The 115,343-nt window shown below is 41.6% G+C and carries 86 protein-coding genes, 1 tRNA gene and 1 pseudogene (2 of these 88 cut by a window edge); 44 read left to right on the top strand and 44 right to left on the bottom strand.

Features of this window, described 5'->3' with window-relative positions:
- Both P1X15_RS21215 and P1X15_RS21210 read left to right on the top strand, forming a co-directional pair.
- Nucleotides 1-114, top strand: the end of a protein-coding gene (locus P1X15_RS21215) for a Crp/Fnr family transcriptional regulator (protein ID WP_277340135.1). Its footprint begins 471 nt before the window's first position; the window shows 114 of its 585 coding nt (coding positions 472-585); the start codon falls outside the window, past its left edge; the stop codon is at nucleotides 112-114.
- Nucleotides 115-184: 70 nt separating this feature from the next.
- The gene (locus tag P1X15_RS21210; protein ID WP_277340134.1) at nucleotides 185-754 is read left to right on the top strand and encodes a DinB family protein; all 570 of its coding nucleotides are present in this window, start codon (nucleotides 185-187) and stop codon (nucleotides 752-754) included.
- A 122-nt stretch (nucleotides 755-876) separates the two neighbouring features.
- Here the strand turns inward: P1X15_RS21210 and P1X15_RS21205 are convergent, their stop codons facing one another.
- Both P1X15_RS21205 and P1X15_RS21200 read right to left on the bottom strand, forming a co-directional pair.
- Nucleotides 877-1,092, bottom strand: coding sequence for a hypothetical protein (locus P1X15_RS21205; protein WP_277340133.1), 216 nt, complete (start codon nucleotides 1,090-1,092; stop codon nucleotides 877-879).
- 60 nt (nucleotides 1,093-1,152) lie between these two features.
- Nucleotides 1,153-3,270, bottom strand: coding sequence for a Tex family protein (locus P1X15_RS21200; RefSeq protein WP_277340132.1), 2,118 nt, complete (start codon nucleotides 3,268-3,270; stop codon nucleotides 1,153-1,155).
- 163 nt (nucleotides 3,271-3,433) lie between these two features.
- Here P1X15_RS21200 and P1X15_RS21195 point away from each other — a divergent pair, with 163 nt between their 5' ends.
- From P1X15_RS21195 to P1X15_RS21185, 3 genes are all read left to right on the top strand, one after another.
- Nucleotides 3,434-6,427 carry a TonB-dependent receptor domain-containing protein gene (locus P1X15_RS21195; protein WP_277340131.1) on the top strand — a complete coding sequence of 998 codons (2,994 nt, stop codon included), beginning with the start codon at nucleotides 3,434-3,436 and terminating at the stop codon, nucleotides 6,425-6,427.
- A gap of 19 nt (nucleotides 6,428-6,446) precedes the next feature.
- On the top strand, nucleotides 6,447-7,430 hold the full coding sequence (locus P1X15_RS21190; RefSeq protein ID WP_277340130.1) for a phosphotransferase: 984 nt from the start codon (nucleotides 6,447-6,449) through the stop codon (nucleotides 7,428-7,430).
- Between the two features lie 206 nt (nucleotides 7,431-7,636).
- Nucleotides 7,637-8,611, top strand: a complete 975-nt coding sequence (locus P1X15_RS21185; RefSeq protein ID WP_277340129.1) for a nucleoside hydrolase — start codon at nucleotides 7,637-7,639, stop codon at nucleotides 8,609-8,611.
- Nucleotides 8,612-8,677: 66 nt separating this feature from the next.
- Here P1X15_RS21185 and dnaG read toward each other — a convergent pair whose 3' ends face one another.
- From dnaG to P1X15_RS21165, 4 genes are all read right to left on the bottom strand, one after another.
- Nucleotides 8,678-10,738, bottom strand: a complete 2,061-nt coding sequence (gene dnaG / locus P1X15_RS21180; RefSeq protein ID WP_277340128.1) for a DNA primase — start codon at nucleotides 10,736-10,738, stop codon at nucleotides 8,678-8,680.
- 582 nt (nucleotides 10,739-11,320) lie between these two features.
- A complete protein-coding gene (locus P1X15_RS21175) occupies nucleotides 11,321-12,544 on the bottom strand; it encodes a dipeptidase (protein WP_277340127.1) in 1,224 nt (407 codons plus the stop codon).
- 24 nt (nucleotides 12,545-12,568) lie between these two features.
- On the bottom strand, nucleotides 12,569-13,753 hold the full coding sequence (locus tag P1X15_RS21170; RefSeq protein ID WP_277340126.1) for a DUF1343 domain-containing protein: 1,185 nt from the start codon (nucleotides 13,751-13,753) through the stop codon (nucleotides 12,569-12,571).
- A gap of 23 nt (nucleotides 13,754-13,776) precedes the next feature.
- Nucleotides 13,777-14,193: a lysozyme inhibitor LprI family protein gene (locus tag P1X15_RS21165; protein ID WP_277340125.1), complete on the bottom strand. Its 417-nt coding sequence runs from the start codon at nucleotides 14,191-14,193 to the stop codon at nucleotides 13,777-13,779.
- Nucleotides 14,194-14,340: 147 nt separating this feature from the next.
- On the opposite strand from P1X15_RS21165, the gene queG reads away from it, so the two are divergent.
- The 5 genes from queG to P1X15_RS21140 all read left to right on the top strand — a co-directional run bounded on the left by queG (nucleotide 14,341) and on the right by P1X15_RS21140 (nucleotide 22,152).
- Nucleotides 14,341-15,246 (top strand): tRNA epoxyqueuosine(34) reductase QueG, encoded by a 906-nt coding sequence (queG, locus tag P1X15_RS21160; protein WP_277340164.1) that lies wholly within the window; start codon nucleotides 14,341-14,343, stop codon nucleotides 15,244-15,246.
- A gap of 548 nt (nucleotides 15,247-15,794) precedes the next feature.
- Nucleotides 15,795-19,082 carry a SusC/RagA family TonB-linked outer membrane protein gene (locus P1X15_RS21155; protein ID WP_277340124.1) on the top strand — a complete coding sequence of 1,096 codons (3,288 nt, stop codon included), beginning with the start codon at nucleotides 15,795-15,797 and terminating at the stop codon, nucleotides 19,080-19,082.
- A 48-nt stretch (nucleotides 19,083-19,130) separates the two neighbouring features.
- Nucleotides 19,131-20,741 (top strand): SusD/RagB family nutrient-binding outer membrane lipoprotein, encoded by a 1,611-nt coding sequence (locus P1X15_RS21150; RefSeq protein ID WP_277340123.1) that lies wholly within the window; start codon nucleotides 19,131-19,133, stop codon nucleotides 20,739-20,741.
- A gap of 36 nt (nucleotides 20,742-20,777) precedes the next feature.
- Nucleotides 20,778-21,329: a hypothetical protein gene (locus P1X15_RS21145; protein ID WP_277340122.1), complete on the top strand. Its 552-nt coding sequence runs from the start codon at nucleotides 20,778-20,780 to the stop codon at nucleotides 21,327-21,329.
- Between the two features lie 190 nt (nucleotides 21,330-21,519).
- Complete coding sequence (locus P1X15_RS21140) at nucleotides 21,520-22,152, top strand: NAD(P)H-dependent oxidoreductase (RefSeq protein ID WP_277340121.1); 633 nt, start codon at nucleotides 21,520-21,522, stop codon at nucleotides 22,150-22,152.
- A gap of 156 nt (nucleotides 22,153-22,308) precedes the next feature.
- On the opposite strand, the gene P1X15_RS21135 is transcribed toward P1X15_RS21140, so the two are convergent.
- The 15 genes from P1X15_RS21135 to P1X15_RS21065 form a co-directional block, all read right to left on the bottom strand.
- Nucleotides 22,309-22,926 (bottom strand): N-(5'-phosphoribosyl)anthranilate isomerase, encoded by a 618-nt coding sequence (locus P1X15_RS21135; protein WP_277340120.1) that lies wholly within the window; start codon nucleotides 22,924-22,926, stop codon nucleotides 22,309-22,311.
- Nucleotides 22,927-22,957: 31 nt separating this feature from the next.
- Entirely contained in the window at nucleotides 22,958-23,800 is an 843-nt protein-coding gene (locus tag P1X15_RS21130; RefSeq protein WP_277340119.1) for a transglutaminase family protein, read from the bottom strand.
- A gap of 10 nt (nucleotides 23,801-23,810) precedes the next feature.
- Entirely contained in the window at nucleotides 23,811-24,545 is a 735-nt protein-coding gene (locus P1X15_RS21125) for a peptidase (protein WP_277340118.1), read from the bottom strand.
- 3 nt (nucleotides 24,546-24,548) lie between these two features.
- Nucleotides 24,549-25,511, bottom strand: a complete 963-nt coding sequence (locus tag P1X15_RS21120; protein WP_277340163.1) for an alpha-E domain-containing protein — start codon at nucleotides 25,509-25,511, stop codon at nucleotides 24,549-24,551.
- Between the two features lie 133 nt (nucleotides 25,512-25,644).
- Nucleotides 25,645-26,805: an aldose epimerase family protein gene (locus P1X15_RS21115; protein WP_277340117.1), complete on the bottom strand. Its 1,161-nt coding sequence runs from the start codon at nucleotides 26,803-26,805 to the stop codon at nucleotides 25,645-25,647.
- A 68-nt stretch (nucleotides 26,806-26,873) separates the two neighbouring features.
- Nucleotides 26,874-28,118, bottom strand: coding sequence for a DEAD/DEAH box helicase (locus P1X15_RS21110; RefSeq protein WP_277340116.1), 1,245 nt, complete (start codon nucleotides 28,116-28,118; stop codon nucleotides 26,874-26,876).
- Nucleotides 28,119-28,196: 78 nt separating this feature from the next.
- Nucleotides 28,197-30,230 (bottom strand): M13 family metallopeptidase, encoded by a 2,034-nt coding sequence (locus tag P1X15_RS21105; RefSeq protein WP_277340115.1) that lies wholly within the window; start codon nucleotides 30,228-30,230, stop codon nucleotides 28,197-28,199.
- A gap of 149 nt (nucleotides 30,231-30,379) precedes the next feature.
- Nucleotides 30,380-31,573 (bottom strand): hypothetical protein, encoded by a 1,194-nt coding sequence (locus P1X15_RS21100; protein ID WP_277340114.1) that lies wholly within the window; start codon nucleotides 31,571-31,573, stop codon nucleotides 30,380-30,382.
- Nucleotides 31,574-31,623: 50 nt separating this feature from the next.
- A complete protein-coding gene (locus P1X15_RS21095) occupies nucleotides 31,624-32,445 on the bottom strand; it encodes a rhomboid family intramembrane serine protease (protein WP_277340113.1) in 822 nt (273 codons plus the stop codon).
- Nucleotides 32,446-33,184: 739 nt separating this feature from the next.
- On the bottom strand, nucleotides 33,185-33,826 hold the full coding sequence (locus tag P1X15_RS21090; RefSeq protein WP_277340162.1) for a Crp/Fnr family transcriptional regulator: 642 nt from the start codon (nucleotides 33,824-33,826) through the stop codon (nucleotides 33,185-33,187).
- Between the two features lie 89 nt (nucleotides 33,827-33,915).
- Nucleotides 33,916-35,577, bottom strand: coding sequence for a hypothetical protein (locus P1X15_RS21085; protein WP_277340112.1), 1,662 nt, complete (start codon nucleotides 35,575-35,577; stop codon nucleotides 33,916-33,918).
- A 13-nt stretch (nucleotides 35,578-35,590) separates the two neighbouring features.
- The gene (locus tag P1X15_RS21080) at nucleotides 35,591-36,817 is read right to left on the bottom strand and encodes a hypothetical protein (protein WP_277340111.1); all 1,227 of its coding nucleotides are present in this window, start codon (nucleotides 36,815-36,817) and stop codon (nucleotides 35,591-35,593) included.
- A 248-nt stretch (nucleotides 36,818-37,065) separates the two neighbouring features.
- The gene (locus P1X15_RS21075; RefSeq protein WP_277340110.1) at nucleotides 37,066-37,845 is read right to left on the bottom strand and encodes a LytTR family DNA-binding domain-containing protein; all 780 of its coding nucleotides are present in this window, start codon (nucleotides 37,843-37,845) and stop codon (nucleotides 37,066-37,068) included.
- The gene (locus P1X15_RS21070) at nucleotides 37,842-38,930 is read right to left on the bottom strand and encodes a sensor histidine kinase (protein WP_277340109.1); all 1,089 of its coding nucleotides are present in this window, start codon (nucleotides 38,928-38,930) and stop codon (nucleotides 37,842-37,844) included. The genes P1X15_RS21075 and P1X15_RS21070 overlap by 4 nt, the downstream gene beginning before the upstream one ends.
- 394 nt (nucleotides 38,931-39,324) lie before the next feature.
- On the bottom strand, nucleotides 39,325-40,170 hold the full coding sequence (locus P1X15_RS21065) for a nuclear transport factor 2 family protein (RefSeq protein WP_277340108.1): 846 nt from the start codon (nucleotides 40,168-40,170) through the stop codon (nucleotides 39,325-39,327).
- 478 nt (nucleotides 40,171-40,648) lie between these two features.
- On the opposite strand from P1X15_RS21065, the gene P1X15_RS21060 reads away from it, so the two are divergent.
- From P1X15_RS21060 to P1X15_RS21050, 3 genes are all read left to right on the top strand, one after another.
- Complete coding sequence (locus P1X15_RS21060) at nucleotides 40,649-41,974, top strand: MFS transporter (protein WP_277340107.1); 1,326 nt, start codon at nucleotides 40,649-40,651, stop codon at nucleotides 41,972-41,974.
- Between the two features lie 212 nt (nucleotides 41,975-42,186).
- A complete protein-coding gene (locus P1X15_RS21055) occupies nucleotides 42,187-43,293 on the top strand; it encodes an Mrp/NBP35 family ATP-binding protein (protein ID WP_277340106.1) in 1,107 nt (368 codons plus the stop codon).
- A 105-nt stretch (nucleotides 43,294-43,398) separates the two neighbouring features.
- Nucleotides 43,399-43,650, top strand: a complete 252-nt coding sequence (locus P1X15_RS21050; protein WP_028665566.1) for a NifU family protein — start codon at nucleotides 43,399-43,401, stop codon at nucleotides 43,648-43,650.
- A gap of 74 nt (nucleotides 43,651-43,724) precedes the next feature.
- On the opposite strand, the gene P1X15_RS21045 is transcribed toward P1X15_RS21050, so the two are convergent.
- Entirely contained in the window at nucleotides 43,725-44,810 is a 1,086-nt protein-coding gene (locus P1X15_RS21045; protein WP_277340105.1) for an MBL fold metallo-hydrolase, read from the bottom strand.
- A gap of 161 nt (nucleotides 44,811-44,971) precedes the next feature.
- Entirely contained in the window at nucleotides 44,972-47,431 is a 2,460-nt protein-coding gene (locus P1X15_RS21040; RefSeq protein WP_277340104.1) for an O-antigen ligase family protein, read from the bottom strand.
- 186 nt (nucleotides 47,432-47,617) lie between these two features.
- On the opposite strand from P1X15_RS21040, the gene P1X15_RS21035 reads away from it, so the two are divergent.
- Entirely contained in the window at nucleotides 47,618-49,642 is a 2,025-nt protein-coding gene (locus P1X15_RS21035) for a transglutaminase domain-containing protein (RefSeq protein WP_277340103.1), read from the top strand.
- Between the two features lie 2 nt (nucleotides 49,643-49,644).
- Here P1X15_RS21035 and P1X15_RS21030 read toward each other — a convergent pair whose 3' ends face one another.
- From P1X15_RS21030 to P1X15_RS21015, 4 genes are all read right to left on the bottom strand, one after another.
- The gene (locus tag P1X15_RS21030) at nucleotides 49,645-51,732 is read right to left on the bottom strand and encodes a peptidase domain-containing ABC transporter (RefSeq protein WP_277340102.1); all 2,088 of its coding nucleotides are present in this window, start codon (nucleotides 51,730-51,732) and stop codon (nucleotides 49,645-49,647) included.
- A gap of 62 nt (nucleotides 51,733-51,794) precedes the next feature.
- Complete coding sequence (locus P1X15_RS21025) at nucleotides 51,795-51,965, bottom strand: hypothetical protein (RefSeq protein WP_277340101.1); 171 nt, start codon at nucleotides 51,963-51,965, stop codon at nucleotides 51,795-51,797.
- 106 nt (nucleotides 51,966-52,071) lie between these two features.
- Nucleotides 52,072-52,710: a hypothetical protein gene (locus tag P1X15_RS21020; protein WP_277340100.1), complete on the bottom strand. Its 639-nt coding sequence runs from the start codon at nucleotides 52,708-52,710 to the stop codon at nucleotides 52,072-52,074.
- 133 nt (nucleotides 52,711-52,843) lie between these two features.
- Complete coding sequence (locus P1X15_RS21015) at nucleotides 52,844-53,368, bottom strand: PolC-type DNA polymerase III (protein ID WP_277340099.1); 525 nt, start codon at nucleotides 53,366-53,368, stop codon at nucleotides 52,844-52,846.
- A 139-nt stretch (nucleotides 53,369-53,507) separates the two neighbouring features.
- On the opposite strand from P1X15_RS21015, the gene P1X15_RS21010 reads away from it, so the two are divergent.
- Complete coding sequence (locus P1X15_RS21010) at nucleotides 53,508-53,858, top strand: LytTR family DNA-binding domain-containing protein (RefSeq protein WP_277340098.1); 351 nt, start codon at nucleotides 53,508-53,510, stop codon at nucleotides 53,856-53,858.
- A gap of 4 nt (nucleotides 53,859-53,862) precedes the next feature.
- Here P1X15_RS21010 and P1X15_RS21005 read toward each other — a convergent pair whose 3' ends face one another.
- Complete coding sequence (locus P1X15_RS21005; RefSeq protein WP_277340097.1) at nucleotides 53,863-56,841, bottom strand: PD-(D/E)XK nuclease family protein; 2,979 nt, start codon at nucleotides 56,839-56,841, stop codon at nucleotides 53,863-53,865.
- 514 nt (nucleotides 56,842-57,355) lie between these two features.
- On the opposite strand from P1X15_RS21005, the gene P1X15_RS21000 reads away from it, so the two are divergent.
- From P1X15_RS21000 to P1X15_RS20970, 7 genes are all read left to right on the top strand, one after another.
- Nucleotides 57,356-60,337 (top strand): TonB-dependent receptor, encoded by a 2,982-nt coding sequence (locus tag P1X15_RS21000; RefSeq protein ID WP_277340096.1) that lies wholly within the window; start codon nucleotides 57,356-57,358, stop codon nucleotides 60,335-60,337.
- Nucleotides 60,338-60,359: 22 nt separating this feature from the next.
- Nucleotides 60,360-61,799: a RagB/SusD family nutrient uptake outer membrane protein gene (locus tag P1X15_RS20995; RefSeq protein ID WP_277340095.1), complete on the top strand. Its 1,440-nt coding sequence runs from the start codon at nucleotides 60,360-60,362 to the stop codon at nucleotides 61,797-61,799.
- A 454-nt stretch (nucleotides 61,800-62,253) separates the two neighbouring features.
- Complete coding sequence (locus P1X15_RS20990) at nucleotides 62,254-65,406, top strand: TonB-dependent receptor (protein ID WP_277340094.1); 3,153 nt, start codon at nucleotides 62,254-62,256, stop codon at nucleotides 65,404-65,406.
- Nucleotides 65,407-65,430: 24 nt separating this feature from the next.
- Nucleotides 65,431-67,017 carry a RagB/SusD family nutrient uptake outer membrane protein gene (locus tag P1X15_RS20985; RefSeq protein ID WP_277340093.1) on the top strand — a complete coding sequence of 529 codons (1,587 nt, stop codon included), beginning with the start codon at nucleotides 65,431-65,433 and terminating at the stop codon, nucleotides 67,015-67,017.
- Between the two features lie 352 nt (nucleotides 67,018-67,369).
- Entirely contained in the window at nucleotides 67,370-68,479 is a 1,110-nt protein-coding gene (locus P1X15_RS20980; protein WP_277340092.1) for an efflux RND transporter periplasmic adaptor subunit, read from the top strand.
- A gap of 62 nt (nucleotides 68,480-68,541) precedes the next feature.
- Nucleotides 68,542-71,652, top strand: coding sequence for an efflux RND transporter permease subunit (locus P1X15_RS20975; RefSeq protein ID WP_277340091.1), 3,111 nt, complete (start codon nucleotides 68,542-68,544; stop codon nucleotides 71,650-71,652).
- A gap of 238 nt (nucleotides 71,653-71,890) precedes the next feature.
- A complete protein-coding gene (locus P1X15_RS20970) occupies nucleotides 71,891-72,778 on the top strand; it encodes a DNA/RNA non-specific endonuclease (protein ID WP_277340090.1) in 888 nt (295 codons plus the stop codon).
- Here P1X15_RS20970 and P1X15_RS20965 read toward each other — a convergent pair whose 3' ends face one another.
- Nucleotides 72,779-73,567, bottom strand: a complete 789-nt coding sequence (locus tag P1X15_RS20965; protein WP_277340089.1) for an SPFH domain-containing protein — start codon at nucleotides 73,565-73,567, stop codon at nucleotides 72,779-72,781.
- A 525-nt stretch (nucleotides 73,568-74,092) separates the two neighbouring features.
- Here P1X15_RS20965 and P1X15_RS20960 point away from each other — a divergent pair.
- Nucleotides 74,093-76,414, top strand: a complete 2,322-nt coding sequence (locus P1X15_RS20960) for an RND family transporter (RefSeq protein WP_277340088.1) — start codon at nucleotides 74,093-74,095, stop codon at nucleotides 76,412-76,414.
- Nucleotides 76,415-76,469: 55 nt separating this feature from the next.
- On the opposite strand, the gene P1X15_RS20955 is transcribed toward P1X15_RS20960, so the two are convergent.
- Nucleotides 76,470-77,822 (bottom strand): M24 family metallopeptidase, encoded by a 1,353-nt coding sequence (locus tag P1X15_RS20955; protein WP_277340087.1) that lies wholly within the window; start codon nucleotides 77,820-77,822, stop codon nucleotides 76,470-76,472.
- 123 nt (nucleotides 77,823-77,945) lie between these two features.
- Nucleotides 77,946-78,776, bottom strand: a complete 831-nt coding sequence (locus tag P1X15_RS20950) for a TerC family protein (RefSeq protein ID WP_277340086.1) — start codon at nucleotides 78,774-78,776, stop codon at nucleotides 77,946-77,948.
- A gap of 128 nt (nucleotides 78,777-78,904) precedes the next feature.
- On the opposite strand from P1X15_RS20950, the gene P1X15_RS20945 reads away from it, so the two are divergent.
- On the top strand, nucleotides 78,905-80,095 hold the full coding sequence (locus tag P1X15_RS20945; RefSeq protein WP_310586040.1) for a methionine aminotransferase: 1,191 nt from the start codon (nucleotides 78,905-78,907) through the stop codon (nucleotides 80,093-80,095).
- A 27-nt stretch (nucleotides 80,096-80,122) separates the two neighbouring features.
- The gene (locus P1X15_RS20940) at nucleotides 80,123-81,163 is read left to right on the top strand and encodes a ferredoxin--NADP reductase (RefSeq protein ID WP_277340085.1); all 1,041 of its coding nucleotides are present in this window, start codon (nucleotides 80,123-80,125) and stop codon (nucleotides 81,161-81,163) included.
- A 6-nt stretch (nucleotides 81,164-81,169) separates the two neighbouring features.
- Here P1X15_RS20940 and P1X15_RS20935 read toward each other — a convergent pair whose 3' ends face one another.
- The gene (locus P1X15_RS20935; protein WP_277340084.1) at nucleotides 81,170-81,649 is read right to left on the bottom strand and encodes a C40 family peptidase; all 480 of its coding nucleotides are present in this window, start codon (nucleotides 81,647-81,649) and stop codon (nucleotides 81,170-81,172) included.
- A 483-nt stretch (nucleotides 81,650-82,132) separates the two neighbouring features.
- On the opposite strand from P1X15_RS20935, the gene P1X15_RS20930 reads away from it, so the two are divergent.
- From P1X15_RS20930 to arsN2, 3 genes are all read left to right on the top strand, one after another.
- Nucleotides 82,133-82,552: a DoxX family protein gene (locus P1X15_RS20930; RefSeq protein WP_277340083.1), complete on the top strand. Its 420-nt coding sequence runs from the start codon at nucleotides 82,133-82,135 to the stop codon at nucleotides 82,550-82,552.
- An 86-nt stretch (nucleotides 82,553-82,638) separates the two neighbouring features.
- The gene (locus tag P1X15_RS20925) at nucleotides 82,639-82,965 is read left to right on the top strand and encodes a helix-turn-helix transcriptional regulator (protein ID WP_277340082.1); all 327 of its coding nucleotides are present in this window, start codon (nucleotides 82,639-82,641) and stop codon (nucleotides 82,963-82,965) included.
- A 35-nt stretch (nucleotides 82,966-83,000) separates the two neighbouring features.
- Entirely contained in the window at nucleotides 83,001-84,332 is a 1,332-nt protein-coding gene (gene arsN2 / locus P1X15_RS32535; protein ID WP_310586039.1) for an arsenic resistance N-acetyltransferase ArsN2, read from the top strand.
- 53 nt (nucleotides 84,333-84,385) lie between these two features.
- Here the strand turns inward: arsN2 and P1X15_RS20910 are convergent, their stop codons facing one another.
- Both P1X15_RS20910 and P1X15_RS20905 read right to left on the bottom strand, forming a co-directional pair.
- Entirely contained in the window at nucleotides 84,386-85,324 is a 939-nt protein-coding gene (locus tag P1X15_RS20910) for a hypothetical protein (RefSeq protein WP_277340081.1), read from the bottom strand.
- Nucleotides 85,296-85,970, bottom strand: a complete 675-nt coding sequence (locus P1X15_RS20905; RefSeq protein WP_277340080.1) for a hypothetical protein — start codon at nucleotides 85,968-85,970, stop codon at nucleotides 85,296-85,298. Before P1X15_RS20905 ends, P1X15_RS20910 begins: the two co-directional genes overlap by 29 nt.
- A gap of 286 nt (nucleotides 85,971-86,256) precedes the next feature.
- Here P1X15_RS20905 and purL point away from each other — a divergent pair, with 286 nt between their 5' ends.
- On the top strand, nucleotides 86,257-88,503 hold the full coding sequence (purL, locus tag P1X15_RS20900) for a phosphoribosylformylglycinamidine synthase subunit PurL (RefSeq protein WP_277340079.1): 2,247 nt from the start codon (nucleotides 86,257-86,259) through the stop codon (nucleotides 88,501-88,503).
- A gap of 74 nt (nucleotides 88,504-88,577) precedes the next feature.
- Here the strand turns inward: purL and P1X15_RS20895 are convergent, their stop codons facing one another.
- Both P1X15_RS20895 and P1X15_RS20890 read right to left on the bottom strand, forming a co-directional pair.
- Complete coding sequence (locus P1X15_RS20895; protein ID WP_277340159.1) at nucleotides 88,578-89,912, bottom strand: Gfo/Idh/MocA family protein; 1,335 nt, start codon at nucleotides 89,910-89,912, stop codon at nucleotides 88,578-88,580.
- 89 nt (nucleotides 89,913-90,001) lie between these two features.
- A complete protein-coding gene (locus tag P1X15_RS20890; RefSeq protein WP_277340078.1) occupies nucleotides 90,002-91,441 on the bottom strand; it encodes a DUF1080 domain-containing protein in 1,440 nt (479 codons plus the stop codon).
- A 301-nt stretch (nucleotides 91,442-91,742) separates the two neighbouring features.
- On the opposite strand from P1X15_RS20890, the gene P1X15_RS20885 reads away from it, so the two are divergent.
- Nucleotides 91,743-92,828, top strand: coding sequence for an endonuclease/exonuclease/phosphatase family protein (locus P1X15_RS20885; protein ID WP_277340077.1), 1,086 nt, complete (start codon nucleotides 91,743-91,745; stop codon nucleotides 92,826-92,828).
- Here the strand turns inward: P1X15_RS20885 and P1X15_RS20880 are convergent.
- On the bottom strand, nucleotides 92,813-93,556 hold the full coding sequence (locus P1X15_RS20880) for a hypothetical protein (RefSeq protein WP_277340076.1): 744 nt from the start codon (nucleotides 93,554-93,556) through the stop codon (nucleotides 92,813-92,815). The genes P1X15_RS20885 and P1X15_RS20880 overlap by 16 nt on opposite strands.
- A gap of 203 nt (nucleotides 93,557-93,759) precedes the next feature.
- Between P1X15_RS20880 and P1X15_RS20875 the strand changes: the two genes are divergently transcribed.
- From P1X15_RS20875 to dprA, 3 genes are all read left to right on the top strand, one after another.
- Nucleotides 93,760-94,605 (top strand): serine hydrolase, encoded by an 846-nt coding sequence (locus tag P1X15_RS20875; protein ID WP_277340075.1) that lies wholly within the window; start codon nucleotides 93,760-93,762, stop codon nucleotides 94,603-94,605.
- 8 nt (nucleotides 94,606-94,613) lie between these two features.
- Nucleotides 94,614-96,170, top strand: coding sequence for an FMN-binding glutamate synthase family protein (locus P1X15_RS20870; protein ID WP_277340074.1), 1,557 nt, complete (start codon nucleotides 94,614-94,616; stop codon nucleotides 96,168-96,170).
- Nucleotides 96,171-96,267: 97 nt separating this feature from the next.
- The gene (dprA, locus tag P1X15_RS20865; protein ID WP_277340073.1) at nucleotides 96,268-97,362 is read left to right on the top strand and encodes a DNA-processing protein DprA; all 1,095 of its coding nucleotides are present in this window, start codon (nucleotides 96,268-96,270) and stop codon (nucleotides 97,360-97,362) included.
- 62 nt (nucleotides 97,363-97,424) lie between these two features.
- On the opposite strand, the gene P1X15_RS20860 is transcribed toward dprA, so the two are convergent.
- A complete protein-coding gene (locus P1X15_RS20860) occupies nucleotides 97,425-98,900 on the bottom strand; it encodes a M48 family metalloprotease (protein WP_277340072.1) in 1,476 nt (491 codons plus the stop codon).
- A 208-nt stretch (nucleotides 98,901-99,108) separates the two neighbouring features.
- On the opposite strand from P1X15_RS20860, the gene P1X15_RS20855 reads away from it, so the two are divergent.
- Entirely contained in the window at nucleotides 99,109-99,924 is an 816-nt protein-coding gene (locus P1X15_RS20855; RefSeq protein WP_277340071.1) for an aldo/keto reductase, read from the top strand.
- On the opposite strand, the gene P1X15_RS20850 is transcribed toward P1X15_RS20855, so the two are convergent.
- Complete coding sequence (locus P1X15_RS20850; protein WP_277340070.1) at nucleotides 99,918-101,048, bottom strand: aminotransferase class I/II-fold pyridoxal phosphate-dependent enzyme; 1,131 nt, start codon at nucleotides 101,046-101,048, stop codon at nucleotides 99,918-99,920. The genes P1X15_RS20855 and P1X15_RS20850 overlap by 7 nt on opposite strands.
- A gap of 56 nt (nucleotides 101,049-101,104) precedes the next feature.
- Here P1X15_RS20850 and nagA point away from each other — a divergent pair, with 56 nt between their 5' ends.
- Nucleotides 101,105-102,235: an N-acetylglucosamine-6-phosphate deacetylase gene (gene nagA, locus P1X15_RS20845; RefSeq protein WP_277340069.1), complete on the top strand. Its 1,131-nt coding sequence runs from the start codon at nucleotides 101,105-101,107 to the stop codon at nucleotides 102,233-102,235.
- A 132-nt stretch (nucleotides 102,236-102,367) separates the two neighbouring features.
- Nucleotides 102,368-102,748: a hypothetical protein gene (locus P1X15_RS20840; RefSeq protein ID WP_277340068.1), complete on the top strand. Its 381-nt coding sequence runs from the start codon at nucleotides 102,368-102,370 to the stop codon at nucleotides 102,746-102,748.
- 9 nt (nucleotides 102,749-102,757) lie between these two features.
- Here the strand turns inward: P1X15_RS20840 and P1X15_RS20835 are convergent, their stop codons facing one another.
- Nucleotides 102,758-104,011 (bottom strand): hypothetical protein, encoded by a 1,254-nt coding sequence (locus tag P1X15_RS20835; RefSeq protein ID WP_277340067.1) that lies wholly within the window; start codon nucleotides 104,009-104,011, stop codon nucleotides 102,758-102,760.
- 316 nt (nucleotides 104,012-104,327) lie between these two features.
- Here P1X15_RS20835 and P1X15_RS20830 point away from each other — a divergent pair, with 316 nt between their 5' ends.
- From P1X15_RS20830 to P1X15_RS20820, 3 genes are all read left to right on the top strand, one after another.
- A complete protein-coding gene (locus P1X15_RS20830) occupies nucleotides 104,328-105,875 on the top strand; it encodes a serine hydrolase (protein WP_277340066.1) in 1,548 nt (515 codons plus the stop codon).
- Between the two features lie 126 nt (nucleotides 105,876-106,001).
- Complete coding sequence (locus P1X15_RS20825; RefSeq protein ID WP_277340065.1) at nucleotides 106,002-106,973, top strand: kelch repeat-containing protein; 972 nt, start codon at nucleotides 106,002-106,004, stop codon at nucleotides 106,971-106,973.
- Nucleotides 106,974-107,019: 46 nt separating this feature from the next.
- Nucleotides 107,020-107,862 carry an amidohydrolase gene (locus tag P1X15_RS20820; RefSeq protein WP_277340064.1) on the top strand — a complete coding sequence of 281 codons (843 nt, stop codon included), beginning with the start codon at nucleotides 107,020-107,022 and terminating at the stop codon, nucleotides 107,860-107,862.
- A 78-nt stretch (nucleotides 107,863-107,940) separates the two neighbouring features.
- On the opposite strand, the gene P1X15_RS20815 is transcribed toward P1X15_RS20820, so the two are convergent.
- A complete protein-coding gene (locus tag P1X15_RS20815) occupies nucleotides 107,941-108,630 on the bottom strand; it encodes an HAD family hydrolase (RefSeq protein WP_277340063.1) in 690 nt (229 codons plus the stop codon).
- A 155-nt stretch (nucleotides 108,631-108,785) separates the two neighbouring features.
- On the opposite strand from P1X15_RS20815, the gene P1X15_RS20810 reads away from it, so the two are divergent.
- Nucleotides 108,786-109,559, top strand: coding sequence for a DpnI domain-containing protein (locus P1X15_RS20810; RefSeq protein ID WP_277340062.1), 774 nt, complete (start codon nucleotides 108,786-108,788; stop codon nucleotides 109,557-109,559).
- On the top strand, nucleotides 109,550-109,762 hold the full coding sequence (locus P1X15_RS20805; RefSeq protein WP_277340061.1) for a hypothetical protein: 213 nt from the start codon (nucleotides 109,550-109,552) through the stop codon (nucleotides 109,760-109,762). Before P1X15_RS20810 ends, P1X15_RS20805 begins: the two co-directional genes overlap by 10 nt.
- Before the next feature lie 4 nt (nucleotides 109,763-109,766).
- On the opposite strand, the pseudogene P1X15_RS20800 reads toward P1X15_RS20805, so the two are convergent.
- From P1X15_RS20800 to P1X15_RS20790, 3 genes and pseudogenes are all read right to left on the bottom strand, one after another.
- Nucleotides 109,767-110,168: pseudogene (locus P1X15_RS20800) on the bottom strand (DNA N-6-adenine-methyltransferase); the annotation flags it as partial.
- 221 nt (nucleotides 110,169-110,389) lie between these two features.
- The gene (locus P1X15_RS20795; protein WP_277340060.1) at nucleotides 110,390-112,552 is read right to left on the bottom strand and encodes a DUF5916 domain-containing protein; all 2,163 of its coding nucleotides are present in this window, start codon (nucleotides 112,550-112,552) and stop codon (nucleotides 110,390-110,392) included.
- A gap of 86 nt (nucleotides 112,553-112,638) precedes the next feature.
- Entirely contained in the window at nucleotides 112,639-113,493 is an 855-nt protein-coding gene (locus P1X15_RS20790; RefSeq protein ID WP_277340059.1) for a fumarylacetoacetate hydrolase family protein, read from the bottom strand.
- Nucleotides 113,494-113,777: 284 nt separating this feature from the next.
- Between P1X15_RS20790 and P1X15_RS20785 the strand changes: the two genes are divergently transcribed.
- The 3 genes from P1X15_RS20785 to P1X15_RS20775 form a co-directional block, all read left to right on the top strand.
- Nucleotides 113,778-113,853 (top strand) — tRNA-Lys (locus tag P1X15_RS20785).
- Nucleotides 113,854-114,026: 173 nt separating this feature from the next.
- Nucleotides 114,027-114,674: a DUF4433 domain-containing protein gene (locus P1X15_RS20780; RefSeq protein ID WP_310586038.1), complete on the top strand. Its 648-nt coding sequence runs from the start codon at nucleotides 114,027-114,029 to the stop codon at nucleotides 114,672-114,674.
- A protein-coding gene (locus P1X15_RS20775; protein ID WP_277340058.1) for a macro domain-containing protein crosses the window boundary here: on the top strand, nucleotides 114,671-115,343 show its 5' portion. It continues 377 nt past the right edge of the window; 673 of the gene's 1,050 nt are visible here — the first part of the coding sequence; it begins with the start codon at nucleotides 114,671-114,673; its stop codon lies beyond the right edge, outside the window. Before P1X15_RS20780 ends, P1X15_RS20775 begins: the two co-directional genes overlap by 4 nt.

The raw sequence follows: 115,343 nt of genomic DNA, 5'->3' as shown, positions 1-115,343 counted from the left end.
CTCTTGCAACGGAGTCCGCATATTTTGCAATTGGTTCCTCATAAATACCTCGCCAATTATTTGGGAATGGATGCCACAAATTTTAGCAAACTGATTAATAAAGTGAGGATGTAGAAAATGTTGGTAAATACCAAGAATTGTTTTGGACGGTTCTCCCAATTTTGTACCCATAAAACAAACAGTCATGGAAACAATTCTCACCAAACAATTGCTCGAAAAATTAGAAAATCGTGTTGACAGTCACTTGCAAACGGTGATTCAACAATTTCAAAATCTTAAAGAAGAAGATTTACTATGTCCCTCAGTAACAGGTGGGTGGAGTATTGCGCAATGCTTGGCGCATCTCAATAGTTATGGAGATTATTATCTGCCTGAGATAGGGGCAAGGTTAGCAAAAATGTCCCTATCTCAACCTAATGAAACCTTCAAAAGTTCTTGGTTGGGTGCTTATTTTATCAAAATGATGGAACCGCAAACGGGCAAGAAAAAATACAAAGCTTTCAAAGGGCATATCCCTCCCCCAACATTAGATGCCTATGCAGTAGTAGCGAAGTTTATTCAGCAACAAGAGATTTTGTTGAACTATTTGAGGCGTGCCTATAGCGCTGATTTGAATCAGATAAAAATTCCTATTTCGATAGCGCGTTTTCTAAAATTAAAATTGGGTGATGTGTTTCAATTTATGATTGCGCACGACGAACGGCATTTGCAACAAGCCCTGCGCAATCTTCAGAAACATTCAGTTGTGATTTGAAATAGTGAATTTTGCCTCGGAGACGCAATACCAATTTGTCACCAAATAATATTTTGGTGACAGCCACAGCTCGTCCCGACATATTGTCGGGGCGTAACTGGTTTAAAGTCTCCGACTTTACTTTAAAGAATGCCACTTGCGCGTCGGAGACGCAATACCGTTTTGTCACCAAATGATAGTTTGGTGACAGCTGCTGTTGCTCGTACCGACATATTGTCGGTACGCAACTGGTTTAAAGTCTCCGACTTTACTTTAAAGAATGCCACTTGCGCGTCGGAGACGCAATACCAATTTGTCCCCAAATGATTGGTAACAGCTGCTGTTGCTCGTACCGACATATTGTCGGTACGCAACTGGTGAAAAGTCTCCGACTTTGATGCACAAGCCTATACAGTCCATTATAACTTCATACTCAACGCAATACGTTTTCGGTTTAAGTCTACTTCTACGACTTTTACCGTAACGTGCTGTTGGAGTTTGACCACTTCATTGGGGTCTTTAATAAATCGATTGGCCATTTGGGAAACGTGAACAAGGCCATCTTGTTTGACGCCAACATCCACAAATGCTCCAAATGCCGTAATGTTGGTCACAATACCGGGCAGCACCATTCCTTCGTGCAAATCTTCAGGCTTACGAACACGGCTATCAAACTCAAAAGCCGAAATGGGAGCCCTAGGGTCGCGTGAGGGTTTTTCCAATTCCTTCATAATATCCTGCAAGGTAAGTAGCCCTGTAGTGGCACTTACGTATTTTTGAAGATTGATTTGGCGACGTAGTTCTGGCTTTTTCATCAATTCGGCCACGGTAGTTCCCAAATCTTTCGCCATTTTTTCTACTACCGGATAGCTTTCAGGGTGTACGGCGCTATTGTCGAGGGGGTTGGTGGCGTTGTCGATGCGCAAAAAGCCTGCTGCTTGCTCAAACGCTTTACCGCCTAAGCGTGGTACTTTCATGAGTTGCTGACGCGATTTGAAGTCTCCATTTTGGGCGCGATATTCTACGATATTTTTGGCCAACGATGCTCCCAATCCCGAAACATATTGAAGTAAATGTTTACTGGCAGTGTTGAGATTGACCCCAACAGAGTTTACACAACTTTCCACGACAGTATCTAGTGCTGTTTTAAGCATTCCTTGATTCACATCATGTTGGTATTGACCTACTCCGATGGATTTGGGGTCGATTTTTACCAATTCGGCGAGTGGGTCCATCAAGCGGCGGCCAATCGATACGGCACCCCGTACGGTTACGTCCTTGTCAGGAAACTCGTCGCGGGCTACTTCGGATGCCGAATAAATCGATGCACCTTGCTCCGATACCGCAAACACACTGATGTTTTCTTTGCCAAGACGAGGCAATATGTTTTTGATGAAATCTTCCGTTTCGCGGCCCGCTGTACCGTTGCCAATAGCAATGGCGTCGATTTGATGCTTTTGAGTTAGATTTTTGATTGCAGCTTCGGCTTCCATTGCTTTATCAAATGGATAAATGACAGTATCGGCGATAAGGTTGCCTTGCGAATCTAAGCATACCACTTTGCAGCCCGTGCGATAGCCAGGATCTATGGCCAAAACTCTTTTTTGACCAAGTGGCGAGGCCAAAAGAAGTTGACGGAGGTTTTCGGCAAATACCTGAATAGCGTAGCGGTCGGCTTTTTCTTTGGAGCTATTCGAAAACTCCGTTTCGATGCTAGGCTTGAGCAAGCGTTTGTAGGCATCCGATACAGTGAGTTCTTGTTGGTCTTTGCAAGCTGGTAGCCCTTTCACAAACAATCTATCCAAAAAATCAATAGCCATGTCTTCATCGGGCGAAATATCAATGCTCAATATGCCTTCTTCTTCACCACGACGGATAGCCAAAAGGCGGTGAGAGGGGATTTTGTTGAGTGGTTCGCTAAAGTCAAAATAATCGCGGTATTTGGCGCCTTCTTCTTGTTTGTTTTTCTTGACTTTCGACGAAACGTAAGCCGTCCGTTCAAAAGCATAGCGGATTTTATTTCGTGCGTCAGTATTTTCTGAAATCCACTCGGCCATGATGTCGCGCGCGCCTTGGAGTGCTTCGTCGATAGTAGACACTTGGTCATTGAGAAATTGTTCGGCTTTGCGTTCAGGATTGCCTTCTTTGCCCGCAAAAATCAATTGTGCCAACGGCTCTAACCCTTTTTCAATGGCCATACTGGCGCGGGTTTTACGTTTGGGCTTGTAGGGGAGATAAATATCTTCTAGGGTTTGTAAAACGTAGGTGTTTTCGAGTTGTTTCTGAAGTTCAGGCGTCAACTTTCCTTGTTCTTGAATGCTTTTTAGAATAGCTTCTCTTCGTTTTTCAACTTCTTGAAACTTCTGGTATTGTTCTTTGATGGCATTGATTTGGACTTCATCGAGCTGTCCGGTCATTTCTTTACGATAGCGTGCGATAAACGGGACGGTAGCACCTTCGTCAAAAAGGGTGATAGTATTGTGGGCTTGGCGTTCGGTGATTCCCACCAATGGAGCGATAAATTGAGCGGCGGTCATTAAATTGGATTAATTGGTGACGATAAGGATTACAACGACCAAAGTCGAAATCCTGTATTTTGGGGTTGCAAATAAGCAAACGGCTGAGGAATGCTGCAAGCAATTTTTAAGTTAAAAAAATCTAATACTATCAATTAAGCGTATATTCAAGCAAAAAACAATAATGCAAAATCGATTTTTATTTTTCGTGCTTCTGACTTTGGGGGGGCGCTTTGTACATGCCCAAACATCGCTCGAAGTGACAGTGAGTAGCTTACTTTATAAAAAAACATTAAGAGGAATTAAGGTTTATCTTCAAAGTTCTAGTCAAGCGTCTATCGATTCAACAATCAGCGATAAAAATGGGATAGCTTTGTTTCCCAAGCTTGAAGCAAATGAAAAATATCGAGTTTTTACAAAAGTAACTGATGAGTTTGATGCTAGTGAAATAGTAGGGGTCTCTTTAGAAAACAATCAAAAAACTACTTTGGCATTTACCTTACCGGCACGTCGGCAGACTGTATTAGAAGAAATTATCATCACAGATGTTCGCTCGGCCAAGCTCAATGTGCAGAATGCGGAAGGTGCCTCGGTGATTGGTAAAAAAGAACTTCAAAGTTTGCCTATCGAAGGGCGCGATATTACACGAGCACTTGTAAGGCTCCCCAATCTGTCGGTATCAAGTTTAGGATATGCCGAAGCCCCCAATGTAAGTATCAATGGCATCAACGGGATTTATACCAATTACCTCATTGATGGTATGGACAACAATGAGCGTTTTTTAGGAAACGTAAAATTTAATGTACCCGTAGGATTTACAGAATCAATTCAGGTCTTAACCAACAACTACTCGGCAGAGTGGGGGAATACTAGCAACGGGATTGTAAATGCGACGACTCGTTCGGGAAGTAATCAGCTGACGGGCGAAGTTTTTTATCTGACTCGTCCAGGTTCGGTCATAGATGCCAAATCACCCTATCCTACGCTTGATTTGTCGGGCAATCCCGTCAAAGATGGTTTTCAGCGGCATCAATTGGGAGTGGGAATTGGCGGTGCTTTGAAAAAAGATAAGACGTTTTTTTATGTCAACTTTGAACAGACCTATGATAAGAAGGACAATTTGCTGCGGGTGCCACAGCTCAATATCAACGAAATAGTGACGGGGCGCAATAGTTTTTCATATTTTTCCACTAAACTAGACCATAACTGGACTCCTTCTTTCAAATCAAGTGTACGTGTCAATGTAGGAAGTTTTGATATTGCTAGGCAAGGGGGTGGTTTGGAGGGAGGTATTATTTTTCCTTCAGCAGGTGCCAAAATCGCCAACCGTACTTATCTCGTTGCTTTGAAAAATAGCTATGTCTTAAAAACAAACTTAACAGGAGAAACCAACTACCAAATTTCGATGTTTCGCTGGAACTATCGTCAGCCCGACAATCCTACAAGTCCCTCAGTGACAGTGCAAGACCCTAGCGGAACGGCCTTTGCGACTTTGGGACAAACGGGCGCCATTTTTGATGATTTTGAGCATACACATCATCTTCAGCAAAAATTTACCTTACGTAGCGGACGCCACACTTTGAAAGCAGGAGGGGAGTTTATTTCTTCAAATTTTTCACTTTTGGGAGGAGGCAATCAATACGGAACTTATACCGTGAGATTGACACAAGCTCAGTTGGATGCGCTAAAAGCAAGGAATTTAGGTTCGGCATTGAGTATCAATGATATACCAAGGGATGTTTCGGTACGCACTTATGACGTCGAACTAAGGCCTACTACTTTTGGAGCACGTCAAAATGTAGTGAGTCTTTATTTGGAAGATACTTGGAATGCTACCGACCGTTTGAAGATAGCATTGGGACTGCGATACGACTATGATAATTTATCCAAGGGAGGAGGTACTAAAGGTGATTTCAATAATGTAGGGCCGCGATTTAGTTTCAATTATCAAATACATCCGAAGTGGGTAGTGAGGGGAGGATATGGGTTGTTTTATGACAAAATCAAATATTCTATTTATAGCGACAATCTACAATTTAGTAGTAATTCGGCCGACTTCAAAAAACAATTGGCAGAACTTCAGCGCCTAGGAGTACTTGACCCTACTGCCAATCTTGACCGTATTACATTTCCAGGAAATATTAGGGCCACGGCTTCCAACGTAACTTATCTGGCGGGACCTTCTTATGAGCAATTGCAAGGGCGTAGAAATGAGCAGTTTAGTGCCAATTTGCGCGTTATGAACCCCAATGGATTTCAAAACCCTTATGCACATCATGTCACGCTAGGAGTACAGCACAAGCCGGCTGCTGCTTATCTTTTGTCGGTCGATTTGGTACATGTTGCGACCAACAATCTTTTCATAATTCGAAATCTTAATGCGCCAACCCCATATCCTTTTACGAGCGATAAAGATGTGAAAACCAGAACTGTAGCGCAGGGAGATTTGACTCGTCCTGTACCTATTCGCTCAGATAGTAGAGGGGCTTATGCGGTAGCAGGCAGAGATACTTTAAGGGGGATTGCGCGGAATGTATTTATGACCGAAACATCGGGTATTACTCGTTATTATGCCGCTAATTTTGCTTTTCAAAAGCTCAAAGGAAATGACAAATATGCGTATCGGTTAGGCTATACGCTTTCTTCTATCAAAGGCAATGCGGGCGAGAGTATCAACGTTAGAGCACAAGACGCCAACAATTTTGATAACGAATACGCTTATCATAGCAATGACCGACGCCATATCATCAATGCCATGTTTGCCTACTATCCTTGGCCAAGTTTGATGATTTCGCCCGCGATTCAGCTTCAAAGTGGACAGCCCATTACGCGTTTGGCCGATGCCAAAGTCTTTGGAACTACTGATTTGAACGGTGATGGAGAGAGCTTTGGGTATTCGGCGGACTACTATCCGGGCGAAAAACGAAACAGCGACCGATTGCCCTGGTACAAAGGCGTAGATGTGACTGTCAGATATACCATTTATATCAAAAACAAACCTCGTTTAGAATTTGAAGGAGATGTATTCAATGTGTTCAATACGCTCAATTTGTCTGGTTTCAATGCTACTATCGGGGCTAGCAATCAGTTTCAAGTAGGACCTATCGGAACTCCTTTGGTAGTGAGAGCCGCTGGCCCTCCACGTCAGTTTCAATTTGGATTAAGATATTTGTGGTAAAACTTTCAAAACATCTTTTATGCACTTAGATATTGCGCAGCCGCAGCTTCTGGAAGATTATTTAAAAACAAAAAATTGGCTCAAAGAAAACGAGCAGATTCTTATCTTGGAAAAGCCTGGAGAAGGCAATATGAACTATACTGTACGCGTGCGTACCCACGACCGTACTTTTATCGTGAAGCAGTCGCGGGCGTATGTCGAAAAATACCCTCAAATAGCCGCGCCTGTCAATCGAGCTATCATTGAGGGGCGATTTTATGAGCAAATCCAACCATTTGCAAGCCTCAATGAGCTAATGCCTCAGTTGATTGGGATGGATGAAGAAACCAATATTCTGGTATTGGAAGACTTAGGGACGGCTAGTGATTACACCTTTTTATACCAACCCAACCAAACTCTGAGCTTGGCTGAAGCGGAGGCTTTGGCACATTACATCGCGATGCTTCACCGACTGACCCGTAAAGAAACAATCGACGAATCGTTTGCCAATCGTGAAATGCGCGCTCTAAATCACGAACACATTTTCCAGTATCCATTTATGTTAGAAAATGGATTTGACTTAGATACCATTTCGTCAGGACTTCAGATGATATCTATGGCCTATAAAGTAGATGAGACACTCAAGCAAAAAATCAAAGAGTTAGGTTTGGTTTATTTGGCAGATGGTCGCTGCTTGCTACATGGCGATTTTTATCCGGGTAGTTGGCTCAAAACCCTCAATGGTGTCAAGGTGATTGACCCAGAGTTTTGTTTTTATGGCCCTGCTGAATTTGACCTAGGAGTGATGACAGCCCACCTCATGATGACTAAGCAAAGCGAAGAGGTGATTCGTAAAGTATATCAAGCCTACGGAGACATCAAAAACCCTCAATTGGTAGATCAATTTACGGGTATTGAAATCATGCGCCGATTGATTGGACTGGCGCAATTGCCTTTGACATTGAGTTTGTTGGATAAAGAAGAATTATTAGAAACAGCCTACGAGCTTATCATGAAGCCCTAATCACTGAGTGTTATTTCAATACATTAAGTGTTCGAGCACAGGTAACACTATATGTGCAGTTGGCCATTAATTATGTTGAATATCAGTGGCTAAAGCCCTTGAAGTGTCGTTGATATTTCTTATAATATTAATCGATATTAAACGTGTCTAATAATCAGAACAATTAACTGTGCGTAAGCATTTAGTTTGCCTTTTTCTTAATATCTATGAATAAATTATTGGTGCTTTTTTGCTTTATATCCACTCTTACTTTTGCCCAAAAAAAGGTGTGGCTGGATACGGACTTGATGATTGGATTGCCAGAGCGTGCTCCCCGTGAAGTAGACGATGGTATCACATTGATGATGGCTCTTCAGCATCCTGATAAAATCAATTTGGTAGGGATTAGTACCATTACGTATGCTGATTATGGCTACGAAACTGCCCAAAAACTTCTTAGATGGTATAGTCGTGGCAAAACCATTCCGGTATATAAAGGCTCTGATAAAGCCAACGACATGGGAACCGAAAATGACGCCACGCGGGCGTTGGCGGATGCATTGCGAAAAGAGAAATTGACGATTTTGGCGATAGGGCCTTTGACCAATATCGCTACTCTTCTTAAAAATCATCCTGAACTGGCTTCTCAAATTGAAGAGGTGGTGGTATGTGCGGGGCGTACTCCGGGCTATTCGTTCAAGCCTGGCCTCGAAAAAATCACGGTTTTTGATTACAACTTTGAGAAAGATGTAGAATCATTCCGAACGGTGCTAGATGCGGGAGTAAAGATGGTGTTGTCGGGTTTTGAATGTAGCGTGTATTTATTTTTGGGAAAAACGGATTTTGAATTTCTCAACAATCGTTTCCAAGGAGACAAATGGGTGTATGATCAACTTACTCCTTGGGCCTTGCGTGGCAAGAAACTGTTTGGTATTGAGGGGTTTATACCTTATGATGTCACCCCATTGGGACATATTACTCATCCTGAGTTTTTTAAATATTACAAAGATATACCCGTCCAAATCAACGTTAAAAAGAATGATGCTGCCTCAGGAATTGGGGGTGTTCGGCCTGATGAAAAAGCGTTTTTGGAAGTATCCTATGATTTTCAATCCAAATGGAAGGTAGACTACGCTTATAAGACTTTGCCGGGTTTTGAAGAGATTTTGATAGAATCTCTCAAAAGAAAGTATGTGAAATAAGTAAGAGCGTTAGAGCGTAGTACCGTTTGTCCCCAAAAAACAGTTTTGGGGACAAACCATTACTAATCAATATCCTGGCACTACAGTGCCTAATTCTTTCGCTGCCAAGTCGTTGATGTTTTTATAGAATTTATATTGTTTCTGAATCTCCATGATTTGCGCAAATTCTTCGTCGGTATTGCCCGTGATTTTACCCATTTGATTGAGCAAATCCTTCATCTTATCGCCTGAGTAGGCCATCTTAAATCGTAAGATTTTCTTAAAAGCGATTTCGTGGAGTAAATCCTCGTCGGAAGGTACCCAAATCTCGTGTTTTGACCAGTTTTCGCTCAAGTAATGCTTACTTGTACAAAGGTCAATCGTAAAGCTCTGAATGTCAGGGTCAAGATGGCTCAGAAAATAGTCAGTAGAAGGTACTTCTCCAAAACTAAAACGCTGACGAAAAATATTAAGAATCAAATCAAAAAGCTGATTTTCAAAAGTAATTTCGCCGATTTCGTGAAGCAAGTATCGACATACCGAAATACCCGGTTCGAGTTCTGTTTGTCCGTACAAAATCAGTAAACGAACAAAAGCTTGTTCCTGAAAGTAAAGCCTTGCTTTGAACAAATCCTTAGGAGGCTCGTGCTTTGAAACGGGAGTTTCGGCAGGAAGCGACTCCGTGGGAGGGGCGTCAGTTACCAATATACTAAACTCTTCTTCTATGAAATTCTCAGAAAAAGAAAATGGGTCAGGTTCGGGATTGAAGCGGGGTTTTTCTTTGCTTTTGGGAGGTTGTGAAGGTTTTTCGGTATTTTTATCACGTTGTTGGCGCAAGTGCTTATTCCCTTCCGAAATGAGCGTTTGTTCGTCCATTTTCATCAATTCGGCGGTGCGCTTAAAGAAAATTTGCCGCTTGATGGGATCAGGGATTTTGGTGATGCTAGTCACAATATCGTTGATAGCTTCGGCGCGTTTGAAAGGATTGTCGCCAGCTTCTTTGAGTAGCATCTCGGTCTTAAACGTAATAAAATCTTTGGTGGCCCGCTTTACGTGAGCCTTAAAACCTTCGGCCCCCACCTTATAAACATAGCTATCGGGGTCTTCGCCATCGGGCAAGGTGACTAGACTTACATTGAGGCCTTCTTCGAGCACCATGTCGAGTCCACGCAGAGCCGCTTTGATACCAGCCGCGTCGCCGTCGTAGAGAATGGTGATATTTTGGGTAAAACGCGCAATGAGTTTGATTTGGTCTTCGGTCAGAGAAGTGCCCGATGAAGCGGCTACATTTTGAATCCCTGCTTGATGCAGCGAAATAACATCGGTATAGCCTTCTACCAAATAGCAAACGTCTTCTTGACGGATAGCGTTTTTGGCCTGATAAATCCCGTATAGAATTTTACTTTTATGGTAAACATCCGTTTCGGGCGAGTTGATATACTTGGGTTGGTTTTTATCGTTGGTCAAAATACGCGCCCCAAACGCAATCACTTTTCCGGATACATTATGAATCGGAAAAATCACGCGCCCCCTGAAGCGGTCATATACGCGGGCTCCCCGTTGGGAATCATTGTCTTTATGAAGAGCCAGTCCTGCTTTTTCGAGAAGTTGGGGATTGTAGCCTTTTTGCCCCGCCTCCTTGGTGAGTCCGTCCCATTCATTGAGGCTATAGCCTAGCCCAAATGATTTGATGGTGAGGTCATTGAAGCCCCGATTTCGGAAATAACTTAGTCCAATCGATTGCCCTTCCTCGTGCTGAAAGAGGAGTTTTTGATAGTATTGTTGGGCAAAATTGAGGATGATATAAAGACTATCGCGCTCATTTTGACGTAGTACTTCCTCGGGTGTTTGTTGCTCTTCTTCAACTTCGATGTGGTATTTCTGGGCCAAATGCCGAAGAGCTTCACCGTAGCTTATTCCCTCAATATCCATCACAAACTTGACGGAGTCGCCAGCGGCACCGCAGCCAAAACACTTATATATCTGTCTTACAGGGTTGACATTGAAAGAAGGCGTTTTTTCATTGTGAAAGGGACAACAAGCGATGTAATTGGCCCCTCGTTTTTTGAGCGACACAAAATCCCCAATCACCTCTACAATGTCGGCGGTTTGTTTGATTCGGTCGGCAGTTTCGTTGTTGATACGCATGGGGCAAAGTTACAGGATTAGTCAATTTGAAAATGAGTTAATTTGAAAATTTGAAAATGGGGAATTATACCCCGTAGGGGGCTACATATCGGTAGGATATGAATTTGAAAATGGGGAATTATGCCCCATAGGGGCTACATATCGGTAGGCGAATTTGAAAATGAGGAATGATACCCCGTAGGGGCTACATATCGGTAGGCGAATTTGAAAATGGATAAATTATGCCCCGTAGGGGCTATACATCGGTAGAAATGAAAATAATTTCTGCATCGCCAACCTTTCGGGACGCTTGTGCGTCATTCCTATAAAACGCCTTAGTGGACAATTCAAACCCTTTATCGTTGATTTTTTACGGTTTAACTAATTTATCTGGATTGTCTTTTTGGTACCTATTAATTTCGTTCAAAATTACATACAGCTATGACTACATCTCTTAAAAAACAAATCGCAGGATTCCTTTTTATTATAGGTGGCTTGACACTCCTTTCTGTGCTGATACTTAGTTAGTTTGAGGGTTTGTTGCTATCTAAAAATCCCCGCGAACCATCGGTTCTGCGGGGATTTTTTATGAATTACTAATTGTTATATTTTGGCATTGGCAATGGTTTGTTTCCACACACGCCATACATTTCGGTACATGATGTTGGCGATATCATCTTCGGAATAGCCGCGCTTGAGTAGCACATAAATAAGATTGGGATACTGCGACACATCTTTCAAGCCCGTAGGGAGGCTATCGCCCACGCCGTCGTAATCTGAGCCGATACCTACGTGCTGAGTATTGCCAGTGAGTTTTACGACATGGTCAATGTGGTCGGCTACGGTTTCAACATCCGCAAACAAAACAGGGTTTTCTTTTTGGTATTGTTTCAAAAACTCTTCGGTGGCGGGGTCGCCATATTTGAGTCCTTTTTCTTTCAGCATCTTTCCAAATTTCTCTTGCAATACTTGAACTTGGTTGCGGTAGTTTTCGTCCAAAAAGCTAGAACCAAAATTGATTTGAATGACTCCCCCTTTTTTCGCCATTACCTTAATCATATCATCCGACATATTTCGCTTAAAAGTAGGCGTAAAATGCCGACACGATGAGTGCGAGGCTATCACAGGTACCGTCGAAAGCTCCACGGCTTGGTAAAACGAATCGTCTGAAATATGAGACACATCTACCATGATACCAACGCGGTTCATTTCTTTGATTACGTCTTTTCCGTAGGCGCTGAGTCCTTTGTGGGTGTAAGTAGTATCGTAAGAGGAGTCGCAGATATGATTGTCTTTGGCGTGGGTAAGCGTCACATAACTAATCCCTTTTTGACGAAAATAAGCCACATCCGAAAGTTGAAGAAGAGGCGCACCGTTTTCCATTCCCATCGGGAATGAAATAATACCTTTCTTGAAGTTGGCGTCGGCTTGTTGGGGTGTAGTCACCACCGCAAATTTATCAGGGTGCGCTTTTGCAATTCCTTTCACCATCGTGATGAGCGAATCAGCCAACTGTTTGGCTCCTCCCGTTTCTTGATAAGAAGAAGGAATATAAATAGACATAAAAGGAACCGAAAGCCCTCCTTTTTTGGCGCGTTCATAATCAAAATCACCGTCTTTGGTGCTAATAGGAATCCCGAGGTATTCACGCTCTAGGCGAAAGTTTTTGATTTTGAGGCGGTAAGGCAAGTCCACGTGTCCATCCGTAAGGATGTATTTATGAGCAATTTTGTCAGCTTTTTGGCGTAGCTGTTCGTCAGATTCTTGGGCATTTAATGTGGATGCCGTTAATAGTATTCCTAATAATAAAGAGAAATATGGTTTCATGATGAAGTGATGATTGTGTTTGGTTTATGGATATAATAGATATTTTTTTCTCATTTCCTTGAAGGTTTGTAGCTCTTTTTGCCAAGTAGCTACGATTTCTTTTTCGGTTTTTCCAGCGATTATCATCGTACGGATGCGGTCGGTGCCTGCTAATTTATCAAAGAAAGCAGGGCTTGTGAAAAAGTTATTTTTGTCAGGCGCTTTTTGGTACATCCCAATAACATATTTGAGCGTCAGACCTTCTTTATAAGCGTTGATTTTGGTCAAATCTAAACCATAGCATACTTTCCCTTCGTTGGGGGGATTGATGGCTCCTGGCTTATCAACGGGCGTAAAGGTATATTTTCCATAACTAGGACTCGTACCACCAATGACCTGAAACTGAGTATCTGTGCCTCGGCCCACGCTGATTTCGGTACCTTCAAATAAACAAATCGAAGGGTACAGCAAGATGGATTGGCGGTTGGGGAGATTGGGAGACGGGGCTACGGGTAAGTCATACACCATTTTGTGGTTGTATTTCTGGCAAGCGATTACTTTCAAATCACATTTAGCATTTTTGGCGAGCCATCCCTCTCCGTTAATCATTTGGGCTAATTCGCCCGAAGTAAGGCCGTGCACAATAGGAACGGGGTTCATTCCTACAAAAGAAGCAAACTTTCGATCTAAAACGGGACCTGCTACATAGTGACCATTGGGATTGGGGCGGTCGAGCACAATACATTTTTTACCATTTTCGGCGCAGGCTTCCATCACATAGTGCATGGTGCTAGGATAGGTATAATAGCGCACGCCTACATCTTGGATGTCAAAAATAACTACGTCGATGTCTTTGAGTTGAGCAGCAGAGGGTTTGCGATTGGCGCCATAGAGAGAGGCAATCGCCACTCCTGTTTTGGTATCTACCCCGTTGGAGATTTTTTCACCTGCACTTGCGTCTCCTCTAAAACCATGCTCAGGAGCGAAAATAATTTTGATTTTGATCCCCAAACTCAACAGACTATCTGCCAAATGCTGTCGATTAGAGAAAATAGTGGTATGATTGACGACCAAGGCTACGTTTTTACCCTCCAAATCTGGTAAATAGGCGGCAGTGTTTTCACATCCCAAAATAGGTTTTTGGGCATGGAGAGAACTAACACCTAACATGCAAACTATGAGGAGAATTTTAGAGTAGGATGTCATTTGAGGAAAAATAATAAAGCGCATTTTTGATAAGTGCTGAAATACAGTTAGTTGTTGAATAACTCTAAGTAGCTTTTAAGCGTAAGCGCACGTTTCTTGACAATTTCAAGCCGTTCATTGACGGCCATTGGAAGGTACATTGTCCCCTCCATAGATTGATAAATGGTACCTTGGGTTTTAAATTCTAAATCACGGTATTCAATCCATTTGCGTTGCGAGGCTAGTAAAGCCGCTTTTTGAGTCGCATTCAGCTGTAGGTTGAGCGCTTTGTAGTTTTTGTTGAGTTCGGCATCCCATTTTTTGTAAGCTTCATCAAGGCATCCAATCATATCCTGAGTAGAAGGGTTTTTGTCCATACAGTTGTCGAGGCTTACATCGATAGGGTGACTTTCTGGGGTTTGTTGAGAAAAAGATACGGCAGCCATTGAGAGAGAAAAAACCAATGTGCTAAAAAAGATTTTCATAGGAGGAAAGGTTGAAGGAAATGACTAAACACTACAAATAAACAAGATTCTGTAACTTTGTCAAAGATTCTTGTTTCAATAAACCACTCTTCGCACGTGACAATCGACGATTTTACCCGCCAAAAAAGAAGCCAACTCATCAAATCAATGGCAGAGGAGTTGGGTTTTGAGGCGTGTGGGATTTCGACGGCCACTTTTTTGGAGGAAGAAGCTCCGCGCCTTGAAAATTGGCTTTTTCAGCATCGACACGGAGAGATGCACTACATGGCCAATCATTTTGACAAACGGCTCGATCCACGCCAACTTGTAGAAGGGGCACGCTCCGTCATTTCAGTCTTGTTTAATTATTACCCCGAAAAACGCCTACCTGAAGGCGAAAATGACCTCAAACTTTCTAAATATGCGTACGGCACCGATTATCATTTTGTGTTGAAAGACAAGCTCAAAGCATTAGTACATAAAATCCAAGAAGAAATAGGGGAGGTAAATGGACGTATTTTTGTGGATTCGGCTCCTGTCATGGACAAAGTGTGGGGGGCCAAAAGTGGCTTGGGATGGATAGGCAAGCATTCTAATCTTATTAGTCGTAAAGTGGGCAGTTTTTTTTTCATTGGAGAAATCATCTCTGATTTAGATTTATGGCCCGACCATGCCATCAAGGATTATTGTGGTAGCTGCACTCGCTGCGTAGATGCGTGTCCTACGGATGCTATTGTGGAACCTTATGTGGTAGATGGGAGCCGTTGTATTAGTTATTTTACGATTGAACTCAAAGAAGCGATTCCCCAAGAAGTAAAAGGCAAATTCGAAAACTGGATTTTTGGCTGTGACATTTGCCAAGATGTATGTCCTTGGAATCGTTTTGCCAAACCTCATCAAACGTCTGAATTTCAACTGCCTTCCGCTTTAGAAGGGTTTACAAACAATGACTGGCGTGAAATCACCGAAGAGGTATTTAAAGAACTCTTTCGCCGCTCGCCTCTTAAGCGTACCAAATGGGAAGGCTTAAAACGGAATATAGATTTTGTGGTAGAAGGTAATAAAAATAAATAACCGTAAGACAAGATCCTACGGTTATCTTCTTAACCTAAACTAAATCGTATGAGAATTCTTTAATGTTGTAAATCAGAGTGATAAAACAGGGATTTGATAACTACCGCACTTTATATATCTCCTCTTCCAAATCCTGTGCCAAAATTCTGCAAAAAAAACGAACGAGAAATCACCCGTTATGCGCCATTTTTCATGACTTTTTCAGGGGCAAAACTACCATTTCCCCCATATCTTGGGGGATTTGAATTATTAGATTTTTTTTAAGATTTTAATCATTCCCATAAATGATGGTAGCTAAAAATGAGGGATAAAACGTATAAAAATTCCCCTCAAGAGTACTTTGGGAAAATTTAGAAATAGAGTTTTTCGGGAAAAATGCTTTAAAATTTGTCGTAAAAAGGTTTTCCCCAACATAATATTGGCATAACATTATATTTAATAAACCACTATAAATGGGTGATTTTTAGCATAAATGAAATGGAGAAATTTGTTTCGGCAATTATCATCAGTTGCCAAAACGAATTAAAAACCAAATTCCCAGTTCATTTATGAAAAAAAATTTATTACTCCTGATGGGGATAGTGCTCTGTATTGCTCAGAGCTATGCCCAAAACCGCACCGTGACGGGGAAAGTCACTGCCGCCGTTGACGGTAGCCCTTTGCCTGGGGTCAATGTACTTGTAAAAGGCTCTAATACAGGTAGCTCAACCAACGCCGAAGGGACTTACCAAATCCAAGTACCCAACAATGCTACCTTGGTATTTAGCTTTATTGGCTATCTTTCGCAAGAAATAGCCGTAGGAAGCCAAACAAGTATCAATGTCTCTCTTTCTGACGATGTAAAACAATTGAGCGAAGTGGTGGTGACAGCCGTGGGGATTGAGCGGAGCAACAAATCCCTCGGTTATTCGGTAGAAAGGCTATCGGCCGAAAAACTGGTACAGAAATCTGAGCCTGATGTAATCAAAGCCATGCAAGGCAAGATTCCGGGCGTCAATATCAATGGTTCTGGAGGGACGGCGGGGAGCTCTTCAAGGATTACGATTCGGGGAGCCAATTCTTTCTTTGGTTCAAACCAGCCTTTGTTTGTGGTAGATGGGATTCCTTATAACAATGACTTAAACGAAAGCGGTAGCTTCCGCGACAACGGAGCAGCTTTTTCGAGCCGTATTGCCGACCTTGATCCCAACAACATCGCATCTATGACGGTACTAAAAGGTGCCGCTGCTGCGGCACTTTATGGCACACGTGCTGCCAACGGGGTGATTGTGATTACGACAAAGTCAGGTACCAACAAATTGTCAAAAAAAGGCTTGGAGATTACATTTAATACCTCTTACTCAGCAGAGAAAATTGCGAGTTATCCTGATTTTCAGAATAAATATGGTTCGGGGTCGCAACAGGTATATGCCAATGCCAATGGTACTTGGGGACCTGCTTTTGGACTAGGACGTATATACAATGCGGCAGGTGGTTGGACCAATACCACCGCCCCTGTGGATTCGATTCCGATTTGGGTAGGCTACAATACCTATGCGGCCAATTACCCCGCTATTGCAGCTCAATATGGACTTCGTCCCAACGGCAACGTCGCCTATCGGGCTTATCCTGACAATGTGCGAAACTTTTTTCGTACTGGAAATCTTTACGAAAACTCCATCAGTATTACAGGAGGAGGTCCCAAGGCAAGCGTAACTTCGGTGATTTCGCGTACCGACCAAAAAAGCTTTTTCCCAGGTTCCACTTTTGAGCGTACCAATGTCAGCATTGGGGGCAATACTACCCTTGACAATGGGTTTGTGGTAGGCGCTAATTTGGCTTATACCAATACTGTACAAGACAGTCCGCTTTTTGGGGGCGATGGTACTTCCCCTCTTTCGCGGATGTTTCAGCAACCTCGCAACTGGCCTCTCGACCAGCTGCCTTATGAAGACCCCTTCGGAAATGGCGTGTTCTTTTTTCCTTTTGGTCAAGCTGATAATCCCTATTGGTCGGTCAACAATAGCATCTTTACCAGTAAAGTCAACCGCGTAGCTTTGAACGGTAGTATTTTGTACGACATCAACAATTGGTTGAATGTGAGCTATAAAGGAGGTCTCAATACTTTCAATGACAATCGTTTTCAACGGATTTCGGCAGGGTCGCTTTCGGGAGCGCAGGGTATTGGAAGTATGCAGTTTGACGCGATTGAGTTTCAAGAACAAGACCACAATTTATTGTTTAACCTCAATCGTGACTTGACGCAAGACCTCAACCTGAGAGCTATCGTAGGAGCCAACTACAACCAAAGAAGCAGTGACCAAACGAGCGTCAATGGATTGGGAATCGTGACGAGAGGAATTGATTTGATTACGAATGTAAGTACTGTCACTCCCAATACTGGAAATACCGCCATTAGCAAAAGACGTTTGTATGCCGCCTTTACGGATATGACATTGGGCTACAAAAACTATCTTTTCTTGGGTTTGACAGGGCGTAATGATTGGTCATCCACGTTGCCCGCCAACAATCGCAGCTACTTCTACTATTCGGGCAATGCTTCATTGATTCTGACTGAGGCATTTAATATAAAATCAAAAGCACTCACAAATGCCAAAATAAGAGTGAGTTACGCCAAAGTAGGACGTGACGCCGATCCTTATCAGACCCTCAATACATTTAGAATCAACTTTGGAGAAAGCTCAGGACAGCAAGGGTCAACACGCTATAACGATTATCCCTTCAACGCTCAGCCCGGAGCCTCTGTAGCGGCATCGGCTTTTGACCCAAATCTCAAACCTGAATTTACGAAAGAAGTAGAAGTCGGAACCAACCTAGAGTTTTTTGGTGGCCGTGCTGTATTGGATTTGACTTATTATAATCGCCTCAGCACGGATATCATCGCACGTCGGGCACTGCCGCAATCGTCGGGTTATACTTCTTTTGTAACCAATTTTGGTTCTATTCGTAATTCAGGAATTGAAGCGGCTATCACGCTTGTTCCGATTCAGATGAGCAATGGCCTGAAATGGGAGATATTCACGGCTTATACTCAAAACAAAAACATCGTAGAAAGCTTGGCTGATGGCGTAGAAGAAGTAACCCTCCGCAATATTTTTACCAATCAACCTTTGCCTGTGGTACGGCCAGGAGAGTGGTTTGGGGTATTGAGAGGCACCGCTGTAGCTCGTGACGATAAAGGCAATGCCCTCATCAATCCAAACACAGGGTTGACAATTCCTGACGTACAACAGAAAATCATCGCCAATCCAAATCCTAAGTTTATTTTGGCCGTAACAAATACCTTCAAGTATAAAGGATTTACTCTCAGTGGTGTGGTAGATTATCGTCATGGAGGAGATATTTATTCTTGGACCAATCAGTTTTTGCTAGGACGTGGGGTAACTCAAGATACCGAAGACCGCGAAATCCCCAAAGTAGTTGCAGGGGTATTGGGCGATGCAAATACCCTTAAGCCTTTGCTTGGCGGTGACGGGCAGCCGATTCCTAACAATATACAAGTAATGGAAAATAACCTCTGGTTTCAGGCCGCTGGTGGGTCGTTGGCTATCAATGCACCCAACGAGTTTTCGGTGTGGGATGCTTCGGTGGTACGCTTGCGTGAGGTGTCTTTGGCTTATTCGCTTCCTAAAAGTTTGTTGACCAAAACTCCTTTTGGGGCCGTCAATTTGAGTATGAGCGGGCGTAATCTGTGGTTTTTTGCTCCTCATATGCCTAAACATACCCATTTTGACCCTGAAGTTAACACCTTCGGAAATACCAATGCCCAAGGTATCGACTTTTTTGCCGCCCCCTCGGTACGTAGATATGGCGTTAATTTAAGCGTAACATTCTAAGCTGGTCTTCAACTCACAAGTGCGCTAGCACTTAACTATCCTAAAAGCATGAATCGAATCATTAAAAGTTTAAAATACAGCACGCTTATTGCAATGCTATTGCTTTTGAATGCGTGCAGCCTTGATATAAATACCGACCCCAACAATCCTTCTACGGTCAATTCGGGGCAATTGCTGACCAACGCACAGCTTGATATTGTCAACTCACTAGGGGCGGGGCCTCCAGGCTTGTCAAATCCTGCGGGGGTATTTGTGCACCAATTGACGCAGCGTAGCAACAACGACCAATACGCCATCACGGGGCAAGATTTTCCGGGTACGCAGGCTTGGTCCAATATGTACCGAGCTATCCAAAACCTCAACATCTTAATTGAGCAGGCCAATTCTAGCCAAAGTTTTGCCTATGTTGGAGTGGCTCAAATCATGAAAGCTATGACCTTTAGCTACATGGTGGACGTATGGGGAGATGTACCTTTTACGGAAGCAAGTACGTCGGCCAAGATTCAGTTTCCAAAATTTGATAAAGGTCAAGATATTTATCCTCAGTTATTTTCAATGATAGATGAAGGGATTGCAAACCTTGCCAAAACTTCGGCGCTAGTTCCTCGTACAGATGACCTCATATATGCGGGTAATTTGGTACGTTGGAGGCAGTTTGCCAAAACCCTCAAACTGAAACTTTATAACCAAATCAGACTCACTCAAAACGTAAGTACGCAGGTAAACGCTCTGATTTCGGAAGGAGATTTGATGACTTCGGCGGGTGGTTTTTCGCTTAACTATGGTACGACCAGCGCTCCTGATAACCGTAATCCGATTTTTAGAGAAGATTACAATATCACCACCTCTGGACGCGACAACTATATCAGTCCCTACTTCCACGAAATTTTGTTGGGAACTAGCACCCTCAACCCTGTTTTGAACGGAGTTTCTGATCCTCGTATCCCTTATTATTATTTCAATCAACTCTCTGCTGCTCGTCCCAATGCCCAAAACCCAGTAGAATATCGTAATGGGAATTTTGTGTCGATTTATTTTTCTTCACAAGGCCCCAATCAGGGTTTTGACCAATCGTCGTCTATTACGATTGTGGGGCTGTATTATTGTGGTGGTCGCTACGATGATGGCAATGGCGTAACCGCCGCTGGCGTAAGTGGCGCATCCGCAAGAGGCGATGGTCCTCAACGCATTTTACCCTACCATTCTTATTTATTTACACGCGCAGAGTTGGCGCAGACGGGCATGGGAACAGGCAATGCTAAACAGCTTTTTACGGATGCTATGAATGCCGCATTTGCAGAAGTCAATGCCGCTGCTGCCAAGGGAGGAGCTCCAAGTATTACCGCCGCTGCGACCAAAGAATATGTGGATGCGGTATTGGTCAAATACGAAGCTGCCGACGACAACGGCAAGCTTGAGCTTATCATGACCGAAAAATGGATTGCCAATTTTGGTTTTGGCTTGGAGTCTTACAATGACATTCGTCGGACAGGTTTTCCAAAAATCTTTGACCCCAACAACGACGGAATTGCTTTTACGAATGTCAATCGTGGATATCCGCAATCTTATCCTTATCCCGTACCAGGAGAGTTGCAGCTCAATCCCAATGCTCCTCAGCAGCGGGTCATAGCTACAGCTAAGGTATTTTGGCAGAAATAGTTAAATGTTTGACTTTCAAAATGATAATTGATAAAAATGAAAAATACATTGAAAATATCTGTTTTCTTAGGGCTGTTAGGCGCTGTGCTGATAAGTTGCGAACGTAAAAGCCCTTTCCCCGAAATCAAAGAAGGAGCACATTTTATAGCTCGTCCTGACCCGCTACCTGCGGCTGTTACGGCGGCCAATGTCAATACCATTACTGTCACTTTGGCCAATGCTGCTTCTGCTAACTTGGCTTTTTCGACTCAAAGCCTCAATGCTTCTGAAATTGAAAAAGTAGAAGCCTACGCCAGTCACGTAAGAGGTACCGTAGTGACACCTACGGCGACTACTTCGGCACCACATGGCGTTTTGTTGAAGGCCCTGTCGAGTATCAATGGCAAAGAACAAATAGCCGTTAGTGAGCTTCTTTCAAAGACTGGCGTGACTGCTGCTACCTTGAGAGCCAACGATCGCCTTAGGGTACGTTTTGTGGCGACGATGAAAGACGGGCGGGTATTTTCGTGGCAAAACTCAGGACCCGGCATTGTTGTCAATCCTCTTGGCACAACTTTTACACCGCTTTTGGATGTGCTTTTACAGTAAAAGTTACTAGTATAAACAAAAAAACGGGCCATATACATGGCCCGTTTTTTTGTTTTATTACCCCAATTAAAGGCTTTATTATGAGTTGTTTATGGAGATTTGGTAGACTTTTTATTAAATCCTATCACATTTCTGAACGTTTTCATACAGTATTTTGTAATATATGTAATAACAATAAATGTAGATACATATGAAATTACTTGAAGATTTGAATTGGAGATACGCCACCAAGAAAATGAATGGAGAGAAGGTGTCGCAAGAAAAAATAGACTTTATTTTGGAAGCTATTAGATTGTCTCCGTCGTCGTCGGGTCTACAGCCGTATGAAATTTTAGTAGTTTCTAATCCAGAGTTAAAAGAAAAAATTCGCCCCATTGCTTTTGGACAAAGTCAAATTACGGATGCTTCTCATCTTTTGATTTTTGCCTCTTGGGAGCAATATACCGAAGAGCGCATCAACGCTTATTTTGAAAGAGCCAATCGTGAGCGAGGGTTGCCCGATTCGGCTACAGACGCCTACCGTACTCGATTGATTCAGATGACCACAAGCCAAACACCCGAACAGAACTTTGCCCATACTGCCAAGCAAGCAGCTATTGCATTAGGGATTGCGATTGTGGCCGCTGCCAACCAAAAAGTAGATACTACACCTATGGAAGGATTTGATGCCAAGCAGCTGGATGCACTTCTTGGATTGTCGGAAAAAGGCTTGAAAAGTACCGCTATTTTGGCATTAGGCTACCGCGATGAGTCGGGAGATTGGTTAGCAAAACTCAAAAAAGTAAGGACTCCTAAGGAGCTTTTGTATACGCATCTTAACTAACCTATGAGTGAAGTGAAATTTGGTAAGTAGGAGAATGTACTGGCTTTTTTACTTGCCAAGTTTTTTATAAGCCATGAACAAATGAGTTGAATAATTATAAAATAGAAATGCCGCTTTTGGAGATAAAAGCGGCATTTTTGCGAAAAATTATCATTTTTATTCTTCTTCCAATGCTTCCAAAATATCCATTAGCTCTCCAAAATCTTTGAATCCGGGTCTGATTTCTTCACTACCTGTGAGAGCGATACCCGTGATATTATAATCTTCGGTCAGAAAAGCGGCATTGTCGGGGGTGATTCCAAAACCTAGTAAAATAGAAAAGCCTTGAGCCAAAGTCTTCAAGAAATCGGGCCAATCGCCATCTAAGGAAGTATTGTTACTAGATTCTAACAAAAAATAAGTGACATAAGGCGCATATTTCGTAAGGATAGCTTCTATGTCATCGGCATCTTGATCCACATCTACCTTCAAGATAAGGGGCTTAGCGGTTTCACTTTTGAGCCATGGGAGCAATTCGGGGTTAGAGATTTGAATAAAATCAGGTTGGTATTTCCCTAATTTTTCTAGCAAATCAGTGGGGTCTGTGGTGGCAGTTTGGGCTACAATCGGTACACCAGCAATCCAAGCTCTGATTTCTTGGAATTTTTTCAAGTCTACAAAATATTCTGATGAGTCGTCGATATTAAATCCGAGCAGCTCTACACCCATTCCAGCACAATAGCGCGCGTCAGAGAGATTGGTGACGTTACTTATTTTAACAGTGGTTTTTAACATAATGAAATCAAAACATAGAAAGATAGGGGAGCTACGATTTTTCTCCTACTAATACTTCGGCTTGAAGAGAAGAGCGTGCTTTGCCTCTAAAAGTACCCGCTACAGGGGGGATAAGTTGGGGGTCAGCCGAAGAAGCTAAGTATACGTGATTGTTCATGATAGCTTTGCCGTCGGTAGGGTCAAAACCGCGCCATCCAGCCCCCGGCAGATATACTTCTGCCCACGCATGTAAATCGTGTTGCTGAAGGGTATTTCCATACAGATAGCCACTCACAAAACGCGCCGCGATGCCTACACTACGACAGCAAGCTACAAAAAGCTGCGCAAAGTCGCGGCAAGACCCTTTGCGACCAATGAGCGTATGCTCAGGAGGAAGAGGTGCACCTACGTCGCGTCGCTCATACATGAAATCTTGGTAGATATTGTTGCAGAGGGTTGTGAGAAATGGAACAGTATGCCATTTAGCTACCGCCGCCGTTTGGCGGGCGTATTGTTCTACATAAGTTGTGACCCCTTCTCTAATCAGATAGGGATGTAAGTATTTTTTTAGTACTTCGGGATATTGAAAAGGCAATCGTTCTGTTTCGAAGGGAAACAAAACGAATTCAAAAACATTAAAATCATCGGAGCGGACGGTCATATCGACCGAAACGGTCAGGTAATTTGTATTTTCTCGAAAATAAGCGATATGTTGGTGGTTGCCTTCTGCGTCTATATTATGGACAAGCATACTTGGAGTCGGCTCAACTATGAGCGAAAAACCCATTACTTGCTGGTGAGGATTGGCTTTTGGATGTAAATAAATAATATGAGGCTCCAAAAAAACCAAATCGGAATAAGTATAGTATAAAGTATGCTTTACATGTAGATCCATAATATAGTGTTTAAACTTTTTCGCGGAGTTTTTCAAGAACTGGCCCCATCCAGTCGTTGGGGAGTCGTTGAACGGAGTTTTGCAAAAGCATACTCCACTGCAAAGACAAGTGGGCTAGGTCATCTTTTTGGAAACGATGCTCCGTCAAATGAAAGCTATCTCTTTCATACATAACGACATCAATAGGATAGTCGACGTCGTTGGCACTTACTCTAGTGGAGTCAAAAGATAAAAAACCTACTTTAAGGGCGTCTGCCATTGAAGAATTGTATTTTAAACTTCTAAAAAGTAGGGGTTTGCCATAATTAGAGTTACCAATGACAAAGAAGGGGGAAGTTTCGCCCACTTCGACCCAATTGCCTTCTGGGTACAACAGAAACAACTTATGTTCGTCATCGTTTTCGAGCTGGCCGCCTACTATGGCATACAAGTTGAAATTGAGGCCTGCTTCTTCGAGGGCTTCGCGGTCTTCATTCGCAACGCGGCGTACTTGTTGACCAAAAGCATTGACCGCTTTATAAAGTTTATTGAAACTACGATCTTGGTCTTCAATCACTTCCTTAAAATAAGTGACGGCTTTGTCGCGTACCGAGCGTAGGCCCGATGTCATGATAAACATCGAATGATTTTCCAACTGATGGATGGAAATCTTTTTGTTGGTAGTTACTTCAGTGCCAGAGGTAAGGCGAGTATCTGCGATAGCTACCAGTCCCGAAGCGACCTTGATTCCTAAACAGTAAGTCATTTCTTATAAATCAACAGGTTTGATGTCAAAATAGGTTTCAAAGATAGATTTACTTACCTCATTGCCTCGTATTTGAAATTGATCGAGGTATTGGTGCAAACCTACCCGAAAAATATCTTCTACTTCGGTAAATTCAATCTCAGAGCGGAGTTTACCCATCATTTTTTCGGCTTGGTTGCTGAAGCGATTGGTGATAGGAGTCCCCGATATTTCATACAAAGATAACTCAGCTTGACGGATACAATGGGCCATTGCACGAGGAAAAAGTTTGTCTAGTATCAAAAACTCAACCATGTGAGTGGGGGTAATTGTCTGATACTGTTGACGAAACATGTTGTAAGCACTTACAGATTTGAGCACGGCAGTCCATAGCATCAGCTCCGATGTAGAGCCTGTAATATCAGTATCGGGTAAGAGCGTAAAATAGGACACATCCAAGAAACGGGATGTTTTGTCGGCACGCTCCATAAAGCGCCCCAAACGTCCAAAATGCCAAGCTTCGTTGCGGGTAATAGTGGCATCAATGACCCCGTAGTACAATTGAGTACCGCTTCTTACCTGTGCATAAAAATCTTGCATATGATTGAGGTCCCATTCTGCTTGCGGCTTTATGTCTTTCATCCACAAGTAGAGCTGATTTAGATTTTCCCACATCTCTTTGGAGATACTTTCTCTGATGGTGCGCCCATTTTCGCGAGCAGCCATCAAGCAGCTAAAGATAGAGTTGGGATTGCGTTTGTCAAATGTCATAAAGTTAATGACATTTTCACGCGTTGGCTCATCATAGTGTTGATAAAAGAGATAATTGTCAGCAGTTGCAATCAGAAGAGGCTCCCATTGCTCGCTGACATTGGGCGGGAGATCAAAGGCTAAGTTGAAATTAACGCCAATAAAACGGGCATAGTTTTCAGCTCGTTCGATATAACGATTCATCCAATAAATCGAATTGGCAACTCGGCTTAACATGGCCATATTCTCTAAGGTGGGGTTGGTTATTGATAATCGCTAAACTAATGCAATAATACGATATGACCAAATTTAAAAAAACGAAATGACTTCGTAAGCTTACGAAGTCATTTCGTTTTTTTGTAAATGGAACCTATTTTGTTGAAAACTTATATACTGTTTTGGTTTTGTAAGTTTCGCCCGGACGAAGTACTACACTTGGGAATGAAGGCTGATTGGGTGAGTCAGGGAAGTGCTCGGTTTCAAAGCAGAAGCCTGAACGTTTGCCATAGACTACTCCATTTTTGCCGGTAATGCTTCCATTGAGGAAGTTTCCAGTATAAAATTGTACACCTGGCTCCGTCGTAAAAGTTTCCATGTAGCGTCCTGAGGTAGGCTCGTAGGCGGTAGAGGCCAATCTGAGCGAATCGCCGCTTCCATTGAGCACCCAGCAGTGATCATAGCCTCCTCCAAATTTAATTTGCTCATCTTTAGGGTCATCAATACGGCTCCCTATTTCGGTAGGTTGTAAAAAATCAAAAGGAGTACCTTTTACATCTTGAAGTTTTCCAGTAGGAATCAATGTGTTGTCAACAGGCACGAATTTGTCGGCATTGATAGAGACTTGATGACCTAGGATATCTCTCTTTCCACCTGTGAGGTTAAAATAAGTATGATTAGTGAGGTTGATGATAGTTGGTTTGTCGGTGGTAGCGGTATATTCTATTTCAAGTTCATTGTTGTCGGTAAGGCGATACACTACTTCTGTACTCAATGTGCCTGGGAATCCTTCTTCGCCATCTTTGCTGATATAGGAGAGTTTGAGGGCGCTATCGTTGTCGATGAGCTCGGCTTTCCATATCACTTTGTCAAATCCTACTTTACCACCGTGGAGGCTATTGGGGCCGTTGTTGGCCAAAAGCGAATATGTTTTTCCTTCTAAAGTAAATTTAGCTTTTCCAATACGATTGCCATAGCGCCCTACCAAAGCACCAAAATACGGAGATGCCTTGAGATAACCGCCTAGGGAATCATAGCCCAAAACTACATCTTCAAAAGTGCCGTTTTTGTCGGGGGCCATTAAGTGGGTGATAATGCCTCCATAATTAGTGATTTTGATTTCCATTCCGTTTTTATTTCGGAGCGTGTAGTAGTCGGCTGTTTGACCGTCGGGGAGGCTCCCAAAGGTAGTTTTAACAATACGAGTCATAGTATCAGTTGAAGTAGTTTGAGATTCTTGTTTTGAGCCACCACAAGAGATAAGCAAGTGTCCCAAAATCATCAGTGCTGCAAATAGAGAAAAGGTTTCACGCATAGGATTAATGTTTAGCTAAATGCTATCAAAAGGGAGAAAAGGTTTGATTCCTACTCACGCTTTTTGGCTCAACTTTTGGATTTATTGTCGGATGTTGTGGAGGGCTTATTGCGCCTAAAAGGCCGTTTTTTTTTGCGTTTAGGCTTGCTAGAAAGTGTGGTGTGCTTAAATTCTGGAGCTGCTCCCAATGCCGTCGGTAAACTCACTCGGGGAATTTCTTTGCCAATCATTTGTTCGATGGCCTTTAGTTTTCGAAGCTCTTTATCATTTACAAACGTGATAGCCGTGCCTGTAGTATCGGCGCGGGCGGTGCGGCCTATGCGATGAATATAGTCTTCAGGGTCATGAGGAACATTGAAATTGATCACTAGACTAATGCCTTCTACATCAATACCACGGGCTAAAATATCGGTTCCGATTAAAATCGGTAAAGTTTTGTTCTTAAACTCTCGCAAGATTTCTTCTCTTTCTTTCTGAGGTAAATCAGAGTGAAAAGCTTTGGTATTAAGTCGATTACGGATAAGTTCGTCGTTGAGCTTTTTGACATTTTCTTTTGTGGAGGCAAATATGATAATACTCGTAAAATTGCCTTCTCTAAGAATATGTTTGAGCAGACCGATTTTTTGTTCATCATATACAAAATAAATTTGCTGTAAGATTCCCTCCGCAGGTTGGGCCACGGCTATATTGATTTGTTCAGGTTTGTGCAGGATATTGTTAGCTAGGGTTCTTATTTTGGGAGGCATGGTGGCTGAGAAAAGCAAAGTTTGACGCTTTTCAGGCAAATACCCAATAATCCGAATAATATCGTCATAAAAACCCATATCGAGCATACGGTCTGCTTCGTCGAGTACCAGATGCTGAAGGTTTTTAAAATTAATTTCCCCCATCTGTAACAGAGCAATGAGCCGCCCAGGAGTAGCAATAATGATTTCACTACCTTCGGCAAGTGCCTTACGTTGTTGGCTCCAAGCGGCACCGTCGCCTCCCCCATAAATCGCAATAGAGCTTATGCCAGTAAAATATCCTAAACCTTCAATTTGTTGATCTATTTGGATAGCAAGCTCTCGGGTAGGCGATAAAATAAGCGTATTAAGATGCCGTTGGTCACTGTGGGCGGAGATAATCTTATTCAAAATAGGCAATAGATACGCCGCTGTTTTGCCAGTACCTGTTTGGGCGCAGGCAATGAGGTCTTTATGGCTAAGCACAACCGGAATCGCTTGTGCTTGTATGGGGGTGGGGTGTTCAAACCCCATAGCATGAAGGCCATCTAAGAGCTCATAGTCAAAATCAAAATCGTCGAAAGTCAAGGTACGGGTAGTTAGAGTGAAACATAAAAATAGCGATAATTATACAGAAAGCCGCTTACAATGCGGCTTTCTAAGAAACTACCAAATTTTAACTCTCAAACTATCAGGACGATACATTTTATTGTTAGGTTTGACATTAAACACCTCATAAAATTCGTCCATGTTAGAAAGAGGCCCATTCACCCTAAACCTTTCGGGAGAGTGAGGGTCAGCATTGATACGGAGGCGCATTGTTTCGTCGCGGTTTTTGATACGCCATACTTGTCCATAGCTCAGGAAAAAGCGTTGTTTGGGGGTAAATCCGTCGACTTTTTCGTTGCTTTGACCTTGTTTGGTTTTCAAGAATGCTTCATAAGCTATCGAAAGACCTCCCAAATCGGCAAGATTTTCGCCCAAGGTTAGTTGACCATTGACACTCATGTTGTCTGGTACTTTGTAGCCGTCATATTGTTTTACTACTATCAATGCTTTTCTTTTAAACTTATCGCTGTCGGTAGGTTTCCACCAGTTTTGGAGCATTCCCATGTAGTTGTATTGACGACCTTGGTCATCAAAGCCGTGAGTCATTTCGTGGCCAATCACCGCCCCAATAGCACCGTAGTTGATAGCGTCGTCGGCAGCATTGTCAAAAAATGGAAACTGGAGAATTCCGGCTGGGAACACAATTTCGTTGAAGGTGGGGTTGTAATAAGCGTTGACGGTAGGAGCGCTCATTCCCCATTCCGTTTTGTCAACAGGCTTGCCAATTTTGGCTAGGTCGCGTTTGGCCTGTGATATAGCAATGGAGGTCTTATTGCCAAAAAAGTTGTCTTTTACAATCTCAACGTCTTTATACTCTTCCCATTTGTCAGGATAACCGATTTTTTTGATAAAAGCATTCAATTTCTTCACGGCTTCTACTTTGGTCGAATCCGACATCCAGTCGAGACGATTGATGCGTTCACGATATACGTCTTGGAGATTATTGACTAGTTCATTCATCCGAGTTTTGGCTTCGGCTGTAAAATATTTTTTGGCAAATAGTTGTCCCAATAAATCCCCCAAACCACCGTCTACTTCATTGGTGATTTGCTTCCAGCGGGCATCCTCTACTTGCTGTCCATTGAGGGTTTTGCCATAAAACTCAAAGCGCGCATCTCTAAAAGCTTTGGTAAGAGAAGAGGCCGCACCCGACAACACAGATAGCTTCATTCGGTCTTTGAGTACTTCTATGGGTTGAGATTTGAGATGGGTGCTAAGTGCTTTATAATAGTCGGGCTGTCCTACAATCACGGTATCGGTCTTGGCACCCATTTTTTGGATAAACCTTACCCAGTCAATGTTAGGAGTAAGTTTGTTTAAATCTTTAACGGCAAATTTATTATAGTTTTTTTCGGGGTCTCTTAGTTCTACAGGACTGCGGTGAGATTTGGCAACTTCGGTTTCGAGTTTCAAAATACCTTCAGCTTTTTTCTGAGCTGTGGCTTCATCTACTCCCGACAAAGTAAAAAGGGTAGCTACGTATTTCTTAAAAGCCTCTCGTATCTTTTTTGTTTCGTCATCGGTACGGGTATAATAATCTTTTTCGGGCAGTGAAAGCGCCGTTTGAGCCAATTGAAGCGCATTATAGCCAGGATTTTTTTCGTCCGCTCCTATATAATAAGCTACCCATACACCCCCTACCGACTCAAGTTTGGCGGTATAGTCAAGGATGTCTTGGGGAGTTTTGAGGTTGTCAATTTCGGTTAGATACCCTTTAATAGGCTCCATGCCCTTTTTTTCAATGGTCGTGGTATCCATTCCCGAAAGGTAAAAATCCCCAACCTTTTGTTCCAAACTTCCCTTTGGATGAGATGTTTTGCTGGTTTCTTCTAATATACCATGCAGCTTTTGTAAGTTTTCTTCATACAAGGTATAAAAAGAGCCCCAACCCGTTTGGTCGGCTGGAATCTGGGTGTTTTTGAGCCAATTGCCCGAAGCATATTGAAAAAAATCATCGGCAGGATTAGCGGTAGTGTCCATGCCCGAAATATCCAAAAAAGAAGTGCGGGTACTTTTGCTTTCTTCTTTTTGACAAGCTACAAAAGTCACTGCCGCAAGTGCGAAATAGATGGGGATGCGCAAAGAATTCATGCAGGCTAACAAAGTTTAGTTTTGGCGAATTTAGAATAAATCACTCACATAAAAAACAACCCTTGAAATCCTGAAGTGTTACTATTTGTTATAGGCAGATTGCCAATAGTTGATTTTTCGGGTCAACTTATGCTCTTATGTTGGGGGTGTTAGATAAGCCCGTAAAAAGTAAGAAGTACTTTTATTTTGGGGTAAATAGGGGGCATCCAAAACAAAAACCAACTGATTTGATTATAGGTTGGGAATAAAAAACAGCCGATGGCGCAGAAAGTAAGGCCATGCTGAAAACTCAACTTTGATTCTGATTTGTAGAGATAAACCAGTGCAAGCAAAACAAGTACAAAACCGTAAGCATAGCTTCGAGAGTGATCTAAAACTATGCTTCCTACCATTATTACACTCAAAGCACTAATCAAATATAAGGTTAGCAAAAGCCAATCTTTGTTTGCTATCATGGCCAATACCACTCCTATAAGCAGAAACCATGCACATTCGTAAGTCACAGTCAGCCCCATCAGAAAAGAATTGTACTGAAAGGTAATCATCGATATGTCGGCTTTGAAAGATAGCAAAAATTGAATTAATGCTCTTAGCAAAACGAATAGTATGATTCCGCCCATTGCCGCCCAAGTAGCCCTATATTTTCGTATCGAAAATAAGGCACGAAGGGGTACTTTTTGGTAGTTACTTTCGTGCCAGTACCACCACAACACAATCGCAGTGCCGCCAATCACGGTTCTTTCGTCCACAAAACCCCCTAGAGCCATCCCCAACGCAATCAAAAGTGGGCTTCTATAAAAGGCTATTATCAATAGTATAAGATATCCTAAAGGGTCATGATAAAAAAAATCGTAGAAAGTCCACTTGGTGACAAATAAATTGGCAAACATAAAAGTGGCTATCACACTTGCCACAGGAGACAGGTATTTGGAAAGAAGGTTGATTAGAAAAACAACAAATAAAACCCCGATAAGAAACTGTACTATAATGTAATGCCTCGCCTGAAGACCTAGTGCATGTAGCGATGCTGGTATGAGAGGGCGTACTATTCGTTTCTTAAAATGTGATTTATCTCCGTCGTTAAGCACTTTTCCCACAAACACACTATCGGGGATAGCCTCAAAAGGATGCGCCCCAATCCAATCAATCATTTCGAGGCGCGCTGCTAGCCGCTTGCCACCAGTGTCCATTTTGACCAAGACTTGGTATTCTGGAAAGGAAGTAAAAAGGATGTATATAATTGTAAAAAAAGCGAGTTTAGACTTCCAATAAGGAGTTTTTGTGAATATTTCTAACCAACTAAAAAGCTTGTTGCAAAGAAAATTCCAGAGAGAAAGTGCCATATATTTTGGAGCAAAAAAAGACGAGGATGCCCACAGTCTCGAAGTGTTATTTAAGTGTTTTTTTCTAGAATTTCTCTCTCTCTTTTCGTAAGACTATCGATTCCCTTAGCGTGGATTTTTTCCAAAATTTTATCAACTTTTTGTTGGTTTTCATAGCGTTCATCCTGATAACGGTCATCTATATTTCGATGGGTTTTTGCGCTGAATGAAAATCCTTGAATATAAAGCCAGCCTGGTCTTTTGAGAATAATGATTAAAAAGACGATAGCGGGAACTACTATTAGTGCTATCACAATCCCATTGGAAGCGATTACTTCTGGGTAAAAAGCAATAGTGGTTAGCAGGCCGACTATTGCTCCTCCTAGGTGAGCATCGTGGCCGATATTGTCGTTGAGGGATTTGATACCATAGATGCAGTAAAATATATAAACAACACCGTAGATCCAGCCTGGAAATGAAAATGGGATAAAAAGTGGTCGAATACCTATGCTGGGAAAAAGAGCAATAAGCCCAAAAATAACTCCACAAACCGCTCCAGATGCTCCTACGGCCATATAGGCACTGTCGTGTCTATGAAAAAACAGGGCAAGCAAATTGCCGCCGATAAGGCTTGCAAAGAAAATTATGCTAAAATTAACGCTTCCTACAATAATTTCAAACGAACTAGCAAAGGCATAGAGCGCGTACATATTAAATCCATAATGCCACCAATCTGCGTGTAAAAAACCAGCTGATACTACGCGTTGGTATTGCTTGAATACGAGTACTTGGTCAGTTTTGAGGGCGTATCTGTGAAAAAAAGAAAGGTCTTTAAAACCTTTATAAGAGGTATAAGCTGTGAATAGGATAAGGACAAGGACAACGGGTGACATCTCTAATTGAAACGGATTTTAGCTACTCCATAATTGGTATTTGAACCAAAAACATAATTTAAAAAGCCAATATACATATTTTCTCCTTTTAGCTTGATATTAGTGATATTGTCCGATAAAAGAGAAGAGTTTGATTTTAAATAATAACTAGATAACAAGGAATAGATAAACTTGGGCATGAAATAAAATGTTGATACTCAGAAAATTTATATAGCAAGATAGGCCTTGGCCTTTTTTTTACTAATTAAATGGAGGAATTTCGCATCTGAATTTCTTTTTTGATTTTTTGTAAATTATTTATCAAACCAATTAACATCGGAAAAAACACAAAAGGAAGAAGCGTGAAAGCACTAAATCCTTTGCTTAAAGTAAATAGAAAACATACAATAAACATCACAATTAGAATCCCGCAAAAAAAAGCCAATGAAGTTTTAAAGGTTTTTCGTTTGTTGAGAAGCTCCTCAAGCGGGAGTTCTTTAAAATCGTTTTGCTCCATTTTAAGTGTATGTTAATATTGAGGTGGGGAATAAATCGGCCAAGATGAGACCACAAAGTAAGCGAATAGAAAATAATAATAAAAGGATAGCTGCGATATATTATAAATTAGATTAGGAAGCCTTACTTCTTAAAAATACGCAATACCTTTTCAAAAACAAATCATACTTGAAGGGCCTTAATAGGGAGCATACTTGGCAAGTGCAAACACCAAGTTCGTCTCAGAAAATAAATAAGAGCGGAGTCAACTTAATAATAGTTCTATTTTATTACGAGAGAGCTTTACTTGCCCCATTTTTTCTAATTGTTTTAATAAACGAGAAATCACCTCGCGTGAAGTAGCTAGCTCGTTGGCAAGGCCCTCGTGAGTAATGCTAAATACTGTGCATTTGCACTGTTTAGATTTTCTTTTGAGAAGATTGATTAAGCGTTCGTCAAGTTTATGAAAAGCGATTTCGTCGATGGCGCTGAGTAAATCTTCAAAACGTTTTTGATAAGTGGCAAACACGAATTGTTTCCATGAAGAATACTTGGTCATCCATTCTTCAATTTTCTCCACTGGAATTACAATCAATTGAGTGCGTTCTTCGGCGATAGCGGTAATTTCGCTCTGCTTTCGGTTGAGGCAGCATGTAAGCGACATAGCACAAGAATCTAATCCACCAAGATAGTATAATAAAGCTTCTCTACCATCACTGTCTGAGCGAAGAATTTTGATAGAACCATTCAAAATAATAGGAACACTGCGAATATACCCGCCAGGACGCATGAGTACATGTCCTTCTTCAATTTCCATGTAATTGCCTATTTGGGACAGTTCTTGCAGAAGACCGATTTCGAAGAGACCGCTAAATTTGGAGTGTAGAAACGTTAAGTCGATTTGCATTAAAATAGCGAGTAAGGGGGTTGTAACAATCATACCTTACTCGCTTAATAATCAACTTTTGGAAATCATAGTTCCCCAAAGTCTAAAATCTATAGGGAAGTAGAGTTTACATTAGCATCGAAGATACCAGTCAAGACTTGGCCGTTACGTTTGATTTGTAAAAAGATGCGGTATTGCCCCGCTTTGGGAAAAGCATAGGGAAATACGATGCGATTTTCGTGCTTCATTTCTTTCATATCGTGAGAGATATTGCTATTCATGCTACTCATGAGCAGTTGGTCACGTTCGGTAGGAGCAAGCGTTTTAAGGTGAGCTAGATAGCGGTCAATACTGTCCCTAAATGCTTTGGTGTCATTCTGAAGTCGATAGATGCGTGTGGTATCCGCAATCCTGGTTTGCATAGTTTGCTGAGCCGCCATCGAATAGGTGCCTACAGGATGTAAATGAATATAGACCGAGCCATCGGCACGCACAATAGCCGCATGACCGTTCATTCCTAAATAAGGCTCCAGCAAAGCAGGGTTGCCATTCGGGTCAAATACCTCAAAAGCAAGCTGATAGGGCTTACCAGCTTCAAAAGCCATATCTGATTTACCTTCCCATACAACCGTGCTACCGTCTTGAAGTTTCGTTTTACTACCGGGTTTGCCGCAAATCACTACGTTTTCATCCATTGGAATTTGTTTTGGACGATTGAGCGGGTCACTTACTACATAGGTGTCCTCAGGGTCGGTTTTGAGCTGACCTTTACCATAAAAAGCGGGGATATCTACCGTATCAGTAATGGTTTCGGTAAATCCTGAGCGTTGTACTATATCTGCATATACCAAGTATTTGCCCGCAGGAAGCTTTGGCAAATAAGCTTCGAAAGTGGTGGTATCGCGACGCTCGGGATGAAGGTGTGCAAAAGCATCAAGAGTGTGCTGACGTACCAAAAACAAATGCATCAGCTTACCATGATCAGGAACTAGAAAACTTAAAGAAGTACGGCGTTGGCGACTTTGGAGAAGTGATAGCGTATCTATTTTGAGTTGAAATACTCGTTCATTGTTTTGATTAATAACAGAAGATTTGCCTTCTAAAGGTTTGTACATATATTGACGATAGTCATCCGACCAGCTGTTCCACCAGCTACTTCCTCCATACAAAATAGCCAAACATGATACTGTCGCAATACCCATGTGGAGCCAACGAGTTTTGCGCTGTTGAGGGGTAAGTTGATTACCAGCTCGTAAGAGACCATCGCTTGCACTTGCTCCAATAGCCGTAACCAAAATAACTACTAGCAAAATCCCAAGTAGGCTCAAAAGCATTCCCAAGCCAGCGGGCATATCACGTTTGGCAGTTGAGATGGCTACTATTGGGACCACAAGCTGTTGAATCCCTTCATCGCCTTCAAGCGTGATTTGTACACTAGAAGCACCACTTGCCATTAGCCACACTATTCCTTGAAACTGCCCTGCGTGGTGAGGAGTGGGGAGAATCTCGTCTGAGGAAGGCGCTCCTTCTGCACCGGTTCGGAAATAGATAGGGCGAGCATGTACACGCTTTACATTGCCGGTTTCTACATATACGGTTATTTGGGCAGTACCCGGAATGACATCCGGTGGCTGAAGATTGACCAATACCCGATAAGCTCCCGCCTGACCTTGAAACAATACGCCTGAGCTTCCTACGTGACTTAAAGCGCCAAATACAATCCCCCAAGATAATACTACAAGGAGTATCGTTTTTATCGAAAATATCTTCATGAACTAAAGTAGCTTAACGTTGAATTTTTTTCATCCATTTGCCCCATACCAAACCTACTCGCGCCGACAAAATCCCGAATCCAAGAGCATAAGCCATCCCTATCCAAAAATCTGCTGTGCTTTGTAGCTGCCAAGGAGCATACTTGAACCGATATTCCCAATTGGGGTCGTTGCCAAAATAGTAATAGTGGGTACCAAAAAACCAATTGCGCGAATGGGGAGATTCTAACAAAAATTCTCCCAAAGGCCATTGAATAAGCAGCATCGTAAGTACAAACACAAGACCCATCACGGTGGCCATGACCCAATCATTGAGATAAGTAAAGCGACGAAGTATCCAGTCCATTATCAAGGCGGGTACGATCAACAACAACGGGAAGGCAAAACCTTGATAATGGTCAATGTGATTCCAAATGGGACCCAGTTTGGGCTCGGCCGGAAACAAAGGAATAATCCAAAGCGTAAGACACATCACTGCCGTATAAACCGCCATGACCGAACTAATAGGCCATTTACCACCTATGCCTCTTCCAAATGCCAACATCAAAAACGGAAAGGCAATGGCCGTAATCTTATAAAAACTAGCACTGTGCATATCGCGGGTGCCAAGTTCCTCTGAAAGCAGCGTGTACCACATCGTAATCAAAAATCCCGCTGCCAAGGCAAACAACAACTGAAGACGATGCGTGCGCCTATGGGTTTGAGGATTGCTAAATACCGCTTGTGCTAGTTGGTTTTTAGCAGCCAAAACACTCACAATCGCTCCAAATTGAACCCCTATTATACCTAAAGCCAATACGGTATGTGGAGGAGATAGTATCTGTACATCCAGACCGTAGGTATTGTGCCACCAATCATCAAATGGCGCTGAGGTAAGCATCATGAGGGCACCCCAAATACAAAACAACGCCCCTAATGAACTATAAAACACTCCCCATACTTTCACACTTTGTGCTTTTTGAGAGGCACTTCCTTTGAAAGTAGTATACAAAACTTGATAGCCAGAAAAAAGCCCAGACACAATGGCACCTACATAAATAACTACATGTGGCGGAGAAAGAAGCCCGTCACGACCAATACTTAAATGCCAACAGATGTCCCAAATAAGACCTACAATAACACAGAGGGAAGAAAATACAACGGCATACAAATAAGGAGGAATGCCCATCAAAAAATCGTTGGTTGCGACCTTAGACGGTTGTGAAGATTGGTCTAAAGGTGCTGAAAGAGAATTGGCCATTTTTAGTTGGTTTAGGAGTGTATCTATTTGCTACGTCTCAAAAAATGAAATGTACTACTAAGATTAAAATAAAAGTTCAGACAAAACACAACACCCCATGTTTTGTTTTCAAAAAATCAATAATAAGATAAAGTGTTGATTATGTTTGGTTTGTGGTTTCTTGAGCAGGTGTATTTGTTTTGTAATGAGATTATAAATAAAGCGTATGGCTAAAGACGAAACTTTAGTTGTAAGACAATTCAAACGGCTTATTCCCCCATCCAATTTCTAAATTCACTCGATTTGTCACGGCTGATAAATACCTCTTCTTCTGTGGGAGGGTGTAAATCGATTTTGAGGCGACTATTAAAATGTAAATGAATCTTATCGACGGCTTTGGGGCAGAGAATAAACTGACGATTAGCTCGGAAGAAGTGTTTGGGATTGAGTAGACACTCAAGTTCGTCTAAGGTGTAGTCGATAATAAAAGCCCGCTCATCCCATGTTTTGACGAAACTAAGGCGTTCTTGACTATAAAAATACGCAATTTCATGAAGCTCTATTGGGATAAGACGTGCGCCTTGTTTCAACAAAAAACGGTCTCTATATTCGTTGGTGCCATGTTGGGTTTGTTTGATAAGGTGTAAGAGTCCGTCGATGTCCAATGGATTATCTTGAGTGGTACCGTATATTTTCTTGAGTTCTTGAAATTTGCCTAAACTACGACGCAAAGCATCCTCATCGATAGGTTTAAGTAAATAATCGACGCTATTGACCCTAAAAGCTTGGATGGCGTATTCGTTATAGGCAGTTGTAAAAATAACGGGACTTTTGATTTCAATTTGATTAAAAATCTCAAAACTCTGTCCATCTACAAGTTCAATGTCCATCAACAAAAGGTCGGGAGCTGAGTGAGTGCTTAACCAAGCAACTGACGCTTCTACGCTATCAAGCATTGCCAAAATCTCAATAGTTTCGTCACAATCTTGTACCATCGTTTTGAGTTGGCGTGCGGCTAGCGCTTCGTCTTCAATGATTATTACTTTCATACGGTTAGTTTGGGGTGTTGCCTACTACTTAGTTCTTTTGTGACGACTTCTCCAATAAGAGGAACTCGTACTTCAAAAACTTTTTCTTTTTCAAAAATCTGCACCTCTGGCTGGCCAAGAAGCGAATATTTGGAGGAGATATTAGTAAGCCCTTTTTTAGGAGAAGGAATAGAATTGTTGGGCTTGCATTGGAGATTGTTCTGAATCACTAAGAACTTGTTTTGATCGGTAAAGATTTTGATATTGAGGGGTTTCGAAGTTGAGACTACGTTATGTTTTACTGCATTTTCTACCAAGAGTTGTAGGGTAAGAGGAGGGATTTGGGTATGTCTACAGCTAGGGTCAATACTTACCTCCAAAGTAATACCGTCTTCAAAGCGGGTTTTTAACAAACTAAAATAAGCATAAGTAAACTCTAGTTCTTTTTCTAGCGAAATGAGCTGCTGCTCATTGCTTTGAAGTAAATACCGATATACCTGCGATAAATCTCCAATAAATCGGACGGCGGTTTTGTTTTCGTTGGACTTGACGAGGGCTTGGAGCGTATTGAGGCTATTAAATAAAAAATGAGGCTGAACTTGGTTTTTGAGAGAGTCTAATTGCATTTCTAAATTAGCGCGGCTCAATTCTTCGGTTTGTCTTTTGCTAATCAGCCATTGGCGAAAAAAGTAGCGACTTTCGTAAATGGCGAAAATAATGGCTATATAAAACAAATTGAGTCCTACCATAAATAGGGTTTCGGAATGAAACCAGTCAAACTTAGGACTATTAGTGATGTTAAAATAATCAAAAAACAAAAGCCGCTGTGTAACGAGTATTATCAAGGCTGGAATACTCAAAAGGCTTAGTGCTATAAGTCGCTGCTGGATTTTTTCGATTCCTGGATATTGCTGTCTTACCTTGATGATAAGCCAACGAGCCATAAGCCATGTAAAATACACCGAAATAAGGCCAACTATTAAAAACTTAGCGACGACGTAGCCGTCGGTACAGAGGGTAGGAAGGTTGAAAAATATAGTAGCCACTGCCCACAAAATCAATGGGCCATAAAAAAGTAATTTTTTATCGTTGAGAATAACCTTCATAGTAGGTGTCAAAATCAGTTATTTACAAAAGTAAATCTCTAACTTACAAAATAGTTCACCTAGCGAATGAAAGCCCTAAAATAACCGCTGAACCGTCATAAAACCATTTTATATAATAGGTCGAGTACGTGGACAGCGCTCAGAAGTTTTTTTGCATAAAATCAGCTCATTGCTTTTACATTTTGAAACAGTGGGCTTCAAGGTAGAAGAGACAAGAGCTTTGAGCGACAAAGATTCAGAGCTTAAACTACAGCTGCTAATCAAAATAACTACTAGAAAAAGAAAAGCTTGGCGAAAGGGTATATTTTTGGACACGGCTGTAGAGTTTTGTTTTAAGAAACTTATATATAAACGTACATTACAGCCCCAAAATTACATATTTATGGCCAAATTTTTAATAATTTACTAAGTCTACCATGACTTGCCAAGTGCCGGCTGCGTTCTTTTTCCAGATTCTGAGATAATTGCCCGACTTAGATTCTTTGGCAAGCTGTATTTCTGCTTTACCATATACGTACCCTAAATCGCCCGAAACAGCTATGTCACCCTCGAGAGGAGTATAATTTACAGAGAATTTAGCATCAGATATAGCCTTTTTTATATCTTCGGAAGTGATGTAGGGGCTTCTTTCTTCACGGTATAGTCTTGCTTGAGGGGCGAGATAATTTTCAAAAATACTTTGTCCCTTCTCGTTCTGTAATTTGCAAAAATGAGTTTCCCAACTCATCAAGTCATCTTTTGCATTTTCGGGATCTACTTTTCCAGTAAATGTGGATTTTGGGGCAGCCTGAAACATCGGAATGATGCCACTTGGTGGATGTGAAATACCAATATCGACTGCTACTTTCCATTCCCCTGAGGGCTGTTTTTCCCACACAGTTACAAAATGCCCGTATTCGTCAATTTTTGTGCTTTTTCGGTCGCTTTTTTGAGTGTACCAGCCCGTAGTATATCCCAAATCGCTGCCAGTTGATAAATCAGCAAAGAGAGGAGACCATGCCAAAACGGCTTCATCGTTAACAGTATTTTGCCACTTCTGATATCCATTTACTGGGCCTGAGGGTTCAAAAAGGATAGCATTAGGCGCCAAATACTTCAAAAAAGCCTCTTTAGTTGACACTTGAATGGAGTGTTTCGCAAAATCTTTCTCAGTTTTTACCAATGATGAAATAGTGGCTTCATATAGATCGTAAGACCACAAAAAACCAGATATTAAATAGTATAAAAAAGAGCTTTGCATAAACGTTTTAAACAGATAGGGGTAAATGTATAGTATTTTAAAGATACAAAAATAAAGAAGGATTTAGTCATAGGCAAATGCTTGATAATCAATTTTTTTTTAATACTCAACATGCTGTTATAACGAACCCTTTCTTTGAATAATAATATTATTGAAATTTAAAATAGACTCCCTCTAATCAATAAGTAAACAATCGTTTAAGTATATGATTTTCAGGCATATGATAGAACCTTGTGATTGGACTATGAGAAATTATTGTTATTAAAATATTGAATAAGTATATAAAGTAGTATAACTAGGGAATGGGTGGAATTTTTAATTTAATGTGTTGAAGTCAAGAAAAAATATACCAAACCGAATGAAGAGTATGATAGCAATTTGCTAATAGTACTATAATGGTAAAATTTTAAGAAAATAAATGAAATATCCAATAGTACTTATGTTAGGTTTGGGACTATATTCTTAAAATCTTACTTCTATGAATAATTCTTCTTCTTCTTTACGATATGCGTGGTACGTTGTAGGCGTATTGATGCTTGCTTATATCTCTTCTTTTATTGATCGTCAAGTACTTACATTGTTAGTAAAGCCTCTTAAGCGTGACTTTGGCATTACAGATACCCAAGTGGGATTATTGATAGGCTTCAGTTTTGCTATTTTTTATACGCTCTTGGGTATTCCTATTGGAAGATTGGCTGACCGCAAAAGTCGCAAAAGCATCATTTTGTGGGGAATCACCATCTGGAGTTTTATGACAGTTCTTTGTGGGGTCACAGATACTTACGGAGAGCTGTTCTGGGCGAGAGTAGGAGTAGGTATTGGAGAGGCAGCTTTGTCACCTGCGGCTTATTCTATGATTAGTGATTTATTTCCACGTCAAAAACTCGGGACTGCTATGGGTGTCTATAATTTAGGTGTATACGTAGGCTCAGGGTTGTCTATATTGTTGGTAGCGCTAATTTTAAAACTTATCAATGTGGAAGGGATGTGGCATGTACCATTTTTTGGAGAAGTATATCCTTGGCAAAGTGTATTTTTCATGGTAGGGTTGCCAGGCTTATTGATTGTGCTCTTGATTGGATTTACAATCAAAGAGCCTGCTCGTCAACAGTCAAGAAAAGAAGCCGTAGCTTTTTTGGAAGTGACTAAATATTTTCGAAGCAACCAAGCTTCATTATTGTGTTTGTTTTTTGGAATTGCTTTTATGGCCTTTGCGTCTTATGCTACCACTGCTTGGATTCCTACACTCTTAGTAAGGAAATATGCTTTTACAGAGTCGCAAGCAGGTTTGTTGTTAGGGGTGATTATTACCGTTTTTTCTACTTTAGGAGTGTATACAGGAGGGCGTTATGCTGACAAACTTACCAAAGATGGCGTAGCAGATGCCAAGATGAGAGTTGGTTTTCAGGGAATGCTCATTGGAACAGCCTTGGCAGGTGTAGTGCTAGTGATGATGATTTTTAAGTTAATTCCCCTTATACTTTTGGTAGGTTTATTGGCAATGATTTGTTTTTTTACTTCGCTCCCTTATGGTGCTGCTACGGCCGCGCTTCAAGAAATGGTACCAGCCCCAATGAGAGCTACTTTTTCAGCTTTCTTTTTATTTGTTGTTAATATAGTAGGATTGGGAGGTGGGCCTTTGGCTGTTGGTTTTATTAATGACAAAATTTTTGGAGATACCCAACAAGTACATTTATCATGGGCTATATCGGTGCTTATCGGTTGTTCATTGTCGTGTATGTTGTTGTTTAAAGGATTGAAACCCTTTGTAAGAAGCATAGACAATGCAAAACAAACTTCTTGATTAAAAATAACTTGCACTAGCTAGTGAGCTTAACAGAAAGTCGATTTGAAGGTCGGCTTTTTGTTTTTTTGCAACAAAAGAGCCTTTTAAGGTCAGAAATAGGATTTTGGCAAACTTTCCTTTTAATTTTGGGGTTCTTTCTTAAATCATAATCAATCAGTATATTCTTGGGAGTAGGAGTGATTTTTTCCCAACGAATGCATGTAAAACCCATGGGAGACTTAACCATAAATAAAGAAAAGATTTTACAAGCACTTAGTACGGTTCAAGAACCAGACTTAAAAAAAGACCTCGTCACCTTAGGAATGGTGAAAGATATTGAGACGGGGATTGATTCGGTAAGCTTTACGGTAGTTCTTACTACTCCTGCTTGTCCTCTCAAAGAGTTGATTCGAAAAGACTGTACAGATGCTATTCATAAGTTTTTTGGAGAGCATATCCAAGTTACTGTCAATCTAACGGCTGATGTCACTACTACTCGCAACGGAGGGCCTGTGGTGCCTCAAGTCAAAAACATCATCGCTATTGCGTCTGGTAAAGGAGGAGTAGGTAAATCGACTGTCACGGCCAATTTAGCGATGGCATTATATCGGTCTGGGGCTAAGGTCGGTATTTTAGATGCCGATATTTATGGCCCTTCGATGCCTGTGATGTTTGGTGCAGAAGAAATGCAACCTCGTATTGTGCAGCGTGAAGGTCGTAATTTGATGGTTCCAGTACAGCAATGGGGTATCAAGCTGATTTCTATGGGCTTTTTGGTACCGGCAGAAAGTGCCACCGTATGGCGTGGGCCTATGGCTAGTACGGCACTTCGACAGTTGATTGGGGATGTAGAATGGGGTGAGCTAGACTATTTGCTGATAGATTTGCCGCCAGGTACGAGTGATATTCATCTTACATTGGTACAAGCGTTGCCAGTGACGGGTGCTGTAATTGTGACTACGCCACAAAAAGTTGCTTTGGCAGATGCCATTAAAGGATTAGCGATGTTTCGTCAACCCCAAATCAATGTGCCGGTGTTAGGAATCGTCGAAAATATGGCCTATTTTACACCAGCGGAATTGCCAGACAATAAGTATTATTTATTTGGAAAAGAAGGTGGGCAGCAGCTCGCCGACAAGTTTGATGTATCTGTAATAGGACAGATTCCTTTGGTACAAGGTATTAGAGAAGGAGGAGATGAAGGCCGTCCTGCTTTTTTGAATGGAGACCCTATCACCAAAGAAGCTTTTCAAGAAGCGGCGGAAAACTTGGCGCAGCAAGTGGCGATACGGAACGCTACGCTGGCTAAGACTAAGCAAGTAGAAATTAGAGTTTGACAACGAAGCGCGTAAGTTGATTTTGACGGAAATAGTAGAAAGTATTTTGGAAGCATATTGACTTACGCTGCAAAAATTAGCATTTTAGCGAATTATATTATAAACATGGAAAATACACTCAAAACTCGCGTCGAAACGGCTCTTGATAATATTCGCCCGTATTTGGAGGCTGACGGCGGAAACGTAGTTGTCAAAGAGATAACCGACGACATGACCGTTCGGCTCGAACTGATGGGTTCTTGTAGCTCCTGTCCTATGTCTACTATGACCTTCAAGGCTGGGCTGGAAGAAGCAATTTTGAAGTCAGTTCCCGAAATCAAAAAAGTAGAGGCGGTTAATCTAACTCCTGCTTTTTAAGAAAGTGTCATGAGAAGAAAACTCACTCATTTTTTCTCATGACACTTTACTATCAATTCTATTTTTTAAAAAGCTTAATAAACCCACCACTCCTTGAGTGGTAAGTTTTTTTCAAGTTCTACTTTTTCTCCAATCATCGGGGTTACAATAGTTTGATTGAGCGCATGGGCTTTTCCCACAAGGCGCTTGATTGGTTCGTGCCATGGATGCAGCGCCAATGTAAATTTACTCCAATGTACAGGTAACAGAACCTTCGCCTTCAAATCAACGGCAGCTTGTACAGTTTCTTCGGGCATCATGTGGATGTATTTCCAATAAGGATGATACTGACCGCATTCTAGGATTGCAAGGTCAAATGGGCCAAATTTTTCGCCAATTTCCTTGAAATGAGTATCATAGCCCGAATCCTCGCCTATATATACTTTATTTTGCGGAGTTTGGATAATAAAAGACGACCAGAGTGTTTGCATTCTTTTAAATCCTCTTCCTGAAAAATGTCTTGCAGGGGCTGACGTTATTTTAAGAGTATTATCAATATCGGTACTTTCCCACCAGTCAAGCTCTGTGATTTGAGAAGAGGAGTATCCCCAATGTATCAAGTGAGAGCTCACTCCTAAGGAGGTGACTACTTTCTTTACTTTTGGTTGCAGATTTTTGACCGTCTCATAGTCGAGGTGGTCGTAGTGGTCGTGGGTAATGATAAGCAAATCCAGAGGTGGGAAATCGTCTAGTGTGTAGACATTACTGCCTTGATAATTGGCGCCAAAAAAAGAAACCGGAGAGGCATGTCCACTAAAAACGGGATCTACTAAAATATTTTTCCCATTGATATGTAAAAAATAAGACGAATGTCCAAACCACACCACTACAGGCTGGTCTGATTGAATGTTTTTAAGGTCAGTTTTTATAGAAGGCAACACTTTTAAGGGTTCTTTTTCGGATACTTTAGAAAAGTAGGCTTTCAAAATATCGAAATAAGAAATTCCTTCGGCTAAATCGGGCGTCAAATGTTGATTTTGGAAAGCACCATTTTTGTAATGAGGAGATTGCTTGATGCGGTCGAGATGAGAGCCAGAAGGATTTTTTCCAAATTGAGGTTGTTGCATAAACAAATAAACCCCCAATGGGATAGTAACTAAAATCAGTACTAGGGTAATCATGAAGTTTTTGCGTTTGCGAGACATAAAGTAGTGGTAAGTGGGATTTTTATCACACATTTTGAAGAAACAAAGAAAGTCTTCAATTCATCCCAAATCTTCTAAATTTATCTGAATGAACCTTAGATAGCAGATACATTCAGGGCAATTACCTTTCCAAAAACTTAGCGAAGCTCCTTTCGCTCTATGTATTTGTAATTTTTGGTCCCTAGCATTTTATAATGCTTAGCTAGTTCTTCTGACTTTAATAAGTGGTATGCTTGGGCTATTTGATTAAAAACCCGATTCCAATCTGGTTGGAGGCGTAGGGTAGCTGGTAGATTTTGTATCACAAGACCATTGTCGGTGCGGTGCTCGTATTTAAGAGCTGCTTTGGACTCATAAAGAGGATGAATATTGAGATAATGATCAGCCGCAATACGATAAATATTTATTACACTGCGGGCTTGCTTTACATCTTGCTGCATTTGGGCATATCTTAAATTTGCCATTTCTAGCAGTGGTAGATAATCTAGCACATTCAAAAATGAAGATTTACGGTAGAGGATAAGCGCCTGTGAAGTATCGCCTTCTATGGTGGCAATATTTCCCAAATAGCAGTAAGGGCGGCTTAGGTATGGTAGTTCCTTAATTACTTTTTGTAGTATAATTTTTGCTTCTTGGGTCTTGCCTTGTTTCAACCACAATTTTCCGAGTTTTGCGGCCAAAATCGTACTATAGTTTTGGGCAATGCTATTTTGTAAATCGTTGGTAGATTGAGCTATCAAAGAGGCGAGTTTGCCCGGATAGCGAAGTTCAAATGCCTGGAAAAAATCAGAATCAATAGCTTCTGGATCTCGACGGATGGCTTGTTTGTAATATGAAAATGCTTGTATACTATCACCTTGGCACTCAAATACTAGACCATTCCCAACCAAAAATTCGGTATTGTTGGGGTCAAGTGCTACAGCTTGTTTAAAGTGCATTAAGGTTTGGGCAGAATTGTATTGCAAAAGAAAACTCAGCCATCCTTTTGTAAAATGAAATCCTGCATCGTGAGGATTGATTTGTAGGGCTTGGTCTATATACTGTATTGCTTTTGGCAACGCTTGTTGCGAAGGTTTTAAACTGTCTGAACAGGGTGATTGAGTTTCGATAGAGAATGAGCCAATGATTAAAGCGGCCAATTCATGATAAGGGGCGACCTGAGGTGCTAAGTCAATCGCCTTTTGTACATTTTCTAAAGCCTCTTTTGAAGCATGATTGTGCCAGTGTTTTTGGGCCTCGGAAGCGTATCGGTTCGCTTCATAATACTGGTATCGTTGATAATAACTCCACAGACTTATGCCTAAAATAAGACTTCCTAAAGTAAGCCACAACGTTTTTTGAACTTTAAAAAAAACTGAATAGCTACGGCGAGTGGCAATACCAATATAAATACTAGTGAGGGTCCAAACTGCAGAACTATAGAGTAGAGTTGAAAAAAACAATTCACGTACAAAAATACTTATTAGTGCCGCCAGTAGAATAATATCCATGAGGGCACCGTCGGATGAATGTGCCTGCTTTATGTTTTGCCATAATGACCTCAATACCAACAAAAAAAATAAGGAAAAAACTAGTAAACCTAAGACACCTTTTTCGATGAGAATTTGAAGATAAGTGTTGTTTGTAAATCGGGAAAAACCTTGATCCTCATTAGCAGGTTGACATAAGTCGCTAACTATGGGGTAGTTGTTACTGCCTACTCCCAAAGCCCAGTAATTTTCTAATTGACAAAGGCTATTTTTTAAGATAGTAAGCCGACCTTGATTACTACGCTGCTGTGACACGGTTTTGTTGAGCGAAAGTGTAGTTAAGATAGGCTGAGAGATAATAGTTGCCAATAGAGTAGTTGACAAACCTCCGATGAGCAAAAGCCGAATGAATGTCTTAAAATGGAAAGTTTGGAAGTACCATAGCAGCAGACACAGCACAACCCAAAATACAATCAGAGACACATAAGCTCCTCGCGAAAAACTCATAAAAACGCTTAGATTAGTAAGAGCGAAAGCGAATAAAGTAAGTACTATTCCTGTTTTTGAATGACGAAATAAACTACCTGCTATAAGTGGTAAGGGTAAAAAACAAACCGCAATACTGGCCCATTCGTTGGTAAAAAGCTTGAAAGGGGCAAACATGCTTTTGAAATGTGAGATGTCACTCCAGCCTTCTAGTTGAAGTTGACTTTGAAAAGAGAGAAAAATAGAAAAGCTAATCAGTATCAACAATAAAGAATACCCAAAAAGCCCTAAAATGAGCGTATGAGTTGACTGAACATGCTTTAGAGTTATCCTTACGGTGGTATAAATCAAAAAAAAGTAGATGGTTCTCTCAAATGATAAAAAACTGTTAGGCTGATAAATTGAAAAACCATAATTGAGGATTTCGGAAAATAATAGTAGAGTAAATGTCGCATCTACCCACGTAAAAGCTATAAAATTTTGGTTGGAAGTGGCTAGTCGTAATATTATAAAGATAGTACCGAGGAGTAGGACAGGAAAAACTAATGAAATATTCCAAAAACCTATGTAAATAACAATGAGAAGAAGTAAAACCAATAAAAAATCTTGCCGCCGGTACTGGGAGTCGAAGGATATTTTCATACGCGCTGAAGGAAATTAAGGCTTAGGCAAAGGTTGAGGAAATTTTATTGGAAATAGCAGGTTTTTTGTGATATTTACTCACAAAATCGAGGATATTTCTTCCAAACTTCCCCCAACAAAGGGGTTAAAAATATCCCTAAATGCTCTTTTCTAAGAAATCTCTGATATTCTCTCAACGTCGCCTTTATGTCAAACTTTCGTATCTGCCTGTATCTTAGTTGGATTACCTTTAGCTACGTCATGCTTGCGGGGTGTGGTAAAAACAAAAATGCTGATCCTTTAGAACATAATCTAAAGCTGGCGGGAGACAATCGTCCTGAGCTTGAGAAGGTACTGACACATTATCGTCAAAACCCTAACGATAGCCTTAAGCTCAAAGCGGCCATTATTCTCCTAAGCAATATTGAAAAAGCTACTTACTACGAGGGACCTTGGTTAACCCAATACAATGCTATTTTTGCCAATACGGCTCCATTAGTAGATTATAAAATCAAGACATTGAAAGATTCCTTGATTTCGAAGATTGTGGAAAAAAATGATAAAAATCTCTTCACAGAAAGTGACTTAAAGTCTTTAAAATCAACGTTTTTTATTGAACATATTGATTTGGCATTTGCAGCTTGGCAATCCGCACCATGGTATAAGTCTGTGAGTTTTGACTCTTTTTGTAATTATATCCTTCCATATCGAAATTTTTCAGAACCTCCTACTCTTTGGCGAAAAGAACTCAGGGCTCGTTATGATTCATTGATGGCATCTAAGTATGATACTGGCATGCAAGAACTAACATGTCGTTTTAATGAAGAACTCATCACTTGGTTTAAATACTCAATTCATTTTGATGATTATCCAGGTCGTATCGATATCAACAATTTGTTGCGGGGCAAAAGAGGTAACTGTTCGGATATGGCCAATTTAGCTGCCTATATTGGACGTGCATACGGTATTCCAATTGCGATTGATTATACTCCCCAATGGGCCAATCATACAGCAGGGCATGTTTGGAATGCACTTATAATTAATCAAAATGAGTTTTTACCTTTTCTAGGAGCGGAAGATAGTCCAGGTGACTATTATTTGTTTACTCGTGGAGAGTCCAAGCCCGCCAAAGTGTATCGCAAAAACCTCATCAAAGTGGACTCTAGCTTTGCCGTCAAAGCTGAAAGACTAGGGATTGAAGAAAGCGAATTGCCCATTTATTTAAGGAATGCGCGTGCATTGGATGTGACTCATTTATACACACCTATTGGTGATGTTGAACTGGATTTTGATGTTAGCGACGATACCCCTGTTTATTTATGTATTTTTCAAAGGAATAATTGGCAGGCGATTGGAGGGGGCTTTGTGAAAGATAAAAAGGCATTATTTAAAAATATGGGTCGTGGAATTTTATACATGCCTATGTTTTATAAAAAAGGATCATATGAGGCAGCAGGTGCGCCCATTATTTTCCCGTTAGAAGGTAACCCCATAGCTATTCGGTTTGATGCTTCCAAGCGAGAATCCTTGCTAGTAGAGCGAAAATACCCGCTCAAACGTACGAGAAGCAAGCTTTATATGGCTGAGTTTTACAGATACGCACGTTTTGAGGGGGCAAATACTCCTGATTTTAAAGATGCTACATTGCTATATACCATTGAAAATCCTATGGAAAAATGGGTGCTAACCGATGTAGGTGGTTATAAGATGAGAGATAATTTACAGTATGAATCCCTCTGGGAAGAGGCTACTATCAAGAGTCCAAAAGCTTTTCGTTATGTACGATTAGCACAAAGTTTTCATGAATCCATTAAAGTGGGAGAATTGGAGTTTTTTGCTCCTAAATCATCTACACCACTTAAAGGTACTGCTATAGGTTCGGTTCCAAATCCTCATCATGCTTTTGACGGAGTACCTGGAAATAGTATTGTTTTGAACAAACAAAGGGGCGAAGACCACTGGGTCGGTCTTGATTTGGGAACAAATACTCCTATTGCTAAAGTCAGGTATTTACCAGTTAATGATAATAATAAAATCCAGCCTTCTCGAACTTATGAATTGTTTTATTGGGATGAATATTGGAAACCACTTGCTAAGCAAAAAGCGAAAGGACATACCATTACTTTTCAAAATGTGCCTTCTAATGGGCTTTATTGGCTTCACTGTCGCGATTGTAATAGTACTGAAGAGCGTCCCTTTAGAATGGTCAATGGTACCCAAGAATGGTGGTAACATTACGCCCTAATACGATAGAGGCGGTCGGCGATACGAGCAGATTCGACCCTATGGGTTACTAAAATGACGCCCATGCTAGATTTTAAACGCACCAACAAATCCAGCACAGCTTGTTCCATTTGATTATCCATAGATGCGGTGGCTTCGTCGAGCAGCAGTAACTGTGGCCGAGGGTAGAGGGCCCGCGCCAAAGCTACCAATTGGGCTTGACCCCCTGAAATATTAACACCGGTTTCTCCCAATATAGTGTTGAAGCCGTATGGGAATTTTTCAAAATACTCAGTCAAACCATGGATTTCAAAAAACTCAATGAGCTTCTCAGTATTTTCTTCGGTAGGGGTGTCGAGCAAAATATTCTCAAAAAGTGAACCATTGAAAAGTTTAACCTGCTGAGGTACCACTCCTACCAAACCTCGCCAGTGAGGCAACGAAAGCGACTCGAAGTTGATATCATTAACTTTAATAAGTCCGCTCTCAGGGTTATAAAACCCTTGTAAAATCTGTAATAAAGTACTTTTACCACCACCACTTTCTCCCAAAATTCCTATTATTTCACCCTTTTTGAGGGTCATATCAAAAGAATCAAGCAGAAGAGGGCGGCCAGTAAATCTAAAATTAAGTTTTTCTATCCGCAATTGCTCGAAGGTACTAATCTCCAAATCACCCCCAAACAGTGCTGCTTCACTAGGCAAAGTGGTAAACTCCTGCATTCGCTCTAGGGCTACTTGCGCTTCTTGTAATTGAATATTGATTAGAGCCACACTAGCAGCTGAGGCCATTATCATGCTGATCATTTGGGTAATAGCCATCACCGACCCTACAGACAGGCTACCTTGTACTACAAGCCACGAGCTATACCAAATGATTCCGACAATAAACAAAGTACTTGCCACTTGAGAGCTAATATTGAATCGATTGGATACCAGTCCCAGTTGAAATCTAGCTTCCTGAAACAATAGGTAGACATTTTTGGTAAGGCTAGCAAAGTGAGTTTCTCGATTACCTACTTTAATAGTGCCAATTCCTTGAATGGTATCTATATAATGACTCTCATTTGAAGCGTATGTTACCATTGTTTTTCTTTGGTTATCAATAAGCTTGTGGTTGAATAGGTATACTATCCACCCAAACAACGGCAGCCAAGCAATTGGCAATATACCTACAGAAGTATGGTAGTTGAACAAGACAAGGACATTGACTAAAATTACTACAAATTCGAGGGCTAAGTTGGCGAAGAGGTTGGAAATGGTTTGCTGAATGCGACTTGTGTCGTTGAGACGGGCAATCAAGTCGCCTGTTTTTCGGGTATCAAAAAAAGACTTAGGAAGTCCTAAAAGAGTAGAATAGAAATATTCGATGATGCGGACGTTAAAGTACTTGGTTTGGCGTAGTAAAAGAAGCTGTCTCAAATAAGTAAACAAAGCTCGTATTAAGAGCAAAAATAGTAGTAAACCTGCTCCAACGCTTAGTTTAAATAAGTCTTTTGAAGGTAAGATGTAATCGACTAGTTTTTGAGAGAAAATGGCCACCGACAATCCTAGCCCCGAAATGACTACCCCCAATACAAAAGCCATTAAAAGTGAATTGAGATCTTGTGCGGCAAATCTGTAAAGCCATTGAAGTTTTGTCCAATAATTGTTTGGAGTTTTTTCATTCAGAACACTTTCTGTAGCGCGTAAAAGTAAAAGAGTCTTGGATTGCCATAGGGTATCCAACTCATGTGCAGAGATATAGCTTATCTGTGATTCACCAGGGTCACTAACGATAAATGTGTCTCGAATGCTATCATATCCATAGCATACTACAAAATGAAGTAGATGTCCGCTTTTTAGAATGTGTAGTATCGCAGGAGAGGAAAGTTGCTTGAGATGAGCAATGTCGGTTTCAAATCCTTGGGCTTCAAGTCCTAGTTTTTTTGAAGCTTGAAAAAGACCTAATAAGGTAGTTCCGGTAGAGGAAGTGCCACTCCAGTTTCGAATTTTAGTAAGGGTAGTATTGCCACCAAAAGAGCGTAAAACTGACAACAAGCAAACCGCACCACAGTCAGACTCTTCGCGCTGAGTCAGATGAAAAGATTGATAATTCATAAAAAATGAAAAATCCAGTTTATCTTTTTAGAATAAACTGGATCAGGGATGTGGGAATAATTCTAACCGTAATTGTCTCCGTCGCTTCCACCGCAATATCTTGCGATAAGATTCTGAGCAAACTTCAACAAAACAGGATTGCCAAGTGTCACTGCTAAGGTAAGTACCTGATTAGCATAGAAACAAGTACCCCCTTCAATCTTGGCCATTCGTTCGAATGAGAGAAGTTTCATAAGTTGAATTGGAAAAATAACAGCCTACTCGTTGCAGGTTTTTCGGCAGACACCTAAAGGATTATGTAATAAAAACAAAGGTAAAATTATTAGGTCAATAATAAAACTAAAGAATTACTAAAAACGTCACCAATATAGTCCAAATCACTAGCCCTGTTCCGTAAGTGCCTAAGACCACAAGAAGCCATTTGGCAAACCCATATTGACGGATTTGATTCAATGCTAGAGCCGTTAGTAATATAAAAAACAATTGGGGTAAGTTTGCAATTTGTAAGGGAAATACTGCCCAATTAGGAAGAGATTGGGTATCAAATAGCTCAAATAGAGAGAGCTTGGGAATGTAGTTGAGGTCTTCAAGACTGGATACTCCCTCATAAGCATAAATACCCATCAATACTACACGAGTGATTGCAAAGATGATGTAGGCCTTGGTAACTGCTCCAAAAATCTGTTTGAAGGTGATTTGGTATTCAAATAGTAAAGTGCCTAGGTTAATAGCAAGAGTAATCAAAAAAATTTCGGCAATGACTTTCAGCACTGCGCTTAATAATAATAACCAAAAGCTCTCCTTAACACTCGTAACGGCATTTTCGACCTCCTCCATCGTCATTTGCTCCGCAAAGGAGTTATAGAGGAATTTGTCATTTAGGATATATTCTTTGAGCGAAAAACTAAAAACAATTTCTACGAGCAAAATAACAATTAATATAATAAGATAATTGATTTTAAAGTATTTGGAGAGCATATATAACGTTGGTTTATGTAAAGATAAGCGATAAGCCCGCTAAATTTACTTATCTTTTAGATGTGAACCCACTTGCAAGGTAGTAGATTGTGGGTATAGTAATATATTAATTTTATTTTACGAATACAGTAAACTACTGCCAATAGTCTTTTAGTAGGCCCTTGTGATCATTTCGGAGCAAAAGCTCAAAAAGCTTAACAGTGGCTGAGGCATCACCCATCGCGCGATGTTGCTGGGTATGAGGAATCGCTAAATCACGACAGATGTTGCCCAAACTGTATGATTTATAACCGGGAAAAATCTTTTTACTAAGACGCACAGTACAGAGAGTATCTCGGTCGTAATATTCGTCGATACGCTGGTATTCTCTTTTTATAAAACCATAATCAAACGTGACATTGTGCGCCACGAAGGTAGCATGGCGAGTGATTCGACTTATTTCTGGCGCAATTTCTTCAAAAGTAGGTGCATCTTTCACCATATGGTTGTTGATGCCTGTTAGCTGTGTAATGAAGCCCGGAATCCAGCACTGAGGATTGACTAATGTTTGAAAAGAATCAATAACGGCATGGCCATCATGGCGAACAACCGCAATCTCTGTAATGCGACTGGTGGCATAAGCTCCACCGGTGGTTTCAATATCTACAATGGCAAACATGAGGTAAATTTAGTAATTTGACATAGCATTTGGAATAAATACGGGGAAAATACGGACGGCATAGTGGGAATTTTCCCGTTGATTGGCAGAGGGGGGAGTCGCAATTTTGCAATGACACTTTAACCCCCTCCATTTGTTTATGAAAACGCTCTTATTAATTGAAACCTCCAATGGAGTTGTTGGAATAAGGTTGCCCATGAATTCCTATAAAGTCTTTGTACCTTTACAAGAAATCGTAAGACTAGAAGGAGAACGCAACTATACATGGGTTGTTCTCAAAAATGGTAAACGCATTTTGATTTCAAAAACCCTAAAACTTTTCGAAAACGTATTACCTACGCCATTTTTGAGGGTGAGCCGAGGTTGCATGATCAATCTGTTGTACGTAGTTCCTTGCAAAAATCGAATCTTCAAACTTACTGATGGATTTAAAGTGCCTGTGTCGAGGCGACGTGTCAAAGTGCTGGAAGCCCTTCAAGAGGCTGCTTGAAAGCTTAACGTCCGCAGATTTGGCGATAATCACAATATTGACACGCGACCAAGTGTTGGGTTTTCTGAAAAGGCTCGTCTATATTCAAAAGCTTTTCTGTAATAAAAGCAGTCAAGTATTGTTCAGAATAGGCTACATAACTTTCGGGGTCATTGGTTTCAAATTCAAGAGGATTTTCGATAAATCCTCTTTTGATATTGCGCAAAGAATAAAACCCAGAAGTCACTTCATAATCTTCTAAAGAGAAATCTTGATTGCGGAATTTGAGACCTTGCTGGTGAAGCATTTGTTTATAGATTAGGTATTGATAAATCCACAATTGCCTGATTTTTTCATAGTTGGAATTGGTTCCCAGATTCATAATGTCATGTAGCTTTTCAGGAGTTACTTTGGGCAGCTGCTCTATTTTGCCTGTTTTATAATCGGCTACTCGAATTGTACGGTTTAATAGCTCAACGCGGTCGATTTTGCCAGCGATTTTTAAATCAATGACTCCCTCACTATATACAATTGGGAACGACGCCGTAAGTTTTTGTTCGGTAGAGAGCACTTTCAAATCTTGATTTTGGGTACGTTGTTCACGTAAAAAATCGATGACCGTTTGCTCGGCAACCTGATAAAGCAGCCGATTGATGCCTGATTCTGCATCAAAGCCCCCGAACTCTTTGGTAAACTCATCTTTTAAAATCTGAGTTATGTCTTCATCTTCAAAATGCTTCTCTTCAATTACATACTCGATGTCGATTCGTTCGAGGACTTTGTGTATCCACGAACCAAAATCTGCGGCTCCCATGCGTTCATCTATGTCTTCGTCTTCAGATACGCCAGCAACTCGACTGAAATAATATTGTAACGAACACTTTAAATACTGATTGAGATGAGTGGCATAGAGGCCGTCACGTTGGAGAATCTCTATCAAAAATGCCAAAGTCTCAGGTGTTTTGGGGACGGTCCAGTCATTGACCGAAAGCGAAATAGGCGGAAGTAGTTGTGCGGAAGAGGGGGCGAACTGACCTTCTTCTTGGAATAAAACGGTGTGTTCTCGAAGCTGAATTTTGCCTTTTGTGGCGGGAATTAGCTCATATTCAAGTTGCATAATAAACCGACTTTTTTCACCTCCATTATAAGTATTGGTATCCGTAACATAAACCAAATGCACTTCCTGTGCACGCTGGAGTAGTCGATAAAAATGATATGACATGATGGCATCTTGGTCGCTATAGATAGGCAGGCCGGCTTCTTTGGCTATGTCCCAAGGAATGAGGGAGTTTTGGCGTTTTGAGGCGGGAAAGACGCCCTCATTCATCGACAAAATAATCAGCTTTTCGAAATCTAGTGCTTGGGTTTCGAGCATGCCCATGATTTGTAGAGGGCTGACTGGCTCGCCACTGAAAGGGATGCGAGTTTGACGAATAAGCTCATACAAAAAAGCTTTAAAAGTACGCAAGGTCAGTTTTTCGGCGCGGCTATGGGTAAGGGTAGTTTCTAGTTGTTTGATGAGTGTATAAAACAAATACAAATACTCGGTTTCGATGGCATTTTGGGTATCTTTATACACTTCTCTAAGCAAATCAATAAGGTCGTAGAAAGCCTGAATGACCGTATGAGGATTGTCGTCCCAGCGGGTAAACAAAACTTTAAAAAGTATATGATTTTCGCTCCACTCAAGTAATTGAGACGGGTCAAGAAATACGAAATTTTGTTTTTGTATCTCTCTGATTGTTTTTTGAATGATAGTAGGCTGAGAGGTGTCGCGGTTTTGAAGCGTCAGGTGTTCATACCTACGGATAAAAGGGTGATTCAATACCTTTTGAATGGTGCGGTGGTTGTATTTAGGGATTTTAATATTCCGCCCGTCTTTAGATTTGAATTCAGCAATCGTGAATTGCAATTCAAACAACGAATCAACAAGGGTAAAAAGCAACGAATTGCGAAGGGTAAGTCCCATAGTCACATTCAAATCTGACACTTGTTCATCTAGACCATTGAGCATCGGAACAAGTATATTTTCATCGGCTAGTACGATTGCAACTGGGCGATTTTCGGTGCCGCCTTGTTCGTCGTTGCACCATTCTTTATAGAGCTCGCCGGCAACTTTGGCCTGCATGGAAGCATTAGGCACGGCATATATTCTTATATCTTTGGTTGAATCTTGTAAATAATTTTCTGTCCATTTCCAAGCGCCTGTCCATGCTGAATCGTGGTATTTACGGAGTGCTTTTCCGCCCTCAATGTAAGGGTTATCACGCATGTAGTAGAAGTCCGTATCCCACAAAATCTCCGCTCGTTTGGCAGTGATGAGTGTTTTTATAATTTTCTCTTGGGCATTACTAAGCGTTGCTAGTCCTACAAAGTAATGGTCGGGCAGAGTAGGGTGGGGGCGGGGTTGCTCGTCATTGAGGAGTAAATCAAAGGCATTTTCGGCTAACTGACGATAAGCTAGGCCTCGATACACTTGCTTTTTGGCTTGCAGACTTTGACTAAACTGTTGATAAACTTCCTTTAAATTAGAGAAAAGCTCAAAATAAGCCTTGATACGTTCTGAATTGACCGGAACGTTGCTTTTAGGCCAATCTATCTGCCAACGTTCTAGTGCCTTGGCTTCGGTGATATAATTGAATAGGTAGTCGGTATCAACCAGATATTGGTCTATGGCATCAAAATCTCGTAATAGCATACTTCCCCATTGGAGGTAGCGTTCAAACGTAATGTTTTTATCGACTTGCTTAAAAATATCATACAAATCAAATAGCAGACTTACATTGTCGGCGATTTCGAGGCCGCATTTGGAAGTAACAAAATCGTCGATAGAAGTCACCTCAGGCGATAAAAAAGGCTTATCAGCACATTGCCCTAAGGCCCTTTTGAAGAAATAAGCGGCTCTTCTTGTGGGTACAACTACCGTCACATTGGCTAAGGCTTGGGTATCTTGGAATTGATTAAAAATGTATTTTGCCGATTTTTCTAGAAAAGTTTCAAGCATGCTCTTAGAATATAAGAAGAATGTAATTTGACAAGCACTGAGAGTAGCGCTAGTGCCACTCTCAGTGCTTTATTTTGGCCTTGAAGGTAAAAAAATTAAAGCTCAGTCTTAACTTTTTTAGTAGAATATAGTTTAAGTTGATGAAAGCAAAAAAACACTATCTATCTTAAAAATATAGATAAATATACTTAGCAAGAAGGCGGATATAGGGGATAGAAAAACTATGTTTAAGCACTGATTTTGAGATTTTAAATAGATAAAACGCACAAATTACGGATTTTAAAACTAAGTGAAAATGTAAAGTAGTTGTGGTACTTTACTTAGTTTTAAAGACAATATTTTGCGTATAAATACCTCTTTATTGCCCATTTTTTACACTAATAAAATAGCAAATCGGTTTCTATTTGTTTAAATGTATCTTTTTTTAAAAGCTCTTTTTTATCTTTGTGGCAGTTTCGCGATCAGCAGGTGAAACAAACACCATTTTGTTCAACTAAAAACCAAACTAAATCTTATGCGGAATTTTTTACTAACAAGCCTAGGCTTGTTATTGGTTATTTGTGTTCAGCTTCGGGCACAAGAGCGCAGGGTAACAGGGGTTGTGACCAGTACGACAGACGGAAGTGTACTCCCCGGAGTAAGTGTAATTGTGAAAGGCACAAACACTGGAACTCAGACTGATTTGAATGGCAGCTATGCTATCACAGCTACTCCACAACAAACGCTAGTATTTAGCTTTGTAGGGATGAAAACAACGGAAATAGTGGTAGGTAATCAAACTGTCATCAATCTAACTTTGGCAGATGAGGCCGATGTGTTGAGTGAAGTAGTAGTGGTAGGGTATGGTCAACAATCAAAAAAATTGAGCACACAGACTATCTCCACCCTATCTTCAAAATCAATCAAAGATTGGCCAGTATTGTCTCCTCAGCAGTTGTTGCAAGGACAAGCGGCGGGTGTGCAGATGGTGACTTCTTCGGGGTTATTAGGTTCAAACCCTTCTATTCGTATTCGTGGGGCAGCTTCGATTACGGCGGGTGGGCAGCCACTTTTTGTGATTGACGGAGTACCTCTTAACGACGGCGAGCTAACCGGTGCTCAAGGTGGTGGTACTGCCTTGAACCCCTTGATGAACATCAACCCCAACGACATTGAGTCAATGTCAGTGTTGAAAGATGCGGCGGCTGTTTCTATCTATGGTTCTCGTGGGGCAAACGGTGTAATCTTGATTAATACCAAAAAAGGATTGGTAGATAAGAAAACCCAAATCAATGTGGATATGTTCACAGGGTTTTCGAAGCCTACTAATTTGTTCCCAATGATGAACACTCAACAATTCAATGGCTTTGTAAGTGAATACAGAGCAGCTCGTGGATTGGCTCCTCTTCAATTAAGCAACGATTATTTTGATTGGGTAAATGCGGTAGTACGTAATGGTAAAACCAACCAAATCAACTTATCGGCAAGAGGCGGTTCAAAAAATACCTCTTTTTACATTGCCGGAACTTACGGAAAAGAGCAAGGCTTCACCATCGGTAATGAGTTGGATAGGCTATCAGGTAGATTTAACTTGGAACACAAAATCAGCGACCGCTTTAGATTCGGAACCAATATGTCGATGGCAACGGTAGATATGGATCGTATTGGGGCTGAAAACAACACTTATGCTCCGCTTACCTCTGCTTATTTGCAAATTCCTAACGTATTGCCAAGAGATGCGCAAGGAAATTATGTGAATACAGGTTTTATCCAAAACGTTTTGGCACTTGAAGAACTCAACATCAACAAGTACATTACAAGAAGAACTACTGGAAACGTGTATGCTGAGCTTGATATCTTGAAGAATCTGACATTCAGAACAGATTTTGGAATGGATATCAACGTAGGAGATTCTAAATATCGTGAAGTAAACTTGTTTACTCCTGGCGGAAGTGGTTCAAGAGATATTAGAAAGGATAGCAAATGGTTGACCACCAATACCCTCAAGTATTTCTTAGATAAAGACAAGCACTCTTTTGATGTATTGTTAGGATATAGTTACGAAGTTTCGGACTATGACCGTATCGCCGTTGGAGGTAGTGGTTATGCAAGTGATGCCCTACCAAACGTGGTATCTGCTGCTACTCCTACTACTACTTTGGAAGAGCGTTCTCGCTGGGCATTGGAATCACAATTTGCTCGTGCCAACTATGCCTATGATAGCAAATATTTGTTGGGTGCCTCTATGAGAAGAGACGGTTCGTCGAGATTTGGTGCCAACAAAAGATATGGTATCTTCTATGCAGTGAGTGGTGGCTGGGTAGTCAGTGAAGAGAGTTTCTTGAAAAGCAGCAACTTCATTAATTTCTTGAAACTTACTGCTAGCTATGGTACTGCTGGTAACGACCGCATCGGAAACTTCCCTTCATTGGGGCTCTATCAAGGAGGTACAGACGCCGACTACCTTGCTCAACCGGGTTTAAGACCTACTCAAGTACCTAATCCTAACTTGACTTGGGAAGAGACTGCTCAGTTGGATATTGGAATCAATACTACATTTTACAAAAATATTTTCTCGTTGTCGTTGAATTACTACAACAAAATTACGTCAAACATGTTGTTGAACGTGCCTTTTCCATTTACGACAGGTTTTGCTAGTGCCGCCAACAACGTAGGTAAAATGCAGAACAGAGGGGTGGATATTGATTTTAGCGCAAAAATAATTCAAAAACAAGACCTTAACTTAAGCATAGGCTTTAATGCAGGGTATTTGAAAAATGAAGTGTTAGAATTGCCAGAAGCAAGTATCGACGCTGATGGAAATAGATTTGTGACGGGGTCGTCGGCGCAAAGAGCCGTGGTAGGTCGTACTATCAACGAATTTTTCTTGGTAAGAGGCAATGGCGTAAATCCTCAAACTGGAGATTTTGAATGGCTTACTAAAGCTGGACAGCCTACTACTACTTATTCGGCCAACGACCGTGTGTTTGTAGGGTCGGCTTTACCCAAATGGACAGGAGGGCTGAATGCCAACTTGAGCTACAAAGGATTTGACTTAGCAGTGTTATTTAGCTTCTCTTATGGCAACAAAGTGTTGATTGATGGTCTAAGATTTACAGATAATATAGGAACTGCCGGCTACAATAAGTCAATAGATATGTTGAATTATTGGAAGAAAGAAGGCGACCAAGCATTTGTACCTAAGTTGTCAAGCTCTACTGCTCCTCTCTTTAACCAACTATCGACTGTCCAACTTCAAAATGGTTCTTTTGGTCGTTTGAGAAATATTAACTTAGGATATAATATACCCTCGAAATGGCTTGGAGAACAGAAAATCTTGAGAAGTGCTAGAATTTATGCTTTGGCACAAAACTTATTCCTTATTAAGGACAAAAACTTTAGAGGACCAGATCCAGAAGTATCAGCCAATGGCCCTAGCAACTTGATTGTGGGTGAATCATTTTTTGCTTTACCTCAGGCAAAAACCTTCACCGTTGGCTTAAATATTGGTTTCTAATCTTTTAAATGCAACACACACAATGATAAAGATAAATAAAAAAATACTGGCGGTGGGATTTGCTCTTTCCGTTTTGTCGGGTTGTTCTGAGAGACTTGAAGTTTTGCCTGAACAATCAATTGCCACTAGTCAAGCGTTTTCAAGTAAGTCTAACGCACAAGCCTCATTGTTAGGGGTGTATTCGCAAGCTCAGTTGTTTGATGTGTTTGGTTCAGGCCCTCAAATCATTCAAGATTTTCAAGCAGATAATACTGAATTTGTAGGGACATTTCCAACTTTGCAGGATATTAACAACTACGTAACAACTTCGCCTAATACCACAATCCAAGCCCACTGGCAAGTTCACTACAGAACTATCAATGGTGCCAATGCTGTAATTGATAATGTGCCAGGCGTAAGTGATCCGGCTTTTACAGAGGCCGAAAAAGCTCAATTTGTAGCAGAAGCTAAGTTTATGAGAGCTATCTTGTATCTGAGCTTGGTAAATATGTTTGCCCAACCTTATCAAGTGAGCAATGGCAGTACCCCTGGTGTACCTTTGGTATTGAAAAGCTTTACAGGTACAGTCGAATTTCCAGCTCGGGCTACTGTGGCGGAAGTTCATCAACAAATTATAAAAGACTTGACCGAAGCGCTTCCTAATTTGCCAGTAGCTACTACTGCTCAATCTCGTGGACGTGCTACGAAGGGCGCTGCTGCAGGTTACTTAGCTCGTATCTATTTGTTGAGAGGTGAGTTTCAAAAAGCCGCAGATAGTGCCAATGAAGTGATAAACGCTACGTCACTTTATAGCGTTGCTAGCAACTTTGGTTTTTATGGTGCTACTCCTACTACTGAGCACGTATTTGCGATTGTTAATAGTGCTACCGACAATGGCCGTACAGGTTCGGGAGGATGGGCTTCTTATCACAGACCTGCCGCCCAAGGGGGGCGTGGTGACTGCGCATTTTCAGCAGATTTAGAAAGAGTTTTTGCGTTGGAAGCTGGCGATAAAAGAGTCACAGAATTAAGTGATTTAGCGACCGCCGCCGACAACCAAAGAAGACGTATGACTCTTAAATATAAAGACGCTGCTACCAATACTGACCTAGCTCCTATGATGCGTACTTCTGAAATGTATCTTACAAGAGCAGAAGCTTTGGCAGAATTGAATGGTGTAAATATCGAATCCATCAATTTGGTCAATCCTATCAGAGTACGGGCGGGACTTCCTGCTTGGACAATCAGTACTTTTGCTACCAAAGAAGCATTTATTGATGCTATCTTGTTAGAAAGAAGAAAAGAGTTAGCTTTTGAAGGGCATCGCCGTATGGACTTGTTGAGAAGACAAAAACCTCTACGTACTACAGGCAGTGCAACTATTTTGGCAGCGGCGGCATTTGGTGCTCCCAAAACCATATTGCCGATTCCACAAAGAGAACTAGATCAAAACAAAAGTCTTACCCAGAATACGGGTTACTAAAACGAGGCTTAGAGGCTTTGCTCTCTCTACAAGCTAAGTAATTTTAAACAGTAGTAAGCTTCGGTTTGCTACTGTTTTTTTTTCTATCAAACGCTTTTTGGTATTTTTTCATCATGCTGGAATAGCAGTATCTCTAAAATATCATTGTAAGGTAAAACAGGGCGCTGCAACTCCCTTACAAAATATCCCAACATTTAGCTTTTTCTTTTGTTAGGGCTTTAATGAAAAAGAGTAATAGCTGTTTTTCTTAAGTAAGATAGGAAAATATAATGGGGTTTGGACTCATAAAATACCGTTTTTATATTCGGAAACGATGCATTGCTCTACTACCTACTTAACTGGATATAAGTAAATTTGCTCTTTTTAAAAAGTTGTTCTTTATATTTGTCGCAACTTTGAGAAAAGTGCGTGTAAAAAGCACCATTTTATTCAACTAAAAACCAAACTAAATCTTATGCGAAAATTTTTACTCACAAGCATCTGCTTGTTGATGGCGCTTTGTGTTCAGCTTCGGGCACAAGAGCGAATGGTCACTGGAAATGTGACAAGCAGCGACGATAACTCTCCTTTACCCGGCGTTAGTGTTGTTGTAAAAGGTACCTTGAGCGGAACCGTAACCGATGGTAGCGGGAACTATTCTCTCCGTGTTCCAAATACTGGCAAAGCACTTGTTTTTTCATTTGTAGGAATGGAAGAGCAAGAAGTGGAAATTGGTACAAAATCAGTAGTAAATGCCTCTTTGAAAACGTCTGCTAACGAGCTTAGCGAAGTAGTGGTGGTGGGCTATGGAGTTCAGCAAAGAAAAGCTTTTACGGGAGCTGCTTCTAAGGTAGATGCCAAGCAATTCGCCAATTTGATGACTCCCTCGATTGACAAACAACTTGCGGGTAGAGCTACAGGGGTACAAGTAACCAACGTAGGTGGAGGTGTAAATACGCCTGCACGGATTAGAATTAGGGGTACAAACTCTATCAACCAAGCCAATGACCCCCTCATTGTAGTAGATGGAATTCCTATTATTTCAGGGAACTTGGCTCAAACTACCAACTCCAACACCCTTGGTGACATCAACCCTGCTGACATCGAAAACATGGAAGTGTTGAAAGATGGGTCGGCTACGGCGATTTATGGCTCAAGAGCTGCCGCGGGTGTGATTTTGATTACTACTAAAAAAGGTACAAAAGGCAGAGGCAAAGTAAATTATGATGCGTTTATTGGGTTCAACAATGCCCTTAAACGTTTCGATTTGTTGAATGCAGAAGAGTTTGTAACGATTGCTAACGAAAAATTGGCGAATGCAGGGCAACCTCTACGCGCCAATATGGACGCTAATCGCACCAATACAGATTGGCAAGACCAAGTGATGGTTAAAAATGCTACTGTTCATAATCATACTTTGAGTGCCCAAGGTGGTTCAGAAAAAACAAGCTACTATATGTCGCTCAACTACTCGGCACAGCAAGGGATTATCATTACCAACTACAACAAGGCTTATCGTGCTAGATTGAATGTAGAACATGAAGCCAATAAGTTTATTAAAGTAGGTAACAATATCAATATTAGCCGTCAGGATGATGGCGACCAAAACAACGGTACCAATGCTTTGAGTGGCGCTATTTCATCAAGTTTGCGCTTATTGCCAAACGTTTCGCCTTTCAATCCTAATCATCCTACTGGCTTTAATGTAAACTGGCCTAACGGTAACTCAATGAATCCTGGGGCAAATACCACCTCAGTGGATGATAACTTTACCAATGCTGCTTATACTTTGAGAGCCAACAAATACCGTTCGGATAAATACCGCATTATCAACAATAGCTTTGTAGAAATTTCTCCTATCGCTGGCTTGAAAGTACGGTCTGTATTCTCAGCGGACTGGTTCAACGATTATAGCTTCCAAAGCTGGACCAACCAACATGGTGATGGGTACGGTACTTCGTCGGGAGGTACAAACGGATACGTGTATAACTTTAGCCGCAATCAGTTGCGTTATACTTGGCAAAATTACTTGAACTACAACTTGACTTTGGGTAAAAATCACAATATTTACTTAACAGCAGGGCATGAAGTACAACGTGAAAACAATAAGTGGCACTCTACAACAGGGACCAATATCTCGGATATGTTTTTTGTAAAAGAAAACTTTATCACGGGAAGTGCGGCGATTCAGTCAGTGGGTGGTTCTTACAGCGAGTCAGGTTTTGAATCTCTTTTTGGTCGTTTCAATTATGATTTCAATAGCAAGTACTTTGTACAGGCATCGATTCGTAGAGATGGACAAAGCTCTTTGGCTCCCGAAAAACGCTATGGGGTATTCCCAGGTTTTTCAGCTGGTTGGAGATTGTCGCAGGAAGGCTTCTGGGCATCAAGTGGCTTAAGTCAACATATCAACGAAGTAAAACTAAAAGCATCTTATGCTAAAGTAGGAAATACCCTCACTGACTTCCCTTATTTGAGTACTTATGGTGCGCGCCCTTATGGTAACATCAGTGGTATTGCGGTATCGGCGGTAGGAAACTCTGATTTGTTGTGGGAAACAAGTAACAAATATGACATTGGTCTTGAGTTAGGTATTCTAAACAATCGCTTCAACATCACCGCAGATTATTTCTTAAATGATGTTGACAACTTGGTGTTGGATGTTCCTACTCCTTTGAGTGCTGGTGTACCTAACAACAACATTAAACAAAACATTGGTGCCCTTCGTAACAAAGGGTTTGAGTTGTCGATTAGCGGAGATATCATCCGTGGAAAAGACTTTGGATGGAGTGCAAACTTCAACTACTCAAATGTGAAAAACAGAATCACGGCTTTGTATTCAATCGGTGGCTCACAAGTCCCTTATATCCAAAATGGGGGATACAACCTCATCGAAGTAGGGCAACCTATCAACGTATTGCACGGGTATCAATTCTCGGGTGTAAACTCAGCCAACGGAAACCCTGTGTATGTAAAAGCGGACGGATCATTGATTCAGTTGAATATCTCAAATGGAGCTCCTTTCTCGATTGGTGGTTATTATTTAGCACCTTCACAAAACGAAGGAACGCTGGGCACTCAATCGTCACTGACTTTCAACGATCGTGTAAAGTTGGGTAATCCTACCCCTGTATGGTTTGGAGCATTTACCAACAACTTCAGATACAAAGGCTTGAGCTTAGAAGTAATGCTTCGCTACTCTGGTGGTAACAAAATCTTCAATACCACTAAGCAAGAAATTTTGATGAACCAGAGCTTCCAAAACAACGGAAAAGAAATCTTGAACAGATGGCAAAAACCAGGTGATGTAACCAATGTTCCTAAATTATACTATGGACAAGGAAACAACATCAACCAAACACAGCTTGCCAATTCACGCTTTATCGAAAGTGGTGATTATCTACGTCTCCAAAATGTGGTGTTGAGTTATTCGCTTCCTACTACTGGATTAAACAAAATAACCAGCGGATTTATCCAAAGTATGAGAGTATTTGCCCAAGGCCAAAACTTGGCAGTTTGGACAAAATACAGTGGAGCTGACCCAGACAATATTAGCACACTTGGGTTGGATTATGCGGTTAGTCCGCAAATCCGCACTGTATCATTTGGTTTAAATCTAGGTTTCTAATTCAACGCGACACACTACTAAATTATGAAAACATTACTTAAAAAATCATTGATTTGGGCGTTGCCGCTTGCGATTCTGAGCAGTTGCGAAACAGCCCTTGATAAAAGCCCCTTCAATGCCATCACTGATGCTAGCGCATTCAGTACAGCCGACCGTTGTCAGTTAGCTCTTTATGGGGTTTATGATGCAGCTCAAAGCAGCCCTTATACCGATAATTCGGTACGGGGGTACCCTTTTGGAGCGGCCAATATTGAACAAGGAGATGCTCGTGGTGAGGATGTAATCAACGTGGCTGCCTTTTTTCAGATTACTTATCAAGCTACTTACAACTCTACTACTGCCAACAATGTAGGACAGTGGGGTGCTTTGTATGCACTTATCAATAAAGCCAATATCTCAATCGAAGGTTTTAAAACCGCCGCTCAGTCCAATATCATCTCGGCGGCGGTAGCTTCGCAGTATGAGGCTGAGTGTCGGTTTTTGAGAGCTATGGCGCATCACGAAGCGGTAGTATTTTATGCGAGACCTTATTTGGATGGCAATGGTAATAAACTTGGCGTTCCTTATCGTGATTTTGCCATCAATTCGGGTACTTCAGTAGAGCAAGTGCGAGCGATTCCTCGCCCTACAGTGGCTGAAAATTATGAGAAAATTTTGGCCGATTTGGATTTTGCAGAAGCTAACCTCCCTGCGACTATTACGCCAGGTACTGTGCGTGCTACCAAAGCTGCAGCTATCGCTCTTAAGCAAAGAGTAAAATTGCACAAAGGTGATTGGGCAGGGGTGATTGCGGAAGGTGCTAAATTGATTCCTACAGGCAATGCTCCTTTTGTAAGCCCTATTGGTGGTTGGAAATTGACAGATGAGCCTAACGGCCCTTTTACTAACAATAGCTCTACTGAAAGCATATTCTCAATTCGTAACGATGCTTTGGACAATACCGGAACTAACGGCGCCTTGCCAAGTATGTATGGTGCTGCCAACCTAGGAGCTCGTGGTCTTTTGGCGATTTCTCCTATTATTTGGAACAACAATAAGTGGTTGGCTACTGATAAACGCCGTTCGCAGTTGTATATAACTGGTGCTAACTCTAACGGAGCTTCTACGGTCAATTATTTTGCGAGAAAATATACATCTTATACGGAAAGAGCCGATTTCGCTCCACAAATCCGCTATGCTGAAGTGTTGTTAAATTCGGCGGAAGCAGAAGCTCGCCAAGCTACGGGGGTATCTGATAGGGCGCTTGCGCTATTGAATGCAGTACGTAATCGGGCGCTTGCTGCACCAGCTACTGATGCTTACACCGCTGCAAGTTTCGCGGATAAAAAAGCGCTTATTGCCGCTATTTTGCTAGAGCGTCGTATTGAGTTTTTGGCAGAAGGTAAACGCTGGGCCGATATTCATCGTAATGCTGTTGATCCAGACTTTACCACTGGTGGTATTCCTGCCAAATATCCAAATGGAGCCCAAGGAGCTGCTTTGTATAGTGTAGGTGGAACTATCAATCCTACGCAAGCGGCTATTCCGTACGCTGATTTTAGATTTATATGGCCTATTCCTGACAACGAAAAAACACAGAACCCAATCATTGAACAAAACCCTGGGTACTAATTTTTAAATTGTCTTTTTTTGACGAGCTGTCTCTCATGAGAGACAGCTCGTTTTTTTTAAAGAAATACTTTGATTGGTTGAAAGGTCTCAGCACTCCAAAATTGATTTTCTGATGGACTTTAATAAAAGATGAAGCTTATAACGAGTGTCGCTTTTTTTGTTTGCTACGACGACAAAAACCAAAAATTCGTCGTTAGTAAAATCTTAATAATCATATTTTAATTAAATAGCTATGTAAATTAAGTAAGCATCAACTAGCCATACAGCGGGATTGCTTTAAGTCACAAAAGCAATTCTTTTAATTTTAGGGAATGTGTACTTTTTTACAAGAAAAATGCAATGACCTAACATAATGAGCAAGCCTATAAAGTCGATTTTGACAGTTCTTGTTATCCTAATTATTACTGGATTAGCTTTTTACCCGAAACTAAAACAATATACCGAATCGAAAGAAAAAAGCGAGGGAAATAAGGGCGCTCAGGCAGCGTCAGTAGCTTCCAAGGGAGGTGCTGCTCCTATTAATATAATGGTAGTTGGTAATCAACGATTGGAAGAAAAAATTGTATCAACCGGTACAATTATCGCTAATGAAGAGGTGGAGATTCGAAGCGAAATAGCAGGACGTGTGACGGCTATCAACTTTAAAGAAGGCGATTATGTAAGAAAAGGGACGGTTTTGGTACGTATCAATGACGCTGATTTGCAGGCCCAATTACAGAAGTTACAGTATCAAAAGAAGCTTGCTGAGGTAAATGAAGAACGCCAAAAAAGACTCTTGGAGAAGGAAGCTATCAGCCAAAGAGACTATGACATCAGTTTGACAAACTTGAATAGCTTAAACGCAGATATTGATAACCTCAGAGCGCAAATTGAAAAAACGGTGATAAAAGCACCTTTTGACGGTACTATTGGACTACGCTATGTGAGTGAAGGGAGTTACTTAGCACCTAATAGCACTACCAAAATCGCCACTTTGACCAATATTAATCCAGCCAAGATAGATTTTTCGGTACCCGCAAAGTATGCACTTAATGTAACTAAAGGGACGCCGATTACCTTTACGACGGAAGGAGGAAGTGAGAAATTTAGCGGTCGTGTATATGCCATTGAACCTAAAATAGACCCTAATACACGCACGCTTACTTTGAGAGCAACTAGTCCCAACAACAACCGTAGACTCTTTGCAGGGTCATTTGCGCGAATTGAAATTATTCTTAATTCTAAACCCAATGCCATCGTAGTGCCTACTGAGGCCGTGATACCCAATCTAAAAGGACATAGCGTGTTTGTGGTCAAGGATAACAAAGCGCAATCAGTACCAGTCGAAATCGGAACCCGAGGAGACAAAACCATAGAAATTTTTAAAGGGCTATCAGTAGGAGATACTTTGATAACGTCGGGTATCTTGCAAGTGAAGCCCGGCGGAGAGGTCGATATTAAGAATGTAGTGCGTACCAATTAAAGTAAGTTTTTGAATTCAAATTAGTACGTTCTTTAAATCCAAAATCAAATTAAACAAAAAGAATGGCTTCGTTATCAACAACCAGTATTCAGCGGCCAGTATTAGCGGTAGTGATGTCGTTAATTATCATTATTTTTGGTTTGATTGGGTTTTCATATTTGGGGGTGAGGGAGTATCCTAGCGTCGAACCACCCGTCATTAATGTCAGTACGAGCTATACCGGTGCCAATGCCGAAATCATAGAGTCGCAGATTACGGAGCCGCTTGAAGAGTCTATCAACGGGATTTCGGGGATTAAAACTCTGACCTCTTCAAGCCGCGACGGGCGAAGCAACATCACCGTAGAGTTTGATTTAGGAATTGATTTGGAGACAGCTGCCAACGACGTTCGCGATCGCGTATCTCGCTCTTTAGGCCTGCTTCCGCGCGATATAGATCCCCCTATTGTTTCCAAAGCTGATGCTGACTCAAACCCCATCTTTTTCTTGAATGTAAAAAGTGAGAAGCGTTCGATGCTTGACCTCAATGATGTGGTGGAGCGTCAACTCAAAGAACGTTTGCAAACGATTCCGGGCGTAAGCTCCATTCAAGTATGGGGAGAAAAGCGCTACGCTATGCGTCTGTGGATAGATCCTCTGAAATTGGCTTCGTATCGGCTTACGGCGATTGATGTCCTCAATGCCCTCACTCGTCAAAATATTGAACTTCCATCGGGTACGATTGAAGGAGCCACCACTGAGCTGACAGTACGTACCTTGGGGCGGCTTACTACGGCCGAAGAGTTTAACAATATGATAGTGAAAGAGGATGCCGATAGGGTCGTGAAATTTGCTGACGTAGGTCGAGCCGAATTGGCACCAGAAAACGAGCGTACTCTCATGCGTCGCGATGGTATTCCGATGGTAGGAGTGGCCATCGTACCTCAACCGGGAGCAAACCAAATCGCGATTGTGGATGAAGTATATAAGCGTTTTGACCAAATCAAAAAAGACTTACCTCCCGATATTGTTCCTGCGATTGGCTTTGATTATACGCGCTCGGTTCGGCGCTCGATAGAAGAAGTAGAAGAGACCATCATTGTGGCGTTTGTATTGGTAGCGCTTATCATTTTTGTTTTTTTGCGGGATTGGCGTAGTACGCTCATTCCATTGACCGCCATTCCTGTGTCTCTCGTAGGTACTTTCTTTTTAATGTACATTATGGGATTCTCAATCAATGTACTGACGCTACTGGGGATAGTGCTTTCGATTGGGCTGGTAGTGGACGACGCGATTGTAGTACTAGAAAATATTTATACCAAAATAGAAGAAGGTATGTCGCCTTGGGAGGCGTCAGTGGCGGGGTCAAAAGAAATTTACTTTGCTATTATTTCTACAACCGTTACTTTGGCGGCAGTGTTTTTACCCATTATCTTCTTACAAGGTGTTACGGGACGGCTTTTCCGAGAGTTTGGGATTGTAGTAGCGGGTTCAGTGATTATCTCGGCATTTGTGTCGTTGACGTTGACTCCCATGCTAAGTTCGAAACTTCTGAAGACACGTCATAAACAACCTTGGTTGTACCGAGTGACCGAACCATTTTTTGTGTGGCTCAATGAAGCATACGAAGCTTCTTTGGCCAGTTTTATGAAGGTACGTTGGTTAGCATGGGTATTAATGGTAGGCTTTATTGGAGTCATTTATGCTTTATTCAAATACGACGCTATTCCTTCTGAGCTGGCACCTATGGAAGATAGACGAGGCTTGAGAGTGTCTATTACTTTGCAAGAAGGAGCAACATTTGATTTTACGGACCAATTCCTCCAAGAGTTTGCCAAAGTAGTAGATGACGAAATTAGTCCTCAAGAGCAAAGTGCTTTGATTACCATCACCGCCCCAGGATTTTCGACCAATGCAACCAATACTGGTTTTGTGCGGGTGGTATTGTCCGAACCCGAAATGAGACAGCGGTCGCAGATGGTAATTTCGGAGGCTATCCAAGCCAAAGTAAAGAAAATACCGGGTGCGCGCTCTTTTGTGATTCAAGACCCTACTATCCAAACGGGCCAGAGAGGAGCTAATTTCCCCCTTCAATACGTAGTACAAGCGACTAGTTATGAAAAATTGAGAGCCATCATTCCTGAGCTCATGAAAAGGGTAAGCGAGAGTCCGATGTTACAGGGGACAGACGTTAACCTTAAGTTTACAAAGCCCGAAATTCGACTTGAAATTGACCGTGACAAAGCCCAAAACTTAGGGGTTTCGATTCAGGATATTGCACAAACGCTCCAATTGGGATTGTCGGGACGGAGGTTTGGATATTTTTTAATGAATGGAAAACAATACCAAGTCATTGGGCAAATCGATCGCTCAGACCGTAATGATGTTATTGATTTGAAATCACTTTTTGTAAAAAGTAACCGTAACGAACTTATTCAACTCGATAACTTTGTCAAATTAACTGAACAAAGTTCTCCACCACAATTGTTCCGTTTCAATCGGTCGTCGGCGGCTACGATTACAGCAAGTTTAGCCAAAGGAGTGACCCTGGGGCAAGCTATCAATGAAATGGACAAAATCGCCAATGAAGTCTTAGACGATACTTATACTACGGCATTGGATGGTCAATCGCGTGAATTCAAAGATAGTTCTTCAAGTTTGCTGTTTGCTTTTGGATTAGCGCTTGTTTTAATATATCTGATTTTGGCGGCCCAATTTGAGAGTTTTATTGACCCTATCATTATCTTATTGACGGTGCCGTTGGCGGTGTGCGGAGCGCTTTTGTCTTTGTGGGATTTTAGTCAAACTCTCAATGTGTTTAGTCAAATCGGGATTATCACTTTGGTAGGACTTGTTACCAAAAATGGGATTTTGATTGTGGAATTTGCCAATCAAAGAAAAGAAGCGGGATTGAGTAAAATCGAAGCTGCCAAAGAAGCATCGGCGGCGCGTTTCCGACCTATTGTAATGACGAGTCTTTGTACTATTCTAGGAATTTTGCCTATCGCACTTGCCTTAGGGGCGGGTTCCGAAAGCCGTGTTTCTATGGGGATTGCGGTAGTAGGAGGGCTTTTATTTTCAACTGTTCTTACGCTTTATATTATTCCTGCGATATACTCTTACCTTTCGCGAAACCTTAAACATACTTCAAACGAGCCTGCTCCGCAAAAGCTAGTAGTTGAAGAAAATCAATAATTTTTTTAGTTTTCCATACCGTTTCTTGAAGAGCCCCTACCGAAAGGTAGGGGTATTTTTTTGCAGTAAGATTAGTAGAAAATATACTAAAAACTGGAAAAACTATCTTTATGGTTTATTAATAAATACAAAAACGGATATTTTTTATACTAAAATAAAAGTATTCATGTAATTTCGTTGGCCAGTTAAGTCTCATTCTTGCGCTTTTTGTAAAGAAGAGGCTTCTTAAAAACAACGCATGAAAACGCTTTATTTATTAATCATAACGGGGCTAATGCTAGGAGCTTGCCGTTCGGAGTCAGAAGTGATTCCGGTGAATGAAAAACCTACCCGCGATGCACATCTTGCCCTTGGCAATCCTAGTAATGCTACCACCAATCCGGCTAATTCGATAAACTATCTGCTTGAAAAACAAACCTATGTAGTAAGCTATAATGCTACCCTAAATTTGACAAACTGGTGTGCTTGGCATTTGTCAGAAGCTTGGAAAGGAGGAGTTGAGCGTTACACGGGGTCGTTTATCGCCGACAATACCCTGCCTACAGGCTGGTACGTAGCTCGTCATGCCGATTATACCAACAGCGGTTTTGACCGTGGACATCTTTGCCCTAGCGACGACCGCGATAGTACGGTAGAAGAAAATAAAAGTACGTTTTTGTTGACTAATATCGTACCGCAAGCGCCTCAACACAACCGCCAAAGTTGGCGATTGTTGGAGGAATATTGCCGTGCGCTCATGAAAGAGGGCAATGAACTCTACATCGTGGCAGGTACTTGGGGAGTAGGCGGAGAAGGTGACAACGGAGTAGCAACTAGCATTGGAAATGGCAAAATCACGGTACCAAGCGCGCTTTGGAAAGTAATTTGTGTGTTGCCTGTTGGCTCCAATGACCTAAAGCGCGTACAAACCTTGACGCGAGTGATTGGCGTATGGATGCCTAATAACAACGCCGTTGGTGCCCAAAAGTGGTCAACCTATCGGGTAAGTATTGATGAAATAGAACAAAAAACAGGGCTTGACTTTTTCTCAAATGTTTCGCCAGACATTCAAAAAGTAATTGAACAAAAAATGGATGTTCAACCAATCCAAACCCTGTTTGATGAAATAGTAGATACATTAAATTGATTATTGTTGACCCAAAATAATGGGAGTTCGTCCGTCTGTAATGATGACCTTATTTTGGGTAGTTCTAATAGCTTCAATCCACTGTTCTTGTAATACTCTTGGCTCTAACCCACTCGCTTTGACGCGGTTAGCTTCGGCTTCAATCTTGGCTTTTTCTAGGTTCATACGTGCTACTTCAAGTTCGTTTCTAACTTGTTCTGCTTGTTGCTTGGCATTGTTGCGTCGTTCGATAGCCTCTGCCATAGAGGCGGGTGGTTTGAGACCACTGGTAAGTGCGGTGAGGGTGAAGAATTTATTTTCAAAGTCTTTTTTTAATCTCATTTCTACCGATTGTTCGAAGTTATTGAGGTTGTTCATCAGACTATCAGTACTAAAATTACGAGCTTCCTCACGGTAGGCATTGACGACTAAAGCATTCAAGACTGCCGATTCTATGTTGTCCATGATGGTATTGGCATCGTCGATTCCTACGTGTTTGTAGTTGAAAATAATATCAGCGCCTTTGCCTCTGATGGCCTGATAGGTGAGGGAAGGGTCTACCGTAAACACACCTGCATCTTTGGCCGTAATGACTACTTCGGAAGGGTCAGCTTTTTGTTCAAACATGGGGACTTGATAGAGTTCTGTACCGGGCCCGAGTAGCCCTTGCGAACCTGTTACTACGGAGAAATCCCCTCGGCCTTCGCGACCGTAGTTTTTCATGAGTACGCCTTCGTAGTTGGGCTGAACGCGATTACAAGCAGAAAGAGCCATAGCGCTCAAAATCATTAGTTTAAGAGTATTTTTCATTTGGGACGGAAGTATTTAGAGTATGGAAAAAAGATAAGAACAATAAGATGCGCTATGGCAGTGCCCCAAGCTAAGTAGGGGTGATTGGTTTTAAAAACCCACCAATGTCCCCAAAAAGCAATGAAGTTGAGGAGAGCAAAGACAAAAACTCTGAAAAAGAAAAATTGCATACAAAGTGAGGGTTAGTGTTTGATTATTAGAGTATTGTAATAGTAAGACAAGGTATCAATACTGGATGTTTGTTTTGCAATGATATTTATTTAATGGTCGGGAAGGAAAGTGGTTTTTACTAAACGGCTTGAAAGTAAATCGAACGGTGTAAAAATAGGGCTAGAAAAAGGAAGTTAGAATGACAAAAAATGTAGCTACATTTTTTTATTAAACTTTATTCTATTTATAATCGTCTGAAAACAAGTAGATTGGTGGTGTAGCGGTGTTCTTTTTTTAGCATATTGAAATATTAAGGGCTTATCATCAGTCTAGGTAAGTTATCTTTGCACCTTTCATAAAACTGGATTGGTATTTATGTGGCATAAAATTGCAGATTTTATTATTCGTTTTCGACTTATACTAGTTGCGATAGTAGTATTGTCTACTGCTTTTATGGCTTATGAGGGCAGTAAAATAGAGCTTTCCTATCAAATGGCGCGCATCCTTCCGCCGAGTGACCCGACCGAAAAAGAATATCAAGCTTTTCGTAAGCTCTTTGGCGAAGACGGCAGTGTGATGGTGATTGGTTGGGAAGAGCCAGCTATGTTTGAAATCAATAAATTTCGGGATTGGATCAACTTAGCGCAGCGTATCAAAGACACCAAAGGGATTAAAAATGTGATGTCGCTTGGTCATTTGTATAAAGTAGTGCGTAATGATAGTTTGAGTCGATTTGATTTTGTCCCACTGCTCAAGGGCTTACCTACAACTCAAGCAGGGGCTGATTCGGTCAAAAAGCAAGTGGGTGATTTACCTTTTTATGAGGGCTTGGTGCTTAATTCTAAGACAAACGCTACGCTTATTGTTATTACTTTTAACGAAAAAGAACTAAACTCTTCTCGCCGTATTACGATTGTGCAAGACATCAGGGAGATGGCAAAGGAGTTTGAAGAAAAACACAATACCTCGCTGCATTACTCAGGTATGCCCTATATCCGCACCGTGATTATGAAAAAAATCTCGGGCGAGATGCAGTTGTTTATGGGGTTAGCGGTGCTTGTGACAGGCTTTATTTTATGGGCATTTTTCAGGTCGTTTCGACTTACTATGGTTTCTATCGGTGTAGTACTGATTGGAGTCGTATTTTCGGTAGGGATACTTCAGCTTTTTGGTTATAAAATCACCGCTTTGACAGGACTTATTCCTCCACTGTTGATAGTGATTGGCGTGCCCAACTGTGTATTTTTATTGAATAGGTATCAAGCCGAGCTAAAATCTCATGGCGATAAGCTTAAAGCCATTCGTGAAATGGTGGCACAGGTCGGGCTTTCTATTTTCTTAGCTAATGCCACCACGGCGATTGGCTTTGGGGTGTTTTACTTTACCAACAGTGCACTTTTGGTTGAGTTTGGGATTGTGGCTTCAATTTGTGTTATGATAACTTTTGTGTTGTGTTTGGTTTTGTTGCCGATTACTTTGTATTACATGGATGTTCCTAAGCCGCGCCATTTGCGTCATTTGGAAGGAAAATGGGCTATGGGATTCTTGCAAAAAGTAGATTATTTGGTACATCATCGGCGGCGCTATATCTATATAGCAATGGTCGTAGTGATTGCAATATCGGCTTATGGTATGACAAAAATCAAGGCTATAGGATACGTAGTGGATGATTTACCCAAAGATGATCCTATCTATGTTGATTTGCGTTTTTTTGAATCAAACTTCAATGGAGTCTTGCCATTTGAGGTCATGATTGATACCAAACAGCCCAATGGTGTTTTTGGAAATCAAGCCAAAACACTTTATAAAATCAAAGCTTTACAAAACGAACTAGCTTCTTACAAAGAGTTTTCTAAGCCTATTTCGGCCGTAGAAGCCTCACGGTTTTTGTACCAAGCGTATCGAGGAGGGAGTGGCAAATATTATGTGCTGCCCGGGGTGTTGGAGCTTTCCAAACTTACCGAGTACGTAAAAAGTGAGCAGGGCGGAGCACAGCAATTGAATACCTTTTTGAACAAAGACCGGAGCATCACACGCGTGAGTTTCCAAATGGCCGATGTGGGGTCGGAGCGTATCAAAGAACTTATCAAAGAAATCAGACCTAAAGTAGATTCAATTTTTAGCCCTAACGAATATAAAGTAAGTCTGACAGGCCATAGCCTTGTGTTTTTAAAAAGCAACGACTACCTGTTAGGGAATCTTTATGAGAGTTTGTTGATTGCAATTGTGCTCATTGCATTAGTAGGAATGGTGCTATTTCGCTCGGTATCGATTATTCTTTTGTCCAAGTTGCCTTGCTTGATTCCTTTAGCTCTTACAGCGGGGATTATGGGCTATTTTGGGATTTACTTTAAGCCTACTACTATTCTTGTATTTAGTATTACTTTCGGTATTGCATCTGATGGTACAGTGTATTTTTTGACGCGTTATCGACAAGAAATATATCAAAAAGGGAGAACTCCTTCCGAAGCGATTACTCAATCGATTTTCGGGACAGGACTGAGTATGATTTATACAGCAGCTATTCTTTTTTGTGGGTTTGCGATTTTTGCCGCTTCAAGTTTTGGGGGCACTGCAGCGATGGGAGTGATGGTTTCTATTACGCTGTTGGTGGCAATGTGTACCAATCTCATCTTATTACCAGCGTTGCTATTGTCGATTGCGAAACGTCAAGGTAAAGACGTTTTGCCCTCATAAAACAAAAACCTCTGAAAGATTCAATACGAATCTTTCAGAGGTTTAATTAATTGACTTACTTCACATTAGGCAATTTTCGAGGAATCGTAAAAATTTCTGTTTGTCGACCGTCTAGGTATTTGAACCCTTCTTGCGTATAGTAGCCGTCTTCTTCGAGCATGATTCTAATTGTTTTTTTCCATTCGGGAATCTCGACTGCTACATTCAATTCTATGGAATAGGCCGTATTAGGAAAGAGAGGATAATCACCTGGCCCTGCCACGCCTTTCTGTTGGTCCCACATGCCTATGGTAGGACCCGCAGCATGGCCATGAACTCCGATGGGGTGAGAATAAATACTCCCCGTGATTCCTTCGCTTTTTGCTTGTTCGAGAGAGGCAAGGAGCATTTGATTGCCAGTTGTGCCAGATTTGAAGCGAGAAGTAAGAATGTCTTGCAGACGATTACCTTGCGCAAAAGCCTTTTTCAAAAAATCTGGTATTTCTGTTTCGCCTGGACGAAGCACGTAGGCGTGCTGCTGTTGGTCGGTGTTGAGACGAAGGTAAGTAATGCCAAAATCACAATGTAACAAATCTCCGGGCATAATGACTTGCTGAGCAGGGCGTTTAGAAAAAGTACGAAGATGGTCAAAACTAGCCGGGTCGAAACGTTGAATATCGACGGTGGGATGAAACCAAGTTTCTAGTCCTAAGTCGGTTACTTTTTGTCGCATCCACCATACTACATCATCGGTAGTAGTAACACCCGGATGAATTACTTTTTCGGAAAAAGCTTCTTGAATGATTTCGTGCGAAATACGGCAAATAATAGGATAGATGGCTTCTTCTTTGGCACTCCGTGTTTCGAGCCATGCTACCGCTAAACGGTCAGCAGCTACGACTTTTGCTTTTTGTTTTTCAGACAAATGAGCCATTAGCTCTTTTTGCTCGGTATAGGTGAGGCCATCAGCATGGCCATAATCCTTAGAAAAGTTGAGGGCAATTTTTTTAGGATTGCGTTGTTCGATAGCATTGGCAAGGGCGAGCCATTGATTAGGCTGTACGTTGATGTCCCACTCACCTTTTAGTAAGACTCCTACATCATAACGAGCAATGGCTATTTTTTCGAGTGGTTTGTCGCCACCAGCATCATAGAAAACCATGATAGTACGTCGGCGTGCAGAAAGCCACGTACTAGGTAGCATCGTCCGCATGACGGGGTCTTCATTGTATTCGCGGGAGATGATGACCCACATATCAATTCCTTCACGACGCATGAGTTGAGGGAGAAGATTGGTAAGACGGTCTTCCAAGATTTCGTCAACGACGCGGGCGCGATCTCGCTCAGGTAAAATAGGGTACTGAGCCGAAAGTTCAGCAGCGATTAAACAAAAACTAATGATGAGTTTGAGGAGTAAGGGTTTTTTCATAAATAATCGGGTTGATGAGGTGAAGTATATTTTATTGTGGCAAAAAACGAGGGATTGGAGCCATAAAAAAAGCGTTGGTGTTTTATTTATGCAACAAACACCAACGCTTTTTACCAAAAGAAACTACTTTGATTGATGAGTAGGTAAGATGCCTTCTTTTTCGGCTTGAGACGGGTAGCTGTGTAATTGAACAGGCTTGGCACCTTTACGCATTTTGATGTTGAGAAACTCCACAAAAAGCGAAAAAGCAATGGCAAAATAAAGATAACCTTTAGGAACTGAACCTACGTGAGTATTAAAAATAGAAACTTCTGCTAAGTGAGCGCCTTCTGCAATCAGCATAAAACCGATAGCAATCAAAAAGGCCAAGCCTAACATTTGTACAGAAGGGTGACGATTGACAAAATCGCCCACTGGACCCGAAAATAGCATCATGATGACCACCGATAGCACCACGGCGATAATCATAACCGTCACGTTTTGGGTAAGACCAATAGCGGTCAGAATAGAATCAATTGAAAACACTACGTTGATAAGGGCAATTTGGATAACAACGCTGCTAAGGGTAGCTTTGCCTTTGCTTTGAGTGGTGTGGGCCTCTTCTTCCGCGCCTTCCAATTTGTGGTGAATCTCCGACGTACTTTTGTAAAGAAGAAACAAGCCTCCTAAAATAAGAATGACACTTTGGCCCGAAAAAGCGGCTTGTAGCCAACCCATATCAATATGAGTAAAGGGCTTAGAAAGTGAAATGATAAACGAAATACCGAACAACAAAGACACCCTGAAAATCATGGCAAGCAGCAAGCCGATGTTTCGTGCTTTGGGCTGATCTGTCCGAGGGAGCTTGTTGGCTGCAATCGAAATAAAAATGATGTTGTCGATACCCAAAACGATTTCTAAAAACGTCAGGGTTAGTAAACTAATAATCGCATCGGCGGTAAATAGTGATTCCATTGAGTGTAGAGAAATTTAGCAGAGAATGATAGATGACAATAAGTACGATTTTGTAAGTTTGGTTTTAAAGATAATTGACAAATCGTGATTGAGAAAAAGGAAAACCCAAAATTCATCGCGAATTCGGTGTGAATAGAATAATTTTACACGAAATTACCAAACACTACATGGACGGTTTAAAAATAGAGTCTAAACTTCCTAACGTCGGAACCACCATCTTCACCGTAATGTCGGCACTTGCTCATGAGTATGATGCCATCAATCTTTCTCAAGGATACCCTGATTTTGAAATGCCTGAGCCTTTGGTCAGGCTTACTAGTCAGGCTATGGAGCGAGGCTTTAATCAATATTCTCCAATGGCCGGATGGATGCCACTTCGCGAGAGTATTGCAGCCAAAATCCAAGATTTGTATGGAGTCATTGTCAATCCTGATTCCGAAATCACTATCACACCTGGAGGGACTTATGCTATCTATACGGCCTTTACGTCGGTACTAAGGGCAGGAGACGAGGTGATTGTGTTTGAGCCTGCCTATGATAGCTATATCCCCAATATCGAAGTGAATGGTGCCGTAGCGATTAGGATTCCGCTACAGTTTCCTTCTTATCAAATCAATTGGGAGGAAGTAAAGGCGCGGATTACACCTCGTACACGCATGATTGCTCTTAATTCTCCTCACAACCCTACTGGTAGTGTGTTGCGAGACGAAGACATCGCGCAGTTACGCCATTTGGTGCAGCAGCATAACCTTCTCATCCTGTCTGACGAGGTGTATGAGCATCTTATCTATGACCACGAACCTCACCGAAGTATCTTGCGGTACCCCGATTTGCGTGAGCGAGCTTTTGTTTGTTTTTCGTTTGGGAAAGTATACCATTGTACTGGTTGGAAAATGGGCTATTGCGTAGCTCCTCCTGATTTTACGGTGGAGTTTCGAAAAGTACATCAATTCAATTGCTTTTCATGTTATACGCCAGCGCAGGTGGCATTGGCGGAGTATCTCAAAGATAAACATGCGTATCGGTCTATTGCCCAGTTTTATCAGCAAAAACGAGATTACTTTGGGATATTGATGAAACAAACGCGTTTTAAGCCCTTGCCTAGTCGGGGAAGTTATTTTCAACTATATCATTTCGATCATTTTTCGAGTGAGTCCGACAAAGAGTTTTCTATGCGGCTTACCAAAGAGCATGGAGTGGCTTGTATCCCAGTGTCGGCGTTTTATCAAGAGGCAACAGACAATGGTGTAGTGCGCTTTTGTTTTGCCAAAAAACAAGAAACGCTCGAAAAAGCCGTCGAAAGATTGGTCAAAATATAAGTAATCGTAACCCTAAACTAAGAATTGATGTCCAGTACTATCCAACTACGCGTAAAAGCATTTGTCAGTGAAACTTATGACGCCAAGACAATCTTCTTAGAACCCCTTGATGGAGAGAAAATGGTATACGAATCAGGACAATTCCTGACATTGATAGTACGACATAATGACCATGAAGTTCGTCGGTCGTATTCCTTCAGTTCTTGGCCAGGGGAAAATAATTTGTCTATCACCGTCAAAAGAGTAACCAACGGCGAAATCTCACGATATTTGCTTGACCACTTGAAGGTAGGGGATGTGTTGGAAGCATTGCCACCGGCGGGCAGATTTACGGTGACTACGCAGTCAGATACCAAGCGCGACATTTTTATGTTTGCGGCGGGAAGCGGGATTACGCCTATGTATTCGTTGCTCAAAAAAATTCTATATCTCGAACCCCAAACTGTAATAACACTGCTATACAGCAATACCCGTGAGCGTACAATCATATTTAAGGATGCCCTAGAAGGGCTGCAAGCTCAGTTTCCTAGCCAACTGCGCTTGTATCATCTCTTGAGCGAACCTTCCTCAGAGTGGGAGGGAATGCGCGGTCGACTCAATAATACGCTCACCGAAGATTGGGTGAAAAACAAACTACTCTTTGAGCCAAAAGATGCTTTGTTTTTTGTTTGTGGACCGCCCATTTATATGCAAGTGGTACAGTTTACGTTGGGATATATGGGCTTTGATGAAACCCAAATTCGTAAAGAAAATTTTACGATTCCAGCCGCAATTCCTCAACTACCAACCTCGGAAGCACATACAATTGGCCTTCGATATTTGGGAAAAGACTACCAACTTCTAGTACCTGCTTATACCAATATCTTAAAAGCGGCCCTTGAGGCAGGTATTCAGCTTCCTTACAGTTGTAGAGGAGGAAGGTGTTCGGCTTGTATTGGTAAATGTATTTCGGGAAAAGTAGGAATGATTATCAATGATGTATTGACAGAGCGAGACTTGGCGCAGGGCTGGATGCTCACCTGTACAGGATACCCTCAAGATGAGGAAGTAGTGATACAAATACTCTGAAAACCCTTATTTTACGACGCGCCTTACGCCCATGTATCTTTTTTGGTAATAATCGGCGTGCAGAAAATCATAGCGAATTCCACCTTTCCATGCCGAATGTATAAACTTGACGTAGTTTTTGCCCACTTCTACAATCATGCCTACGTGACCAATGCGAGCACTTTGGGAATTGTGCCCTTTAAAAAATATCAAGTCACCCGCTTTGGCTTCACCTAGGGCGATTTCGACACCATGCGAAATCTGAGCAGCACTTGAATGAGGTAAGTAATAACCAAACTTGGAGAAGCAATATCTGACAAATCCTGAACAATCAAAGCCTTTGGGAGAACTGCCTCCACTCCGATAGCGATAAGCGAGATGTTTGTGGGCAAACTTCAATAAATCGCTTATGACGGGAGTATGGTCAGTGGAGTCAGCGGCCGCTTTTTGGGCGAAAACACCTTGCGAGAAAATACATAATACAAGTACTAAAAGTAGTTTTTTCATGTATGTCTTGGGGGTTTATTATGTAGCCAGAAATGGTACAATAACAATGCCAATAACGGCAACAAAAAGGATAAAACCAAGAATTTGCTAGTTTATTTTATGTCTGATTGAGATACCATGTGACTAAGTAAGCAGTAATGTCTTAAAATGATTTTTGGCGTTTTTTAGAGAAAAAAGCTTCTTAAGTTCTTGGTATTTAGATTGATATAATATTTTGTGCGGAGATTCTTCTGGGCATTTTTATAATGAAAAAGAGAATATTTTGCTTAAAATATTTTTTGGAGAAACAAGTAGATTCAAATACCTCATTTGCCAAAATAAGAGGGCTTTTGTGAGAAACAAAGCCGATGAGTAGTCTACTATAAACCGTGGCGATATGCCGCAAAAACCATACCGTTTTTTAAACAAAATTGCTTGATAATTTGTACTAAAATAAGATAAAGCGAGTTATAGAAATATAAAAAAAACGTAATCAGCCAACGAATGAATTCCTTATTAAAAAACACAGCTATTGCTACTTTGACAGATATATGGTTGCTTTTGCTACGGGTATTGGGGGGCGGTTTCATGTTTTTAGAACATGGGCTTCCCAAATGGCAAAAACTCATGGCGGGAGGTACTATTAAGTTTAGAGACCCATTACATATTGGCACTTACCCGTCACTTCTATTGGCTGTTTTTGCGGAAGTTTTCTGTGCGCTTCTGCTGTTATTGGGTGTTAAAAGCCGTTTGATGAGTATCCCCCTTATGATTACAATGATAGTAGCCGCTTTTGTGGCTCACAGCGACGATCCATTTGCGAAAAAAGAAGCGGCATTGTTATATTTATTACTCTACGGAACCATCTTTGTTTTTGGGGGAGGTAAACATTCTATTGATGGCTTGCGGGAGCGAAACCGCTAAAAGTGAAGTGCTTGTAAATTTTTTAACGGAAAATATTTTTGTTTTAATTTTTATCGTAATATTGCGATGAATTATTGATTTAACACATGGGACTGTCCAAAACAGAAGTTTTTACAGACAAAGAAAACCGTATTGCAGATTTAGCAAAGGCCTTTGCTCATCCTGCAAGGGTAGCTATTTTGCGGTTGTTGGCTCAAAAAAAGGCCTGTGTTTGCGGAGATTTGGTCGATGAACTGCCTCTTTCTCAGGCCACTGTGTCACAGCATTTAAAAGAGCTTAAGCGTATTGGCATCATCCAAGGGAGTATAGAGCCTCCACGTGTATGTTATTGTATCAATCAAGCAGTTTGGGAAGAAGCTGAAGAGGCTTTTGGAGCTGTATTTGGGCTTTTAGTGAAAACAGGCTGTTGTTAAATTTTTTTGCCATCAATCATCGTAATATTACAATCATGAATGCTGAACAAGTGCTTAAAGAACTGGTACGCGAAAAATACACGGAAGTCGCGGACCAATCAAAAAATCAAAATGCTGCCTCTTGCTGTGGTTGCGGGCCTAGCTGTAGTTCCGATGAAGATTTTATTGGAATCATGGCCGAAGATTACACCAAACTGAGTGGCTACGTGGCTGAGGCTGACTTGGGACTAGGATGCGGCCTGCCTACCCAATTTGCCCAAATCAAAAAAGGAGATACCGTGATAGATTTGGGGAGTGGTGCAGGCAATGATGCCTTTGTAGCTCGTACGCAAGTGGGAGGGGAAGGCAAAGTAATAGGTATTGATTTTACGGAAGCAATGCTCAAAAAAGCCCGTATCAATGCCGAAAAACTGGGTTTTAATAACGTCGAATTTCGCTGGGGCGACATCGAAGAGATGCCCGTCAGCGATGGCATAGCCGATGTAGTGGTGAGCAATTGTGTTTTGAATTTAGTTCCTAACAAAGCACGTGTTTTTGAAGAAATCTATCGCGTACTCAAACCACAAGGTCATTTTAGTATTTCGGATATAGTATTGGTAGGGGAGCTTCCGGCAGGCCTTCAGCAGGCTGCTGAGATGTATGCAGGCTGCGTGGCGGGCGCTATTCAAAAAGAATTGTATTTGGGGCTGATTCAAAAAACAGGCTTTAGCAATATATTATTACAAAAAGAGCGGGAGATATCCCTTCCTGATGAAATTTTAGGCTCTTTTTTGTCGGCAGCAGAAATAGCCGAGTTTAGACAAAGCGGTACAGGTATTTATAGCATTACGGTCTATGCCGAAAAGCTTGGCATTATTAGCCCCTCAGTACAATTTAACAAAGCAAAAGCGTCTGATTTTGAGTTTGTTGTGGAAATACTAAAATCAGCAGGGCTACCTACCGAAGATATCCAACCTACTTTGCCCTATTTTTCGATAGCATTGGCTAACGATAAGCTTGTAGGAGTAGCTGGGCTCGAAATATACGGTACGTATGGATTATTACGTTCGGTCGCAGTTTTGGAAGACTTTCGCAATTTCAAAATTGCACATCGCTTAGTCAATGGCATTTTCAAAGAAGCTCGTTTAGAGGGAGTTAAAGAAGTATATTTAATCACCACAACCGCCGAGAAGTACTTTGAAAAAGAGGGTTTTGAACAGGTAGATAGAAGCAATATACCTACCGAAATCGCACATTCGTCTCAAATAAGCAGCCTATGCCCAAGTTCGGCGGTAGTGATGAAAAAGAAAGTAGAAAAGCCTAAAATTGAACTAAACAATCTGACTTCCACCGCTGCCTGTTGCAGCCCTGATGCGGGTTGTTGCTAGTGTTTAAGATAGTATCGTGCCCGTGATATATTCACGGGCTTTTTGATAATGCACTATATTTTGTTGAAAATTGCGAGGAGGGATTTCTTTGCGGCGCTATCTGGCACTTTTGCTAAAACTGCACGCCATTCATTGGCCAATTTTTTGGTTGACTTTTGATCCGCTGCGTCCATTTCTTTGATGCTGTCGATAGGAAGAGAGCCTAATTCTTCTTTTAAATTATTGACAAAAAAAGCAGCGTTTTTGCCATTCGGATGCTTTTTTAGGTAATTGCCAGCTTTGTTCATGGCTCTTTCAAGCACACATACCCAATAGCCTTCACATTCTCCTCCTATTTCTAAATTGCTCGCTTCAAAGGCTACCTGCTCTTTGATGGGGGTATTTGTTGGGAGGCTGCTTTCCAATTTCCAAAGAAGTTGAGGGTCAAGAAAATAGCCTGCATTGCCATAGTCGGAAAAATAAACATAGTTTTTGTGAGTGCTTATCCAAGTTTTCAATTTGGTATTATCAGGCTGAACAGTACGAGCTATTTTCTGAATACATAGCAACCGATAAAGTTCTAATTCTGCGAGTTGAAGGGAAGTGAAACTTTTGTCATTTTTGAGATTCGTAATCCATTTTTCTACTTCGAGGTTGGGACTGCTCTCTTCTTCAGGGCGCAACATATAGGCGCGTGCCACCGCGAATAGAACTGTATTGAGGGGCTTTTGGTCGATTATTTGTGCTTGACTGCTACCAATCCATCCTATCTTGCCCGTACTGCTACTCACCTTGAGGGCTTTACCATTGGAAGATTTTTCTAATAATTTTACACTACTACCGATGGTAATTGAGCCATTAGTTTTATCAGTCAATGAAGGCTCTTTGTAGAGAAAAGTGAGCGGGCGTGTAATCACCCATTCTTGAGCATTGGCACTATTTAATAATCCCCAAAAAAGAAAAATAGAACATAGCATTCCCTTCTCAAATATAAATGTCTTTATAAATAGCATATTGGTTGGGTTTGAAAGATTTAAGTTTAAAAAGTGGCTTTTTCCCAATATTGAAACGCGACACTTTGTCGTTGGTTGCTTTGCCATTTTCTGGCTCAAGCCATTGACCTTGGGTTAGCTCACCTACGCCAGTGCTGAGATTGAAGTCATACTTACGAAATTGATTGTTGTGGGTAGAGGCACTTGTATAAGTGGCACCAATCAAAGCCCAGTCATTGTTTTGGAAACGCCAACGATAATCATAGCCCCAGCGGTCGGCACTACCGCCGTAAAACTGCACCAATAAAGTGCCGCGTTCGATGACCAATCCTGCCCAAGGGTCGCCAAAGATTCCTCCTTCGTTGGAGAGCAAAATAGATTCGTTGGATTGCACTGAAAGCTTGTAGCTGCCGTCAGTTTGTTTGAAAGCTACCCATAAGATTCTGGGTTTTTGGTCGTTGTCAGTTTCTTTGAGATTTTTCACAGTGCCATCACTTTCAATGACCACCGCGAGGTCGGGTAAGTTATCTTTGTTTAAATCACCTACCGCTTTTTCCAAAACATGCCAACCTTTGGGGACAAATGACTCGATTTTGGTGCCAGAAGATGGTAAAATAGGATATTGATAAATGTGAAAAAACAACAAAAAAAACAATGCGTTCATCATGTAAAAATCAAGTTTTGCCAAAAATATACGTCAGCGATTCTTTTTGCAACATCCTCTTTTGTAATGACCATCTGATTTTGCTCGTCTTTGTTCTCAGGGCTGTTTGGAGTGGCATGTATTGCTTAAAATGCGCGATTTGGGCGGGTCACAAACATAAATATTCTTAAAGTTGGAAAATATGTTGAGCCTCTCCGTGCTAAATCCTAACTTTGCAGCGTGATATAGTCACATAATCGGTGTCATTGTGGCACTGTTGGTTAATTTCTCAATTACAAATCCCCCACTCGTGGAACACGTCGAACAACTTCCTACCGTCGAAACTGCCAAGAAATTGGGTATTCTTCCCGAAGAATTTGAACAAATCAAGCAGATACTAGGCCGTACGCCCAATTTTACCGAATTGAGTATTTTTTCGGTGATGTGGTCTGAGCACTGCTCTTATAAAAACTCTATCGTATGGCTCAAGACTCTCCCGCGCGACTCTGACCGAATGCTTGCCAAAGCTGGCGAAGAAAATGCTGGCCTGGTAGATATCGGAGACGGGCTGGCTTGTAGTTTCAAAATCGAATCACACAATCACCCCTCTGCCTTGGAACCTTATCAAGGAGCTGCCACGGGGGTAGGTGGTATCAATCGTGATATTTTTACGATGGGTGCGCGTCCGATTGCACAGCTCAACTCTTTGCGTTTTGGGGATCCCAAATTGGCCAAAACAAAGTGGCTCGTCAAAGGAGTCGTCAAAGGAATTGGTGATTATGGCAATGCTTTTGGAATTCCGACGGTGGGAGGAGAGGTGTTTTTTGATGAATGTTACAATACCAATCCCCTCGTCAATGCTTTTTCGGCGGGGATAGTCGAAGTAGGCAAGGTAGCCAAAGCCATTAGTTATGGTGTAGGCAATCCTGTGTTTATTGTAGGCTCGGCTACGGGCAAAGACGGAATTGGCGGGGCGAGTTTTGCCTCAGAAGATATCTCCGAAAAATCGACCGAAAAATTGCCGGCGGTGCAAGTAGGTGACCCTTTTATGGAAAAACTACTTTTGGAAGCTACCCTCGAAATCATCGAAACAGGCTATGTAGTAGGTATTCAGGATATGGGAGCGGCAGGTATCATTTGCTCTACTTCCGAAATGAGTGCCAAAGGTGAGCACGGCATGGTGATTGACTTAGACAAAGTACCTACCCGTCAAGCCAATATGAAGGGCTGGGAGATTTTGCTTTCGGAGTCGCAAGAGCGGATGCTAGTGGTGGTAGAAAAAGGCAAAGAAGACATCATAAAGAGTATTTTTGATAAATGGGATTTGCACTGTGCGCAGATTGGCGAAGTGGTAGAAGGTGGCAGATTGCATTTCTTCCAACACGGTGAGCTTATCGCCGATGTACCAGCGCATGACTTGGTACTGGGTGGTGGAGCACCTCAGTATCACCGCGAATACCGCGAACCGGCTTATTACCAAGAGTTTAAAAAGTTTGATGCTCAGGCTATTCCTGATGTAGCGGGAGAGGAGATTGCAAAAGTGGCTAAACATCTTTTGTCGCACCCCAATATTGCTTCTAAAAAGTGGGTATATGAGCAGTATGACTCTACGGTAGGCACGGCCAACCGTAGCACTAATCGCCCTTCTGACTCAGGGGTAGTACGTATCAGAGACGTAAAACGCCCCCATTATCAGAAGTCAATTGCAATGACGGTCGATTGCAACGCTCGCTATGTAAATGCTGACCCTTTTGTGGGGGCGCAGATAGCCGTGGCTGAAGCGGCTCGTAACCTTGTATGTACGGGTGCTGAGCCTTTGGCGGTTACAAACAACCTTAACTTTGGTAATCCATACGTGCCAGAAGTTTATTGGCAGTTTGTGAATGCCGTAAAAGGAATGGGCGAAGCCTGTAAAAAATTCGGCACGCCAGTGACGGGCGGAAACGTAAGTTTTTATAATCAATCTTCAGACGACGGACCAGTCTTTCCAACACCAACCATCGGGATGATTGGGTTGATTGAAAAAACCGAAAATCAGATGACTCTTGATTTTAAAAATGAAGGTGATTTGATTTATTTGGTCGGTCAATCTCAAAACGACATTGCTTCTTCTGAGTACTTATATTCTTATCGTGGGGTAAAGGCATCGCCTGCGCCTGCCTTTGATTTGGATGAAGAATTTGCGCTTCAGCAGGCTGTCGGTACTTTGATAGAAAAACAATTGATACAATCAGCGCACGATTTGTCGGATGGTGGTTTGTTTGTGGCTTTGGCCGAAGCAGCCATGCCGCGTGGTTTGGGCTTTGAAATTACTTCAATGGACGATTACCGCAAAGATGCTTTCTTGTTTGGAGAAGCACAAAGCCGTGTGTTGGTGAGTGTTAGCCCAGAAAAACAAGCCGAATTCCAGCAGATTGTGGGTGGTACGCTCAAAACTCCCCATGCTTTATTGGGGAAAGTGACGGCTAAAGGTTTTGTAGTTGATGGTCAAACGATTGTTAGTGGCGAAGAAGCCAAAGACTTGTATGATAATTCGTTGGGCAAAATAATGGCCTAAATGAATGCGATTTAGTACTCATAAAAATAGGCGGCTCCCACAAGAACCGCCTATTTTTTGTAAATATCAAATTTCTAGTATTTAAACGGTTTGCCTCCCGCCAATACTTCCTGACTTTTTTCATCAAAAGTAACACGCTGCCCTGTGCGGTAAGCGGCATTGGCCATAATCGTCGCAATCGAATGCTGATAACCTGCCTCGATTGGAGCATTGGGCTGCTTGCGACTACGAACGCATTCCATCCAGTTTTTGATGTGATTGAAAGTGAGTTCATCTCCGCCAGTGTTGGCATCAGTTGCTACTTTTACTCCTTCTAATTTCATAGGTTTGAGCAAATTGGCACTTAGCCCCATGGCTTTGGCTTCGCGCTCGCGCAAGCCTCCCGTATCGCTGATTTCGTTGGTGTCAAGGTTAATCATCCCTCCGTTTGAATAATAAAGCTCTTTGGTTTCGCCAGCAGAGTTAGAGAAACGGCTCGTAAACTGTACTTGAAAACCCGAGGTAGGGTCGTTGAGTGGGCCATAGTCAAACACTACTGTAAGCGTATCGGCGTTGGTACGACCGTCTTTCCATTGATAAATACCGCCATTGGCAACCGCCGAGCGTGGGTGAGGCAAGCCACTAAACCAGTGTACAGTATCGATTTGGTGACTCATCCATTGGCCCGGAATCCCTGACGAATAAGGCCAGAAAAGACGATATTCGAGGTATTTGCGAGCATCGAAGGCTGTCTTGGGACGATTGAGCTGATAGCGTACCCAATCTACATCCGATTCTTTGAGGGTTTTGGTAAGTTCGGTGCGGCGCCAGCGGCCAGGCTGATTGACGTTCCACATCAATTCTACCATCACAATAGGCCCAAACTTGCCCGATTTGATAAATTCATCGGCTGCCCAATAGTTGGCGCCGCTACGGCGTTGTGAGCCAATCTGCACAATTTTGCCAGATGATTTCACGGCTTTCAACACGGCGCGGTTGTCTTCCATAGTTTCGGCTAGGGGCTTTTCGGCATATACATCACAGCCTGCTTTTACTGCTTCAATGGTATGGAGGGCGTGTTGGAAATCAGCAGTACTCAAAAACACCGCATCTACGATGCGTGCATCATACATTTCTTCGTTGTTACGGAATACTTTTACGTCTCCGCCCAATTGTTTATCCAAAAATGCTTTCCCTTCTTCGCGGCGACGATTCCAGATGTCGGAAAGTGCCGTCATTTCAAAGTTCATTTTTTTAGACAATTCCTTGAAAGGCCCTACGTGCGAAGCACGGTGGCGATCAGAGAATCCCACTACTCCCACGCGTACGCGGTCGTTGGCTCCGATGATTTTTGAATAGCTAGTAGCCGACATAGCAGTTGCGGCACTTGCTAGTACTGATTTTTTGATAAAGTCACGTCTTTCCATGATATAAGTGAATATGCTAAGTTGAAAATTAGGTAATGATTGCTTACAAAAATGAACGTTATTTAATGATACTCCAAAAAAGGAGGGTTAGGCTATTTTAGCTCCCTAATCTTGATACTCCGATAGCTGACTACATCGCCGTGGTCTTGGAGTAAGATGGGGCCTTTTTCGGCCGAACCAAATTTGTCGCCCCATACGGCATATTTACTGCGCTGAACGAGGGCCTTGAAAAAGTCTGAGTTTCGGGTGTATTCTACTACTTTGTAGCCGTTGAGGTAATGCTCCACGCGGTTGTTGGGGTAGACCACAATACGCCCCATGTTCCAATCGCCAATCTTTTTGATTGAATTTTTTCTGGCACCTACTTTGTCGGCCGGAATGAGGTCATATAGCGAGCCAATGGTACGATTTCCGCCCGCGCCCATTTTGGCGTCAGGGTGCTTGGCATCATCCAATACCTGAAACTCTAAACCAATCGCCGAACCTTTTTGGGCATGTTCGGCAGGTACAACCATCGGTTGGCCGGGTTTGAACTCGTGGGTATATTGGAGCAACTCGCGTACAAAGTATTTTACGCCCGAGTTGGCACCTTCGGTAAGCTTAAATTGAAATGTAAGTTCGAAAGCGCCAAATTCGTCAGTAGTAATGATATCGCCGCCGTTGGTAGATTCGCCACCGTCGCCTTTATCGACCGTCAAAACACCATCTTTGATGTTCCAGCCACTTTTGGGAAATTCTGTTTTGTAAGCGCCACGCCAGCCTTTGGTAGTCTGACCGTCCCACAACAAACGATAGCCTTGTGCTTTTTCGGCTTCCGAGATATTGTTGACCATCCAGTTTTCGATACGAATATCACTGGCAGGCGAAGGCTGCAAATTGGTAGTTTGAATGCGTACATTTTTCCAGCGAACTTGCTTTCCAGCTTCATTGGCGCGATTGCCTATGGAGTGAACTTGCAAGCAAATAAAGCCGCTTGGGGTCAAATCGTCGATTACATGCGAAATCTCGACTCCATTCACAAAAGTACGAAGGCTGTTTCCAATGGCTTCAATGCGGTATTTGTTCCATTGGTTGTTACGTAAAAATACCCCTTTTGATTTGGGATTGGCATCGGGTACATATAGCCATCCACGGCGTGCTTCGTCATAGATGCCCCCCGAATAGTCACGGTCACTGGCGTCGATTTCCATTTGATAGCCATGCACACGCCCATTGTTGTAGTCAGGTTTTGATAATGACCGAAACTGAATTCCCGAGTTGAGACCTTCATCGACATTTACCTCACATTCAAAAATGAAATCGCCGTAATCTTTTTCGGTAGTCAAAAAGGAATTGGGAGTATTAGGAACTGCCGTACCGACAATCACGCCATTTTGCACTTCATACTTGGCTTGGCCATTGAGCTGTTTCCAGCCTTTGAGGGTTTTTCCGTCAAAAAGAGGAGTCCAGTTGTTTTTTTGTGCCGATACACTTGGAATCAGTCCAACACTCAGAAGAGCCATAAAAGCTCCCATCGCAAATAACTTTTTCATTATTAATATTTAGCTTGAATAATAGTGGTTCAATGCAAACCTGACTCTTCCCTCGGGCTTTGACAGGCTTTTATCTTCTTGATAATAAGATACAAGGGGGGGCTTTCTACCCTGACAAATTTTGTAAGAATCGTGCTTTGAGGAGATTAAATCCATTTTTTAGAAATAAAAAGCCCTCTTTCTATTCTTTATTTTGGGAAAATAGGGTGACATTTTTTACGTTTTCTATCATACGATTTATCAACTGAGAAGTGTTTACTTTGTAACTAGAATATAGACTTTTTAACTCCCATTTTGCCCGATGAAATTCAAAACCTCATTTTTTACTCGATTATACCAACTATTTTTAGGATATACATTGCTGATATATGCGTTGGTATATTTTGCATTTTCGGGGCATTGGCTGGTGGGTTTTTTGATGATATCTTTACCTATCGTACTATTGATTCATTTAGGGTTTTGCCTTTTTTGGCTTTTTTTCAAACCTCGCAATGCCCTACTACCCGTCGTAGGTTTACTGTTGAGTTTCCCTTTTTGGCCCCGTACTTTTGGTTGGCACTCAGCTCCTGAGCCATCAGAAAACGAAATTTCGGTGATGAGTTACAATGTCATGTCTTTTGATGTGGGAGGGTATTTAAATCAAAAAGAACTTTCTAATGCGCGGAATCTGATAGCTTGGACTAGGAGTAAAGAGGTAGATATCAAATGTTTACAAGAATTTTATAACAACAGTAAAAGTGAGTATTTCAATACCTTAAATCAATTTAAGGCAGTCAATCACCCCTACCACGCCTCCCTTTATGGAAGTCCCAATCAAAATGAGCATAATTACTTTGGGTTGGTAATTTTGTCGAAATATCCAATTGTAAAGAGTAAAAGCCAAGTATTTGACAATCAGAATGGAATGGTATATGCCGATATTAAGATTGAAAAAGACACAATCAGGGTGATCAATGTACATCTTCGCTCCATGATTGTCCGCTTTGGCGGAATCAAAGAAGCCTATAAAGGGAAAGATTATCAACAAGGAAAATCCGAAACCCGTAAAGTATTAGGTAAGCTTAAAAGAGGCTTTATTCACCATGAAAAAGAAGTCGAACAACTCATGGAATGGATTAACCAAAGCCCACATCCTGTGATGGTTTGTGGCGACTTCAACGAAACCCCCTACAACTATGCTTATGGACAGGTCCGTAAACGTTTGTCCAATGCTTTTGAAGAAGCAGGTCGGGGCTTTGGTTTTTCGTATAAAAATGCGCCTAAATTTATTCGGATTGATAACCAGTTTTTTGACTCTAAAAAATTTGAATCATTGGATTTTCAGACATTTAGTGAGGTCAAATACTCGGATCATTATCCGATTGTAGGGCGTTATAAGTTGTTGTAATACTCAAAGACCTTGGCCAAATTGGTACGAGATTTGAGATTGAGGCTATTGGATTTGATGAATTTCTCAACATCATCGGCCCGGTCGGCAAGGGCATCCAATACTTTTTTCTTAGAGGTCGTCAGTGGAAACAGTGTATTGCCTTTGACTACATAGTATTGGCTTGTTTTGACGAGTTTTGTGTCTTTGCTGCCTACCGAGAGCGCTTCGTTGTAGTTGGGTTTGATGATATTTAGTTTAGTAAACTCTACAAGTGAGATTCGTCCGCCTGCCACTAATTCCACAAAACCTTGAAGGTTGTCTTCACTTCGGAAACTTTTGGCGTTTAGAAAGATACGCCGTTGGGGAGATTCTAGGGTAAAAAAACGAATCTGATTGCCCTTGACAGCTCTAATATCTTTGGCATCATTGGCTTTGAGTTCTAACTCGTTGGTATATAAATCTAGGCGTAAAGGTATATTAGCGATACTGTCGCCTTCGCGTCCGGGAGCACCTATCTTTTGAAATAATTTGACGCTACCTAGTGTCCAAGTTGAATCTAGGTAAGAATCACCAACCACTCCTCCTTTGGGACCTTTAATATCAAAAAAAGCAAGACTTGTATTGGTAGCGGCCATCACTGCGAGCCCTTCACGATTGATAGCATCGCGGGTAGTTGCGTTGATTTGTTGGGCGATGCTTGTGAGAGAAAGCCCAACTGACAAAAAAAGGATGTTGATGATTTTCATGGTGAGTAGTAAATAAAAGGTGGTTGGTAAAAATATATATAAACTTGCTAATTGTCATAAGTCTTTTGAAATAACGAAAAAAATAAAACGACTGAAACCCGAAAACTAGTCCTAATTATTCTGTTTTTATAATTAAAGCTTTAGGGGCATGCTTGATTTTTTTGTTGGCTCTGTGTAAGTTGTCGCCCCAAACCCTCCCCCTTATGCGTTACTGGATAGTATTGTTTGGTTTTATGCTTCTTTTTTATGAAATAAAAGGCCAACAAAAGCCCGATTTTGCGCCGCTTGAGACGTATCTTATGTCTTTTTCCTCCAAAATGCGCATCAATATCCAAGTTGAATCTTTGGACGGACACGTTTATTTCAGTCAGCAACCTCAAGAAATGGTACCTTCTGCGAGTGTCATCAAAATTCCGATTTTAGTAGAATTGATGGAGCAAGTAAAAACGGGACGTTTTCAATTAGAAGATAAATATATACTCGCCGATAGTGACAAAGTGGGGGGCTCTGGCGTCCTTTCTAAACGCATGGCTGGTGAGGAAATGAGTATCGACGAGCTTGCTAGGCTTATGATGATTGCAAGTGACAATACGGCAACCAATGTTATCATCCGAAAAGTGGGAAGAGAGAATATCAACCAACGTAGCAGAAGTTTGGGGCTAGAAAGTTTACAGCTCAACCGGCTGATGATGGATACCGCTGCGGTGGCTCGAGGTATTGATAACTATGTCACCTGCCGTGATATCAATACCCTTTTGAGGCTTATTTATCACCAAAAAGTAGCTACGCCCATGTTGTGTGAGCGTATGATGGGTTTTTTATATGAAAATCAGGATACGCTGACTCTTCCACGACTTATTCCAAAACACATCAAAATCGCCCATAAAACTGGCGGTTTGGCTTATGTAAGAGGGGATGCGGGGATTGTTTTTGGTGAAGTACCTTTTGTGATTTCGGTATTTATACGAGATACTAAGGTGGAAGAAGCTGAAAAAATGTTAGGCGAAATTGGGGAGATTTGTTTTGAAATTTTGAATAAAAATAACTGAACCTTTGTATGGATTGGATAACAACTTTGCCGGCTTGGGGCTGGATGATAGTAATGTTAGTGGTAGTTTTGATTGCGGTAGCAGTGTATGATATTACCCAAAAAAAACATACCATTTTGCATAATTTTCCCGTGATTGGGCATTTTCGGTATTGGCTCGAAACGGTAGGGCCGGAGTTGCGTCAGTATATTGTGGCCAACAACCGCGAAGAACTGCCCTTTAATCGTCGCCAACGTTCGTGGATTTATGCTTCTTCCAAGCGAGAAAACAACTTTCAGGGCTTTGGTACCGACCAAGATGTCAATACGGCGGGATTTATTTTTATCAAACCAGCTTTATTGACCAAACGACTTCCCAAAAATCACCCATATCGTGAAAATCCTTATGTATTGCCCGCTCCTAAAGTGATAGGCTTGACACACAACCGCAAAAGGCCCTATCGTCCCAAACAAGTCATCAATATTTCTGGCATGAGCTTTGGGTCATTGTCGGCCTCGGCGATTACGGCATTCAATGAAGGTGCGGCCAAATTTGGTTGTTATCACAACACAGGTGAAGGAGGATTTTCACCTTATCATGACAAAGGAGCGGATGTGGTACTCAATATTGGCACGGCTTATTTTGGCCTACGCGATGATGAAGGAAATTTTGTCATGGAGAAATTGATAAAATTAACCCAAAAAAATCCAAGTATTCGGATGCTTGAGCTGAAATTGTCGCAAGGAGCGAAACCGGGAAAAGGGGGCGTACTACCTGCCGCCAAAATCACCCAAGAAATTGCCGATATACGACATGTGCCTATGGGAAGAGATGTGATTTCGCCCGCTGCGCACAGTGCTTTCTCAGATTTGCCCGAAATGTTGGAGTTTATAGAAGCAATGGCTGCGGCAACGGGGCTTCCGGTGGGTATCAAAGCAGCAGTGGGGAAACTCGAAATGTGGGAAGAGCTAGCGACACTGATGGTCAAAACGGGGGTAGGGCCTGATTTTATTACTATCGATGGAGGAGAAGGGGGCACAGGAGCCGCTCCACCGTCTTTTGCCGATCACGTGGCTCTACCTTGGGTGTATGGTTTTTCGAGTGTGTATAAGATTTTCAAGAAACATGGTCTTACTGACCGAGTCACCTTCATAGGTTCGGGTAAGTTGGGTTTACCTGCGCAGGCCATTATGGCTTTTGCGATGGGAGTTGATATTATCAACGTGGCTCGCGAAGCAATGATGTCGATTGGGTGTATTCAAGCACAATTGTGTCATACCAACCATTGTCCTGCGGGAGTAGCTACTCAAAGTAAATGGCTACAAGCAGGACTTGACCCCACTCTCAAGAGCGAACGTTTTTATAATTATGCCAAAACCCTCACCAAAGAGATTCTGGAAATTTCGATAGCATGTGGCTATGAACATCCCTGTCAGTTTACGATGCATGATGTAGACGTAGCCATGGGCGACAACAACCACACTCGCCCTCTCAGCGTAGCTTATGAATATGAAAAGGCGCCCGTATTGTATGAGGGAATTGACTCCCTCGTCAATTGTCAATATTTAGGCGGCAAGAAGCATTAAGGTTTCGGAAAGGTTATGGAAAACTCTAAATACGCAGATTAGAAAAGTTTTATAATCTGCAAGTATATCATCCCAATAACCATTCAAAAACAAAAGTATGAACGAACGCCTTTTTCAATTAGGCTTGCATTTGACGCCCGGTTTGGGTGGAGTTTTGATTCGACATTTAATTGCCAATTTTGGTACTGCTCAAAAGGTATTTGAAGCTAATTTTAAATCTCTCATCCGTGTTCAAGGAGTAGGAGAGAGTATTGCTCGGGTCATACTAAGCAAAGGAGGACTTCGAGAAGCAGAAATAGAACTTACAAAACTTCAACAAGCGGGTGTCCAAGTTTATTTTTTTACGGATGCTGATTATCCTCAGCGTTTTAAATCTCTTTATGAAGCGCCAGTTGTTCTTTTCGGAAAAGGCAATATTGATTTGAATAAAGGACATTTTGTAGGTATTGTAGGTACTCGAAAAGCCACCGATTATGGTAAAAATATAACGGAACAGCTCATAGAAGGGTTGGCAGGAAAAGGCATCACGGTGGTGAGTGGGCTGGCCTATGGCATCGACATCATGGCACATCGGGCTTGTATCAAATACCAAGTACCTACCATAGGTGTAATGGCTACTGGAATAGACATCGTTTATCCAGGTACTCATGCCAAAACCGCCCAAGAGATGCAGCAGCAAGGCGGTATTTTGACCGAATATCCTCTCGGTACTAAACCTGATTTTATGCGTTTCCCGGCTCGTAATCGTATTATTGCAGGAGTGACGGATGCTATTGTGGTAGTAGAAGCTGCCGATAAAGGAGGCGCACTTATCACGGCAGAATATGCCAACAATTATAATCGGGATGTATTTGCAGTACCCGGAAATCTCACCAATTCCTATTCGGTAGGATGCAATAAACTCATCAGCACTCACAAAGCCCAAATTTATACGGGAGTGGAAGATTTTCTCGCTGCTCTAAGCTGGCAAGAAGGAAAAGAGCTTTCAAAGGGGGAGATTATTATACCCGAGCACTTTACGCAAGAAGAAACGCAAGTAGTGGCTTTGCTTCGAAAAAAAGGAGAAATGTCGATTGATGATTTGACGTGGGAAAGTCAGATTGCCCCCGGAAAACTAGCCAATTTATTACTCAATTTAGAACTTCAAGGCTACGTTCGGTCGCTGCCCGGTAAGCGTTTTACTTTGGGGTAAAACAAAGAAACGTTATCCTTGAACAATTTCTAAGGATAACGTTTCTTTGGAAAATTCAATTTTTATTTCCCAATTACCTTAATCAAGGTGCCACGTTTTACTTGGTCATCGGCTTTCATGCTATTGACTACTCCTAGCTCTTCGATGCGATTGGCAGGCATTCCTAAAGTAGTCATTATGTCTTTAAAAGAGCCATCGCGAGGAACCGTCTTTACAAAAATCCGTTCGGGTTTGCGATTGATCTTATCGGGATCAGTAAGCATACGGAAATTTTCGGCGGTGTTTTTGAAAGTAGGAAACAACGTAGTGAAAATATCAGCCGTTGTTACGCCATGAATGGCATAAACCATGCCGTTGTAGCGAATCAACCATGAGCCTACTTGCACCGTATTGGCGGGGGTTTGCTGCTGTTGTGGTTGGCCTTGTTGTTGCTGTTGAGGCTGCTGCTGTGATACAAGCACAATCGCCTGATTGCCATTGATGGTACGACGAGCACTTTCCAATACTTTCAAATTAAATTGTTTTTGTATGTTTTGTGCCGCAGAGTCGAGGTTGGTACCTGCAAGCATCAAAATCATTTCGGCTTTGCCGTCTTTGGGCGCCATTACAAACTGCGCTGGAGAATTTTGGGTCTGCCATCCCGCAGGCGTCGGAAATTGAAAACGTAGTTCAGGATGATAAAACACGTTGTTTTCCACAAAACCCTGTTTAGGATCTTCGCCATACACGATTCCGTTAATCATCTGCAAATAGCTATCCCGATTGACGGCGTAGTTTTTGGGCTGTGCAGTCTGGTATTCTTTGGCCATTTGGTGAACGTTGTTGAAGCGGTCACCGGGGTCGGGGTGAGTTGACATAATATTAGGAATCGACTGCCCTGCATTGTCGGAGATGCGTTTGATTGTACCAAAGAAATTAGCCATTTGGTGGGCATCGTATCCGATTTTGCTTGAATATTCTACCCCGATTTTATCAGATTCTGACTCGTGGGCGCGGCTATAACTAAGCATCAACAATTGTAGCCCTTGCATGGCTTGCTCTCCAAATTGAGCGAGTTTAGGCGAAATTACCATTCCAGCAATCAGCCCTACCGTCCCCAAAATCTGACTGGTTTGTTGACGGGCAGAGTGGCGAGCAGTTACGTGGCCAATTTCGTGGCCGAGTACGCCTGCAAATTCGGCTTCATTGTTGAAGTGCGCCATAATACCACGCGTAAAATACACATAGCCACCCGGCACCGCAAAGGCATTCACTACGGGTGAGTCGATGATATTGAATTGGTAAGGAAGGTCAGGACGGTGCGAAATTTTGGCCATTGCCATTCCTTTTTCAGAAATAAAACTTTGCAGTTTTTTGTCTTCATACAAGCCCATAGAAGCCACAATAGACGGGTGCGACTGTTGGCCAAGGGCAATTTCTTGGTCAGTTGACATCAAAATGATTTCTCGCTTGCCTGTTACGGGATTGCGAGAACAAGATTGTAGCATTACTACACCGACCAGAACTGGAAAGAGAAGGAAGCGTGGGAGCATTCTCATAAGTAGTTGAAATAAGTCTAAAGAATAGATTCAAAGATAAGTTTCCTATCTTGACTGTAACGAATAAAAAATGTCACTTTTGAATGCAATTTTAATAATAGTTTTGGTTGTTGCAACACCGCAGGAACATTCTATCCTGATAACACGTATATTAACAGCACGGTATAGTGCATGTATTAGCGTTTAACTAATAGCTTTTTTCATAATCATGATCCCTTACGTTACTCTTAATAATGGAATTCAAATGCCCCAATTAGGTTTGGGGATTTATGACCCACAGCCCGACAATGATATTCGACAAGCCGTATTGTGGGCGTTGGAGGTGGGCTATCGGCTGCTCGATACAGCGACAATTTATAAAAACGAACGTGAAGTAGGGCAAGCAATGCGCGATAGCAATATCGCTCGTGATGAAATCTTCCTGACTACCAAAGTCTGGAACGCAGACCAAGGTTATGAATCTACGCTCAAGGCTTTTGACGAAAGTCTCCGTAAACTCCAAACCGACTACGTAGATTTATATCTTATTCATTGGCCAGTAAGAGAGCATCGTATTCAGACTTGGAAAGCCTTGGAAAAAATATACGCCGAAGGCCGTGCAAGAGCAGTGGGGGTCTCTAATTATTATGCGCCGCACTTTGAAGAACTGTGGCCGCATACGGATTTAGTTCCGGCAGTCAATCAATTTGAATTGAGTCCTTATTGTTATCTCCCTCAAGAACTTGAGTATTGTCGGGCGCGAGGTATCCAAGTTGAAGGCTATGCTTCGCTGGTAAGAGGACTAAAGTCAGGAGATACGCGCTTGATTGCAATCGCCGAAAAATACGGCAAAAGTACGTTTCAAGTATTGATTAAATGGTCATTGCAGCAAGGGGCGGTTACGATTCCTAAGTCTGTGACAAAGAGCCGTTTGGTTGCCAATCTTGATGTTTTTGATTTTGAAATTTCACCGGAAGATATGGCCCAAATGAATACTTGGCACGACAATACCCGCGTAGCCGAGGACCCTATGGATTATTATTGAAAACAACCTTGAATAACCTCCACTATCTGCTCCAACTCAGTGGAAGTAAGATTGGAGCCCGATGGCAAGCAAAGCCCGTGGTCGAATAAATTTTCGGCCACGTTTTGTCCATAAAAGGAAGCTTTTTCAAAAACAGGCTGCAAGTGCATGGGTTTCCAAAGAGGACGGGCTTCAATGTTTTTGGCCGCAAGAGCAAGACGCACGTTTTCACGAGTGATGCCCCCTGTCTGTAGTGGATTAATAATAATACAACTCAGCCATCGGTTAGAAAAACTTCCTGCGGCTTCGGGCTGAAAACTGATGCCTTCAATAAACGATAATGCTTTTACATAATAGTCAAAATTGGCGCGTCTTTGAGCTACGCGCTCCTCAATGACCTCCATTTGCCCGCGTCCGATTCCGGCGCAGATGTTGCTAAGGCGGTAATTGTACCCAATCTCCGAATGCTGATAATGGGGCGCATCATCGCGGGCTTGCGTAGCTAGAAACTTCGATTTTTGAATAAATTGTTCATCATCAGATAGCAAAGCTCCGCCGCCTGAGGTAGTAATGATTTTGTTGCCGTTGAAGGAAAGTACATTCAATTTGCCGAAACTCCCCAGTTTTTTTCCTGCATAAGTAGAGCCAAGTGCTTCGGCGGCATCCTCAATCAACGCTATATCGTAGCGATTACATATGTCTAAAATTTCGTGCAGTTGGGCTGGCATACCATAAAGATGTACCGCTATCACCGCCTTGATTTGTTTTCCTTGTCTCTTTTGGTCTTTAATCGCCGTTTCAAGGGCATCAGGGCATAGATTCCATGTGTGGGTTTCGGAATCTACAAAAACTGGCGTACCTCCTAAATATACGATTGGATTGGCAGAGGCCGCAAAAGTAAAGGATTGACAAAGAACCACGTCGCCCGCACCTACTCCCAGCATGACCAATGCCAAATGCAAAGCCGCTGTGCCTGACGATAGAGCAGTGGCGTGCGCTACTCCTACATAGCTACAAAGGTCTTCTTCAAAGCCATTGATATTAGGACCAAGAGGGGCTACCCAATTCGTGGCAAAAGCCTCTTGTACGTATTTTTGTTCATGACCGCTTAAGTGCGGAGAAGAGAGCCAAATTTTATTCATCATTCCTTCTAAAAACTTCCCGAAAGTTCTACATCTTTCGGGAAGTTCCCAAAAAAATCATGTTACCTATGTACGCACTTACCAATTGTACAATTTATACTGGCGACGAAATAGTAGAAAATCAAGCGGTTGTCGTTGAAAATGAACTTATTAAAGAAATAGTCTCTCCAGACCTCCTTCCTGAAGATTTGCGTATCATTGACTTACAAGGGCATGACCTCATTCCGGGCTTTGTGGATTTGCAGCTATATGGAGGTTCGCAAGGCTTTTTTGTGCGCGATTTATCAGAAGAGTCTTTGCAAGATATGGTCGATACCCACGGCGGCGATGGTACGGTAGCTATTGTACCCACTTTGTATTCGACTTCCCATGAGCGTATCCTAAAAGCCATCGATGTTACAAAAACCTACATAGCTTCTGGCAAAAAAGGCGTCGTAGGGTTGCATATAGAAGGGCCTTTCATCAATTTTGCCAAAAGAGGTGCTCATAGTGCCAAAGAAGTGAGGATTCCTACCAAAGCTGAAATAGTCGAAATCATCGCTCGAGCTGAAGGGTTGACCACTATGATGACAATCGCGCCCGAGATTTGGCCAGAGGAGCTTTTACATCTCCTACAAGAAAGCCACTTTATACTGTCTTTGGGCCATACCAATGCGACCTATACCCAGTCTAAAACATACTTTGAAAGTGGCATTCATTTAGCTACCCACCTCTACAATGCCATGAGGCCTTTTGAGAGCCGTGAGCCTGGCGTAGTGGCGGCGATTTGGGATACTCCCACGGCTCATGCAAGTATCATTGTGGATGGTTATCATTGCGATTTTGCAACTGTACGTATTGCGAAACAATTGATGGCAGAGCGTTTGTTTCTAATCTCCGACGCCACGCTCGCCAAAATACAACCTATGCAATTTCGATTTGAAGATTTTACGGCCAACTATGACGGTAAACGCCTCCTCAACGACGACGGCAACCTAGCAGGTTCGGCGATTACCCTGCTCGACGCCGTCAGAAACTGTATTCACAAAGTAGGGATTCCGAAAGATGAAGTTTTTAGGATGGCTTCGCTCTATCCGGCTACGCATCTCGGAATCGACGCGCAGTATGGTAAAATTACCCCAGGCTATTTGGCAGAAATGGTAGTGTTAGATGAAAAACAAAATCCCATACCTCTAAGCCAATTCACCTAAAATAACCCGCTTATCTGATTTATTGGCCTTTTATCAATTTGTATTATTAAAACATAGTACCTTGTATTGCATAATATTGACAATTGCATATATCTTTGTATTGTATAGTAGCAATATAAAAATCTCATAGTCATGAAAAAGATATTATTTTTTGTTTTGATGCTCTCACTAGCTGCCTGTGGCGAACGTGAAAAAGCCAGCATGAAATGGCTCAAATACAAGGGCGAACCAATGACTACTATTAAAGAAGGTAGTGATTTTAGCCAAACCGTTATTAGGTTTTCACGCGGAATTGTCTTCAATGAAGCAGGTACGGCTATCCAAACAATGCCTCCCAATTCCTACTTGAGTTATGACAAAAACGGGCAGCTACTCATTGTAGAAAGTGATGAGAAGGGCAGAATTAGCTACGAATTTTACGAAGAAGATACCCGTCAGCCTTTTGATGAAAAAGGGAAAGTGTTCTTGAAAAACGTCATTAGGGAAATTAGGCGGTTGGATAAAAAAATGTAGAGGCTATTTTTATAAATTTTCCCCTAAATCTTTGATTATTTCTTCGGCTACTCTTCGATTTGCTAGTTCGTTAGGGTGGCCGTCGTATTTTATCCAATATTCTATATTTTTTATAGAAAAAAGCTCAGTATACTCAAGTATTTTTATGTTTAAGCATTGAAGACGCTGTTTTACTAAAACAGGTAATTGTGAACCAGGGTATACAAGTACGAAAAAATTATTATTATCAAACTTCTGAACATAAGTATGATAAGCGTCTTCTATGATATCTGCTGTTTTGAGAGTGTGTTGCTTGGTTATTTTAAGGGGATAATCTATCTTAAAAAGATTGATTAATGCCATATCTTTTGCTTTGTTAAAAAGCCAATATTTAATGGGACGTGATTGAGCAATCACTGTTGTTTTGGGAGTACTATTTTTATCATAAACCAAGTAGTTGCCATTCCACGAACGCCCCCAACTCATCGATGGTATATTGCGATCAATGTGTCCTTCATAAAATACATAAAAGGCGACCCCTTCTTTTTCAGTGATCTCTCTCCTAAAATCAGGCCGATTCAAATGAGCAAGCATGTGCGTGGTTGTAAATGAATTAAATGCATAATTATAGGATTTGAATTGAGGCTTTAAATCTTGAAAGAAGAAGGGGAGGGTTTGATAGTCTTGTAGCCCTTCGCCGAATGTAAAAGAACAGCCAAAAAATAAAGCATATTTGTTAGTATTGTTATTACTAGGGGGAGTTATTCGTCGTGAGAAAGAGTCGGTGCTGAATGTTACATTATAAATGTCGTATTGGTTGTCGCAAGTTTTGCGCCAATGAAAAGTTTGTGAGGCTTTGGGGAGAATTCCAAGTTGATTGTCTAAGCGATATACGTTGGTGTAGTCGGGACCTAAATGAGAACAACCTGCTGACGCAAGCGGACTACTTTGGGCAATATCTTTGGCGTTTACAGGAACCTGAGAATTAAGGATAAGTTTGCAAGTGATTTCAAGTATTGATAGGGTAATAAAAATGGAAGTAAACATTAACAGACTATTTTGTAAAGCTTTTTTGGGGTTTCGAAGTATCATTAATACAATCATCAAAAAAATAGCTGTTACCTTGAAGTAAAATAGCCACGTATTATTAGGAATACCCAACGTCGATTGGTCTTCATTACCTACATAATCAATGAATTCTAACAATCCATCAAGCATGAAATACAAAAGAAAACTATACCCTAAAACAATAATAGGAGAAATGATAAACTTAGAGCGAATCATAATAGTGAGATAAATTTAGTAGAGGTTGGTTTTAATAAAAGTTGTTAACTTAGGCGGGTTAACATTACTTAAAACCCCTAAAGTAATCTAAGTGTAGAATTTAATTATGTTCTTTTAAAAAGTTATCAAATGGTTTTTTTATTCTCTAAATCACAATAATTATATACCAAAAAGTGCTTTTGCTGGGTATCTAAACAGAAAGACCTCGCAGAAAATGCTTATTTTGTAAAAATATTCTCAAAAATGCTTTTGAGGTTATGGCTTTTAATTTATTCACTTAAATCTATATTCTTCGCTTGTCAGCTACCCAAAAACCATGAAAAAATTCACATTCCTTCTATCTCTTCTATTATATACAGTAGTGCTACGTGCACAAGTCATTTCGTCTACCGAAATTGATGCCTTGGTCGAAAAAACCTTGAAAACCTTTGATGTGCCAGGTATCGCCGTAGCGGTTGTCAAAGATGATAAAGTGATTCATGCCAAAGGATATGGCGTGCGGTCGCTCAATACCCAACAAAAAGTCGATGAAAATACCTTATTTGGGATTGCTTCCAACAGCAAAGCATTTACGGCGGCAGCCTTAGGGATGTTGATAGACGAAAAAAAGCTCAGTTGGGATACCAAAGTAACCGACGTGATTCCTGAGTTTAAAATGTATAATCCCTATGTAACAGAGGAGTTTACGGTAAGAGACTTACTTACCCACCGTAGTGGATTGGGATTAGGAGCAGGTGATTTGATGTTTTGGCCTGACCAGAATAACTTTATTTTAAAAGACATCATTCATAATCTACGATACCTAAAACCTGTCTCTGGTTTTCGTACCAAATACGATTATGACAATCTCCTCTACATTGTAGCCGGCGAAGTAGTGACGAGAGTATCGGGGATGAGTTGGGAGGAGTTTATCGAAAGTCGCATTTTGCAACCTCTCAAAATGACCCAAACGGCAGCTTCGTTTAAGCGGCTCAAAGACAAATCAAATGTAATAGACCCTCACGCACCAGTGGAGGGAACCGTGAAAGTGATCCGTCGAGATTGGAGTGAAGTAGCCAATGCCGCAGGAGGAATTTATAGCAATATCTCCGATATGAGTAAGTGGATTATGATGCAAATGAACGGTGGTAAGTATGACGGCAACAAACAGCTTTTTAGCAAAACCGTACACGAGGAAATGTGGACACCACAGACGATTATCCCAGTAAGAGGAAGTTCAGTTTATAATACTCACTTTTCAGGTTATGGTTTGGGGTGGTTTTTGAGCGATGTTAGAGGCTATAAGCAAGCTACGCATACAGGAGGCTTGGCGGGGATTGTAACTCAGGTGACACTTCTGCCTGAACTCAAATTAGGTATTATTGTCTTTACCAATCAACAATCAGGGGCGGCTTTTACGGCCATTACCAATACCATCAAGGATAGTTATTTGGGAATCAAGGGTATCGACCGTGTCAAAGAAAACCACGAGCGCGTTTTGAAAAATGAAGCCGAAGCCAAGAAAATAACCACCGAAATCTGGAAAGATATCGAAGCCCAGCAAAAAAATAATACTGCCAAAGTTGACCCTAATTTGTACGTAGGGAGCTATGAAGATAAGTGGTTTGGTGAAGTGGTGATTTCGGTCAAAAATGGCAAAATGTGGTTTGATTCCAAACGCTCTTTCCAATTGACGGGCGAACTTTTTCCGTACAAAGGCAATACATTTATCGTAAAATGGAACGAACGTAGCATGGATGCCGACGCTTATGTGATGTTTGATCTCGACAATACTGGTAAAGCCTCTGGCATCAAAATGCAGGCGATTTCGCCTTTGACCGATTTTAGTTTTGACTTCCAAGATTTGGAGTTCAGTCGTAAGTGAGGGCTAAAGAAAGACTTTCTTAGTTTGTTTTCACAATAACTTAAACTTAGAAAGTCTTGAATAACTGTAGGTACTGAGTAAAAATAAACCCTGTACAGGTTTTAACAATAGCTATTTTTATAAACTATGAAACTTACTTTTGCTTTATTTGGAATGAGCTGCATGGTCGTTGCCGTAGCGCAGGCCCAAGCCCCCTGGGAGACTGTTCAATCAAGCACAAGCTGTACGGCTAGGCACGAAAATGCCTTCACCAAAGTAGCGGATAAACTCTATCTTATTGGTGGGCGTGGCACGCGACCCGTGGATGAGTACAATCCCGAAACCAACACATGGCGACAAATGACTTCTCCTCCCCTCGAAATGCATCATTTTCAGGCTATTGAATACAAAAACGAAGCTTATGTCATGGGGGCGTTTATGGGTAATTATCCCCACGAAATCCCCATTCCTAACATATATATCTTCAATCCTGTCAAAGATGAATGGCGCAAAGGGCCTGCTATTCCTGCTGACCGACTTCGGGGTGCCGCAGGCTCGGTGGTTTATAAAGACAAGCTTTATTTGGTCTGCGGGATTCAGGACGGCCATTATGATGGCCATGTAGGCTGGCTCGACGAATACAACCCCAAAACCAATACCTGGCGCAAACTCCCCGATGCACCCCATGTACGCGACCACGTATCGGTGGCAGTCATCGACGATAAACTTTATGTGGCGGGTGGTCGCCGCTCTACAGCGCGTATCAACCAAGTCTTGAACCTGACCGAACCCGCCGTGGATGTCTTTGATTTTAAAACCAATACATGGACAACCCTGCCCGAAAGCCTCAACCTGCCCACGCAACGGGCCGGAAACTCCGCCGTGCCTTTTGGATACAAATTGCTTATTTTGGGCGGTGAAAGTGCTAGTCAAGTAGAAGCCCATGCAGAAGTGGAAGCCTTGGACACTAAAACCATGAAGTGGGAAAAATTTCCTAATCTCAATAAAGGTCGTCACGGGACGGGCGCTACCATTTACAAAAAGAAAGTATATGTAGGGGCAGGTTCGGGCAATAGAGGTGGTGGGCCTGAACTCACTTCATTGGAGGTACTGAAATAAAAAAAACATAAAGCCTCATACAAAATCACCAACAATAGACAATAGAATGGTAATTGATTCACATCAACATTTTTGGATTTATGATGCCGAGCGTGACGCTTGGATTAACGAACAAATGACGCGCATTCGGCGAAACTTTTTGCCCGAAGACCTCCAACCAGTATTAGCCGCCAATGGCGTGGATGGCTGTATTGCGGTACAAGCCGACCAATCGGAGGCCGAAACTTTATTTTTGTTGGCACTTGCCGAAAAACATTCCAGCTTTGTAAAAGGCGTAGTAGGGTGGGTCGATTTGCGCGCCGACAACCTTTATGATAAACTGGATTATTATTCACAATACGAATTATTAAAGGGATTTCGGCACGTGGCACAAGCCGAAGCCGATGATTTCTTGGCTCGCCCCGAAGTCATCAAAGGAATTCGCCAACTAGCGGCGTTTGATTTCTCATACGACATCTTGATATATCCGACCCAACTCAAGGCAGCGGTGCAATTGGTTCGCGAAGCACCCGACGTTTCGTTTGTGGTAGACCACCTTGCTAAGCCTTATATCAAAGACCAAAAAATCAATACTTGGTCCAACTACATGCGTGAACTCGCATCACATCCGCACGTGAATTGTAAGGTTTCGGGCATGGTCACAGAAGCCGATTGGAAAAACTGGACCAAAAAAGATTTTTATCCTTATTTAGACGTCGTTTTTGAAGCTTTTGGAGTAGATAGACTCTTGTTCGGGTCGGATTGGCCAGTATGCTTAGTGGCGGCTGAGTATGAGCAGGTCATCGGTCTTGTGCGCGACTACATGACGCATGTGGGCTTTTCAAGTACTGACCAAGCCAAAGTATTGGGCGAAAATGCGGCACGTTTTTATCGCATCGAAAACGATTAAATGCTGATAGTAGACTTTCCAAGTTTCTGATGCAGAAGTTTACAAACTTGGAAAGTCATGACCCAATGCTAGCCACTTTTAGGTCAATAGATTGAGAATCTCTCGCAACGAAGAAAAACTCTGGAAATGAGGATGTTCGATTTTGTGTTCGATATGCTCATAGGCCCAAGTCGTGTGGTACGGAATATGAAACCCATGCCCACCCATTGCTAACACAGGAAGTACGTCAGATTTTAGAGAATTGCCAATCATCAAAAATTCCTCAGGCACAATATCCAAGTGTTTGAGGAGTTTTTGGTAATCACTTTCTCGCTTGTCACTCATAATTTCGATGTGGTGAAAATAATGCGCCAAGCCCGATTTTATCAATTTTCTTTCTTGGTCGAGCAAGTCCCCTTTGGTAGCTACCACAAGACGATAGCGCCCTTGCAAGGTTTGCAGTACTTCTTCCACCCCATCCAAAAGTTCGATAGGTTTTTGGAGCATTTCTTTACCAAGCGCAATGATTTTTTCAATTACCTCAAGGCTGATTGTCTTGTCTGACACTTCCAGAGAGGTCTCAATCATGCTCAAAATAAAGCTTTTAACTCCATATCCATAAAGCGGTAGATTCTGGATTTGGGTTTTAAACAGCTCCTGCGATACAGTATGATGCGGCAGATAATCTTCCAAAAGAGCGCACAATTTGCGTTCGGTTTCTTGAAAAAAAGGTTCATTGACCCACAGGGTATCGTCGGCGTCGAATGCGATGACTTGGATAGGATTCATACGAAAATGGTCGATTTGGTTTCAAAACTGCGTTTTTTAACGCAAAAACAAAACCAACGTCCCAACAATTTATCACTCTCTCTTTGCCTCAAAGAGGGGTTTTTGGTTACATTTGAAACAAAAAAACCGCTAAGATTTTAATAAATGATGACCAAATGATGAATTTACAATTAGATATTGCTCTTGCTAAAGGTTATAGCAACAACTCACAAATTGTAAAAATATTGACAGAACATTGGGTATATAAAAATTCATTTTGCCCTAATTGTGGTAATCATTATTTGAATAAATTTGAGAATAATCGGCCTGTAGCTGATTTTTATTGCGATAAGTGTCAAGAGGAATTTGAGCTTAAAAGTAAAAAAGGTATTTTATCTAATAAAATCAATGATGGTGCTTACTCTACCATGATTGAGCGAATTAACTCAGCCAACAATCCAAATTTCTTCTTTTTAACCTATTCAAAACAGTGGTCAGTTAATGACTTTATGATGATTCCTAAGCATTTTTTTACCCCTGATATAATTATTCAAAGGAAACCTCTTTCAATGACAGCGAGGCGTGCAGGATGGGTAGGTTGTAATATTGATATTTCAAGAGTACCTGACGCGGGTAAATTTTTTTTTGTGAGGGGCGCAAAATGTATTCAGCAGGAAGTAATCCAAGAATCGTACCATAAAATGGTGTTTATTAGAGGAAAAAACATTGATTCAAAAGGCTGGATAATTGACTTCATCAAATGCCTAGAAGTGATTAATAAACAAGAGTTTAGTCTAAAAGAGGTTTATAAATTTGAAGACACTTTAAGAGTGAAATATCCTGAAAATAATTTTATTAAAGATAAAATTAGACAACAGCTCCAAGTGCTTAGAGATAAAGGTCTTCTGGAGTTTTTAGGTAACGGAAATTATAAAAAACTATGGAAATAAAAAGCTATATATTTCTTTCTCCAGAAGGGCGAACTTTCTCCCCAAATGACTCAGAAGTTGAAAATTTACAAGTGATTGGCATCGTACGTGGCGTACGCCATGAAGACGAAGCATTGATACAGCTCCTTCAAGAAAATCCGTGGATTTTTGATGCTGAATTTAACGTTGCTGAATTTATTTGTTATGAGTTAGCAACAACTTAACGATTTATTTTAACGACAAAAATCTCCCAGCTATTCCGCTATTTTTTAATGCTTGAGCGTTTGTTTGTCCATAAGCCACAAATACGCTAGGTGCTCCAGAAGTTCCCCCTTGTATTCCTGAAACATGATAAAATCGAATCCTTCCTTTGACAAAGAGTAGAGCGTCTGCAGCATTCCAAATGTGGTCAAAAAAACATTTTGTTTCGGTACGAGCAAAAATAAGTGCTATACCGTTTCCATGAAACTTTAGTTTCTCAATCCACAACTCCATTCCTTTGCCATAAGGCGGATTGAGATAAACCCTACCGAACCAATCTTGAGATAAACCATCTTTATCTACCGTAAAATTTTGTTTGGCATGATAAAAAGGGGCATCTAATGGACAGCATGGGTCTAAATCGAAATATCCAAGTTTCTTTACTAATTCTGGTGGTGTAAGTCAATCTACTTTTGTATTAGTGCTACGTTCGAAGGAGGTATTCATAGAAGAATCATATTTGTCGCAAAGATTAGATCAAAAATCTTATATAACAAATATAATGTGATCATTTTCAGGTACTTATGATTTTTGCTTGTACTAACCCTATTGTTTCCCCATCCTATAAGTCCTTCTATACCTACGACTTATTACACATTCCACCAATACGTCAGTTTTAGCACGATAGCACGGTTTTTGACGCGGAGGTTTTCGGGAAGGTAATTGTCGGTATAAACAATAAACAAATCAGAGGCGGGTTGGTAGCGCCACTGTAAACGTGTATTGAGGTTTACGTTGTCGGCTTGATTGTTGTATTGCAAGAAAGTCGTCCAAAAGAGATTGTTGCGGAAAGTAACATCGATACGTGGGCCTACCAGAAGCAACTCAACGGGTTTTTGGAGATAAGGCACTTTGATAATGTTGTAATCGACCGAAAACTTCGTAGCTACGTATGGCTGAAAACGATACCCCAGCGTAGTGCGGAGATTAAGACGCGTACCATTGGCATAAAACCCGCCGTAGCGTGTACTAAACGCATAGGTAAATTTGGTACGCGGACTAGAGGTAAAATCCGTTCCCCACGATTTCCAGTAGTGATTAGAGCCAGCAGGGAGCCGTTCGCGGCCTGTATTGGTAGGGTCGAAGGGGGAGAGGAGCTGCACATAATTGGTGGCAGCCCAAATCATACCAATGGCGCGATTGCGAAAATTGAAATTATAGGCCAAAAATGTCTCGTTGTCGGTCAGATGATTTGATTTGTTCCAAAACAAAGTCGTTTGCAACAGAGGCCCGTGACTGATGAGGGTTTTGGAATTGACAAAAAACAAATAACCTACGTTAGGCATTGCCATTTGGTATCCTCTACGAGCGGCGTTGGGTACGTAGCCCACTTCTGCATTGTAATTTTCACCCACGATTTCGTGGCGCCATTGCCAAAACACATTGGCTTTGTTGAAATTGAGGCTAGTTGCCACCGCAAAATCATTGCCCGTAAGATGTGGACTAAATGATTTTAGCACCGATGCTTTACCCGTCCATACGTTGTTGGCCGAAGCCAAATTGTATTCCATACCGATGTTGCGATTGTACTGCGAAAACGACTTATGAATCTGTTCGTCGTATCCTAACGACTCTTTGTTGACCATAAGTATCCCCACATTTGAGCGGGCAAAAACCTTGCGTTGAAGCGCCACTACCGCGAAGTTTTGGGCAGGTAAGTCACCTTGCTTGCGGGTTTGGGTGTCAAGCACCCCAATGCGCCAATTTTTGTCAAGCTTACCACTCATTCGTACCCCAAAGTCAATTGGTACCCCCAAACCAATACGACGCGAGAAAAAAGGCCGTAAAGACGAAAAACCAAAACTCGCAAACAAATCGGCATTTTCGAGAAAAAATTGGCGACGTTCGGGAAAAAACAATTCAAAGCGGTCGAGGTTGGTTTGTTGGACATCCACTTCTACCTGCGAAAAATCAGGATTGACCGTAAGGTCGAGATTGAGCGAAGAATTGAGGGCTATTTTGGCGTCACCGCCGATATTGGGTCGCCAGTCGGCAGGACTATCGGCAATATGATTTTTAGAAACACTGCTCGACACATACGGAATCAGCGAAATATTGTTGCCCGCAGGAGGGAGAGGCTTGTCCCATACAAGCACTCCCGCATAGCCCAAATTGGCCGATTGAAATTGACGCGGCACGGGTGCCCAAGCCGATTTTTCGTTGATAGTAAGGTCTAAGCGACTAAAGTTAATGCCCCAGCGGGTATTTTCGGGGCGATACCGAATGGTTTTGAACGGAATAGATGCCTCCCACACCCAGCGGTCATCGTAGTTTTTGGTAACACAATGCCACTTATTATCCCAATTAAGATTAATAAAAGTACCGTCGGCTTCTTGCCCATCCCAATAAGCCCCCGCTGCACTTGCCCCAAAAGAGAAGCCATTGGTCAAATCCTCGAAAGTATCGAGCACCACAAAAAAGTTGTCGTTGGCTCCAAAATTAAAATCACGTTTGAGCGACTCTACCACAAACGACCCTTTGACGGGCTTGTAGTTGACGGCTAGGATATAGAGGTGATTTTTGTCGTAAGCCAGTTTTACCTCGGTTTTGGCGCGCGATTGACTCGTATCCATCGGCGTTATCATAAAAAAGTCTTTGGCAGTTTGAGTATGTTGCCAAGCTTCGTCATCCTCAATACCGTCGATTTTGAGGGGAGAGTTCAGTTCTTTGATGTGATATTGGAAAGCTTCGTTTTTCTTTTGGGCAAAAGTTGCCGTAAATACAAACAACAACAGCGGCAAAAAACGGTACATTTTCTGAGTTTTGGGAGAAGGGTGAGAGATAAAGAAGGGCGGTATGTAGATACAACCGCCCCCTTGCATGCAAAAGAATTCGGAGGTTATTGATACGCCACCGCTACTTGACGTTGGGTGCCGAGGTTTTCGATACCAAGTTCCACTACATCGCCAGGATTGAGATAACGAGGGGGTTTGAAGCCCAAGCCCACCCCAAAAGGCGTACCCGTAGAAATGACATCGCCCGGAAGGAGCGTCATAAATTGGCTCAAGTAGCTGACCAAGGTTGGAATTTTGAACACCATATCGTCGGTATTAGAGTCTTGGAGCATTTCATCATTGACTTTGAGCCACAGGCGGAGACTATGGGGGTCGGCGATTTCGTCTTTAGTTGCCAAGAAAGGCCCGAGTGGAGCAAAAGTATCATTACTTTTGCCTTTGACCCACTGACCGCTACGCTCCAACTGAAAAGCACGCTCAGAGTAGTCGTTGTGCAATACATAACCCGCTACGTAGTCCATAGCTTCTGCTTCTTCTACATAGCTCGCTTTTTTTCCGATGACAAAGGCCAATTCCACTTCCCAGTCAGTTTTGACGGAATTGCGCGGAATGATGACATTATCGTAAGGTCCACACAAGGCGGAAGTTGATTTAAAGAAAACGACTGGCTCTTTGGGAACATCCATACCCGACTCGGCGGCGTGTTTGGCGTAGTTGAGTCCGATACACACGATTTTGGAAGGACGCGCAATGCACGAACCTACGCGGACGCTATCCGATACTTCGGGACAACTGTCGGCTTTGACTTGGAGCCATTGTGCTAAGCGATTAAGGCCGTCGGTTGCAAAAAAAGCTTCGTTAAAGTCTTCTCCAAAGGCAGAAACGTCAATTTTACGACCATTGGGAAGAATCACTCCTGGTTTTTCTTGTTCAAAAGTACCAAAGCGAAAAAGTTTCATTGGAATTATAAGGGTGTTTAAACAACTCGCCGAAGCGATGTATCAGTGAATGAATGAGGATTTACAATTTCTATGTCAAAAGAAGTAGTTTAATTTGAAAATCTAACACAAATGTGGTTTGAAATATACAAATAAAAAAAAGTTTAAGTGTTAAGTGCTTGATAATGGGGTGGTTTGAGAAAATGTTGTAATTTTTTTTGGGATAGGGCTTGCGTCGTATTCTGAAACGCACTACTTTTGCACCACAATTAACGGAAACACAGACCGAAAATTGAAAAAAACGGGATTCCGTAGCTCAGTTGGTAGAGCAATACACTTTTAATGTATGGGTCCTGGGTTCGAGTCCCAGCGGGATCACCAAAAGTTCAAAACCCCTCAAAACAGCATGTTTTGAGGGGTTTTTGTTGTAGAATTAGGAATTTCAGCGGAGGAACAATATTCATTTAATAAATTTCTTTATATTACATCTACAACTTTGATTAAAAACTCTTGATTTATGGCTTTGTACATAAGCACTTTAAAATTTTTGTGCGATGCCGAAAGATATTAGTACGGTCTGGGTTTATAGAATGATTCATTACCAAAACTTGGATTATATCCTTCAAAATGGTATTTACTATAGAAATTCTGCCAATTTCGACCCTAATTATGTAAATATTGGAAGTACTGAGATTATAACTCATAGAGACACAGTACAGGTAAAGTGTTATCCAGATACAATAGTAAATGATTATGTCCCATTCTATTTTGGCACAAGGACTCCGATGTTATATAAAATAAAAACTGGTAACGGAGTTCTTAGAAGACCACAAGAGGAAATCATATATCTGGCATGTAATCTTAAAGAACTTATTGAGGCTAGGTTGCAATGGTGCTTCACAGATGGTAACGCTGCAAGAACTATAACTGAATTCTATAATAGCATTGATGACTTTGATAAGCTTGATTGGCATTCAATTCAATCTACAGAATGGACAGACAATAATTCGGATGGGGACCATGATAGAATGAGAAAAAAACACTCCGAATTTCTTGTTAAATACTATGTTCCTGTAGAGCTTATAAAATGGATTATAGTATTAACAAACGAAAGAAAACAATATATAGAAGCTCTTGTGCGACAATATGGATTGAGTATCAGGGTTTATATTGATAACAGTTTTAAATTTTACTACCGATGATAAAATACATAAAAGGTAATTTGTTGCAGGCTAAGACTCACGCCTTAGTGAATACTGTAAACACAGTCGGTGTAATGGGAAAAGGGATTGCTTTACAATTTAAGGAGCAATTCCCGGCGAATTTTAAAGCATATTCATATGCTTGTAAAAATGGGAAGATAGGAATTGGCAAGCTGTTTGTGTTTGAAGAGAATACTTTGGAAGGGAAAAAAATCATTATTAATTTTCCAACAAAAACCGAATGGTATAAAAAGTCTCAATATTCTTATATAGAAGAAGGTCTCAAGGATTTAGTCAGAATAATTGAAGAATATAAGCTTGAAAGCATTGCGCTACCTCCTTTAGGATGTGGAAATGGTGGCCTGGACTGGGGCAAAGTGAAAGCTTTAATTGAAAATTATTTAGCAAATCTTTCAATTGAAATTATTGTTTATGAGCCTAATGACGCCGTTAAAGAAGCTCTTCAAAAGGAAGGACAAAAAAAGGAAATAAACCTTACACCAGCTAGGGCTATGCTATTATATGCTTTGGCTAAATATGAAGAACGAGGTGAAAATCCTAGTGTCTTTGCAGCAAATAAATTAGCTTATTTCATCCAGGAAAGCGGAGAACCTTTAAAATTACAATTTGTAGCCTATACTTTTGGCCCTTATGCACAAGCTGTAGAAA

Source organism: Runella sp. MFBS21 (assembly GCF_029433105.1).
Classification (GTDB): domain Bacteria; phylum Bacteroidota; class Bacteroidia; order Cytophagales; family Spirosomataceae; genus Runella.
Note: the sequence above shows the minus strand (reverse complement) of the source record. Positions and strands in the feature narration are given on the sequence as shown.

Excerpts from the sequence above, each read along its gene's own strand:
- P1X15_RS20930 (WP_277340083.1), top strand. The coding sequence starts at position 82,133 with ATGAATTCCTTATTAAAAAACACAGCTATTGCTACTTTGACAGATATA.
- queG (WP_277340164.1), top strand. The coding sequence starts at position 14,341 with ATGGCAGAGGAGTTGGGTTTTGAGGCGTGTGGGATTTCGACGGCCACT.
- P1X15_RS21090 (WP_277340162.1), bottom strand. The coding sequence starts at position 33,826 with ATGCAAATCGACTTAACGTTTCTACACTCCAAATTTAGCGGTCTCTTC.
- arsN2 (WP_310586039.1), top strand. The coding sequence starts at position 83,001 with ATGAATGCTGAACAAGTGCTTAAAGAACTGGTACGCGAAAAATACACG.
- P1X15_RS21005 (WP_277340097.1), bottom strand. The coding sequence starts at position 56,841 with ATGCTTGAAACTTTTCTAGAAAAATCGGCAAAATACATTTTTAATCAA.
- P1X15_RS21150 (WP_277340123.1), top strand. The coding sequence starts at position 19,131 with ATGAATCGAATCATTAAAAGTTTAAAATACAGCACGCTTATTGCAATG.
- P1X15_RS20985 (WP_277340093.1), top strand. The coding sequence starts at position 65,431 with ATGAAAACATTACTTAAAAAATCATTGATTTGGGCGTTGCCGCTTGCG.
- P1X15_RS21075 (WP_277340110.1), bottom strand. The coding sequence starts at position 37,845 with ATGAAAGTAATAATCATTGAAGACGAAGCGCTAGCCGCACGCCAACTC.
- P1X15_RS21120 (WP_277340163.1), bottom strand. The coding sequence starts at position 25,511 with ATGTTAAGCCGAGTTGCCAATTCGATTTATTGGATGAATCGTTATATC.
- P1X15_RS21190 (WP_277340130.1), top strand. The coding sequence starts at position 6,447 with ATGCACTTAGATATTGCGCAGCCGCAGCTTCTGGAAGATTATTTAAAA.
- P1X15_RS21050 (WP_028665566.1), top strand. The coding sequence starts at position 43,399 with ATGGAAAATACACTCAAAACTCGCGTCGAAACGGCTCTTGATAATATT.
- P1X15_RS20815 (WP_277340063.1), bottom strand. The coding sequence starts at position 108,630 with ATGAATCCTATCCAAGTCATCGCATTCGACGCCGACGATACCCTGTGG.
- P1X15_RS20950 (WP_277340086.1), bottom strand. The coding sequence starts at position 78,776 with ATGGAATCACTATTTACCGCCGATGCGATTATTAGTTTACTAACCCTG.
- P1X15_RS21000 (WP_277340096.1), top strand. The coding sequence starts at position 57,356 with ATGCGGAATTTTTTACTAACAAGCCTAGGCTTGTTATTGGTTATTTGT.
- P1X15_RS20990 (WP_277340094.1), top strand. The coding sequence starts at position 62,254 with ATGCGAAAATTTTTACTCACAAGCATCTGCTTGTTGATGGCGCTTTGT.
- P1X15_RS20910 (WP_277340081.1), bottom strand. The coding sequence starts at position 85,324 with ATGCTATTTATAAAGACATTTATATTTGAGAAGGGAATGCTATGTTCT.
- P1X15_RS21195 (WP_277340131.1), top strand. The coding sequence starts at position 3,434 with ATGCAAAATCGATTTTTATTTTTCGTGCTTCTGACTTTGGGGGGGCGC.
- P1X15_RS21170 (WP_277340126.1), bottom strand. The coding sequence starts at position 13,753 with ATGCGCTTTATTATTTTTCCTCAAATGACATCCTACTCTAAAATTCTC.
- P1X15_RS21070 (WP_277340109.1), bottom strand. The coding sequence starts at position 38,930 with ATGAAGGTTATTCTCAACGATAAAAAATTACTTTTTTATGGCCCATTG.
- P1X15_RS20855 (WP_277340071.1), top strand. The coding sequence starts at position 99,109 with ATGATCCCTTACGTTACTCTTAATAATGGAATTCAAATGCCCCAATTA.
- P1X15_RS20810 (WP_277340062.1), top strand. The coding sequence starts at position 108,786 with ATGATGAATTTACAATTAGATATTGCTCTTGCTAAAGGTTATAGCAAC.
- P1X15_RS21105 (WP_277340115.1), bottom strand. The coding sequence starts at position 30,230 with ATGAATTCTTTGCGCATCCCCATCTATTTCGCACTTGCGGCAGTGACT.
- P1X15_RS20995 (WP_277340095.1), top strand. The coding sequence starts at position 60,360 with ATGATAAAGATAAATAAAAAAATACTGGCGGTGGGATTTGCTCTTTCC.
- dnaG (WP_277340128.1), bottom strand. The coding sequence starts at position 10,738 with ATGCGTATCAACAACGAAACTGCCGACCGAATCAAACAAACCGCCGAC.
- P1X15_RS21065 (WP_277340108.1), bottom strand. The coding sequence starts at position 40,170 with ATGCAAAGCTCTTTTTTATACTATTTAATATCTGGTTTTTTGTGGTCT.
- P1X15_RS21030 (WP_277340102.1), bottom strand. The coding sequence starts at position 51,732 with ATGAATTATCAATCTTTTCATCTGACTCAGCGCGAAGAGTCTGACTGT.
- P1X15_RS21025 (WP_277340101.1), bottom strand. The coding sequence starts at position 51,965 with ATGAAACTTCTCTCATTCGAACGAATGGCCAAGATTGAAGGGGGTACT.
- P1X15_RS21140 (WP_277340121.1), top strand. The coding sequence starts at position 21,520 with ATGAAATTACTTGAAGATTTGAATTGGAGATACGCCACCAAGAAAATG.
- P1X15_RS21035 (WP_277340103.1), top strand. The coding sequence starts at position 47,618 with ATGTCAAACTTTCGTATCTGCCTGTATCTTAGTTGGATTACCTTTAGC.
- P1X15_RS20835 (WP_277340067.1), bottom strand. The coding sequence starts at position 104,011 with ATGATTCGCTCTAAGTTTATCATTTCTCCTATTATTGTTTTAGGGTAT.
- P1X15_RS20870 (WP_277340074.1), top strand. The coding sequence starts at position 94,614 with ATGGATTGGATAACAACTTTGCCGGCTTGGGGCTGGATGATAGTAATG.
- P1X15_RS20795 (WP_277340060.1), bottom strand. The coding sequence starts at position 112,552 with ATGTACCGTTTTTTGCCGCTGTTGTTGTTTGTATTTACGGCAACTTTT.
- P1X15_RS20970 (WP_277340090.1), top strand. The coding sequence starts at position 71,891 with ATGAAAACGCTTTATTTATTAATCATAACGGGGCTAATGCTAGGAGCT.
- P1X15_RS21205 (WP_277340133.1), bottom strand. The coding sequence starts at position 1,092 with ATGTCGGTACGAGCAACAGCAGCTGTTACCAATCATTTGGGGACAAAT.
- P1X15_RS20780 (WP_310586038.1), top strand. The coding sequence starts at position 114,027 with ATGCCGAAAGATATTAGTACGGTCTGGGTTTATAGAATGATTCATTAC.
- P1X15_RS21135 (WP_277340120.1), bottom strand. The coding sequence starts at position 22,926 with ATGTTAAAAACCACTGTTAAAATAAGTAACGTCACCAATCTCTCTGAC.
- P1X15_RS20940 (WP_277340085.1), top strand. The coding sequence starts at position 80,123 with ATGTCCAGTACTATCCAACTACGCGTAAAAGCATTTGTCAGTGAAACT.
- P1X15_RS20965 (WP_277340089.1), bottom strand. The coding sequence starts at position 73,567 with ATGAAAAATACTCTTAAACTAATGATTTTGAGCGCTATGGCTCTTTCT.
- P1X15_RS21185 (WP_277340129.1), top strand. The coding sequence starts at position 7,637 with ATGAATAAATTATTGGTGCTTTTTTGCTTTATATCCACTCTTACTTTT.
- P1X15_RS20880 (WP_277340076.1), bottom strand. The coding sequence starts at position 93,556 with ATGAAAATCATCAACATCCTTTTTTTGTCAGTTGGGCTTTCTCTCACA.
- P1X15_RS20955 (WP_277340087.1), bottom strand. The coding sequence starts at position 77,822 with ATGAAAAAACCCTTACTCCTCAAACTCATCATTAGTTTTTGTTTAATC.
- P1X15_RS21060 (WP_277340107.1), top strand. The coding sequence starts at position 40,649 with ATGAATAATTCTTCTTCTTCTTTACGATATGCGTGGTACGTTGTAGGC.
- dprA (WP_277340073.1), top strand. The coding sequence starts at position 96,268 with ATGAACGAACGCCTTTTTCAATTAGGCTTGCATTTGACGCCCGGTTTG.
- P1X15_RS20825 (WP_277340065.1), top strand. The coding sequence starts at position 106,002 with ATGAAACTTACTTTTGCTTTATTTGGAATGAGCTGCATGGTCGTTGCC.
- P1X15_RS20820 (WP_277340064.1), top strand. The coding sequence starts at position 107,020 with ATGGTAATTGATTCACATCAACATTTTTGGATTTATGATGCCGAGCGT.
- P1X15_RS20840 (WP_277340068.1), top strand. The coding sequence starts at position 102,368 with ATGAAAAAGATATTATTTTTTGTTTTGATGCTCTCACTAGCTGCCTGT.
- P1X15_RS21210 (WP_277340134.1), top strand. The coding sequence starts at position 185 with ATGGAAACAATTCTCACCAAACAATTGCTCGAAAAATTAGAAAATCGT.
- P1X15_RS21085 (WP_277340112.1), bottom strand. The coding sequence starts at position 35,577 with ATGAAGATATTTTCGATAAAAACGATACTCCTTGTAGTATTATCTTGG.
- P1X15_RS21055 (WP_277340106.1), top strand. The coding sequence starts at position 42,187 with ATGGGAGACTTAACCATAAATAAAGAAAAGATTTTACAAGCACTTAGT.
- P1X15_RS20850 (WP_277340070.1), bottom strand. The coding sequence starts at position 101,048 with ATGATGAATAAAATTTGGCTCTCTTCTCCGCACTTAAGCGGTCATGAA.
- nagA (WP_277340069.1), top strand. The coding sequence starts at position 101,105 with ATGTTACCTATGTACGCACTTACCAATTGTACAATTTATACTGGCGAC.
- P1X15_RS20890 (WP_277340078.1), bottom strand. The coding sequence starts at position 91,441 with ATGAAAAAGTTATTTGCGATGGGAGCTTTTATGGCTCTTCTGAGTGTT.
- P1X15_RS21095 (WP_277340113.1), bottom strand. The coding sequence starts at position 32,445 with ATGTCACCCGTTGTCCTTGTCCTTATCCTATTCACAGCTTATACCTCT.
- P1X15_RS20805 (WP_277340061.1), top strand. The coding sequence starts at position 109,550 with ATGGAAATAAAAAGCTATATATTTCTTTCTCCAGAAGGGCGAACTTTC.
- P1X15_RS21010 (WP_277340098.1), top strand. The coding sequence starts at position 53,508 with ATGAAAACGCTCTTATTAATTGAAACCTCCAATGGAGTTGTTGGAATA.
- P1X15_RS20885 (WP_277340077.1), top strand. The coding sequence starts at position 91,743 with ATGAAATTCAAAACCTCATTTTTTACTCGATTATACCAACTATTTTTA.
- P1X15_RS20980 (WP_277340092.1), top strand. The coding sequence starts at position 67,370 with ATGAGCAAGCCTATAAAGTCGATTTTGACAGTTCTTGTTATCCTAATT.
- P1X15_RS20790 (WP_277340059.1), bottom strand. The coding sequence starts at position 113,493 with ATGAAACTTTTTCGCTTTGGTACTTTTGAACAAGAAAAACCAGGAGTG.
- P1X15_RS20975 (WP_277340091.1), top strand. The coding sequence starts at position 68,542 with ATGGCTTCGTTATCAACAACCAGTATTCAGCGGCCAGTATTAGCGGTA.
- P1X15_RS21200 (WP_277340132.1), bottom strand. The coding sequence starts at position 3,270 with ATGACCGCCGCTCAATTTATCGCTCCATTGGTGGGAATCACCGAACGC.
- P1X15_RS21040 (WP_277340104.1), bottom strand. The coding sequence starts at position 47,431 with ATGAAAATATCCTTCGACTCCCAGTACCGGCGGCAAGATTTTTTATTG.
- P1X15_RS21080 (WP_277340111.1), bottom strand. The coding sequence starts at position 36,817 with ATGGCCAATTCTCTTTCAGCACCTTTAGACCAATCTTCACAACCGTCT.
- P1X15_RS21020 (WP_277340100.1), bottom strand. The coding sequence starts at position 52,710 with ATGCTCTCCAAATACTTTAAAATCAATTATCTTATTATATTAATTGTT.
- P1X15_RS20830 (WP_277340066.1), top strand. The coding sequence starts at position 104,328 with ATGAAAAAATTCACATTCCTTCTATCTCTTCTATTATATACAGTAGTG.
- P1X15_RS21145 (WP_277340122.1), top strand. The coding sequence starts at position 20,778 with ATGAAAAATACATTGAAAATATCTGTTTTCTTAGGGCTGTTAGGCGCT.
- P1X15_RS21045 (WP_277340105.1), bottom strand. The coding sequence starts at position 44,810 with ATGATTACCCTAGTACTGATTTTAGTTACTATCCCATTGGGGGTTTAT.
- P1X15_RS21125 (WP_277340118.1), bottom strand. The coding sequence starts at position 24,545 with ATGACTTACTGTTTAGGAATCAAGGTCGCTTCGGGACTGGTAGCTATC.
- P1X15_RS21155 (WP_277340124.1), top strand. The coding sequence starts at position 15,795 with ATGAAAAAAAATTTATTACTCCTGATGGGGATAGTGCTCTGTATTGCT.
- P1X15_RS21165 (WP_277340125.1), bottom strand. The coding sequence starts at position 14,193 with ATGAAAATCTTTTTTAGCACATTGGTTTTTTCTCTCTCAATGGCTGCC.
- P1X15_RS21130 (WP_277340119.1), bottom strand. The coding sequence starts at position 23,800 with ATGGATCTACATGTAAAGCATACTTTATACTATACTTATTCCGATTTG.
- P1X15_RS21175 (WP_277340127.1), bottom strand. The coding sequence starts at position 12,544 with ATGAAACCATATTTCTCTTTATTATTAGGAATACTATTAACGGCATCC.
- P1X15_RS20960 (WP_277340088.1), top strand. The coding sequence starts at position 74,093 with ATGTGGCATAAAATTGCAGATTTTATTATTCGTTTTCGACTTATACTA.
- P1X15_RS20905 (WP_277340080.1), bottom strand. The coding sequence starts at position 85,970 with ATGATGAACGCATTGTTTTTTTTGTTGTTTTTTCACATTTATCAATAT.
- P1X15_RS21115 (WP_277340117.1), bottom strand. The coding sequence starts at position 26,805 with ATGCGTGAAACCTTTTCTCTATTTGCAGCACTGATGATTTTGGGACAC.
- P1X15_RS20860 (WP_277340072.1), bottom strand. The coding sequence starts at position 98,900 with ATGAGAATGCTCCCACGCTTCCTTCTCTTTCCAGTTCTGGTCGGTGTA.
- P1X15_RS20925 (WP_277340082.1), top strand. The coding sequence starts at position 82,639 with ATGGGACTGTCCAAAACAGAAGTTTTTACAGACAAAGAAAACCGTATT.
- P1X15_RS20935 (WP_277340084.1), bottom strand. The coding sequence starts at position 81,649 with ATGAAAAAACTACTTTTAGTACTTGTATTATGTATTTTCTCGCAAGGT.
- P1X15_RS20875 (WP_277340075.1), top strand. The coding sequence starts at position 93,760 with ATGCGTTACTGGATAGTATTGTTTGGTTTTATGCTTCTTTTTTATGAA.
- P1X15_RS21015 (WP_277340099.1), bottom strand. The coding sequence starts at position 53,368 with ATGTTTGCCATTGTAGATATTGAAACCACCGGTGGAGCTTATGCCACC.
- P1X15_RS21100 (WP_277340114.1), bottom strand. The coding sequence starts at position 31,573 with ATGGCACTTTCTCTCTGGAATTTTCTTTGCAACAAGCTTTTTAGTTGG.